Here is a 115,343-nt window from a genome sequence, read left to right as displayed (position 1 = left end):
CCACGCTCAGCGCCGCCGCCAGGTTCTTGGGGGTGTGGTACTGCCCCCAGGCCCGCGCCTCGGCGAACCGGGCGAGTCGTCGCTGGAGTTCCGCGACCGTGCGGGGGGCCTCCCGGTGGCCGCCGGCCCCGTCCTGGGCGCCGTTACGTGCCTCGTCTGCGTCGTCGTGCTCTGCGTTCACCCTCCAAGGTCTACCAGCAGCGGCTCGCCGGTCGGCGCCGCCTCCCGGGCCAGTGCGCCGCCGGCGGTACTCGTGGCCAGCAGCCGTACATGGCCGCGCTCTGCCATCCGCCGGGCGAGTGACAGGAGTTCGGCCGCCTGCCGCCCGTCCAGCCCCCGGTCCGCGCCGTCCGCCAGCACCGTGAGCGCCTGCCGTGCGGCAGGGAGCTCGTGCACCGTGTCCACCGACAGCACCCCGGGTCCGGTCAGCAGGACGAGCGCCAGCGCGGTGAACCGCAACTCGCCCTCGCCCAGCCACTCCAGGGGTGTGCCCGGCCCGCCGTCGTCCCGTACCAGGACGCCCCGCACCAGCTCCGACACCTGCCCGCGGCCGCCCCCGGCCGGTTCCGCGCGCAGCTCGGCGACCGGCCCTGCGCAGCCTTCCCGCACCGCGGCCAGCAGGGCCGTGTGCCGGGTTCCGCATTCCGACCTGGTGCGGCGCAGCACGTCCGCGAGGTTGCCGCAGTCGCCGCGCAGCCTCCCGTCCCGGACCGCGACCGGCTCCCGCATCCGCGCGGGCACCGGTGCACAGGCGAAGACCGAGCGCAGCGCGACCACGACCTGCTCGACTGCCTCCAGCAGCGCCTGCTCCCCGGGTGTCGTTCCGGCGACCCGCAGCGGCAGCAGCGGCAGGGTCAGCCGGTCGTCGGGCATCCGCAGCGTCCGGGACGAGCCCGCCGCCGGGCAGGTGGCCGCCACCGCGCGCCGGGCCGGGTCCCGCAGCGCCGTGGAGAGCAGCGTCCCGCCGGACTGCACGGACAGCCGTTCGCCCACGACGCGCAGTTCGGGTTCCGCCTGGACGGCGACGTCGAAGCGCAGCGGTCCGGCCGGGCCCGTCACGGTGCAGCCGAGCCGGAAGCCGCGTCGCCCCTGGCGGTCGGCCCGGGCGGTCCGCGGTACGTAGGGCGAGTGCCCAGCGGGCGGGGCGGGCGGCGCGCCGAACACCTCGTCCAGCGTGCTGCCCTGGCCGAGTCGGGCCAGCGCCTCGTACGCCTCCAGGACGGTGGACTTGCCGATGCCGCTGGGTCCCGTCAATACGGTGACGGGGCCCAGCGGAACGGTGCGGGTGCGCAGCGCGCGGAAGGCGGACAGGTGCAGGGCGCTGACGGCAGGCGCCCGTGCGGCCCCTCCCGGCCCGCCGGCGGAGCCGTCGGCGGAGGGGCGTGGGAACTCCGCGGTGCCGCCGGGCTCGCCGGGGCCGTCGATGCCGTCCGCACGGCCGTCCAGAGTGGCGGCGGCTCCGCCGCCGTGCTGTGCCGCTCGCATGTCGGGGACCGTATGCACGCGCCCGCGAGGTGAACCGTTCCCGCACCTCCGCGCTCCCCCGATCGGATGACAGGTGACGGCGGAGTGTGCTGCGGCGGCCATGGGATCCGCCCCGTACTGTCTATCGCGCACTCATGACGGCAGTCAGAATCCAGTGATACGTTCGACGCGGTCGCCGGCCCGACCGACCCGGGCGGGAGGCCGACGGTTTGCCGACGGAGCGACGGAGGCCGCGGGATGAGCCCGTTCACCGGATCTGCGCAGCGCACCGAGGAATGGCGGCATCTGCGGGTCGCCGAGGACAAGGGCGTCACCACCGTGACGCTCGACCGGCCGGAGAAACTGAACGCGCTCACCTTCGAGGCGTACGCCGACCTCCGCGACCTGCTCGCCGAACTGTCGCACCGCGACCGCACCCGGGCCCTGGTGCTCGCGGGCGAGGGGCGCGGCTTCTGCTCGGGCGGCGACGTGGACGAGATCATCGGCGCCACACTGCGGATGGACACCGCCCGGCTGCTGGAGTTCAACCGGATGACCGGACAGGTCGTCCGCGCCCTGCGGGAGGCGCCGTTCCCCGTGGTGGCGGCCGTGCACGGGGTGGCGGCGGGCGCGGGCGCGGTGCTCGCGCTCGCGGCGGACTTCCGGGTGGCCGACCCCACCGCGCGGTTCGCCTTCCTCTTCACCCGCGTCGGCCTCTCCGGCGGCGACATGGGCGCCGCCTACCTGCTGCCCCGGGTGGTCGGGCTCGGCCACGCCACCCGCATCCTGATGCTGGGGGAGCCCGTGCGGGCACCGGAGGCGGAACGGATCGGCCTGCTCAGCCAGTTGGCCGAGGAAGGCGAGGCCGGTCCCGCCGCGGACGCACTGGCCCGGCGGCTGGCGGACGGTCCCGCGCTCGCCCACGCACAGACCAAGGCGCTGCTCACCGCCGAGCTCGACCTCCCGCTGTCCGGCGCCGTCGAACTCGACGCCGCCACCCAGGCGCTGCTGATGCACGGCGAGGACTACCAGGAGTTCCACGCGGCCTTCACCCAGAAGCGGCCGCCGACCTGGCGGGGCAGGTGAGCGCGCCGTGATAGCGGCGCACCCGGCGGCCCGGGGGAATCGGGCGCTGCGCGTGGCCGTCATCGGCGGCGGCCCCGGCGGACTGTACGCCGCGCTGCTGCTCAAGCGGCTCGACCCGGCGCGCGAGGTGACGGTCTACGAACGCGACGCACCGGGCGAGACGTTCGGCTTCGGCGTCGTCCTCTCCGACGAGACCGTCGGCGGGATCGAGAACGCCGACCCGGACGCCTTCGCCGCCCTGGGCGAACATCTGGTGCGGTGGGACGCGATCGAGGTCGTGCACCGCGGCCGGACCCTCACCTCCGGCGGACACGGCTTCGCGGCGCTCGGCCGCCGCACGCTCCTGTCGGTGCTGCACGAGCGGTGCCGCGGGCTCGGCGTGGCGCTGCGCTTCCGCACCCAGGCGCCCCCGGCCGCCGAACTGGCCCGCGACCACGACCTGGTCGTCGCCGCCGACGGGGTGCACAGCGCCACCCGGGCCGCGCACGCCGGCCTCTTCCGGCCCGCGCTGACCACCCACCGCTGCCGGTACATCTGGCTGGCCGCGGACTTCGCGCCGGACGCCTTCCGCTTCGAGATCGCCGAGACCCCGCACGGCATCCTCCAACTGCACGCCTACCCCTACGCGCCGGACCGCTCGACCGCCGTGGTCGAGGCCCGCGAGGAGGTGTGGCGGGCGGCGGGACTGGACCGGCTGGACGAGCGCGCCGCGGCCGAGCGGTGCGCCGCGCTGTTCCCCGCGACACTGCGCGGGCGGACGCTGCACGGCAACCGCTCGCGCTGGACCGCCTTCCGCACCGTCGTCAACGAGCGCTGGACACACGGGAACATCGTGCTGCTCGGCGACGCCGCGCACACGGCGCACTTCTCCATCGGCTCGGGCACCAAACTCGCCGTCGAGGACGCCCTGGCGCTCGCGGCCTGCCTGCGCGAGGAGCCCGACCTCCCCGCCGCGCTGGCCGCCTACGAGGCCGAGCGCAAGCCGGTCGTGCGGTCCACCCAGCGCGCCGCGCACGCCAGCCTGGCCTGGTTCGAGGAGCTGGCCGACCATGTCGCGCAGCCCCCGCACCGGTTCGCCTTCAACCTGCTGACCCGCAGCCGCCGCGTCACCCACGCCAATCTGAGGCTGCGCGACCCCGCGTTCGTCGCCGGGACGGAACGGGAGGCGGGGATCCCGCCGGGCACCCCTCCCATGTTCACCCCCTTCGAGCTGCGCGGACTGGAGCTGCGCAACCGCGTCGTCGTCTCCCCGATGGACATGTACCGGTCCGAGCACGGCGTACCCGGCGACTTCCACCTCGTCCACCTGGGCGCGCGGGCCCTGGGCGGCGCCGGGCTGACCATGACCGAGATGGTGTGTGTCTCCGAGCCGGGCCGCATCACGCCCGGCTGCGCGGGGCTGTGGAACGACGAACAGGAGGCGGCCTGGCGGCGGATCGCCGCCTTCGTGCACAGCCAGTCCTCGACTGCCGCGCTCGGTCTGCAACTCGGCCACTCCGGGCGCAAGGGCTCCACCAGACGCATGTGGGAGGGCATCGACGAGCCGCTGCCCGAGGGCAACTGGCCGCTGGTCGCCGCCTCCCCGCTGCCCTACCGCCCCGGTGTCAGCCAGACCCCGCAGGAGCTCACCCCGGCCGGGATGGCCGCCGTCCGCGAGGAGTTCACCGCGGCGGCGAGGCGCGGTGCCCGGGCGGGCTTCGATCTGCTCGAGCTGCACTGCGCACACGGCTATCTGCTCTCCGGCTTCCTCTCCCCGCTGACCAACCGGCGCACCGACGGCTATGGCGGCCCGCTGTCGGCGCGGCTGCGCTACCCGCTGGAGGTCTTCGACGCGGTGCGCGAGGTGTGGCCCGCCGAACGCCCCATGACGGTGCGGATATCGGCCACCGACTGGGCGCCGGGCGGGACCACGGGGGAGGACGCGGTCCGGATCGCGGCCGCCTTCGCCGAGCACGGCGCGGACGCCATCGACGTCTCCAGCGGCCAGGTCGTCGCCGACGAGCGCCCCGCGCTGGGCCGCTCCTACCAGACCCCGTTCGCGGACCGCATCCGCAACCGGCTGGGCATCCCGGTCATCGCCGTCGGAGCCGTCTCCTCCTGGGACGACGTCAACTCCCTGCTCCTCGCGGGGCGCGCCGATCTGTGCGCGCTGGCCCGGCCGCACCTGTACGACCCGCACTGGACGCTGCACGCGGCGGCCGAGCAGGAGTACGAAGGGCCCGGGGCGCCGTGGCCCGAGCCGTACCGGGCCGGCAGCCGCAGACCTCCCACCGGCCGCACCGATGCGCCGAAGCCCCGCCTGTCCCTGTAGCCCCTGCCGCTTCATACTGCGCGGTATGTAGTAATCCCCGGGCCTCGCTGCCCCGCACGGGTCTAGGCTGAGCGTCCGTTCGCGATCCCCCGCCTCCGGGGAAGGCGCCTCCGGGGCGCGGACGGGCACGAGCCGGCGCGCACGCCCGCCGAAGCCGGAAAGGGGAGCACTGTGCCCGCTCTGAACCAGGCCGAACTGGTGCTGGTGCACGACCCGCTGGCCGGAGACCTCTTCTGGCAACCGGTCGCCGGTGCGCTGCGGGTACGGGGCCGCACGGTGAGTGTTCCCTCCCTGACCGGGGTCTTCGACGCCCCGGGCCCCTACTACCCCGAACTGCTCGACGCCGTGGCCCGCCAGCTTGCCGCCGTCCCCATCGTCCGCGCCGCGCCCGTCGTCCTGGCCGGGCACAGCGCCGCCGGGGCCCTGCTGCCCGCGCTCCGCGAACTGCTCACCCGCGGGCACCGCCCGCCGCGCACCGTGGCCGGTACGGTCTACGTCGACGCGCCGTGGCCGCACCCGGGGCGGAGCGGGCTGGCGGCCCTCCTGCCGGAGCAGGCAGCGCGGCTGCGCGAACTCGCCGAGGACGGCGTGCTGCCGCCCTGGGACATCTGCTTCGCCGAGCAGGACCTGATCGACGAGGTCCCCGATCCGGTGCTGCGCGAGCAGTTCCGGGCCGGTCTCCCGCGGCTGCCGCTCGCCTACTTCCAGGAGCCCGCCCCGTCCGCCCTCCCGGACCCGGACCCCGCCCGGACGGCCTACCTGCGGCTCAGCCCCCGCTACGAGGAGACCGCGATGCGGGTGGAGGCCCTCGGGCACCGGGTGCTGCGGCGCACCGCGCACCATATGAGCCCGCTCACCGACCCGGAGGCCACCGCCGACGCGCTGGAGAAGCTCGCCCTGCGCTTCGCTCTCCGCTCCGCCTGACGGGACCCCCGCACCGCCGTACGGTGGAAGTATGTACGCACGGAGGCGGCGGCGGTACTTCACGCTGATGGCCATCTGCCTGGTGCTGTTCGTCAGCGCCTGGGCCTTCGTGCGGCTGTGGTCGGTGCCCGCCGCCATCGCCCTGTGTGCCGTCGCCATGATCCTCCCGCCGCTCGCCGTGATCGTCGGCAACCGGCGGGAGCCCGACGACCGCTGGTGGGACGAGCCGCTCGAGGACGACCTGCCGCCCGACGACCGGTGGACCGGTGACGACCGGCCGCCGCGGGACGGCGGAGGCCGTTGAGCCCGCAGCCCGCAGCCCGCAGCCCGCAGCCCGCAGCCCGCAGCCCGCAGCCCGCAGCCCGGCGGCTCCCGGCGCGGGCGCGGGCGGCTGCTCCGCGGCTCGCGGCGGCATCCCGGCACGGCCGTAACGTCAGCGGCCCGGCGTCTCCGCGTACACCTCGCGCACATACCCGTACCCCGCGTCACGCAGCTTCGCGTGCAGCCCGGCGAACACCTTCGCCGACCGCTCGCCGGGCCAGCGCGCGGGCAGCAGCCCGGGCGGCAGGCCGGGGTCGGCGTACGGGAGCCGCCGCCAGGCGTCGAGCGCGAGCAGGTAGTCCCGGTAGGCGGCCTCCGCGGGCAGCCGCCTGCGGCGCTCCCAGCGGCGCAGGACCGGCTCGTGCACGGCGAGGAACGCGCGGTGGCCCTCCGCCATGGCCTCCAGGTCCCACCACCGGGCCACTGCTTCGGCCGTCGGCGCGAAACCGGTGTGGCTGCCCCGGAACAGGTCCACGTACGGCGCCAGCTCCAGCCGCTCCAGGGAGTGCCGGGTCTCGGCCTCCAGGTGCCCGGGCGCGATCCACACACCGGGTGCGGCGGTGCCGAAGCCGAGGCGGGCCAGCCGGGAGCGCAGCACGTGCCGCCGGTCGCGTTCGCTCTCCGGGACGGAGAAGACGGCCAGCAGCCAACTGCCGTCCGGTTCGGGGCGGTGGTAGATGCGGTGGTCGCCGTCGGCAAGGAGCTGCGCGGCGGCGGGCGAGGGGCGGTATCCGGCCGCCCTGCTGCCGGGTCTGTCGGCGGCCAGCAGCCCGCGCCGCTTCAGCCGGGAGACCGCCGAGCGGACCGACGGCGCGTCGACGCCGAGGGTGCCCAGCAGCCGGATCAGCGCGGCGACCGGTACGGCGCCCCCGCCTTCCGGCTCGCGGCCGTAGGCGCCGTAGAAGGAGAGCACGAGGGAGCCGGGTGAGGGTTTGCGGAGCGAGCCGCGCGGGGCGTGGGCTGCCTCGTCGAGCTGCGGAAACACGTTCTGGACCACGCCGTCACTCTAGGCCCGGCGGGTGCCGGGCCCCTCCGGCGGACCGGTGTCCCGCAGCCGGAAGCGCTGCAGCTTGCCGGTGGGAGTGCGGGGCAGGTCGGAGGTGAAGACGAACCGGCGCGGGCACTTGTAAGCGGCCAGCTCCGCACGGACGTGCGCCGCCAGCCGCTCCGCCGTCCCGTCATCCGGTGTGCCGCCCGCGGCGAGCACGACGTGTGCGACGGCCAGTTGCCCGCGGTGCTCGTCCGGGCAGCCGACCACGGCGGCCTCGCTCACCTCCGGGTGGCGCAGCAGCACCTCCTCGACCTCGGGGCCCGATATGTTGTTGCCCGCGGAAATGATCATGTCGTCGGCGCGCGCCACGAACCGGAAGTAGCCCTCCGCGTCCCGTACATAGGTGTCCCCGGTGATGTTCCACCCCTCGCGCACGTAGCCGCGCTGCCGCTCGTCGGCCAGGTAGCGGCAACCGACCGGTCCGCGGACCGCCAGCAGCCCCGGGGTGCCGTCCGGCACCGGCACCAACGCCCCCTGCGCGTCGGCCGCCACGATGCGGGCCTGGAATCCCGGGACCGGAACTCCCGTGCGGCCGGGACGGACCGCGTCGTCGGCGGCGGAGAGGAAGATGTGCAGCAGTTCCGTCGCCCCGATCCCGTCGATGATCCGCAGCCCCGTCCGCTCCCGCCACGCCTCCCAGGTCGCGGCGGGCAGATGCTCGCCCGCGGAGACGCAGCGGCGCAGCGACGACAGGTCGCAGGCATCCGCCTCGCCGGGCTGCTCGGCCGCCAGCCGCGCCAGCATCGCCCGGTAGGCGGTCGGCGCCGTGAACAGCACCGAGACCCGGTGCGCCGCGATCGCCTCCGGCGTCCGGGCCGCGCCGCCCCACTGGTCCAGCAGCGACGAGGCACCCACCCGCAGCGGGAAGACCACCAGCCCGCCCAGCCCGAAGGTGAAGCCCAGCGGCGGCGTTCCGGCGAACACGTCGTCGGCGTGCGGGCGCAGCACCTGCGCGGCGAAGGTGTCCGCTATGGCCAGGACGTCCCGGTGGAAGTGTGCACAGCCCTTCGGGCGACCGGTGGTCCCGGAGGTGAAGGCGATCAGCGCCACGTCGTCGGCCGCGGTGGGCACCGCCTCGAACCGGTCCGGCCGGGAGGCGGCCACCCGCAGCACGTCGTCGGGGCCACCGCCGCCGAACAGGCCGGTGCGCAGCCCGGGTACCTCGGCCTTGACCAGTTCGTCCGCCGACCGCACGTCGCACAGTGCGTGCGAGATCCGCGCCAGCCGGCAGACGGTCGCCAACTCGCCCGCCCGGTGGGCGGCCAGGACGGTCACCGCCACGGCCCCCGCCTTCATCACGGCCAGCCAGCAGGCGGCCAGCTCCGGGCTGGTCGGGCCGCGCAGCAGCACCCGGTTGCCGGGCACCACGCCCAGGTCCCGGGTGAGGACGTGCGCGAGCCGGTCGACGGTGGCCCGCAGTTCGCCGTACGACCACGTGCGCCGGGGTGCCGGTGCCAGGCCGGGGTCCGCGCCGGGAGCGGGGGGCAGGCCGCCGGTGTGGAAGGCGGGCCGGTCCGCCCCCAGCCGCTCGATGGTCCCGTCCAGCAGCTCGGCACCGCAGTTGAGCCGCGCGGGATAGGCCGGGGCCGGGTCGTCCAGCAGCAGCACGGGCCACTGGTCGGGCGGCGGCAGATGGTCCCGGGCGAAGGTGTCGACGTGCGCGGACGGAGTCGGATCCATCACCGGGCTACCCCCTCGCGGGCGGTCCTCCGAACTCGGACGGCAGCCCGCGGACCGCCGGCGGCGCCGGTCCGGCGCGTGGCGTCGAGAGTAACGCGTTGGTGACGGCAGTCAATGGTCCGCGATAGACAGGGAGTCGGCGACAGTACAGGAACCGGTCCGCGCGGAACCCCCCGCACCGGGCCACGGCCGAGGGGAGCCGCCATGACCACCGCCTTCGCACTCACCCCGCAGCAGCGCGCCTGGTGTGCGCGGCTGCGCACACTCGGAGAACAGCTCGCCCCACTCGCCGCCCGGTGCGAAGACGGCCGCGTCGACCGCCCCCTGCTCCGCGAACTGGGCACACTCGGACTGCTCGCCCGCGCCGTTCCCGCGGCGCCTCCGTGGCGCCGCGTCAGCGCGCTCGACCTGTGCCTGCTGCGCGAGTCGCTGGCCTACTCCTGCCCGCAGGCCGAGACGGCCCTCGCCCTCCAGGGGCTGGGCGCCGGGCCGGTCGCCGACGCCGGGACAGCCGAGCAGCGGGCCCGCTGGCTGCCGGCCGTCGCCGCGGGCCGGGCCGTGGCGGCCTTCGCGCTGAGCGAGCCCGGCGCGGGCAGCGACGCGGCAGCGCTGGCACTGCACGCGGAACCGGACGGCGGCACCGGCGCCGACGACCCGGCCGGCAGCCCGGAGGGCTGGCGGCTGACCGGCACCAAGACCTGGATCTCCAACGCGCCCTGGGCCGACTTCTACACGGTCTTCGCCCGCACCGGCGAGGCCCCCGGAGCCCGCGGCGTGACCGCGTTCCTCGTCCCCGCCGACCGGCCCGGACTGCACGGCGAACCCCTGGACATGCTCGCCCCGCACGCCCTGGGCACCCTCACCTTCGACGCCGTCCCCGTCACCCGGGCCGACCTCCTCGGCGCGGCGGGCGCCGGATTCCGCGTCGCCATGCGCACCCTCAACCTGTTCCGGCCCAGCGTCGGCGCCTTCGCCGTCGGCATGGCCCAGGCAGCGCTGGACGCCTCGCTCGAACACGCCGACGGCCGCGCCGCGTTCGGCGGTACGCTGCGCGATCTCCAGTCCGTCTCGCACCGGCTGGCGGAGATGGCGACCCGGACCGAGGCCGCACGGCTGCTGGTGTACGCCGCCGCCTGCGCCTACGACGCCGGCGACGGCGAGGGCGCGGACCTGGCGCGCCGCTCCGCCATGGCCAAGCTGCTGGCGACCGAGACCGCGCAGGACGTGGTGGACGCGGCCGTCCAGATCCACGGAGCCGCCGCACTCCAGCGGGGCCACCTGCTCGAACACCTCTACCGCGAGGTGCGGGCACCGCGCATCTACGAGGGTGCCAGCGAGGTCCAGCGCTCCCTGATCGCCAAGGAGTTGTACCGGGAGCGCGCCGCGGAGCGGGACGTGACCACGGGCGTGGCCGGTGCGGGGGAGGGGTCTGCTTCCGGTGAGGGGAAGGCCACCCGGGACGATCCGCCGGGGGCCGCCGCCGGCCGGGCCGCGGACGAGGCGGGGGAGGGGCGGCTGTGAACCCCGAATCCGCCAACGGCAGCGCTCTGCACCGGGTCAACCCCGCGGAACTCGCTCCGCCGAGCGGCTTCTCACACGCCGTGACGGCCACCGGTTCGCGGCTGGTCTTCCTGGCGGGCCAGACCGCGCTGGACAGCGCGGGCCACGTCGCCGCGCACACCCTCCCCGACCAGTTCCGCACCGCGCTGGGCAACCTGCTGGCCGCCCTGGCCGGGTGCGGCGGCACCCCGGCGGACCTGGCCCGCGTCACCGTCTACACCACGGACGTTCCCGAATACCGCGCGCACGCCGCCGAACTGGGGCGGATCTGGCGGGAGCTGGCCGGACGCGACTATCCCGCGATGGCGGTCATCGGCGCGGTACGGCTGTGGGACGAGGAGGCCCGGATCGAACTGGACGGCTTCGCGGTGCTGCCCTGACCCTGGAGACGCGAGGTCGCGGGACGGCCGGGTCGCGGGGCGGTGTCAGCCGCCCGGCCCGGTCCGCTCCCGGCCGCCCGGCCCGGCCGGCTGTCCGCCGCGCTGTCGGTGCCGGTGCGCCGCGACCCGGGTGCGGGTGGCGCACGGACGGGAACAGTAGCGGCGCGGCGCACCGGGCCCGCCGCCCAGGTAGAGCCGCCGGCAGCCCGGTGCCGCGCACTCGCCCCAGGCGGTGCCGCCCTGCTCGCTCAGCAGCCGGGCCAGCGCCAGCGCCGCCGCCGCCGTGAACCAGTCCGCCCAGCTCGCGTCGTCGCCCCGGTCGACGTGCAGATGCCAGGCGTGGCCGTCGTGCCTGCTCAGCCGGGGGCGGGCCGCGCAGCGCTCCAGCAGCGCGTTGAGCGCCTCGGCCGCGCGGTCGGTACCGGTCTCGGCCAGCACCCGCTCCGTCAGCTCCACCACCGCGCGGCGCAGTGCGGCTGCCTCGTCGTCCGTCAGGCTGCGCAGCTCCTCCTCCGACTCGCCGTGCCGCCGCAGGAGGGCCGCCATCGCGTCGCGGGGGAGCGCGGGATCCTCCCGTACCGCGTTCGCGAGGTCGATCAGCCGCTCACCGGGCCGGAATCCGTCCCGCGGCTCGCCATGCTCTTTCATGTAACGCATTATACGATGAAGCCGTTACTAGGCGATCGGTTCGGCATACGGCGCCGACAGACCTCCGGGACCACCGGACGCGCCGCGCGAGGCCCTGCGCCACGGGCCGTCCGTACCGGGGGAGGAGAACAGCAGCGTTGCTGAGGACATACCTGGCCACGGCCTACCTGGCGCGATTCGCCGACGAAGGAGTGGGCGTCGCACTGGCCCTGCTGGCCGTCGAGCGGACGGGTCGCCCGGCGCTGGGCGGATTCGTCCTCGCGGCCTGGCTGGCCCCACACGCGCTGGCCGCCCCGGTCGTCGGCGCGCTGGCCGAACGGACCCGCGCTCCGCGCCTGCTGCACGGGTGCGCACTCGCCCTCCTCGGCACGGCGCTCGCCCTGCTGGCACTGACGACAGGGCGGACACCGCTGCCGCTCACCCTCGCCGTCGCCTTCACCGGGGGCGGCGTCGGCCCGCTCGTCACCGGGGGCCTCTCCAGTCTCCTCGCCGAGGCGTGCGGGCCCAGCGGAGGCAGCGAGGGCGGTGACGGCAGCCAGGACCGTACGGCCCCCGGCAGGTGCGCCGACGGAGACCGTCCCGGCGGCGCCGCCGGGACGGCCCAAGGCCGCGGCAGACGCCTCCGCGACCGCGGTTTCGCCTACGACGCGGCCACCTACAACGCCGCAGCCGTCACCGCACCGGCTGCCGTCGCCGCCACGGCCGCCGTGTCGTCCGCAGCCTTGGCCACGGTGCTGCTCGCGGTCTCGGCGGGCTGCGCCGCGCTGCTGTGCACGACGCTGCGGCTTCCCGCGGCCGGCCACCGGCCCCTGCCGACCCACCGATTCGGTATCCGTGAACTCGGCACCGGCTTCCGCGTCCTGCGGCGCACCCCGCAACTCGCCACCCTCACCCTCGCGACCTGCGTGGCCTTCCTCGGTGCCGGTGCGCTCCCCGTCACCGCCGTGCTGCTCGCCCAGGCCCGGGGTGCGTCCGACGGCGGCGGACTGCTGATGACGGCGTTCGCCGTCGGCGGGCTCGCCGGGTCCCTCGCGGCGGCACGATGGCCCGGCGCGCCCGGACCGGCCCGCTCGGCGCGCCTCGGCCTGCTGGTGACGGCCGCCGGGCTGGCAGGCGCCGCCCTCACCCCGTCCCTCCTGTGGACGGCCGCGCTGTTCCTGTGCGCAGGGCTGGGCGAGGGCCCGCTGCTGTCCGCCACGTTGCGCCTCCGCGCCGTCCACGCCCCTGAAGGAACCCGCGCCCAGGTCTTCACACTCGGCGCGGGGCTCAAGCTGACCGCGGGTGCTGCCGGGACCGCGCTGGTCGGTGGCCTGACCGTGCTGTCGCCCCAGTCCCTGCTCCTGCTGATCGCGGCGCTCCAGTTGGCCGCCGCCGCACTCCTGCGTGGTCTGTGCCACAGTCGGCCGACGCCACTGGCACGAGGAACCGTTGACGCGGGATCACCCGAGTGGTGACGTGGCGCCCGACAGCGCGACGAGCAAGGACGGATCGCGGGAGGAAGAGTGCGGGTCGTCGTCATCGGGGCCGGAATCGTCGGAGCGGCCGCCGCCTGGGAACTGGTGCGCGCGGGAACCGAGACCGTGTTGGTCGACGCCGGGCACGAGGGCCGGGCCACCGCGGCCGGGGCGGGGATCATCTGCCCCTGGACCGGCCGGACGGCGGACCCCCTGGCCGTGGCCGGTGCCGCGCACTACCCTGGCCTGCTCGCGGCACTCGCCGAGGACGGCGTGCGCGAGGTCGGCCACCGCCGGGTCGGCGCCCTCGTCCTGCTCCCACCGGACCGCGAGACGGCCGCGGGGATCGAGGCGCGGGTGGCCGCACGCGCGGCGGCCGATCCGAACGCGGGAGAGGTCACCACCGTCGACGCGGACGAGGCGCGGCGGCTCTTCCCGGCGCTCGCTCACCGGGGCGACGGCTTCTGCGGCACGGCACTGCACCTGACCGGAGCCGCCCGGCTCGACGGGCGCAGCATGCGCGCCGCACTGGTCTCGGCGGCCGAGCGGCGCGGGCTGCGCAGCATGAGCGGCGCCGCCCGCCTCGCACTCCGCGGCGCACGTGTTCGGGGCGTGCGGGTGGCCGGTGAACTGGTCGAGGCCGACGCGGTGATCGCCGCGGCGGGCGCCTGGTCGGCGGAACTGCTCGAACCCGCCGGGATACGCCTCGACGTCGTCCCGCAGCGCGGGCAACTCGTGCACCTGCGCCTGCCGGGAGCCGAGACCGGGCCCTGGCCCGTCGTCCTCCCCGCGGGCACCGGCCACTACCTGCTCACCTTCGACGACTCCCGGGTCGTCGCCGGGGCCACCCGCGAGGACGGCACCGGCTTCGCGCACCGCACCACGGCCGCAGGCCTCGCCGAAGTCCTGCGACACGCCCTGGCGGTGGCGCCGGGCCTCGCCGACGCCGAACACCTGGAGACCCGTGTGGGCTTCCGCCCGGTGAGCCCGGACGGCGATCCGCTGCTGGGCACCGTCCCCGGGGCACCCGGACTGGTCGTCGCCACCGGGCTGGGCTCGGGCGGCCTGACGACCGGCCCCTACGCCGGCGCCCTCGCCGCCCGTCTCGCCCTGGGCCGGGACCCTGCCCCGGCGCCCGGACTGGAGCTGTCCCGGTACACCCCGCAGCGCGGCCGGTCCTCCTGAACCGGGGCCGGTCCTCCTGAACCGGCCCGCCGTACGGCACTCGTCATGGCGATGCCACGGCGAGGAAATCGCATGGCCGCCGCGGTCCTGCCGCCGTAGTCTCCCCGGACCAGTTTCCCCAACGAGCTCTCCGCGTTCGGAGCGATGCACATGACCGGTCAGCGAGCAACGACGACGCTGTGGCGCCCCACCGGCCCCGAGGAGCTGGACCTGGTCCGGGAGCTGAACTGGCGTGCATGGCCACCCCGGTTGCCCGAGCAGCCGATCTTCTACCCGGTCCTCGACGAGGACTACGCCATCAAGATCGCGCGAGACTGGAACGTGCGGCACAGCGGCGTCGGCTTCGTCACCCGCTTCGAGGTCGAGTCGGAGTTCCTGAGCCGGTACCCCGTACAGCAGGCAGGAGGTCGGACCATCCTCGAACTGTGGGTTCCGGCAGCGGACCTGGAGGACTTCAACGCGCACATCGTCGGTGAGATCCAGGTGACCCACGAATTCCGCTGACAGCCCGAAAGGCGGCTACCGCTCGCGGACGATCGCCAGGCTGAGTTGCTCGTTCTCATTGGTGATGAAGCCGCCCACGCCAGGGCCCATCACATACGGTATCTGGGTACCTTGCGGGAGCGCCATGGGACTGCCGGAAGCGAGGGACACCGCCACGGGGGTGGACTGTTCCCCATCGGCATCCTCAGGTGCTGTGCCGCCGTAAGCTGTGCCGCTGTCCCCGACGCTGAAGAGAATGATGCGCTTGCGGTCACCGTCCCCCATCAGGCAGAGGCCCCGTTTCTCCTTGAGATCGAAAGCAACCGACCCGGCCACCAGATAGCGCCCGTTGGGGGAAAAGGAGGCCGGCGGCGTCCGACTCTTGCTCTCACCCCACATGTCCTTGCCGTCCGAGTAGGCCTCTTCGGAACATGTCACGCGAGCTTCGATGGCTCCGGTCTCGGGGTCGTGCACCGCGAAGACCGACTTCGAGGAGTCTCCCAAACCCTTCGCCTCCCACGAGGCGAACAGGGATTCTTCGGTCGCGGCAAGCAGCTTGCCGTTCGTCCTGCCCTTCGGGTCATGCTCTTCGCTGAACCAGTGGCCCGGGATGCCGAACCCCTCAACACCGCTCGTGCTCACCACAGGGCCGAGGCTTGTCAGAATCGGGATCTCGCTCTCGGAGCATGCGCTGTCCGCGCACTGCTTCAGCAACTCATTGGCATCCTCATATTGCTTCACCTTGCCGCTCCGCACGTTCACTGAGGCTGCGTGGGAACCTGTGGTGACTGTGTGCGGCCGACTTCGAAGGGCAGGTTGACGGTACGTTCGGGGGTGACGCCGTACCCCGAGGCGTTGGAGCGGAAGATCGAGAGCTTGACGATTTCCCGACCGTTGTGGAGTTCGTCCTTGCCCTCCATGCCGTGGCCCCACGCCACGACGTATTCGCGTCCGCCTTGCGCCGCAACGACCAGGTGAGGGGTGTTCTGGCCCGAATCCGAATCCTCTTCAGCGGCCTCCTCCACCGGTACCGGCGGATTCCAGGCTTTGCTGGACCAGCGCAGACGGCCGGAGCCCAGGGCTCGGCTCTGGATGACGTGGCCGGTGGGCCCAGTCAGCAGGTAGGCGAGGGACTTCGACTTCACGCCCACTGTGGCCGGGATCGAACTCGGGTTCTCGGGCAGGCTCTTGAAGGTGTGCTGCCAGCCTTTTGCGCTGTCGTAAGCGGGCGGGACCGACAGCTTCTTCAGGCGCTCCGGCGGATCGTCCTGCACGGCCGGCCGCTTGTCACCCACCCCAGCGGCTGAGCTGTCACTGTCGGACGACTCCGAGCATCCCACTGCCACCGCTGCCAGTGCTACGGCACATGACAAAGCCCTCAGCCCACGCGCTGACGCCCCCCTTTTCGACCGCTGTGACGATAACAGCACTGAGTGACTGAGGAGACACAGAACCGGGGCGACGTGGCAGGGGCGTTTCCCTGTATTCGGGCATCTCGTACGCGTACCGGATCCTTGGCCGAGGTGGAGCCGGGATGCGGGGCCGGCCGGGGTGCGGGGCCGGCCCGGGGCTGCCGCCGCGCCCTGGCCCGGTGCCGCACTCTGCTGCGGTGCAGTGCGGGCGGGGCGCTGCGGCTGCCGGCCCGTCAGATGTCCCGGAACGTCTCGATCTGGGCGCCGACCTCGTTGAGGCGTTCGGCCAGGTCCTCGTAGCCGCGGTTGATGACGTAGACGTTGCGCAGGACGGAGGTGCCCTCGGCGGCCATCATCGCCAGCAGGACCACGACCGCGGGGCGCAGCGCCGGGGGGCACATCATCTCGGAGGCCCGCCAGCGGGTCGGGCCCTCGACCAGGACCCGGTGCGGGTCCAGGAGTTGGAGCCTGCCGCCGAGCCGGTTGAGGTCGGTGAGGTAGATGGCGCGGTTGTCGTAGACCCAGTCGTGGATGAGGGTCTTGCCCTGTGCGGAGGCGGTGATGGCCGCGAAGAAGGGGACGTTGTCGATGTTGAGGCCGGGGAACGGCATCGGGTGGATCTTGTCGATGGGCGCCTCGAGTTTGGAGGGCCGCACGGTCAGGTCGATCAGCCGGGTGCGCCCGTTGTCGGCCGGGTACTCCGCACTGCGGTCGAAGTCGAGGCCCATCTCCTCCAGGACCGCGAGTTCGATCTCCATGAACTCGGCCGGCACCCGGCGCACCGTCAGTTCCGACTCGGTGACGACGGCGGCGGCGACCAGGCTCATCGCCTCGACCGGGTCCTCGGAGGGCGAGTAGTCCACGTCCGTGTCGATGACGGGCACGCCGTGCACCGTCAGTGTCGTCGAGCCGACGCCCTCGACGCGGACGCCCAACTGCTCCAGGAAGAAGCACAGGTCCTGGACCATGTAGTTGGACGAAGCGTTGCGGATGACCGTGACGCCGTCGTGGCGGGCGGCGGCCAGCAGGGCGTTCTCGGTGACGGTGTCCCCGCGTTCGGTCAGCACGATCGGCCGGGCGGGGGCGACGTCGGCTTCCACCTCGGCGTGGTAGATGCCCTCCGTCGCGGTCACCGCCAGACCGAAGTGGCGCAGTGCGCTCATGTGCGGCTCGACGGTGCGGGTGCCCAGGTCGCAGCCGCCCGCGTAGGGGAGGCGGAAGCGGTCCATGCGGTGCAGCAGCGGGCCGAGGAACATGATGATGCTCCGCGTGCGGCGCGCGGCTTCGTGGTCGATGGAGTCCAGGTCCAGTTCGGCGGGCGGCACGATTTCCAGGTCGGCGCCGCCGTTGATCCACCGGGTGCGGACGCCGATCGAGGAGAGCACCTCCAGGATCCGGTAGACCTCCTCGATGCGCGCGACCCGACGCAGCACCGTGCGCCCCGAGTTGAGCAGCGAGGCGCACAGCAGCGCCACGCACGCGTTCTTGCTCGTCTTGACGTCGATGCTGCCGGACAGCCGCCGCCCGCCGACCACGCGCAGGTGCATCGGGCCGGAGTAGCCCAGGGACACGATCTCGCTGTCCAGAGCCTCGGAGATGCGGGCGATCATCTCAAGGCTGATGTTCTGGTTGCCGCGCTCGATCCGGTTGACGGCGCTCTGGCTGGTGCCGAGCGCTTCCGCCAGTTGCGACTGGGTCCAGCCTCGATGCTGGCGGGCGTCGCGGATCAACTGCCCGATACGGGCGAGATAGTCGTCGGTCATGGAGAAGAATCTATCTCAGATCTGAGATAGCGGCGCACCCGGGGGTGGTGTGGCGGCAGCGATTCGCCGGCGACCGCCTGAATGCCGCATCCGGGTTGCGGGCGGGCTCCGCCGGGTGCAGCGATGTCCGGGCCGGCCACTGGGCGGCTCCTCGTACGCACGGTAGGGGCCGCACGGGCACGGGGCGCGGGCGGTTCCCCCACTCGGGTGCCGGGTGCCGGGTGTGGCCGTCGGTGCCGATGCCGGGTGCCGCGGCGGTCGCTCAGCTCTCGCCGCCCGCCTTGCGGACCAGCGCGTTCACCGCCCACAGCGCGATACCGAGCAGTACCAGGATGCCCGCCCTGACGTAGACGCCGGTGGCCCGGTCCGCGAGCGGGCTGGCCAGGATCAGCGCGGTCACGGCGCCCAGCACGGGCAGCGGGGTCGGTACCCGGAAATGCCGGTGCCCGACCCGGTCGCGGCGCAGCACGAGCACCGCCACGTTCACCACGGCGAAGACGCACAGCAGCAGGAAGGAAGTGGTGTCGCCCAGCCCGGCGATCTCACCGGTCGACACCAGCCCGAGGGCGAGCAGGGTCACGAAGACGATGCCGACGACGGGTGTGCGGCGCCCGGGGAGGACTTTGCCCATCGCGCGCGGCAGGATGCGTTCGTTGGCCATGCCGTAGCACAGCCGCGAGGCCATCATCATGTTGATGAGGGCCGAGTTGGAGACGGCGAAGAGGGCGATCACGGCGAAGAGCTGCTGCGGGAAGTGCACGCCGCCCGCCTTGACCACCTCCAGCAGCGGTCCGCTGGATTCCTCCAGCGTCGCCGTCGGGACGAGCAGCGAGGAGACCAGCGCGACGAGCACGTAGACGGTTCCGGTCACCGCCACGCCGAGGAAGATGCCGCGGGGAAAGGTGCGCTGCGGATCCACCGTCTCCTCGGCCATGTTGACGGAGTCCTCGAATCCGACGAAGGCGAAGAAGCCGAGCGCGGTGGCGCCCAGCACCCCGGAGAACAGCGCGTATCCGGTGCCCCCGGTCTCCAGGTCGCCGAGCCGGGAGGGTTCGCCGGTGCCGGACAGGACGGCGGCGACGCCGATGCCGAGGATGATCACGAGCCCGGTGAGCTCCACCAGGGTGAAGACGACGTTGGCCTTGACGGACTCGGAGACGCCACGCAGGTTCAGCGCGGCCAGGGCCAGCACGAACAGGACGGCCACCAGCGTGGGCGGCACGGCCCCGCCCGTGAGCTCGTCCAGATAGTCGCCGCTGAAGGCCAGCGCCGCCGCGCTCGCGGAGGAGAGCCCCGAGCACATCACCATGAAGGCGACGATGAACGTCAGGAACGGCACCTTGAACGCGCGCTGCGTGTAGAGCGCCGCCCCGGCCGCCTTCGGGTACTTGCCGACCAGTTCCACGTACGAAGCTGCTGTCAGCAGCGCCACCACGAATCCGATCGCGAACGGCAGCCACAGGGCTCCGCCGACCTTTCCGGCGACCTTGCCGGTGGTGGCGTAGATGCCGGTGCCCAGGATGTCCCCGATCACGAACAGGATGAGCAGTCTGGGGCCGATGGCGCGTTTCAGCGCGGGTTCGGACGGTTCCCCGGCCCGTGGTGCGGGCTCGTGCGGGTTCGCGGTGGACACGGGGACACTGTGCGACAGCCGTGGCCGCGGGTCCAGGGAATGCGGCGCGCGTTCGGGTGCACAGCCCCGAACGGCCTGTTTCCCGCAGGAACCGGAACGGCCGTCTGAGCCGGGGGCGCCGCGGAACCGCCTGCTGTCCGCGGGCTCCGCGAACCTGCGTCCGTCCCGCGGTGCCGTCGCGGCCACCATGATGCGGGCGACGGCGAGGTCCTGGTCTCGGCGGCTCGCGCAAGCCTGAAGGGCGAGGACTCGCCTGCCGGGCCACGAACACCCCGCCGGTCATGTCGGCACCTTGGTCCACCTCCCGCTCGGCGGCCACGGGCCCGCGGCCGGTTCAGCCGCCGAGCAGTTGGAGCCATTCGCACAGCAGAGCCGTCTCCGTGGCGCGCAGAGGCACCGCGACGCCTGCGGCACCGGGTCCGTCGGCAGGCGCGGTCTCCAGTGCGGCGTCGAGGGCGAGTGCGTGCGAGGCCAGGTCCGATCCGGACGAGACGGGCGGGTCCGTGGTGACGGAGGCGATGACGGTGTCGCGCAGCCGTGCCGAAGTGGTCAGGTCCCGCTGCGAGGGCTCCTCTCCGATCAGCGTGAGCGTGACACCCGTCGTCGCCGCATGAATGATCCGGGTCGCCCCTGCCACCGGCACCCGAAGACGCCCTACCTCGGCCGTGCGGCGCAGCAGAGCCACCAGCAGGGCGTGCGACTCGTCCGCGGCGGGAGGCCGGCGTCCGGGCTGCACGGTGCCGTACATGAGCATGTAGAACGCCGGTTGCTGTACTCCGAAGTCGACGTGTCTGCGTCCGATGTGGTCATCCGGATAAGGCAGGGCCACCCACGTTCCGCCGCCGAAGCGGCGACGGAACTGCCTGCAGGGGCTGCGTTCAGTCGCAGTTCGCGGCCCGCCTTCTGGACCATGCGGCGGCGTCGGTCCCGTATCGGGCCAAGAGGCGTGCGAACTGGATCCGTTCCTCCGGCGTCCAGGCGGCGGTGATCTCCTGGAACGCGGTGCGCTGTTCGGCGGCGAAGCGGTCGCGTTCGGCCTCGCCGTGCTCGGTGAGCTCCAGCACGGTGCGGCGCCCGTCGGACTGGGAGGCCGCCCGGCGCAGCAGCCCGTCCTCGATGCACGCGGCGACGGTCCGGCTGGCCACCGGCTGGGCGACGCCCATCTCGGCGGCGAGGCCACCGACCGTCGTCTCGCCCGGTGCGTCGGCGATCACGTTGAGCACGAGATTGCGGGACAGGTCCTTGCTCGACGCCGGTGCGCGTCGTCGCAGACGCGACAGGGCCGGGCCGATCTGGTCCAGCGCCCGGTCGTCGGCATGCTGCTCGGAGGAGGACGCGCTGCTCATGCGGCCGATTCTAGGCCCGGCCGGCACATTTGCATACCGGCGAGCAACTGCATAGCATCTGCTATGTAAATTTGGACGGGCGAGGAAACGAGACGGACTGTCATGACGCTCACCGCGATCACCAACGCGCACATCTTCGACGGGGAGAAGTCGGCGGGTGTGCAGACCGTGGTCCTCGACGGCGGGAGGATCGCCCGTGTCGGCGGGGGCGTCCCCCGGGACTGCGAGATCGTCGACGGCGGCGGCGCCACACTGCTGCCGGGACTCATCGACGCCCATGTCCACTCCGCCCCCGGTTCCCTGGCGCTCGCCCTGCGGTTCGGGGTGACGACCGAACTGGAGATGCAGGGCATGAACACACGGGAGAACCGGGGGGTCATCACCGACGACGACACCGTGGCCGACGTGCGCTCGTCCGGCTTCGCCATCACGCCCCCCGGTGGCCACCCGAGCGAGCTGATGCCGGAGGGCTTCCGGCCGAAGTGGGACCTGCCGCCGGTGATGCCGCTGATGCCGTTCTCCACCACGGCCGAGGAAGCGGCTGCCTTCGTGCCCCAACTCCTGGCCCGAGGGTCCGACTTCATCAAGTTCATGATCGACGACGGCAGCGTGGAAGGACACCCCGGGCTGCCCGTGCTCGACCAGGCCACCGTGACCGCCGGGGTGGCCGAAGCCCAGAAGTACGGCGCCCTCACCGTGGCCCACGCGCTGACCGTGGAGGCGACCAGGGTGGCCGCCGAAGCCGGCGTCGACGGCGTCACCCACGTGTTCATGGATCAGCCGCACACCGCCGAGATCATCGCCCTCATCAAGGATGCGGGCATGTTCGTCATCCCCTGCATCACCCTCAACGCCTCGATGATGGGGTGCACCGGCAGCGCACTCGCCGACGATCCCCGGGTCGCGGCACGCCTCGACGCCCAGTGGGACCGGACCCTGCGCTCCAGCTACAACCGCTACCCGCAAGGCAGGCTCGAGGACGTGTACGACACCGTGCGCGCGCTGGACGCCGCCGGCGTCGACGTGCTGGCCGGCACCGATGTATCCATGCCCGAGACGTTCTTCGGGGGCCTGGCGCACGGAGCGAGCCTGCACCACGAACTGCAGTACCTCGTGGCAGCCGGTCTCACACCCGCACGAGCCCTACGCGCGGCCACAGCGACCACGGCCCGCCGCTTCCGCCTCAGCGACCGGGGCCGCATCGCCGAAGGGCTCCGCGCCGACCTGTTGCTGGTCGACGGCGACCCGATCAGCGACATCGGCGACACCCTCAACACGCGCGCTGTCTGGCGCCGCGGCGCCCGTCTGGCGGCATGACCGCAGCGTCCACCACTCGCCGTCCTGGGGGAAGAGAGGGGGGCGCCGGCCTCGCGCCGAGCGCTCGGCCGACCGTCCTCCGGCCGGGTCGATGCGCCGCGGACCCGGATGTCCGCCTGCGCCGACCCCCTCGCCACCCCAGCCGGTACGGCCGCCTGTGCCCCGGATGTCCCGGCTGCCCCGGCGTGTTTAGCCCGTGCGGCCAGGGTCACTGAGACAGGGGGCGAAAGGCTGGGTTCGTCGAGCAGCCGCCTCGATCGGATGGGAGCGGTCACCGGGGGCAGGCATGACCGGCGGCCGGTCGGTGTACTAGAGTTATCTCGACATCGAGATAACTGGCGACGGCATACGTCGCGGTCGCTGTCGCAGGGCGAGAACCGGTTCGGTAAGGATGGTAAGGCTTACCTAACTTTGTCTCCCGCTCACCATAGCGCACCGGCGGCCGATGCACTCAAGGCACTGAAGGAGACTGTCGTGTCGGCGAACAGCTTCGACGCCCGCAGCACGCTGCAGGTGGGCGACGAGTCCTACGAAATCTTCAAGCTGGACAAAGTAGAGGGCTCCGCCCGGCTGCCGTACAGCCTGAAGGTCCTGCTGGAGAACCTGCTCCGTACCGAAGACGGCGCGAACATCACCGCCGACCACATCCGCGCGCTCGGTGGCTGGGACCCCAAGGCGCAGCCCAGCCAGGAGATCCAGTTCACCCCGGCCCGGGTGATCATGCAGGACTTCACCGGCGTGCCCTGCGTCGTCGACCTGGCGACCATGCGCGAGGCCGTCAAGGAGCTGGGCGGCGACGCCGACCGGATCAACCCGCTCGCCCCGGCCGAGCTGGTCATCGACCACTCCGTCATCGCCGACACCTTCGGCACCTCCGACGCGTTCAAGAAGAACGTCGAGCTGGAGTACGGCCGCAACCGCGAGCGCTACCAGTTCCTGCGCTGGGGCCAGGGCGCCTTCGACGAGTTCAAGGTCGTCCCGCCCGGCACCGGCATCGTGCACCAGGTCAACATCGAGCACCTGGCCCGCACCGTCATGGTCCGGGACGGCAAGGCGTACCCCGACACGCTGGTCGGCACCGACTCGCACACCACCATGGTCAACGGCCTCGGCGTGCTGGGCTGGGGCGTCGGCGGCATCGAGGCGGAGGCCGCGATGCTGGGCCAGCCCGTCTCGATGCTCATCCCGCGGGTGGTCGGCTTCAAGCTCACCGGTGAACTGCCCACCGGCACCACCGCCACCGACCTCGTGCTCACCATCACCGAGATGCTGCGCGAGCACGGTGTCGTCGGCAAGTTCGTGGAGTTCTACGGCCAGGGCGTGGCCTCCGTGCCGCTCGCCAACCGCGCCACGATCGGCAACATGTCGCCGGAGTTCGGCTCCACCGCGGCGATCTTCCCGATCGACGAGGAGACCATCAACTACCTCAGGCTGACCGGCCGCAGCGCCGACCAGCTCGCCCTCGTCGAGGCGTACGCCAAGGCGCAGGGCCTGTGGCACGACCCGGCCCAGGAGCCGGAGTACAGCGAGTACCTGGAGCTGGACCTGGCCACGGTGGTCCCCTCCATCGCCGGCCCGAAGCGCCCGCAGGACCGCATCGCGCTCGCCGACGCCGCCCACAAGTTCGGCCAGGACGTGATCAACTACGTCTCCGAGGCCGACACCGACGAGGCCGGCAAGGAGTCCTTCCCCGCCTCCGACGCGCCGGCCGTCTCCAACGGCGTGCCGAGCAAGCCGGTCCAGGTCACCGGCCCCGACGGAGTGACCTACGAGATCGACCACGGCGCCGTCGCCGTCGCGGCCATCACCTCCTGCACCAACACCTCCAACCCGTACGTCATGGTCGGCGCCGCGCTGCTGGCCAAGAAGGCGGTGGAGAAGGGCCTCACCCGCAAGCCCTGGGTCAAGACCACCCTGGCCCCCGGCTCGCAGGTCGTCATGGACTACTACGACCGGGCAGGGCTCACCCCGTACCTGGACAAGCTCGGCTTCAACCTCGTCGGCTACGGGTGCACCACCTGCATCGGCAACTCCGGCCCGCTGCCGGAGGAGGTCTCCCAGGCCGTCAACGAAAACGACCTGGCCGTCGTCTCGGTGCTCTCCGGCAACCGCAACTTCGAGGGCCGGATCAACCCCGACGTCAAGATGAACTACCTGGCGTCCCCGCCGCTGGTGGTCGCCTACGCGCTCGCCGGGTCCATGAAGGTGGACATCACCCAGGACGCGCTGGGCACCGACCAGGACGGCAACCCCGTCTACCTGGCCGACCTGTGGCCCTCCGAGCAGGAGGTCGAGGAGGTCGTCGCCTCCGCCATCGGCCAGGAGATGTTCACCAAGGACTACGCCGACGTCTTCGCCGGCGACGCCCAGTGGCAGGCCCTCCCGGTGCCCACCGGCAACACCTTCGAGTGGGACGCCGAGTCCACCTACGTCCGCAAGCCCCCCTACTTCAAGGGCATGGGGATGGAGCCCGCGCCGGTCACGGACATCTCCGGCGCCCGGGTGCTGGCCAAACTGGGCGACTCGGTCACCACCGACCACATCTCCCCGGCCGGCGCCATCAAGGCCGACACCCCGGCGGGCCAGTACCTGACGGAGCACGGCGTCCAGCGCCGCGACTTCAACAGCTACGGCTCCCGCCGCGGCAACCACGAAGTCATGATCCGCGGTACGTTCGCCAACATCCGGCTCCGCAACCAGATCGCGCCCGGCACCGAGGGCGGCTTCACCCGGGACTTCACCCAGGACGGCTCCCCGGTCTCCTTCATCTACGACGCCTCGCAGAACTACCAGGCGCAGGGCACCCCGCTGGTCATCCTCGCGGGCAAGGAGTACGGCTCCGGCTCCTCCCGCGACTGGGCGGCCAAGGGCACCGCGCTGCTCGGCGTGCGCGCCGTCATCGCCGAGTCCTACGAGCGCATCCACCGCTCGAACCTGATCGGCATGGGCGTCCTCCCGCTGCAGTTCCCCACCGGCGGCTCGGCGCTCGACCTGGGACTGACCGGCGAGGAGACCTTCTCCATCACTGGTATCACCGCCCTCAACGACGGTGACGTCCCCGCCACGGTGAAGGTGACCACGGACACCGGCGTCGAGTTCGACGCCACTGTCCGCATCGACACCCCCGGCGAGGCCGACTACTACCGCAACGGCGGCATCCTGCAGTACGTCCTGCGGTCGCTCATCCGCGACTGACCGGGCCGACAGCGCAACGGCGGGCCGCACTCTTCGAGGGTGTGGCCCGCTTGCTGCGTTTGCTCATCCCCGCTTCTGCTCACCCGCGCTCCTGACAAGGAAGCTGCTTCTTCAGTTCCTTGGCGAAGGGAACGATGAAGCGCTCCATCGCCTTCTTGCTCTCTTCCCGGTCCTCGGGCTGGCTCCTTGCATCGACTTCGATCACGTAGGTGTCGGCCGGTACCGTCTTGTGCTTCTCTCCCGGAGGAGTAGGCGTGCCGAGGCGTGCTTTCGGATTGAAGCAAGAGAAATGAGTTGCCGCCGCTCTTTCACCTACGATGTATTTTCCGCCTCGTATACGGGTGGGGTAGTTAATGCCGTAGCCTCGCGCCTCCAGGTCCTTGCGCAGCGCCCACACGCCCTCAATCTTGAACTCCCATTCGCCATCCACGCTCAGTGTGCACGAACTGGTGCCGATTTTCTCCGTTCTTGTCCAATCGTTCTCGCTTATCTCTTTCCCGCCCGGCAGAAAAGGCTCCACCGATGCCGGCGCAACTTGGGTCCCGCACAGGCTGCGGGGTACCCGATATTCTCGCTCAGGTCCACCGCACCCCGACACGAGCGCAAGCAGGAAGGAAATTCCCAGGGCGGCCATTATAGATACAGTAGCACTATTCCGAGGGGCGTCGTGCTTTATTGTCGAAGCCGTTCTCTCTGAGCTGTTCACCGTGGTCGTATCCTCCGGCTACTTCTTGTGCAATGTTCCTGGCGACAACTTCGGGATCCACTCCAGACGAGTAGCCGGAACTACGAACGGCCTGTTGTGCCCATTCTCCAGCTTCCTTGCGCGTGTCAAAGGAAACGGTCGCCGCGTTGTCTGCGTCTTCCTGTGAAGTATTCTTCTGGTGACTTTCGACGATCGAATCGACAATTTGCTCGGACACTCCGGAGACTAGTTCCCCTCCGACGGGAACCCTTTCGGCCACAGCGTCCAAGGGGACACCAATGATCTTCTTGACCATCTCTCCGCGCTGTTCCACTTCTTCATTGAACTCCTTCTCTCTTTCCTGGCCTCCAGAGATCTCGGCATCGTGGCGTGCCGAGCCAAGAATTCCTTCGACTGTGCCTCCATTTCTTGCGATGTCGCGCAAGTTCTCTTCCGTTGAACCAGGAAATTCGCCAGGATTCTGCACCACAGTATGCATTCGTTGAGCCTGGTACTGTTGCGCACCCAATGTGGCCTCGGCGTGACCTTCAGGATGCCTACCAAGTGCATCGAGGAATCTGACGGATGCCTTGGAGTTGAAACTGATGGAATGCTCTGTCGAGAAGAGTGTCCCGTCGGACTTCCCGTCCGCCTCCGCCAGTGCCTTGTTAAACTCCGGCATGTATTCCCCGGCGATCTTCCCCATGCTGTCGCTGATATCGCGAGAGACGAAGTCTGGATTATTGTCCACAGATTCGATAAGTCTGTTCACGATGCTGGCGCGTGGAGTTGTGTGTTCAGAAGCCCCGTTCGCTGGAGGGTGGTCGTACGGCGTGCCGATTGAAGCAGACTCCAGTGCGTGCCCCATGGCATCCTTACCGCTCATCAATCTTTCGCCTTTGACCGGCGAAGAACCATCGTTGTTCCAGTGAAAGTCCTTGCTGGTCAACTCTTCGAGGTAGCGGTATCCGATTGTCTTGTTCGGATCGACTTTTCCATTTTCGTCGTAAGCAGTTACTGGCGTCTCTGTGGGGTCCTTCGAGAAGAACGCCTCCGAAGCCTCCGGGCTATGCCCCAGAGCCTCGAGCACACTGGTCAGCGGGTCGTAGCCGGAATTTTTCTTTCCGTTCGGATCGAATCCGAACTGCATGTCAGGCCCTGAAGGAGTGTTCCAGTACCCCTTGGGATGGTCGTGCTGCAGCTGGACGACGTGCTCGGCGATGGGAGTGAGGAATCTCTTGTCATAGTGCCCGTGCCGAAGAATTCCACCGAGTAGTTGGTACCCTTGAGGCTTGAAGCCGATGCCTTCGATGTCGATTTCCTTCGTGCCCAGCCGCCTGAACTGAGGGCCCCAGTTCAGATAACCCTTGTGATCGGGATCTGTTGCGGTGGCGAGCGTCGGCCCGAGGTAGCGCTGAAGGTCCTGCACGGCGTCGAGGCGGGATTTGCCGGGAGCTCCGGTGCCGTCGATCGACATTCTGGCGTAGTATTCGAGAGTTTCCTTCGGTCCGCCGAGACCTTTGAAAAAGGTGTGACTGAAGGCCGGGTTGTCCTTGTTGTACTTGAGGATCTCCGCAAGCTCGCGGATCTCCTTGGTGCTCGCGTCCGTTCCTTTCTTCGTGATGCGCAGGGCCTGCTTTGCCTCGTACTTGTCGATCGGTACGTTCTTCCCGAAGTTGTGGGGATCGTTTCCGTGAATCTTGGCGAGGATGCCGGCCGTGTATGAATCTTGTTCGTTCGCTCTTTTCACCAGGCCGGTGAGATCTTCCGCAAGGGATTTGAGTGCCTTGCGCCGCTTCTCCGAGATCACTTCATTCTGATGGCCGGGCTGGGGCGGGTACTTGCAAAGAATCTGCCCGTCCTTGCCGTCCGAAATTTCGATCCCTTTTCTTCGCGCATCATCGACCTTCATCTGCAGGTCATCCTGAATGGACTTAAGCGCTTTGTAAGCAGCGCTCAATTTATCATGCAGATCCCGGGATTCGACATGCGCATCCGTGGTTTCGTCTGCGACCGCCTTGATGAAGGGTCGTGTCACGTCCGCGTTGACGCCGGACCACCGTGCTCTGTTCGCCTTTCTGAGCATGCCACTGTGCGCCTCGGAAGCTGCTTCGCCGAGCCTGCTCTCCATGGTTCCCCACTCGGAGACAGTCGACTTCAGGGGGCCGAGGTCGACCTGGTACACGTTCCTCCAGGTAAGCCGAGCCATAATTGCCCCCTATTTGATCCATTTATAGATGGCGGAAGTAGAGACAGGATCGCCTGAACCTGACTTCAGGGATGCGCCGATCTCGAGATCTTCCTTTGCGTGGGCGGCCTTCGAATAGTCCAGATGGTTGGAGATACGCGCGCATGCCTGCTGCAGCGTCTTGCGCTGGCTGTCCCAGGTCTTCGCGGTCTTCCGGACGGCGGCGCCCATCTGGAAGTTGTGCTGGTCCAGTTCCCGCGCTGCCCTGTCCGTGGTGCTGCGACCCGATTCATCGACTCCCTTGCCGTCGATGTCAGCTGCTTTCTGGATTTTCCGATGCAGTTCGAAGGCGTCGTGGCCCACCGCGCCCAAGTCATTCTGATAGACCGTGAGATCAGGCGCGTAGGCGCCGTTCGGGGATCCCCGGTTCTCTGTGTTGTAGCCGTTCAGCTGCATATGCGGGGAGTCCTGAGATCGGTCCCGTGCAGCCGATTTGAGGTGTGTCCACTCCTCGTCGAACGTCATCTGCCCCCTGCGGCCCGTCAGGTGTACGTCAGCCGGTGGCGATCCGTGCCGCGCATCGGTGCTGCGCTACCAACGGCTGGCGGCAACTGATTGTAGAGGAGCTGTCACGTCAGGTCAGAGGTCAGATGAAAGAGGTGAGGGATACACGCAAGTGGGGAGGTCCGTTCCGTTCTTGTCGTGTGGTTCCGCCCGCCACCAGGCCAGATCTGCGGCCGTCCGCGCTGTCGGCGGCTTTCCCCGCGGGTCGGCGCGTCCCGCACGGTCCCGAAGGCGCCCCGCGCAGGCGCGTCGGTCAGCGGCTGCCGAGGAGTTCGAGTTCCCCGAGGCGGCTGCTCTCGGTGGCAGGGAGCAGGCGGTAGCGGGTGTAGTGCGCGCTGCGGGGGAGGGTGAAGACGCGGGTCTGCTTGTCCCAGCGGAACGTCTCGTCCGCGCGCCGGTCCAGGGTGTGCCAGCGTTCGCCGTCCCGGGATCCCTGCAGCCGCCAGCCGCCGGGTGCCTCGGTACGGTCGTCGGAGGTGAGGGTGTACGCCGTGACGCGGGCGCCGTCGGCCACCGCGACAGGGCCGGACGCGGCGTCCGTGGCCGTGTTGGAGGTGTCGTCCAGCAGCGGGGAGTCACCCGGCTCGCTGACGTCGGCGACCGGCGTCGGCGCCCGGTCGCCGCGGGTGAGCGAGGTCGGTCCCGCATCGCGGCCCGAGCCCCACTTCGACGGCTTCGGGCCCATGGCGAACTCCAGGGTGCCGCCGTCGGCCAGCAGTCTGTGCGGCAGCGCGGTGGAGTTCCAGCGCTTGCCGTCGACCTTCAGGCCCTGGACGTAGACGTTCTCGGCGCTGTTCTTCGGCGCCTCGACCACCAGGTCCCGGCCGTTCTCCAGGTGGACGGTGGCCTTGGTGAACAGCGGTGAGCCGACCGCGTACTCGGGGGAGCCCATGACCAGCGGGTAGAAGCCCAGTGCGCTGAAGACGTACCAGGCCGACATCTCGCCGTTGTCCTCGTCGCCCGGATAGCCCTGGCCGATCTCGCTGCCGACGTAGAGCCGGGAGAGCACCTCGCGGACCTTGGCCTGGGTCTTCCAGGGCTGTCCGGCCGCGTCGTACAGGTAGGGGATGTGGTGCGAGGGCTGGTTGCTGTGCCCGTACATGCCCATCCGCACGTCGCGGGCCTCGGTCATCTCGTGGATCACGCCGCCGTAGCTGCCCGCGTACTTCTGCTCGGCCGTCTCCGGGGTGGCGAAGTAGCGGTCCAGCTTCTCGGCGAGGCCCGAGCGGCCGCCGTGCAGGGCGGCCAGGCCGCGGGTGTCCTGGGGTGCGGTGAAGGCGAAGTTCCAGCCGTTCGTCTCGGTGTAGTCGTAGCCCCAGACGCGCGGGTCGTACTCCTGCGGGGACAGCCGCCAGGAGCCGTCGGGTCTCCGGCCCTGGAAGAATCCGGTCTTCTTGTCGAAGAGGTGGACGTAGTCGCGGGCGCGCTGGGAGAAGTACGCCGACTCCTCCCGGTAGCGCTTCTTGCCGGTCTTCTTGTAGAGGGCCTTGCCCATCCGGGCGATCCCGAAGTCGTTGAGGTAGCCCTCCAGCGCCCAGGACAGGCCCTCCTTGGTGTCGGTGCTCGTCCAGCCGAGGAAGGGGGAGGTGGCCATGCCCTTGCGGCCGACGCCGGGGTCGGGCGGGGCGACGGTGGCGTTCTTGACGGCGGCGTCGTAGGCGGCTTCCGCGTCGAAGTCGACGCCCTTGAGGTAGGCGTCGGCGAAGGCGACGTCGGAGGAGGTGCCGGTCATCAGGTCGGCGTAGCCGGGGGAGGACCAGCGGGAGATCCAGCCGCCGTCCTTGTACTGCTGCACGAACCCGTCGGCCATCTTCCCGGCCTGTTTCGGGGTGAGGAGGGAATAGGCGGGCCAGGTGGTGCGGTAGGTGTCCCAGAAGCCGTTGTTGACGTACACCTCGCCGTCGACGATCTTCGAGCCGGTTCTGGTGGGGGTGTCCGGACCGGTGGCGGGGGAGAAGGGGCTGGCGTAGCGGGTCCGGCCGCCGACCCGCTCGTGGCCCGCGTTGGGGTAGAGGTAGAGCCGGTAGAGGTTGGAGTAGAGCGTGGTGAGCTGGTCGGGGGTGGCGCCCTCCACCTCGATGACGTCCAGCAGGTCGTCCCACCGCGCCTGGGCCCGCTTGCGCACCTGTGCGAAGGAGTGGTCGGAGGGGACCTCGGCGCGCAGATTGGCCTTCGCCTGCGCGACGCTGATCAGCGAGGTGGCTATCCGCATGGTGACCGTGCGGTCCGCTCCCGGCTCGAACCGCAGATAACCCGCGGCGTCCTTGCTCCCGCCGTCCGTCAGTTTGCTGCCGCCGGTGGCGGGCGCGTCGAATTGGGCGTGCACGAACATCCGGGTCGCGCCGGTGGACAGCCCGCTGCGCACGTCGGACCAGCCGCTGACGGTGCCCCGGCGGGTGTCGAGGGTGAGGCCCGCGTTGTCGTCGACATTGTCGAAGAGGAGCGCGGCGGTGTCCCGCTTCGGGAAGGTGAAGCGCATCATCGCCGCGTGGTCGGTCGGGGTGACCTCGGCGCGCAGCCCGTTCTCGAAGGTGACGCCGTAGTAGTGCGGCCTGGCCGTCTCCTCCGAGTGCCGGAAGGGCAGTGCGCGGGCCGTACGGGAGGCGCTGGGGGTGCCCTTCGCGGTCGAGGGCATCACCTGGAACGTCTGCCGGTCGCCCATCCAGGGGCTGGGCTCGTGGCTGGCGCTGAAGGCCTGCAGCGCGGGCAGGTTGTCGGCGTTGTTCTTCCGCGCGTACTCGTACAGCCAGCTCTTGGCGCCCGCGTCGGTCACCGGTGTCCAGAAGTTGAAGCCGTGGGGCAGCGCGGTGGCGGGGAAGGTGTTGCCACGCGAGAAGGAGCCGCTGGAGAGGGTGCCCCGGGTGGTGCGGACGTGGTCGGACAGATGGGCCTTGGGTGCGGCCGGCCGCTGCGGGGTGAGCCGCAGGTCGTCGAGCCAGCCGCTGAAGGCGCGGGAGCCGTTCGCCGGTCCGGACGGCGCGTCGTAGCCGAGCAGGACGCGGTCGACGGTCCGGCCTTCGGCGACCTGTCCGATCCGGGCCTCGACGTTGTTCCACTGGTTGACGTGCAGCGTCTTGGCGGCGCCCTGCGCGGCGGGGGTCAGCCGGGTGCCGTGCTGGTCGGCGGCGCGCAGGTCGCCGAGGCGGCTGCCGTCGGTGAAGACGAGGTCGACGGCGACGTGCGTGGCGGCGTAGGAGCGGTCCTGGCCGGTCATCTCGGGGAAGAGCCGGTAGGAGAGCACGGTGTCGCGGGTGACGGTGACATCCACGTCGAAGATCTTGTTGTAGGCGTATCCGCGGCCCGGCGCCGCGTGGTCGCCCGCGAAGCGCAGGGCGCGGGTGCCCGTGAAGCCGGCGCCGGTCCTGGCGGTGGGCGAGGACTCGGGTCCGCCGCCGGTGCGGGTTGCCAGTCCGGGGCGGCCGTCGGTGGTGACTCCGTCGGCCCGGGGTCTGCCGTCCGGGCCGGTCTCGACGGTGTCGATCCAGTCCGGCGGCGGGGTGTCCGCTTCGAACGAGGAGGCGAACCTGGTGGTCCGCGGGCCGGTGCCCGGGTCCGGTGCCGCGACGGCCGTGGTGGCCTGTGCCGTGGCGGTGACGAGCAGCGCGAGGAGCACGGCGAGTGTCCGGCGGCGCGCGGCCGTCCGGCGGGATAAGGCCCGCGGCCGGGGCTTCGGTCCGCGGGGGAGCCGGGCTGCGGATCCGGATCCGGCCGTGGGCCGGGGACGGGGTTGCGGGCTGCGGCGCACACGGACCTCTCAACAGGCCGACAACGTTGTCGGATTGTGGATATCAGCGACAAGTAACGTACGTCTTCCCCCGGGTGTCAAGGGGAGCCGGGGATTTCGGAGGAACTCGGGGTAATCCGACGGAAGCAGCGAATCGAAACAGGTCTCAACTCGGGAAAGATGGCGGACGGGAATGTTCTCGATCTTGCCCGGGTGGTGAAGAGTGGACTATACCTGTCCGCACCTTGAGCGGTACCCGCGCGCGGACGCCGCCTCGGCGCCGCACCATCCGCACGATCCGCACCACCCAGCTCCAACTGACCCGCGGTGTCGGGCCCTTCGCCGGTGGCGAGTTGACGGGAGACCGGTACACCGCCTGAGTCCTGAAGAAGGCGAGGACTTGAGCATGGGAACCAACAGCGTCAACCGTCGCGACATCGTCAAGGCCACCGCGGCCGGACTTCTCGCCGTGCCGGCCCTCGGTTCGCTGACGTCCTGCGCCACCGGCGGTGGTGAGGACACCAAGGCGGAAAAGGGCGAGAAGACGGACAAGAATCCGCTCGGCGTCAAGAAGGACGCCGGACTGCAGGTCTACGTCTTCAACGGCGGATACGACGACAAGTACGCGCGCTTCGTCAGCGACATGTACGAAAAGCAGTACTCGAAGGCCGAGGTCGACCAGAAGCGGACCGAACGCATCGCCACCCAGGTCCAGCCGCGGATCATCAAGGGCGACCCGCCGGACGTGGTCAACAATTCCGGGGCCGAGATGATGTCGATCTCGAAGCTGGTCAAGAACAAGCAGGTCAGCGACGTCACCGAACTGCTCGACGCGCCGAGCTGGGACGACCCGGACGTCAAGGTGCGCGACACCCTGGTGCCCGGCGTCGTGGAGATGGGGCAGTTCGGCAGCGACGCCTGCTACCAGCTCAACATCGCCCAGACCGTGTACGGCATCTGGTATTCGGACAGGATGCTCCGCGACACGCTGGAGGCCGAATACCCCAAGACCTGGGACGACATGCTGGCCCTCTGCAAGAAGGCCAAGAAGAAGGGGCTGCACGGCTGGACGTACCCGGCGGGCCACCCGCGCTACATGTTCTTCAGCATGTACGCCATGTTCGGCCAGGCGGGCGGGCGCAAGCAGCTGGACGCCTTCGACTATCTGGAGCCGAACGCCTGGAAGACCGACGCGGTCAAGCAGGTCTTCGAAGCGTATGAGGAACTGCTCGCCAAGAAGTACGTGCTGACCGGCTTCGACGGAAAGAACGCCCACATCGAGGCGCAGACCGCCTGGACGAAGGGCAAGGCCGTCTTCATCCCGGACGGCTCCTGGGTGGAGAACGAGGCGAAGGACACCACTCCCAAGGACTTCGAGATGCGGGTCGGCGCCACGCCCTCGCTCGACAAGGGCGACGCGATGCCCTTCGGCACTCTCTACGCGCCCCCCGGCGAGCCCTACATCGTCCCGGCCAAGGCCTCGAACCGGCGGGGCGGGCTGGAGTGGATGCGGATGATGTACAGCAAGAAGGCCGCGGTGAACCTCTTCCACGAGGTCTCCTCGATGCCCGTGGTCAAGGGCGCCATCGACGGGATGAAGCTGCCGCCGGGGGTGGAGAGCGCACAGCAGGCCGTCAAGGCCGCGGGCGACGACATCGTGATCGCCTTCTTCAAGGAGTGGTACGCCGACCTGTGGCGGGTGGACTTCGACGCCGTCGTGGGCAAGTTCATGAATGGCGAGACATCGGTGAAGGAGGCCATGAGCGCGATGCAGAAGGCCGCCGACCGCACCGCCAAGGACCCCGACGTCACGAAGATCAAGAAGTCCTGAGCGGCCGGGCGGCGGGCACGGCCCCGGGGAGAATCGGAGCGGCGTGAAGACTGAGACACGGCCGGCCACGGGCGGGCAGACGAGCGGCAAGCGGCCTGTCGGGCGGACCCGGGCGGGTGGGGGAGCGGCCTTCGCGCTGGCCGTCGTCCTGCCGCCCCGGTTCACCCCCGAGCGGGTGCGCAACGACCGCAGATATCGCACGCTGGACAAGTACCGCTTCATCGTGGGCTTTCTGGCCCTGCCGCTGGCCTTCTACGCGGTCTTCGTCATCTCCCCGTTCCTCCAGGCGATCTACTACTCGTTCACGGACTGGGCGGGCGGTGCCACGGCGAACTTCGTCGGCTTCGACAACTACGTGAAGATGTGGCACGACGAGCGGTTCTGGGCCTCCCTCCAGTCCAGTCTGCTGCTGCTGGTCGTCGTTCCGCTGGTCACTCTGGCGCTGGGCATCTTCTTCGCCTACATGATCACCGCGGGTGGACGGCACCGCAGGGGGCAGGCGGTCTCGGGCGTGGCGGGCTCCTCGCTCTACAAGATCGTCTATTTCTTCCCGCAGGTGCTGTCCATCGCGCTGATCGCCGTGGTGTGGCAGCAGGTCTACAGCTCCCGCAGCGGACTGCTCAACGGCCTGCTCGGCTCCGTGGGGCTGGAGGGGCTCGAGCAGCGCTGGCTCGGCGGCGACTACGAGCTCGCCCTCTTCTCGACCATGGCGGTGATCGCCTGGAGCTTCGTCGGCTTCTACGTGGTGCTCTTCTCGGCCGCCATGGGCGCCATCCCCAAGGACATCTACGAGGCCGCGCTGCTGGACGGCGCCGGGCGCGCCGCCACCTTCTTCCGGGTCACCCTGCCGCTGATCTGGGACACCGTGCGCACCGGCTGGATCTACATGGGCATCCAGGCCCTGGACGCCTTCGCGGTCGTGCTGATCATGGTGCCGCCGCATGCGCTGAAGGTGACCCCGGTCTACCTCTACGAGCGTTTCCGGGAGGGGCAGTTCGGCTACGCCACGGCCATCGGCGTGGTGCTCCTCGTCCTCAGCATGGTCTTCACACTGATCGTGATGCGGGTCGGGCGCCGTGACCAGATCGAGTACTGAGAAGCGGGGCTGCGAAGCGATGAGTGCCGAACCGATGTCCACCGACGCCGTCACCGACCGGGCGGAGGAGCCCACCGCGTCCCCCTCCCCGCAGGCCGCCGGGGACGCGGCGCGCTCCGGCCCGGGGCGCGGCGGGAGCGGCGTGCTGAACGTCTTCTCGCACGCCTTCCTGATCGCCTGGGTGGTGATGGCGGCCGGGCCGCTGATCTGGGTGGCGCTGACCGCCTTCCGCCCCACCGCGGACTTCCTCAACGACCCGATGGGCCTGCCGACCTCGCTCCACTGGCAGAACTTCGCGCACGCCTGGACCGAGGCCAAGATCGGCCGGTACGCGTTCAACTCGGTGATCATCCTGGCGGGCTCGCTGACCGGCACCATGCTGCTGGGCTCGATGGCGGCCTACGTCATCGCCCGGTTCACCTTCCCCGGCAACCGGTTCGTCTTCCTGCTGTTCGCCGGCGGCATGATGTTCCCGGTGATCCTGGCGCTGATCCCGCTCTTCACGATCATGGACAACATGTCCCTGCTCGACACCCGCCCGGGCCTGATCATCGCCTACATCGCCTACTCGCTGCCCTTCACCACTTTCTTCCTCACCTCGTTCTTCCGGACCCTGCCCAGCGGGGTCCAGGAGGCCGCGATGATCGACGGGGCCTCGCACACCCGGACGTTCTTCCAGGTGATGATGCCCATGGCCAAGCCGGGCCTGGTGAGCATCGGGATCTTCAACTTCCTCGGTCAGTGGAACCAGTACCTGCTGCCGTTGCTGCTCAACAACGAGGACGAGAACAACTACGTGCTGCCGCAGGGGCTCGCGGCGTTGACGGTGTCGCAGGGGTACGCGGGAGACTGGGGAGCCCTGTTCGCCGGGCTGACCATCGCCATGGTGCCGGTGCTGGTGGTCTATGCCGTCTTCCAGCGGCAGGTGCAGGCGGGCCTGACGGCCGGTGCCCTGAAGTAGGCAGGTCTAATCCTCCGTGGGGCGCAGTGATTTCAGGTTGGCCACGAAAGTGGCCTAGACCTGTGCGGCAGAATATGCCGTGAGTAGTCTCTGCGCCGTAGCGGCACGGGGGAACACCTCACCGAGCGGTCGGGGCCCTCCTCGACCGACGCTGCCCGGGAGGTCCGGGTCGCGCCCGGAGTGTGACGCATCACCTGCGAGCAAGTCGACACCGATGTCGAAGGGTTGAGCAACATGAACAAGAGAGCAGCGGCGGCCGGCGCCGCAGTGCTCGCCATGGCACTGAGCGTGACCGCCTGCGGCGGTGACAGCGGGGGCTCCGGGGACAAGAACACCATCAAACTGGTGGCCGCCGACTACGGCGACAAGAAGTCCAACGCCTCCAAGATCTACTGGGACAAGGTGGCCGAGGACTTCGAGAAGCAGAACAAGGACATCAAGGTCGACGTCCAGGTCATCAACTGGAACGACATCGACAAGCAGGTCAAGACGATGATCCAGAGCGGCAACGTGCCGGATCTGCTGCAGACCGGCGGCTACGCCGACAAGGTCGCCGACGACCTGCTCTACAAGGCGGACGACGTCCTCTCGCCCGCGACGCAGAAGAACCTCATCCCCTCCTTCGCCAAGGCCGGCGAGGTGGACGGCACCCAGTACGGCATCCCGTGGGTCTCCTCCTCGCGCGTGCTCTTCTACAACAAGGAGGTCTTCAAGAAGGCGGGCATCAAGAACCCGCCGAAGACCTGGGACGAGCTGGCCGACGCCGCGGAGAAGATAAAGAAGTCCAAGGCCGCCGACACCCCCTACGCGCTGCCCCTCGGCCCCGAGGAGGCCCAGGGCGAGATGATGATGTGGGAGCTGGGCAACGGCGGTGGCTACACCGACGGCAGCGGCAAGTACACCATCGACAGCGCCAAGAACGTCGAGACCTTCAACTGGCTGCAGGACAACCTGGTCAAGCCGGGGCTGACCTACTCCAACCCGGGCACCACCGACCGCAAGACCGCTTTCGCGGACTTCGCGGCCGGCAAGGCGGGCATGCTCAACGGCCACCCGAGCCTGGTCCAGATGGCCAAGCAGGGCAAGGTCGACTACGGCGTCACCACCATCCCCGGCAAGGACGGGCCGCTGAAGTCCACCCTCGGCGTCGCCGACTGGATGATGGCCTTCAAGGACGGCGGCAAGCAGAAGCAGATCAAGAAGTTCCTCGACTTCGTCTACTCGAAGAAGATGCTGAAGTTCGACGAGATGTACAACTTCCCGCCCGTCACCCAGGACGCGCTGGAGACGATGCAGTCCAACGGCAAGCACGAGGACCTGAAGCCCTTCTTCGACGAGCTGCAGAACGCCAAGTTCTACCCGCTGGGCGACCCGTCCTGGGACGTCGTCTCCGCCGAGATCAAGAAGAGCGGCGGCAAGGCGGCCAAGGAGGACCCGAAGAAGGTCCTCGGCGACCTGCAGAAGAAGGCGGAGGAGGCGGCGGCCGACAAGTAGGCCGCTGCCCGCACCACCCAGCACCTCCGTACCGCAAGGAGACCCCGTGTCAATGAAGGCCCCGCCGTCCCCGGCCCGCAGGAGCCGGGGACGGGGAGGGCAGTCCGGCCGGCCGGTCCGCCGCACGAGCGGCGGGCTGGCCCGGCTGGGCCCGCTCCCCTGGATCGCCCCTGTCGTCCTGCTCATTCTCGCTGTCGTCGTCTGGCCCGTCATCGAGCTGATCAGGACCTCGTTCCTGAACATCAGCATCGCGGGGATCGTGCGGGGCTCGGCCGGCACCGACAAGTACAAGAAGCTCTTCGACGAGACCGACTTCGGGCACGTCCTGCTGTGGACCGTGCTGTGGACCGTCGTGGTCGTCGGGGTGACGATGCTGCTCTCGCTGTGCCTGGCGCAGCTGTTCAACCAGAACTTCCCGGGCCGCCGCGTCACCCGCTGGGCCCTCATCGCACCCTGGGCCGCCTCGGTGCTGATGACGGCGATCGGCTTCAAATGGATGCTCAACCGGACGGCCGGTGTCCTGAACACCGTCATGATCGATCTGGGCATCATCGACGACTCCAAGGACTGGCTGGGATCGGCCGGTACCGCCTGGCCCTGGATGATGTTCGTGGCGGTCTTCGTCTCGCTGCCCTTCACCACCTACACCCTGCTGGCCGGGCTCCAGACGATCCCGGCCGACGTCTACGAGGCCGCGCGGATCGACGGCGCCGGCTCCTGGCAGACCTACAAGGGCATCACGCTGCCGCTGCTGCGCCCGGCCTTCCTCGTCGGCGTGGTCATCAACCTGATCAACGTCTTCAACTCGTTCCCGATCATCTGGGCGATGACGCAGGGCGGACCGGGCAGCGACACCGCGACGACCACGGTGTTCATGTACAAGCTGAAGGAGACGGACATCGCCGAGTCCGCGGCGATGTCGGTGGTCAACTTCGCGATGGTCGTCGTGCTCGTGCTGATCTTCCTGAAGGTCAGCCGGTGGAACGAGGAGGACTGATGGCGACCGCAACCCAGACCGCCGGAGCCGGCCCCGGCCGCGACCCCGAGTCCGCCGAGCCGGGTCCCGCCGCGCCGGCCAGGCCGGCTGCGCGGCCCCCGAAGCGCGTCTTCCGGCCCCGCACCCTGGTGATCACCGCCGTGGCCTGGCTGCTCGCGGCCCTGTTCCTCGCGCCGTATCTGGAGATGATCGTCACGGCCCTGCGGCCGGCGGACGAGCTGCGGGACCGCACCTATCTGCCGGACACGCTGAACTGGTCGAACTTCATCGACGTCTGGAAGGAGTCCTCGCTCGGGGACAACCTCCAGGTGACGCTGCTGATCTCCGGCGGCGCCACGATCCTGGTGCTGCTCGTCTCGCTGCCGGCCGCGTACTACACGGCGCGGATGCGGTTTCGGGGACGGAAGTGGTTCCTGCTGCTGGTGCTGGTCACCCAGATGTTCCAGCCGACGGCGCTGCTGGTGGGGCTCTACCGGGAGTTCCACCAGCTGGAGATGCTCAACTCGATCTGGACGCTGATCCTCACCAATGCCGCGTTCAACCTGGCCTTCGCCGTGTGGATCCTGACCGCCTACATCGGGTCGATCCCGCCGGAGCTGGAGGAGGCGGCGATGGTGGACGGCACCAGCCGCTTCGGGGCGATGATCAAGGTGACGCTGCCGCTGGCACTGCCGGGCGTGGTGACCGCGGTGATCTTCACCTTCATCACCTCCTGGAACGAGTTCGTGATGGGGCTGACGCTCTCCACCGAGCCGGACAAGCAGCCGCTGACCGTCGGGATCAACAACTTCATCGGCGCCTACACGGTGCAGTGGAACTACCTGTTCGCCGCGTCGGTCGTCGCGATCATCCCGGTGATCGTCCTGTTCGCCTTCATCGAGCGGCACGTGGTCTCCGGCCTGACCGCGGGCTCCGTGAAGTGACCGCTCGCCGCACCTCGGCCGGCCATCGGCCGGCCGGGGCACGGTCGCGCGCGGATTCGCACCGCGGACTCCGCCGAGCGCCGTACACGGGCAGAAAGCGGGCATAGACTTCTGCACGCCCGTGGCTGTTCCCGGGCCCCGGCCGCCGCTGGGGACCCGGCGCCTTCTCCCCGCTCAGCTCCGTATGATGAGCCACAAATGAGCACCAGCTGTTCCCCGCCCGGTTCGCAGGGCTTGACGGGAAGAACCGCCGGGGCTCTGCTAAGGGTTCAGATGTTGGAGACAAGCGGGGAGTGAACAGTGGTGGAGACTCCGGGGTCGCAGTCCTCGCTGCACCGGGCCAATCTCGAGCGTGTCGTACGGGCGGTCCGGATGGCCGGTTCGCTCACCCAGGCGGAGATCGCCCGCGGCACGGGGCTGTCGGCGGCGACCGTCTCCAACATCGTCCGTGAGCTCAAGGACGCCGGGACCGTGGAGGTCACCCCCACCTCGTCGGGCGGACGCCGGGCCCGTGCCGTCTCGCTGAGCGCCGACGCCGGGATCGTCGTCGGGGTCGACTTCGGCCACTCCCACCTGCGGGTCGCTGTCGGCAACCTGGCGCACACCGTGCTGGCCGAGGACGCCGAGCCCATCGACGTGGACGCCTCGGCCCAGCAGGGCTTCGACCGTGCCGAGCGCCTGGTGCGGCGGCTGGTGGGGGAGAGCGGCATCAGCCCGGGCAAGGTCATCGGCATCGGGCTGGGCGTCCCGGGCCCCATCGACATCGAGACCGGTGTGCTCGGCTCCACCGCCATCCTGCCCGGCTGGGCGGGGACCAACCCGCGCGACGAGCTCGCCGCGCGGACCGGGGTGCCCGTCTACGTCGACAACGACGCCAACCTCGGCGCGCTCGGCGAACAGGTCTGGGGCGCCGGCCACGGCGCCCGCGACCTGGCCTACATCAAGGTCGCCAGCGGCGTCGGCGCCGGCCTGGTGATCAACGGCCAGATCTACCGCGGCCCGGGCGGCACAGCGGGCGAGATCGGGCACATCACGCTGGACGAGTCCGGCCCGGTCTGCCGCTGCGGCAACCGCGGCTGCCTGGAGACCTTCACCGCGGCCCGCTACGTGCTGCCGCTGCTGCACTCCAGCCACGGCACGGATCTGACCATGGCGCGGGTGGTGCGGCTGGCGGCGGAGGGCGATCCGGGCTGCCGCCGGGTCGTCGCGGACATCGGCCGCTACATCGGCAGCGGTGTCGCCAGCCTCTGCAACCTCCTCAACCCCTCGCGGGTCGTGCTCGGCGGCGACCTCGCGGAGGCGGGGGACCTGGTGCTGGGTCCGGTGCGGGACTCGGTCGCGCGTTACGCCATCCCCAGCGCGGCGCGCCGGCTGAAGGTCCTTCCCGGCGAACTCGACAGCCGCGCCGAGGTGTTGGGCGCCCTCGCGCTGGTCCTCGACGAGATGGGCGACGCCACCCTGGTGGACGCCGCGTCGGCGGCTGCCTGAGGGGCGTCCCGTTCACCGGACGGCAACATCCTGGGTTTCTGTCTTCAACGGATGGCATCGTTGTCGTCTCGTTAAGTATTAGCTTATTGACCGCTGAGTTTCCTGCGAGTTGACTTCCGGACACCCCGGCCGCACCGCCGCGGCCCCGTCAGGGAGGTCTCTGAAATGCACGCAGCGCTGCGCGGCATCGCCCTCGGCACCATCACGCTCTCGCTCGCCCTCAGCACGGCCGCCTGCGGCAGTGCGGACCAGGCGGACGGCAAGGACAGCGACAAGTCCAAGAAGGGTCCGCTGACCATCGGGCTGCTGCTGCCCGAGAACCAGACGGCCCGCTACGAGCGGTTCGACAAGCCGCTGATGGTCAAGAAGATCAAGGAACTGGCGGGCAAGGACACCAAGGTCCTCTACGCCAACGCCAAGCAGGACGCCAATCTGCAGCAGCAGCAGGTCGAGACGATGATCACCAAGAAGGTCGACGCGCTGATCGTCGACGCGGTGGACGCCAAGTCGATCTCCAGCTCGGTCAAGAAGGCCGACGACAGCGACATCCCCGTCGTGGCCTACGACCGGCTGGCCGAGGGCCCGATCAAGGCCTACACCTCGGTCGACAACCCCCGGGTCGGCAGAATCCAGGCCCAGTCCCTGCTCGACGAGCTGGGCGACAAGGCCGACAAGGGCAAGATCGTCATGATGAACGGCTCCGTCACCGACCCGAACGCCAAGATGTACAAGGACGGCGCCCACTCCGTCCTCGACGGCAAGGTGAAGGTCGGCAAGGAGTACGACACCAAGGAGTGGAAGCCGGAGAACGCCAACGAGAACATGAAGGGCGCCATCTCCTCGCTCGGCAAGAAGAACATCGTCGGCGTCTACTCCGCCAACGACGGCATGGCGGGCGGCATCATCACCGCGCTGAAGCGCGCGGGCTTCGACAAGGACAAGCTGCCCCCGGTCACCGGCCAGGACGCCGAGCTCAACGCGGTGCAGCGGATCCTCGCGGGCTCGCAGTTCATGAGCGTCTACAAGCCCTACGTGCCCGAGACCTCGGCGGCCGCGGAGTTCGCCGTCGCGCTGGCCCGCGGCGAGTCCTTGGACAAGATCGCTTCCTCGAAGACCGACAGCCAGTCCGAGAAGGGCGTCCCGACGAAGATCGTCACGCCGCTGCCGCTCACCAAGGACGACATCAAGAAGTACGTCGGCAAGTCCGGATTCTTCACGGCCAAGGAGATCTGCACCGCCGACTTCAAGAAGGCGTGCACCGAGGCGGGCATCAAGTAACCCCTCAGGCGGCCGGCCCGCCCACCGCCGCGGCGGTGGGCCCGGGCACGGCCCCGGGGCAGAAGGAGTGATTCACGTGTCCGCTACGCCCGTGCTGGCGTTGCGCGGAGTCTCCAAGCGGTTCGGCGCCGTCCAGGCGCTCACGGACGTCGAGCTGGAGGTCCACCCCGGCGAGGTCGTCGCACTCGTCGGGGACAACGGTGCAGGAAAGTCCACCCTGGTCAAGGCCATCGCGGGCGTCGGCCCGGCCGACGAGGGCACGGTGGAATGGAACGGCGAACCCGTCCGGATCGACCGGCCGCACGACGCCCAGGAACTGGGCATCGCGACCGTCTACCAGGACCTTGCGCTGTGCGACAACCTCGATGTCGTCGGGAACCTCTTCCTCGGCAACGAGATCAAGCCGCGCGGGATCCTGGACGAGGTGGAGATGGAGCGCCGCGCCCGCGAGCTGCTCTCCACGCTCTCCATCCGCATCCCCAGCGTCCGCGTCCCCGTCGCCTCGCTCTCCGGCGGGCAGCGGCAGACCGTCGCCATCGCCCGCTCGCTGCTGGGCGAGCCCCGCGTCGTCATCCTCGACGAGCCCACGGCGGCGCTCGGTGTCGAGCAGACCGCGCAGGTCCTCGACCTGGTCGAACGGCTCCGGGAGCGGGACCTGGGAGTGCTGCTGATCAGCCACAACATGGCGGACGTCCGGGCCGTCAGCGACCGGGTCGCGGTGCTGCGCCTCGGCCGCAACAACGGGACGTACACGGTGAGCGAGACCACCCAGGAGGAGATCGTCTCCGCGATCACCGGGGCGACCGACAACGTCGTCACCCGCCGCGACGCCCGTACCGCCCAGAACGCGCGCCCGAAGGAGGTGCAGCAGTGACCACCGACACCCCCACGAACGGCACGCCGGCCGACGACGCGCCCGTGGACACGGCGAAGGCCCCGGAGGACGGGGCGAGCGGAGCGCCGGCCCCGGCAGCCGAGGTCTCCACCGTCGACCCCCGGCTGCTGGTGCGCCAGCAGGGCTTCAGCGGCTACCTGGACGTCCTGCTGCGCCGGCTGCGGACCGGCGAGCTGGGCTCGGTCCCGGTCGTCATCGGCCTGCTGGTCATCGGCGTGGTCTTCCAGCTCCAGGACTCGGCGTTCCTGAGTGCGAACAACCTCAGCAACCTGTTCGTGCAGAGCGCGGGCACCGGGCTGATCGCCGTGGGGATCGTCTTCGTGCTGATCCTCGGCGAGATCGACCTGTCGGTCGGTTCGGTCAGCGGCATGTCCGCGGCGGTGCTGGCCGTCCTGAACATCAACCACGGGATGAACGAGGTCCTGGCGGTCCTGCTGGCCATCCTCACCGGGATGGCGGCCGGCGCCGTCCACGGCTTCTTCTTCGCCAGGATCGGCGTCCCGGCCTTCGTGGTCACCCTGGCGGGTCTGCTGGGCTGGAACGGCTTGATGCTCCAGATCCTGGGGCCGAGCGGAACGATCAACCTCGACGGCGACGGCGTGGTGGCACATCTCACCAACTACTACTTCGCCGACAAGGCGGCGGCCATGGGCCTGGCCACCGTCTGCGTGCTGGCCTTCCTGGCCTTCTCGCTGCTGGACGCGCGGCGGCGCAAGGCGGCCGAGGTACCCAGCCGCCCGCTGAGCGAGATCCTGCTGCGCACCGTGATCCTGGCGGTCCCGGCCTACGCGGCGGCGGCCGTCTTCAACTCCTACCGGGGGCTGCCGCTGGCCGTGGTGATCTTCCTGGGCATGGTCGTCCTCGGCGACTTCGTGCTGCGCCGTACGGGCTACGGCCGCAAGGTCTTCGCCGTCGGCGGGAGCAGCGAGGCGGCCGGCCGGGCCGGGATCAACGTGCCGCTGATCCGGATCACGGTCTACGCGATCGCGGGAACGATGGCGGCCGTCGGTGGACTGTTCTTCGCGTCACAGATCAATGCGGCCAACCAGTCCTCCGGCGCGGGCAGCCTGCTGATGAACTGCATCGCCGCAGCCGTCATCGGCGGCACCAGCCTCTTCGGCGGCCGCGGGAAGACCTGGTCGGCGCTGTTGGGCGCGCTGGTCATCCAGTCGATCAACTCGGGCATGGCGCTGCTGGGCACCGGCTCCGCGCTGCGCGACATGATCACCGGCGCGGTGCTGCTGGCCGCGGTGGTGATCGACTCGGTCTCCCGGCGGACGCAGAAGACCGCCGGGCGGGCCTGACCCGTCCGGGGCCGGAAGCCGCGGGAGGGACCCTCGCATGGGCGTCCGGCCTGCGGGTCCAACCGGCCCGACGGCGGATTCCGAGTCCGCCGCACACCCGCCCGGCCTGCGGCCGGGCCACCAGGGGTACCCCGGGAGATCTCCCGGGGTACCCCTCGCGCGTGACCGGCCCGGGACCGGTCCGGGGCGGTGCCGGGACCGGTGCTGGGCGAGTCCGGGACCGGTGCGGGCCGGTGGGGAGACCGGCGGAGGCTCGGCATTCGTGTGACTGAGTTGCCACCGTCCGGTGAACCTGTGCGGCGGCGGAACATTAGACTTTGGGAGCACCTCTTCCGGACCCGGTCCGGTGGTACCTCCGGGCCGCGGCCCGGAGGAGGAATCGGTACGGTCCGACAACGACGGCTCTCGACAGCGTTCGATCACGCTTGACGCAAGGAGGTACGGGTGGCGTTGCTGACCCGCATCAGGGGACCACGCGATCTGGACCGGCTCGCTCCGGAGCAGCTCGAGGAGCTGGCCGAGGAGATCCGCACCTTCCTGGTCGAAGCGGTCTCCAAGACCGGTGGCCATCTGGGTCCGAACCTGGGCGTGGTGGAGCTGACCATCGCCTTGCACCGGGTGTTCGACTCGCCGAGAGACCGGGTGCTGTTCGACACCGGGCACCAGTCGTACGTGCACAAGCTGCTGACCGGGCGGCAGGACTTCTCGAAGCTGCGGCTCAAGGGCGGCCTGTCGGGTTACCCCTCGCGCGCCGAGTCGGCGCACGACGTGATCGAGAACTCGCACGCCTCGACGGTGCTGGGCTGGGCGGACGGCCTGGCCAAGGCGAACGAGGTGCGGGGCGCCGACGACCATGTGGTCGCGGTCATCGGCGACGGCGCGCTGACCGGCGGAATGGCCTGGGAGGCGCTCAACAACATCGCCGCGGCCCAGGACCGGCCGCTGGTGATCGTGGTCAACGACAACGAGCGCTCCTACTCGCCCACCATCGGCGGACTCGCCGACCATCTGGCCACGCTGCGCACCACCGACGGCTACGAGCGCTTCCTCGCCCGCGGCAAGGACGTGCTCAACCGCACTCCGGTGGTGGGCAAGCCGCTGTACGAGACGCTGCACGGCGCGAAGAAGGGGCTGAAGGACTTCATCGCGCCGCAGGGGATGTTCGAGGACCTGGGGCTGAAGTATGTCGGCCCGATCGACGGGCACGACATCACGGCGGTGGAGTCGGCGCTGCAGCGTGCCAAGCGGTTCGGCGGCCCGGTGCTGGTGCACTGCCTCACCGAGAAGGGCCGTGGCTACCAGCCCGCCCGGCAGGACGAGGCCGACCAGTTCCACGCCGTCGGGGTCATCCACCCTGACACCGGGCTGCCGGTGAAGTCCTCGGGTGCTGACTGGACTTCCGTCTTCAGCGAGGAGATGGTCGCGCTCGGCCGGGAGCGCAAGGACGTTGTCGCCATCACGGCGGCCATGATGCGGCCGGTCGGACTGCACGCCTTCGCACAGGAGTTCCCCGAACGCGTGTACGACGTGGGGATCGCCGAGCAGCACGGCGCGGTCTCCGCCGCCGGGCTCGCGACCGGCGGACTCCACCCCGTCTTCGCCGTCTACGCCACCTTCCTCAACCGCGCCTTCGACCAGCTCCTGATGGACGTGGCACTGCACCGGTGCGGCGTGACCTTCGTGCTGGACCGCGCCGGGGTCACCGGTTCGGACGGCGCCTCGCACAACGGCATGTGGGACATGTCCATCCTCCAGTGCGTGCCCGGCCTGCGGCTGGCCGCGCCCCGCGACGCCGACCAGGTGCGCGCCCAGCTGCGCGAAGCCGTCGAGGTGGACGACGCGCCGACCGTGGTGCGCTACTCCAAAGGCGCCGTCGGCCCCGCCGTCCCCGCACTGCGCCGGATCGGCGGCATGGACGTGCTGCGGGAGCCCGCCGAGGACGCGGCCGGCGACGCGCTGATCGTGTCCGTCGGAGCGCTCGCGCCGATGTGCCTGGAGATCGCCGACCTGCTGGACAAGCAGGGGATCACCGCCACCGTGGTGGACCCGCGCTGGGTCAAGCCGGTCGACGAGGCGCTCCCCGCACTGGCGGACCGGCACCGGGTCGTCGTCACCGTCGAGGACAACAGCCGTGCGGGCGGCGTCGGCTCCGCCGTGGCGCAGGCGCTGCGGGACGCCGGAGTGGACGTGCCGCTGCGGGACTTCGGCATCCCCGAGCGCTTCCTGGACCACGGCTCCCGCAAGGAGATCATGGCGGAGATCGGACTCACCGCGCCGGACATCGCCCGGCAGGTGACGGGGCTGGTCGCCAAGCTGGAAGGACGCTTCGACGCGGCACGTGCCGAGGTGGCCAGCGACTGACCCGCGCCACGCGGCTCGCGCCCCGCGGCTCGTCGGCCGCGGGCCCGGGCCCTGTCCGGCGGCGGGTCCGCCGGTCGGAGGCCCGATTCCGGGGCCGAGGAGGCCGCGGAGCCGGGGGCTCGCTAGATTGAGCGGTATGCCGCTGTCCCTCGCCACGGAGCGCCCTACCACCGCCGCGCGCGCCAAGGACGCGGTGGCGAACCGGACGCGGCTCCTCGCCGTCCTCGCCGTGCTCACGATCCTCACCCGCCTCCCGTCCTTCGCCCGCACACCGTGGAACCCGGACGAGGGATATCTGGCCACGCAGGCGCGCCAACTGGCCGACGGCGGCGTCCTCTACGACACGGTCGTGGACCGCAAGCCCCCGTTCGTGCCGCTGCTCTACCGGGGTGCCTTCGCGGTCTTCGGCGACGGCTCGCTGTGGCCGGTGCGGGTCGCGGCCGTCGTCGCGGTCGTGGTGGGAGCGGCGCTCGCCGCTTCCCTGGCGTCCCGCCGCTGGGGTGAGCGGGCCGGGTGGACGGCGGGGATCTGCTACGTCTTCCTGTCGGTGGGGCTCAAGCCGGAGGACACCCAGGCGGCGACGTTCGAGGTCTTCATGCTGCCGTGGACCGTCGCCGCGATCTGGTACGCCGAGCGAGCCCGGTGGCTCGGGGCCGGGCTGGCGGTCGCCGGAGCGGTGCTCTCGAAGCAGACCGGTGGTGCGGTGCTGCTGCCGGTCCTGGTGCTGCTGTGGCAGTACCGAGCCGGCTGGCCGGCGGTCGTCCGGGTGGCCGCCGGAGCGGCGCTCCCGGTGGTGAGCGCCGCTCTCGCCTTCGATCCGGGGCGGTTCCTGTACTGGATAGCGACGGGTTCCGGCTCCTATCTCTCCGCCGACGGCGCCGGACTCAAACCGCTGCTGCGCGCCCTCGCCGGGGTCGGGCTGCTCACGCTCGCCGCGCTGCCGCTCGTCGTCGCCCTCGTCCGCGCCGTCCGCTCCCGCCGTGCGGGCTCCCGCACCGCCGCAGAGCCCCCCGCGCGCGATCCGCTGCGCGGCACCGCCGATCTGTGGATCTGGCTGGCCGCCTCGTTCGGAGCCGTCACCGTGGGCTTCCAGTTCTTCGGGCACTACTTCCTCCAGCTCGTCCCGCCCCTCGCGGTCCTCGGCGCGGCGGCGCTGCACGGGCTGACCGCCCGGGCCGCCACCGCTGCGCTGGCCGCGACGGCCTTCCTGGCCTGCGCGTTCGTCGGCTGGGGCTTCACCGCCAGCCGGGCCGAGGTCGACCATGCGCGCCGGCTGGCCGACACCGTGCGCTCCTACACCGACCGCAAGGACCGGGTGCTGCTGTGGGGCATGCACCCGGAGGGGTACTGGCTGTCCGAGCGCTCACCCGCCTCCCGCTATCTGACCGCCGGGTTCCTCACCAACTTCAGTGGCGGACGCGGCGAGGCCCGGGTGGGGGAGCGCTATGCGATGGACGGTGCCTGGCCGCAATTCGAGCGCGAACTGCGCAGGAGGCCGCCGGAGTTGATCGTGGACGACTCGCGCGGCAAACGGTACGGGGTCCAGCAGATCCCCACCCTGCGCCGCCACCTCGCCCGGCATTACGAGAAGGTGGCCACCATCGACGGCTCGTCCTTCTACCTGCGCAACCGGCCGGACCTCCACTCCACCTCCCGGGCGGGCCACGCCCCGCGGGCCCGCTGACCACGGACGCCGCCCGGCTCGAATTGCGCCCCACCCGCCTCACACGCCCCATCGACCCCATGCGGCCCCCGGTTGTCCAGCTTCCGCTCCCCGGCTGATCGCCTGCTGTTCGCCTGCGGCGGCTACGTTCGCGGCCGCGTGCGCCGGTGCGTCGCACGCGGTTCAGCCACGGCACGGGGGAAACGGGTGGTCAGCATGTCATTCGAGCAGGAGTGGGCCGGACTCAAGGCCGCGTACGCGCCGGAGTCCGCGGTGCACACGCGGCTCGCCGGGACCGGCGGAACCGGAGGATGCGGCAGCGGGACCGGTGGCGGGCAGCAGACCGGGCCGCGGCTCCATGTCACCGCCCACGTGCTGCGGGGCCGCGCGGGACGCGCCGGGACGGTGCGGGGCCAGTTCCTGAAGGCGGACGACGAGGTCATGCGGGAGACCGGCGAGATCACCGGCAGCCTCGGCGGCTTCCGGACCGAGACCGCGCTCGCCACCTTCCAGGAGCGCTGGCGCGACCAGATGTCCTACGTCGACGAACAGTTCTCCGGTACGGCGTCCGCGCTGCGCACCGCCGCCGGCGCGTTCACCACCGAGGACCACCGCCGCAAGACGGACATCGACCGCATCGCGGCCGCCACGGACCGCCGCGGCCGGGGCGACGAGAGCGGCCCGGACGCCGGGAACGGCAGCGGCGCGCACAACGGCAGGCACCTCCCGGCCACGAGCGGCTCCCGATGAGCGACGGGCTCGGCTACACCGAGGTACGGCACGCCGACCTCACCCCGCTGAGCGAGGCCGTGACCAAGTGGAGGACCGCACCGGGCAAGTTCGAGCAGGTCGCCACCAACTTCGCCACCGAGGTCGTCAAGGGCCTGGCCGACTCGGACTGGGAGGGCGAGAGCGCCGAGGCGGCCTGGCGCAGGTTCCGTACCGTGCGGGCCCAACTGCTGGCCGCTCAGGAGGAGGCGCGCCGGACGCACAGCGTGCTGTCCGAGGCGCTGGGCAGGTTCCGCTCCGCCCAGAAGGTGCTCCAGGACATCGCCGACGAGCTCGAGGGCCATGAGCACCTGCGGCTCGACCCGCGCGACGGCACCGTCTCCCTGCAGCTCACGGACGAGGAGGAGCAGCACCGCACCCTGTGGGCCAAGGCCTACCGCGAGATCATCACCGGCTACCGGGACCGCACCCTCGCGGCGCTCGGCAGCGCGGACCAGGCCGACCGGGACCTCGCGCACGCGCTGACGGCCGACGTCAACGGCACCGCGCGCGGCTTCAACGACCGGGCGTACGACAGCCTGGCGGCCGCCCGTGCCCGGGCGGCCCGGGATCTGAAGGAGGCCCTGCGCCTGGCGCGGGCCGAGAACGGCACGACCAGCTCCGCCCGGCTGGAGCGGATCACCGCGCTGATCACCCGGCACAGCCAGGACCCGGAATTCGCCGCGCGGTTCGCCACCGAACTCGGGGCCGAGCGGACGCTGCGGCTCTGGTACAACGCCACCCATCCGCACCATCCGGACCATCCGGACACCGAGATCGACGACGCGGCGTGGTGGAAGTCGGCCTCGGTGCTCCAGGAGTCGCTGAGCACCACGCTGGCCAACGCCACGCAGCTGGACACCCCCGCGATGCGGCAGTGGCAGCAGGACATGATCGCGCTGGGCGACCAGCGGCTGGAGAGCAGCGGCGGCCGGACGCACCCCTACGGCTTCCAGCTCATGAGCAACCTGATGCACTCGGGCACCTACGACGCCGGGTTCCTGAACCGCTACGGAGACCGGCTCGTGACCTGGGACGAGAAGCTCAACACCCGCGACGGCTACGCCTACTGGGCCAACTCCGCGGACACCGACGACCTCGACCCCGGCGGTGCCCCGGGCAGCACCGGACACGACGCGCTGGTCGGCTTCCTGGAGGCCCTGGGGCACAACCCCGGTGCCGCCACCACCTTCTTCGCACAGCCCGCGGACGTCGGCGGGGTGGTGGACCGCGACGGCGAACTCGACGACCGCCTGGCCTACCTGACCCAGGACCGCAACTGGATCTTCGACGGCAACACCGGTGCGGGCCCCCGCGAGCTGCCCGGGCACGAAGCGCTCGGCCACGCCCTCACCGCCGCCGCCACCGGCTACGCCTGGGACGATCCGCAACTGGCCGGAAAGGATGCGGAGCTCTTCCGGCGCGGCGGCGACCGGCGCACCGCCGCGACCGCGGACGTCATGGAACAGGTCGTCCACGTCTACGGCGGCCCGGAGGGCCCCCGACTGCTGCACGAGCAGCCCGCGCTCGCGCCGAGCCTCGGCGCGATGGGCGGCGCCTACGTGGACGACCTCAACCGAGCCGTCTCCGGGGTCGGCGACTCGCTCCAGAGCACCGGCGCCTTCCCGCCCGCCTACCCGGGCGCCGCCGCGCTCAGCCGGGGGCAGGCCGTCGACTTCCTCAGCGTACTGGGCCAGGACGAGACCTCGCACGGCCTGATGAGCCAGGCCGAACACCTCTACACGCTGGACAGGTTGGCCCACAATCCGCCGTCCGCGAACGAGGAGAGCTGGGCGGCTGGGCGGCGGGTGCTGCTCACCGAGGCCGAGGCCCGGGGCACGCTCGACCACTCCCGCGTGCAGCACATCGAGGCGCAGTACGCCGCCGACAGCGCCGAGGCCCAGCGGGCCTTCCGCGAGTCGGCGAACTGGACCCGGGTCGGCATCAGTTCCTCGGCACCGGCCCTCGCCAACGGCATCCTCTCGGTGGTCGGGAAGAGCGGACCCTGGGGCGTGGTGATTCCCATCGCACAGGCGGGCGGGGTGGAGTTCGCGAAACTCTTCCACGACGACGCGGTTTTCGGCGGACCCGATCTCCCCGATCCCCCGGAGAACATGGATCAGTTCTTCGCCCGTGGGGAGCGGGATCTCGGATCGACCGCGGAGAAATATCTGGAGAACTACGGGAAGGGCCCGGATGTGACCGGGGATCTCGCCGACGACATCAAGTCCAAGTACCTGGCCGTCGGTCCGCAGGGCGACGCATTCGAGGGCCGCGAGCCCTATACGGGGTAAGACGAGGCTGCACGGGCGGCCGGAAGTCTTTCCGGGGACGCCGACGGCCCGCTCCCGGCACTCCGCGAGGAGCGCCGCGAGCGGGCCGACCGGATCCCGCCGGGCGCGGTGCCCCGTGCCCGGCGGAGAGGAGTGCTAGCGGCTCACTCCGGGATGCTGGCGAGGCCCGGGGCCAGGAAACGGCGGCCGGCGGCACGCTCGCTGACGCCCTCGCGGTCCAGGTAGGGCGTGACCCCGCCGAGATGGAAGGGCCAGCCGGCACCGGTGATCAGGCACAGGTCGATGTCCTGGGCCTCGGCCACCACGTCCTCGTCCAGCATCAGCCGGATCTCCTCGGCGATGGCGTCCAGCGCCCGCTCCCGCACCTGCTCCTCCGTCAGGACGGTGTCCCCGACCTGGAAGAGGCCGGCGACCTCCGGGTCCATCTCCTGGGTGCCCGGCACATAGAGGTTCCGCTTGCCGGCCTCGACGACCCGGCCCAGGTTCTCGGAGACGGCGAACCGGTCCGGGAAGGCGGCGTGCAGGGTGCCCGCGACGTGGTGCGCGACGGCCGGGCCGACCAGCTCCAGCAGCTGGATCGGCGACATCGGCAGCCCGAGCGGCGCCAGCGCGCGGTCGGCGGTCTCGACCGGGGTGCCCTCGTCGATGGAGCGCAGCACCTCGCCGAGGAACCGGGTCAGCACCCGGTTGACGACGAACGCGGGGGCGTCCTTGACCAGCACCGCGGTCTTCTTCAGCTTCTTGGCGACACCGAACGCGGTGGCCAGCGCCGCGTCGTCGGTCTGCTCGCCCCGCACGATCTCCAGCAGCGGGAGGATGGCGACCGGATTGAAGAAGTGGAAGCCCACGACCCGCTCGGGGTGCTTGAGCTGCGAGGCCATCTCGCTGACGGACAGCGAGGAGGTGTTCGTCGCGAGGATGGCGTGCTCCGGCACGGCCGCCTCGACCTCGGCGAACACCTTCTGCTTGACGCCCATCTCCTCGAAGACGGCCTCGATCACGAAGTCGGCGTCGGCGAACGCGGTCGCCTTGTCGAGCGAACCGGTCACCAGGGCCTTGAGCCGGTTGGCCTTGTCCTGGTTGACGCGGCCCTTGAGCAGCAGCTTGTCGATCTCCTCGTGGCAGTAGGCCACACCCTTGTCGACCCGCTCCTGGTCGATGTCGGTCAGCACGACCGGCACCTCCAGACGGCGCGCGAACAGCAGGCCGAGCTGCGAGGCCATCAGCCCGGCGCCGACCACGCCGACCTTGGTGACGGGACGCGCGAGGTCCCTGGAGGGGGCGCCCGCCGGACGCTTGGCGCGCCGCTGCACCAGGTTGAAGGCGTAGATGCCGCTGCGCAGCTCCCCGCCCATGATCAGGTCGGCGAGCGCCTGGGTCTCGGCCTCGAAACCCTTGCGCAGATCGCCGTTCTTGGCCGCGGCGATGATGTCCAGGGCGCGGTAGGCGGCCGGAGCCGCACCGTGCACCTTGCTGTCGGCGATCTGCCGGCCGCGCTCGACAGCCGCGTCCCACGCCTCGCCGCGGTCGATCTCGGGGCGTGCCACCTCGATCTCGCCCTTGAGCACGGCGGCGGTCCAGCGCAGCGACTCCTCCAGGAAGTCGGCGCCCTCGAACAGTGCGTCGGCGATGCCCAGCTCGTAGACCTGGGCGCCCTTGAGCTGCCGGTTCTGGTTGAGCGAGTTCTCGACGATGACGCTGACCGCGCGGTCGGCGCCGATCAGGTTCGGCAGCAGGGCGCAGCCGCCCCAGCCGGGTACCAGGCCGAGGAAGACCTCGGGCAGCGAGAAGGCGGGCAGCGCGGCCGAGACGGTGCGGTAGGTGCAGTGCAGTCCCGCCTCGACGCCGCCGCCCATCGCCGCGCCGTTGTAGTAGGCGAAGGTCGGCACGGCCAGGTCGGACAGCCGGACGAAGACGTCGTGGCCGCCCTTGCCGATGGCGACCGCGTCCTCGTGCCGCTTCAGCAGCTCGACGCCCTTGAGGTCGGCGCCGACCGCGAAGATGAAGGGCTTGCCGGTGAGGCCGACGCCCTTGATCTCGCCGTCCGCGGCCTCCTTCTCCACCTGGTCGAGGGCGGCGTTCAGGTTGGCCAGCGACTGCGGCCCGAAGGTGGTGGGCTTGGTGTGGTCCAGCCCGTTGTCCAGCGTGATCAGGGCGAACCGGCCCGCGCCGGACGGCAGGTCGAGGTGGCGTACATGCGCCTGAGTGACGACCTCGTCCGGGAACAGCTCGGCCGCACCCTTCAGCAGCTCAGCGGTGCTCATTCTTACTTGCCCTCCCAGTGGGGGTTCTCCCAGATGACGGTCCCGCCCATGCCGAAGCCGACGCACATGGTGGTCAGGCCGTAGCGGACGTGCGGCTGCTCCTCGAACTGGCGGGCGAGCTGGGCCATCAGCCGCACGCCGGAGGAGGCCAGCGGGTGGCCGAAGGCGATGGCGCCGCCGTACTGGTTGACGCGCGGGTCGTCGTCGGCGATGCCGTAGTGGTCCAGCAGCGCGAGCACCTGGACGGCGAACGCCTCGTTGACCTCGAACAGGCCGATGTCGTCGATCGACAGCCCGGCCTGGGCCAGCGCCTTCTCGGTGGCCGGCACCGGGCCGACGCCCATCACCTCCGGCTCCACACCGGCGAACGAGTAGGCGACCAGCCGCATCTTGACCGGCAGCCCCAGCTCCCGGGCGACGTCCTCGGCGGCGATCAGGGAGGCGGTGGCGCCGTCGTTCAGACCGGCGGAGTTGCCCGGGGTGACGCGGCCGTGCGCGCGGAAGGGCGTCTTGAGCCCGGCCAGGTTCTCCAGGGTGGTGCCGGGCCGCATCGGCTCGTCGGCGGTGGCCAGACCCCAGCCGGTCTCACCACCCTCGGGCGAGGTGCGGCGGATCGAGATCGGCACCAGGTCCGGCTGGACCCTGTCGTTCGCGTACGCCTTGGCGGCCTTCTCCTGGCTGCGGACCGCGAAGGCGTCGGCGCGCTCCTTGGTCAGGTGCGGGAAGCGGTCGTGCAGGTTCTCGGCGGTCATGCCCATGAACATGGCCGACTCGTCGACCAGCTTCTCCGAGACGAAGCGCGGATTGGGGTCCACGCCCTCGCCCATCGGGTGCCGGCCCATGTGCTCGACACCGCCGGCGACGACGAGGTCGTAGGCGCCGAAGGCGATCGAGCCGGCGGTTGTCGTCACGGCCGTCATCGCGCCCGCGCACATCCGGTCGATGGAGTAGCCGGGGACGGTCTTCGGCAGCCCCGCGAGGATCCCGGCGGTGCGACCCAGGGTCAGCCCCTGGTCACCGATCTGGGTGGTCGCCGCGACGGCGACCTCGTCGATGCGCTCCGGAGGCAGGTCGGGGTTGCGGCGCAGCAGCTCGCGGATGCACTTGACGACCAGGTCGTCGGCGCGGGTCTCGTGGTAGATGCCCTTGGGGCCCGCCTTGCCGAACGGTGTGCGGACGCCGTCGACGAAGACGACGTCCCTTGCGGTACGAGGCACGTTGGCTCTCCTCCAGGTGCGGCCAGGGGTCGGTCGACCCCCATGCTACTTACCGGTAACCAGGTGGCAAGGGGCCGCCCGGCCGAGGGGCACACGTCACATCGCCAGGTGCGCGCCGCGCCCCGCCGCACACTCACCCGGAGAGCGTAGGAGCGCCTCCGGGCGCCGCTCAGGCCGAGGCCGTCAGCGCGACGCGCAGCAGCTCGGCGGTCTGCCCGATCTGCCACTCACGCGCCCCCAGCGCCCGCAGCGCACCGGAGACCGCCTCCGCGGTCGCCTCCGCCGGCGGCTCCCAGCACAGCCGGCGCACCGTGTCCGGGGTCAGCAGATTCTCCTGCGGCAGGTTCAGCTCCTCGGCGTGCCGGGTGACGGCCGCCCGGGCGGCCGCCAGCCGTGCCGCCGCAGCCGGATCCTTGTCCGCCCAGGAGCGCGGCGGCGGCGGACCGTTGGTGGCCTGCGACTGCTGCGGCAGCTCCTCGTCGGACAGCGCGCGGGCCCGCTCCACGGCGGCCTGCCACTGGTCGAGCTGCTTGCGCCCGGCCCGCTGGCCGAACCCGGGCAGCGCCCCCAGGGCCCGCGCGTCCGCCGGCAGGGCCAGCGCCGCCTCCACGATCGCCGCGTCCGAGAGCACCTTGCCCGGCGAGACGTCCCGCTTGCGTGCCACCGCGTCCCGGGCCTGCCACAGCTCCCGCACGACGGCCATCTGCCGGCGCCGCCGCACCTTGTGCATGCCCGACGTGCGCCGCCAGGGATCCTTGCGCGGCGGCGGGGCCGGGGCGGCCGCGATGGCCGCGAACTCCTCCCGGGCCCACTCCAGCTTCCCCTGCCGGGCCAGCTCCTCCTCCAGTGCGTCCCGCAGGTCCACCAGCAGCTCCACGTCGAGCGCGGCGTACCGCAGCCAGGGCTCGGGCAGCGGGCGGGTGGACCAGTCGACGGCCGAGTGGCCCTTCTCCAGGGCGTAGCCGAGGACGTTCTCCACCATCGCGCCCAGGCCCACCCGCGCGAAACCGGCCAGCCGGCCGGCGAGTTCGGTGTCGAAGAGCCGCGTGGGCCGCATGCCTATTTCCCGCAGGCAGGGCAGATCCTGGCTGGCGGCGTGCAGTACCCACTCGGTGCCCGCCAGCGCGGCGTCCAGCGCCGAGAGGTCCGGGCAGGCCACCGGGTCGACCAGCGCGGTGCCCGCGCCCGCGCGGCGCAACTGCACCAGATAGGCCCGCTGCCCGTAGCGGTACCCGGACGCGCGTTCGGCGTCGACGGCCACCGGGCCGCTGCCCGCGGCGTAGGCGTCGGTCACCCGCGCCAGCTCCTCGGCCGTCACGGTGACGGGCGGAATCCCCTCACGTGGCTCCAGAAGTGGGACCGGCGCCGGCGCTGAGTCCTGGGCATGGGCCTGAGCTGCGGATGCTGATGCGGTCTCTTGGGCGTCGGTCACCAGCCAAGGGTATCTGCGCGCACGCAATGGCGAGCGCCCGCCGACGGAACGTTACGCCGACGGGCGCCGGGGAGGCCGGCCGGCCGTGGGAGGTGGGGAGAGGAGGGGCAGGGGAGCGGCAGAGCTCCGCACGGGGGTGTCCGGTCAGTGGATGATGCCCGTCCGCAGGGCGACGGCGACCATGCCCGCGCGGTCGCCGGTGCCCAGCTTGCGGGCGATCCGGGCGAGGTGGCTCTTGACGGTGAGCGCCGAGAGCCCCATCGACACGCCGATGGCCTTGTTGGACTGGCCCTCGGCCACCAGGCGCAGCACCTCGACCTCGCGGCCGGACAGTTCCCGGTAGCCGCCCGGGTGACCCGGGCCGCCGGGGCCGCCGCCCGGCCTGCGGTGCATGCGCGCGGCAGCGGCCGCGCCGATCGGGGCGGCGCCGTGCCGGGTGGGCAGCGGGCCGCCCAGGTTGGTGCGGGTGCCGGTGACGACGTAACCCTTGACGCCGCCTGCGAGTGCGTTGCGTACCGCGCCGATGTCGTCCGCCGCCGACAGTGCCAGCCCGTTCGGCCAGCCCGCGGCTCTGGTCTCGGACAGCAGACTGAGCCCGGAGCCGTCGGGCAGGTGGACGTCGGCCACGCAGATGTCGCGTGGGTTGCCGATTCGGGGACGGGCCTCCGCGATGGACGACGCCTCGATCACGTCCCGCACGCCGAGAGCCCACAGATGGCGGGTCACGGTGGAACGGACGCGGGGGTCGGCCACGACGACCATGGCCGTCGGCTTGTTCGGGCGGTAGGCGACCAGGCTTGTGGGGTGCTCAAGAAGAACAGACACCGGGCCTCCTGAGGGAGTGGCTGTGGGGGACGGAACCCAACGAGTCGGGTATTCCGTGTGAAGGGTCACAGACTCCTTCGGCACCTTCTCCATGCCTCTTTAGAGAAAGATCACGAATTAGTGACCCGAAATTCCACAATCCAGTTTCCTGGGGCATTTTCAGGGCGCGAAAGATTCCTTTGTCTACACAGAGACGAGGGGTCGACGACCGGAATTGCACAGCGGCTTTGTAGACAAAACGCCGTATCCGGCGGGAGCGGCACCCGCCGGACACGGCGATCGGGAGGCCGGACGGCGGGCACGCGGTGCCCCCGGGCACGACAGCGGCCCCGCCCGCCGGGAGGCGGACGGGGCCGGAGTGAGTCGGGGTGAGCCGGGTGGACCGTCGCTAGCGCGGCCCGCGGCGCTGGGGGAGCTGCACCACGGAACTGCCCTCGCCCGTCTCGGGGGGCAACCCGGCGCACTGGCAGAGGAGTTCGCACCACGCGGTCAGATGTGCCGCCGCGTCCGGGGTGCCGCCCTCCGGGGTCCAGCTCGCCCGGATCTCCAGCAGCTCCTCGGCGGCGCGCTCCGCCAGTCCGCCGAAGAAGGCCGAACTCGACCGCGTCACCGTGCCGCTCGGCTCCGAGTACCCGGCGCCCCGGGCCTCCAGGGCGCCGGTCAGCCAGGTCCACGTCACCTCGGGCAGCAGCGGGTCACCGGCGATCTCCGGCTCCAGCTCGGCCCGCCCCAGCGTGACCACCCGGAAGGTGCCCTGCCAGGAGTCCTGGCCCTGCGGGTCGTGCAGCAGCACGAACCGCCCGTCCGCCAGCTCGGAATCCGTGCCCTCCGGGTCGGTGACCGCCGCCTCCAGCGCGAAGGAGTACGGCGCCAGTCGCCGGGGTGCGGGGAGGACGGAGAGCTGGATCTCCGGGCGCGGGCGGGTCTCGCTCAGTGCCGCGACCGCCGCCCGGAATGGCGGTGGTGCCGAGTCCCCGCCCCCGCCGCCGGATCCTCCCGTCCCGCTGGTGTCTTCCACTCCGCCGGAGCCTCCCGCCTTCGCCGCCCGAGCCGCAGTCATGGGCCGAAGGGTAGGCGGACGGCGCGCCCGAGGTCGGTAGGGACACCCCATCAGGCCATGGGAGACTCGGTGCGTGAGTGGAAACGACCGCCCTGAGGGCCAGCCGACGCCGCCCCGGGACACCCGAGCGCCCGCTACCCCGCACACCGCGTTCGACTCCGCGTTCCTGCGCGCGTGCCGCCGAGAGCCGGTGCCGCACACCCCGGTGTGGTTCATGCGGCAGGCCGGACGCTCGCTGCCCGAGTACCGCAAGCTCCGCGAGGGCATCGCGATGCTGGACTCCTGCATGCGGCCCGACCTGGTCGCCGAGATCACCCTGCAGCCCGTGCGCCGGCACAAGGTGGACGCCGCGATCTACTTCAGTGACATCGTCGTCCCCCTCAAGGCCATCGGTGTCGACCTCGACATCAAGCCGGGGGTCGGGCCCGTCGTCGAGAAGCCGATCCGCAGCCGCGCGGACCTGGAGCGGCTGCGGGCCCTGGAGCCCGAGGACGTCGGGTACGTGACCGAGGCGGTCGGCATCCTCACCCGCGAACTCGGTGCCACGCCGCTCATCGGATTCGCCGGCGCGCCCTTCACCCTGGCCAGCTATCTCGTCGAGGGCGGCCCCTCGAAGAACCACGAGCACACCAAGGCGCTGATGTACGGCGACCCGGAGCTGTGGGCCGACCTGCTGGATCGGCTCGCGGACATCACCGCCGCGTTCCTGAAGGTGCAGATCGAGGCCGGCGCCGCCGCGGTGCAGCTCTTCGACTCGTGGGTGGGAGCGCTGGCACCCGAGGACTACCGGAACCGGGTGCTGCCCGCCTCCGCGAAGGTGTTCGAGGCCGTCGCGGGCTACGGCGTGCCGCGCATCCACTTCGGCGTCGGCACCGGCGAGCTGCTGGGACTGATGGGCCAGGCGGGCGCCGATGTCGTCGGCGCCGACTGGCGGGTGCCGGTGGACGAGGCGGCCCGCCGGGTGGGGCCGGGCAAGGCCGTCCAGGGCAATCTCGACCCGGCCCTGCTCTTCGCGCCGCGGGAGGCCGTCCGCCGGGGCGCAGCGGACATCCTCCAGGCCGCCCAAGGGCTGGAGGGCCACATCTTCAACCTGGGGCACGGGGTACTGCCGCAGACCGACCCCGCGGCGCTGACCGACCTGGTGGCATACGTGCACGAGCAGAGCTCCCGCTGAGCCACCCGGTCCCGCTCCGCAGATGCCCCCGAAGCGCCGGTGGCGCCCCGCCCGGCACCGTCTCGGCCCGGCGGTCCGGTGACGCGGCGGTCCGGTGACGCGGTGGGCGGGTGCGCCCGTCGGCGGCGGCCCCGGGCCCTCAGCCCTTCCGTACCGCTGCCGCCGCCTTCCGGGCCGCCACCAGCACCGGATCCCAGACCGGGCTGAAGGGCGGCGCGTAGCCCAGGTCCAGCGCCGTCATCTGCTCCACCGTCATGCCGGCGTGCAGGGCCACCGCGGCGATGTCCACGCGCTTGCCCGCGTTCTCGTGGCCGACGATCTGGAGGCCGAGCAGCCGCCCCGACCGGCGCTCGGCGATCATCTTGACGTGGATCGGCCGGGCTCCGGGGTAGTAGCCGGCGCGGGTCGTCGACTCGATCACGACGCTCTCGAACTGCAGCCCGGCAGCGGCCGCCTGTGCCTCCAGCAGCCCCGTCCTGGCGATCTCCAGATCGCACACCTTGCTGACGGCCGTGCCCACCACGCCGGGGAAGGTGGCGTAGCCGCCGCCGATGTTGGCGCCGATGACCTGCCCGTGCTTGTTGGCGTGCGTCCCCAGCGGAACATGCTGCTCCCGGCCGGAGACGAGGTTGAGCACCTCCACGCAGTCCCCGCCGGCCCAGATGTCCTCCCGGCCGCGCACCCGCATCGCCAGGTCCGTCAGCAGCCCGCCGGACTCGCCCAGCGGCAGGCCCGCCTGCCGGGCCAGCTCCGTCTCCGGCCGCACTCCCAGCCCCAGCACCACGACGTCCGCCGGGTACTCGGTCTCCTCCGTCACCACTCCGCAGGCCCGCCCCCGCCTGTCGGTGCGGACCTCGGTGACGGCCGCACCCAGCACCGTCTCGATGCCCAGTGCGCACATCGCCTCGTGCACCAGCCGGCCCATGTCCGGGTCGAGGGTGGACATCGGCTGCTCGGCCTTCTCCAGCACCGTCACCGCGTAGCCGCGCCGCACGAACGCCTCGGCCATCTCGACGCCGATGTACCCCGCGCCCACGACGACGGCCCTCGGCTCCGGCCCGGAGCCGCGCGCGAGGTCGACACGCTGCTCCAGCGCGTCCAGCAGTTCCTGGCCGTCCTCCAGCGTCTGCACCCCGTACACCCCCTCGGCGTCGATCCCGGGCAGCGGCGGGCGCACCGGCACGGCACCGGTGGCCAGCACCAGCCGGTCGTAGCCCAGCCAGTGCTCGGCGCGCTGCGGGTCGCGCAGCCGCACCCGCTGCCCGGCCGGGTCCAGCTCGACCGCCTCGGTGCGCATCCGCAGATCGATGCCGTGTGCCCGGTGCTCCTCGGGCGAGCGGGCGATCAGCGCGTCGCGCTCGGCGACGTCGCCGCCCACCCAGTACGGGATGCCGCAGGCGGAGTAGGACGAGAAGCGGCCGCGCTCCACCGCCACGATCTCCAGCTCCTCCGGCCCGCGGAGTCTGCGGGCCTGCGCCGCGGCCGACATCCCCGCCGCGTCGCCGCCGACGACCACCATCCGCTCCGCTGCCGCCATCGCCGACACTCCTCTCACGGGGCGGGCCGTACCGCCCACCGGACCTGCTGCCGTTGCCAGGGCCCACGCTATGCGCCGGAACCCGTTCTGCGAGACTTGCCCGTATGCACGTACTCGTCATCGGGGGCGGAATCTCCGGGCTGGCCGCCGCGCACCAACTGCTGGCCCTCGGTGCGCGGGTGACCGTGCTGGAGGCCGGCGGCCGCCTCGGGGGCAAGCTGCTCACCGGCAGCATCGCGGGCACCGCCGCTGTCGACCTGGGCGCCGAGTCGCTGCTGGCGCGCCGCCCCGAGGCCGTGCAGCTGGCCCGCGCCGTCGGGCTCGGCGGGCAGCTCCAGCCGCCGTCCGTCGCCGGAGGAGCGATCTGGACCCGCGGCGCGGTGCGCGCCATGCCCCGCGGGCATCTGATGGGCGTGCCCGGCGACCCGGCCGCACTCGGCGGGGTGCTCTCCCCCGAGGGGCTGGCCCGGATCGCCGAGGACGGGCGGCTGCCGCGCACCGAGGTCGGCGACGACGTGTCGGTGGGCGGCCATGTGGCGCGGCGGCTGGGCCGCGAGGTCGTCGACCGGCTCGTGGAGCCCCTGCTCGGCGGGGTGTACGCGGGCGACGCGTACCGGATCTCGATGCGCGCCGCCGTACCGCAGCTGTTCGAGGCCGTGCGCGAGGAGCGCTCCCTGCTGGCCGCCGTACGCGCTGTGCAGGACCGCGCCGCCGCCCGGCCCGCACCCGCCGGACCGGTCTTCATGGGGATCGAGGGCGGCGTCGGCAGGCTCCCGCTCGCGGTGGCCGAGGCGTGCGCGGCACAGGGCGCCGACATCCGGCTGAACACCCCGGTGCGCGAGCTGCGCCGGATGGCCCCCGACGGCGGCGGGCCGGGGTGGCTCGCGGTGACCGACCCCGAGGCGCTGTCCGCCGACGGCGTCGTGCTGACCGTGCCCGCACCGGCCGCGGCCCGGCTGCTGGCCCCGCACGCTCCCGCCGCCGCCACGGCGCTCGACGAGGTCGAGTACGCCTCGATGGCCCTGGTCACGCTGGCCTTCCGGCGGTCGGAGGCGGACCGGATCCCGGACGGGAGCGGCTTCCTGGTGCCGCCCGTCGACGGCCGCGCCATCAAGGCAGCCACCTTCTCCGCGCACAAGTGGAGCTGGGTCGCGGCGCAGGACCCCTCGCTGTTCGTGCTCCGCACCTCGCTGGGCCGGTACGGCGAGGAGCGGATGCTGGAGCGGGACGACGCCGAACTGGTCGAGCTGTCGCTGCGCGACCTGCGTGCCGCCACCGGGCTGGACGCGCGCCCCGTGGACTCGGTGGTCTCCCGCTGGGACCGCGGCCTGCCGCAGTACCCGGTGGGTCACCTCGACCGCGTCGCCGCCGTCCGCGCCGCCGTCGGCGCGGTGCCGGGCCTGGCCGTGGCCGGTGCGCCGTACGAGGGCGTGGGCGTGCCCGCCTGCGTGGCGGGCGGCCGGCGCGCGGCGCACGAGGTACTGGAATCGGCCGGGCCGACCGAGCCGGCCGACGAGGACGCCCGACCACGCTGAACGACGCCGCGCCGAGCGACGCCGAACGAGCCGAACGACGCCGAACAACGCTGCATGACGGTGAATGAGGAAGAGCCATGACTGAGGCACCGCACAAGGAGCCCAACGCGGGCAAGAAGGCCAAGGACCTGAACGAGGTCATCCGCTACACCCTCTGGTCGGTCTTCCGGCTGCGCGACCTGCTGCCCGAGGACCGGGCCGGATACGCGGACGAGGTCGAGGAACTGTTCGCCGGGCTCGCCGAGAGGGACGTGGTGGTCCGCGGTACCTACGACGTCTCCGGACTGCGGGCCGACGCCGATCTGATGATCTGGTGGCACGCCGAGGACTCCGACGCGCTCCAGGACGCCTACAACCGGTTCCGCCGCACGGCCCTGGGCCGGGCGCTGGAACCCGTCTGGTCGAACATGGCGCTGCACCGCCCCGCAGAGTTCAACAAGTCGCACATCCCGGCCTTCCTGGCCGACGAGGAGCCGCGCGCCTACGTGAGCGTCTACCCGTTCGTGCGCAGCTACGAGTGGTACCTGCTGCCGGACGAGGACCGCCGCCGGATGCTCGCCGACCACGGCAAGATGGCCCGCGGCTTCCCCGACGTCCGCGCCAACACCGTGCCCGCCTTCTCGCTGGGCGACTACGAGTGGATCCTCGCCTTCGAGGCGGACGAGCTGTACCGCATCGTCGACCTGATGCGGCACCTGCGCGGCTCCGAGGCGCGGCGGCACGTGCGGGAGGAGATTCCCTTCTACACCGGCCGCCGCAAGCCGGTCGCCGAACTGGTCGCCGGGCTGGCGTAGGCCGGGCTCAGCGGGCCGCCCGGGTGTTGGAGGCGGGTTTGGCGGTGCGCCGGGAGCCGGGTTCGGGCGCGGGCCGCGCCGCGCACTCCGCGTCGGCGCCCGGCGTCCTGCCCTCGAACAGGTACCGCTCGATGTGCCGGTCCACGCACGGGTTGCCGCCGCTCACCCCGTGGTTGCCCGCACCGCGCTCGGTCACCAGCGAGGAGCCGGCCAGCCGGCGCCGGGTCTCCAGCGCGCCCTCGTAGGGGGTGGCCGCGTCCCGGGTCGCGGCCACCAGCAGCACCCCGGGCAGCTCGCCCGGGTCGGTGTGCACCCGCAGCGGCTGCGCGGGCCTGGTGTGCCAGTAGGCGCACGGCAGGTTCATCCAGGCGTTGTCCCAGGTGTTGAACGGGGCCACCGCCGCCGTCGCGGTGTTGTCCCGGTCCCAGCGGAGCCAGTTGCGCGGCCAGGGCGCGTCCTGGCACTCGACCGCGTTGTAGACGGCGTTGCCGTTCTCCTCGCTCTTCGCCGCTGCCATGTCGGGTGCGGCCACCTTCACCAGCGGCTCCGGGTCGCCCTCGCGGAAGGCGGAGAGCGCCCGCGCGTACGGTGCCCAGGTCGCGTCCGCGTACCCGGTGACCAGGTAGGCGGCCAGCAGTTCCTTGGAGCCGACCGTCCCGCCCGCGGGTTCCCGGTCCACCGCGGCCCGTACGGCGTCGAAGGACTCCTGCACCTGCCGGGCCGTGGAACCCAGCCGGTAGGTGTCCTCGTGCCGGGCGACCCAGGTCTTCCAGTCCTCCCAGCGCCGTTGGAAGGCGCGGTTCTGGTCGAGGTTGGCCTGGTACCACACGCTGTCGGGGGACGGGTCGACGACGCTGTCCAGCACGAGACGGCGCACATGGGAGGGGAAGAGGGTGGCGTAGGCGGAGCCGATGTAGGTGCCGTAGGAGACCCCGAGGTAGCTGAGCCTGCGCCGGCCCAGCGCGGCCCGCAGGACGTCCAGGTCGCGGGCGTTGTTCGGCGTGGTGTAGTGCCGCAGCCGGTCGGGCTGCGCCTCGGCGCAGCCGGCGGCGTAGGCGGCGGCCCGCTGGTTCATGGTCTGCTTGAAGGCCCAGGACGGGTGCGCGGGGGAGCGGTTGGGCCCGCGGAGGAACTCCTCGGGGTCCTGGCAGGAGAGCGGGCCGGAGCGGCCGACCCCGCGGGGTGCGTAGCCGATGAAGTCGTAGCGGGCGTTGAGGCGCTTCCACAGCCCGCCCAGGTGCGGGTAGAGGGGGAAGCTCATCCCGCTGCCGCCCGGCCCGCCCGGGTTGTAGACCAGGGGGCCCATCCGCCGGCCGGGTTCCCCGGTGGCCCGGGCCCTGCTGACGGTCAGGGAGAGATGTGCGCCGTCCGGTCGCGTGTAGTCCACCGGTACCCGGACGGTGCCGCACTCGACGGACCGGGGCAGGTGCTCGGCGGCCGGGCAGCGCCCCCACCGGACACCGGCGGCCGCGGCGTCCTCGGCGGCTTCCGCGACCCCCGCCGCCTCCGGTGCCCCGGACCTTCCGGGGCCTCCGGTGCCTGTCGCGGTCCCGGCGGCCTTCGCGGCGCGGCCGGGGCCGTGGTGGTCGCCGCCGGGCGGGGCCGCCGCGGCGGCGGGCGCCAGTGCGAGGGCCAGGGCACCGAGGGTGGAGGGGATCGCTGCTGCGCGCACTGGGGCTCCCGCTGGGTGTCGCTGTCGCTCCGTCAGCCGTGCCCCACGGCACCGCTGTTCATATCGGATGCTCAGCGGCTCATACGTAGATGTAAAGCATCGTCTCGCGGTGTCGCGGAACGCCCCTCGTACGGGTCCTCGGAGCCCGTTCCGGCCCGGCGGCGATACGCGTCAGGGCCACGTCAGAAGTGCGGCGGCGGCGAGGAATCGGTCCCCAGCGGTCCCGCGGCGGCCGGGAGCCGGGCCCGCGCGGTCCGCGGCGTCTGCGGGCCGGCTCAGCCCCGGGTGCGCAGCGCCGGATGCTCGGCGACGACGGTGCAGGACCCGGGGACGACCTCGGTGAACCCGGCATCGCGCACCACGGGCAGGCCACCGCCGGTCAGCTCGCTCCAGTGCGCCCGGTCCCGGGCCGGGCGCACCGCAAGTGGGAAGCCGTCCCGCTGCCACGCCGTGCGCTCCGCGGCGTCCAACCGCCACCAGGCGAGCTGCGCGCCGTGGCCGGCCTGCGCCATGGCCTTGCCGGCCGACATCTCCACCTCCGGATTCAGCCACAGCACGGGGGTGCCGGTCGCGGGGGCCTCGGGCGGCCGCGGATCCGCCAGCTCCGTCCCCGAGACCTGGAGCCGCGAGAGCTCCTTGGGCCAGCCGTCCAGCGGAACCGGTGGAAAGACCCGCACCTGTGCCGCGTCCCCGGACACGGTGATCCCCGCGAGCTCCTCCGCACGCCGCCACTCGGCACCCCGGGCCCGCCGGACGACCTTGCGGATCTGCAGCTCCTCCCAGCCCGTCACCCGCTCGTGCCATTCGCCCGTCGGCTCGGTCGTGCGCGGGTCGGCCAGCAGGGTGAGCACCGCACGGGCCGCGGTCTGCAGAGCGTCCGTCCGGGCGGGCGGCTCGGCACGTTCGATCCGCGCGACGAGGGGCAGCACGAAACGCTCGGGCTCCGCGGGGCCGGTACCGGGAATGTCTGGGACGGTCACCCGATCAGTCTGCCAGTGGCCGGACACCCGCCCGCGGACGGTCCGCGGGCGGTGCCGGAACGGCCGCCGGCCCCGCGACTCCGGGAAGAGGGCGCACCCCGACCGGGAGCGCCCCCTCCGCCGCGGATGCGGACCGGGTCAGCGGGCCGGGTCAGCAGCCCGGGCTCAGTGCTTCCAGGGTCCGGTTACCGCGAACGTGGTACCCGGCGTGTAGCAGTTGACGTACATCGTGCGGCCGTCCGGCGCGAACGTCACGCCCGCGAACTCGCCCCACGCCGGGTCCTCCGGGGTGCCGATGTTCTGGGCGCCCCGTGCCATCGGGTAGACCGTGCCCCGCCGGGTGACGCCGAAGACGTGCTGGGCCCCCGCGCCGTCCTCGCACACCATCAGCCCGCCGCTGGGGGCCAGGCAGATGTTGTCCGGCTCCTCGCCCGGGAGCTGCACGTCCGTGTCGGGGCCGAAGACCACGACGAGGGTGAGGCGGCGCCTGCGCGGGTCGTAGCGCCAGATCTGGCCGAAGTGGTCGCCCTGCGAACCCTCCGCCGTGCGCGCGTAGCTGGAGACGAAGTAGACGCAGGAGCCGCCCCAGTAGCAGCCCTCCAGCTTCTGCGCGTGGGTGATGCCGCCCTTGCCGAAATCCTGGAGGCGGACGGGGGTTTCCGCCGCGAGCGGGTCGGGGACCTCCACCCACTCGATCCGGTCGAAGGAGGTGCCCGTCTCGGTGACGGCGGACAGGTCGGGCACGCCGGGCACCCGCATGGCCTCCAGTCTGCCCCCGGCGTGCAGTGAACCGTAGCCGCCCTTGGGTTTCCTGGGCAGGAAGCGGTAGAAGAGGCCGAAGGGTTCGTCGAAGGCGTCCTCGGTCTCGTAGACGACGCCGGTGTGCGGGTCGAAGGCGACGGCCTCGTGCTGGAAGCGGCCCATCGCGGTGAGCGGTTCGACGGAGGTGGGGCGGCGGCGGTCGAAGCCGACCTCGAAGACGAAGCCGTGGTCCTTGGTGTACCCCTCCTCGCCGGCCCGGTACTCGGTCTCCTCGCAGGTCAGCCAGGTGTCCCAGAGGCTGGGACCCCCGGCGCAGTTGGTGGAGGTCCCCGCGATGCCGACGCGTTCGGCCAGCACGTCGTTGTCGCCGTCCAGTTCCAGGACCGTGCAGCCGCCCTCGCCCGCGGGGTCGTAGGTGAGCCCGTCGACGGTGGGGACCGGGACCCGCGACTCCATCCGGTTCTCGTGGTTGCGCACCAGCCAGGTGCGCTCCCTGCCGTGGCCGTGGCCGTGGCCGTGGCCGTGGTGGCCGTGCCGTCCGCCCGCGAAGGCGGCCATGCCGTCGCAGTTGCTGGGGACCCGGCCCTCGCCGGAGCGGAGCGGGTCGCCCTCGCGGGAGAGCACCTTGTAGCGGAACCCCTTGGGCAGGTCGAGCAGTCCGTCGGGGTCGGGTACGAGCGGGCCGTAGCCCGCGCTGCCGCCGGTGGCCTGGGCCACGGCGGTCCCTGTGAACAGTTCCGAGAGCGCGCCGCTGAAGGCGACTGCCGCCCCGGCGGCTCCGGTTCTTGCCAGCGCTTGACGTCGGGTCGTGGGCATCGGGCACTCTCCCCTGTTGGCGGACAGGTGACCCGAGTGTGTGTACCACGCGCACCAGTGTGCGCACAGCGCTCAGGACACGACCGGCGCGAACTGGGCGCCGGACGGTATGCGCGGCGGAGGCGCTCCGCGGCGGGGCGCCGCGGCGGGATCAGCCGTCCGCACCGACCAGCGCGCCGCCGTCCCGGGCGAGCGCCGTCAGCCGGGAGATCGCCCGGAAGTACTTCTTGCGGTACCCGCCCTTGAGCATGTCCTCGCCGAACAGTTCGTCGAAGGGCACCCCCGAGGCCAGCACGGGTATCTCCCGGTCGTAGAGCCGGTCGGCGAGCACCACCAGGCGCAGGGCCGTCGACTGGTCGGGAACCGGTGCCAGGCCGGTCAGGCAGACGGCCCGCACGCCCTCGACCAGCGCGCCGTAGCGGCTGGGGTGGACCCGGGAGAGGTGGCCCAGCAGCGCGGGGAAGCCGTCGAGCGAGGCCCCGGGTATCCGCCGCGCGGCCGCGGTGACCTGCTCCTCGGTGTACGGCTCGGGAGCCTGCGGCAGCCCGCGGTGGCGGTAGTCCTCGCCGTCGATGCGCAGGGTGCGGAAGTGCGCCGAGAGGCCCTGGATCTCGCGCAGGAAGTCGGCGGCGGCGAACCGTCCCTCGCCCAGCTTGCCCGGCAGCGTGTTCGAGGTCGCCGCCAGTGCCACACCGTTCTCCACCAGCTTGGCCAGCAGGCTGGAGACGAGCACGGTGTCGCCGGGGTCGTCGAGCTCGAACTCGTCGATGCACAGCAGTTGGTGGTCGCCCAGGGTGCGCACGGTCTGCTGGAAGCCCAGCGCGCCCACCAGGTTGGTCAGCTCGACAAAGGTGCCGAACGCCTTGCGCTCGGGTGCGGCCGGCGCGGCGTGCCACAGCGAGGCGAGCAGGTGTGTCTTGCCGACGCCGTAGCCGCCGTCCAGGTACACGCCCCGGGGACCGGCCGGGGTGGCCTGCTTCGGCACCCGGCGGAACCAGCGCCTGGGGCCGCCGCCGGTCGGTGCGGCGCCGCCGAGGCCGTCGGCGAATCCGGAGAGCACCGTGACCGCCTCGCTCTGGCTGGGCTGGGCCGGGTCCGGGATGTAGGTGGCGAAGCGCACACTGTCGAAGCGCGGCGGCGGCACCATCTCGGCCACCAACTGGTCGGCCGGGACGTGCGGCTCGCGTGCGGTGAGCGCGACGGGGGCGCCGTCGGAGCCGCTGGGGGAGTCGGAGCCGGTCTCGGATATGTGCGCTGCGGTCGTTGACACGATTGTCATGCTAGTCGGCTCACCCCTGCGGGCGTGCCGCTCACCGGGCGTGCGCCGTGCCACACTGCGCGCATGCAACGCCTGTTCCCATCCTGTACAGCCCCGGTGTCCCCCTCGCCCGCCCCCGAGGCAGCGGCGTCCGCGCCGGAGTGGAGCCTCGAGGAGATCGCAGCGGAGTACGCCTATCCGCCGGTGGGCGGCGGAGCCGAGGGAGCCGCGCGGTGGCTGCGCGGCAACATGGTCGCGTCCCTGGACGGTGCCATCCACCACGGCGGGCGCTCCCAGCCGCTCTCCTCCCCGGCCGACATGCGGATCTTCGGCGTGCTGCGGGCGCTCGCCGACGTGGTGGTCGTCGGCGCCCGGACCGTGCGGCAGGAGGGCTACCGGCCCGCCAAGCGGCGCCGGGCCTTCGCCGGTCGGCGCGCCGCCGCCGGGCAGCCGCCCGCGCCGGTCATCGCCGTGGTCTCGGCCGGGCTGGAGCTGGACTTCTCGGCTCCGCTGTTCACCGAGCCCGCCGTACCCACCCTGGTGATCACCGGGGGCGGCGCGCCGCCGGACCGGGTGGAGTGTGCCAGGCAGGCCGGTGCCGAGGTGGTCTTCGCGGGTGAGGGGGGCAATGCTGATCCGGCCCGGGTGCCGGGGCTGCTCGCGGACCGGGGGCTGCGCAGGCAGTTGACCGAGGGCGGCCCCACCTTGCTCGGGGAATTCGCCGATGCGGGGGTACTCGACGAACTGTGCCTGTCCATCGCCCCCAGGATCGTCGCCGGGTCGGCTCCGCGGATCATGAACGGACCCGTGCTGCCCGACCCCGACGCGTACGCACTGGAGGGGGTGCTGGAGGAAGAGGGATTCCTCTTCACCCGCTACCGTCGGTCGCGAAGCATTGCGGAATGAGACGTTCCGCTTTCGTGTCGCTGGGCAGACTGACAACCGCAGGACCCCTGGGAGCACGGGGCCGCAGGGTTTCTTTCCGACCGGAGGAGGAGCGCCAGTCGTGATCACGACAGTGCTGATGATCGAGAAGCCGCTGGTGGCGGCCGACACCGAGATGGTGACGACGCTGCACGGCGAGGAGGCCGTCTCCTTCGTCGTGCTCCTGCAGCCGCGCGGCGACCAGGACCGGCTGCTGCGGGCGCTGGACGACGTCGCGCTCGGCGAACTGGAGCAGGTGGTGCGCGAGGCCGACGAACCGGAGGGCGGAGAAGCCGTCGGCCCCGCCGAGCAGGCCCTGGAACTGTCCCTCAAGCACCTCAGAGACGCCGGCTGCGAGGCGGTCGGCCAGATCATCGAGGACCATCCCCTGGACGTCCTCAAGTCGGTCGCGGAGCAGACCCGCGCCGACGAGGTCATCGTGCTGACCGCCCCGCACCTGGTGGAGGAGTTCTTCCACCGGGACTGGGCCTCCCGGGCCCGGCACAAGGTGGGCGTCCCGGTGCTGAAGCTGTTCGCGCACAACGAGGAGTGAGCCCGGCCGGCCCCCGTGCCTCCGCCGCCCGCCGGCACCGGAGGCACGGGCGCGCACCCGGCGCGGAGCGGCCGGGGGTCACGTGAGGTGGCGGCCCGCACCGCATAGGCTTGCGCCGTCCCCCGCCGCCTGCCGCGCCCGCGCGCGTGCGGCGCCCGACCGAGCCAGCCAGGAGAAGTCCGTATGACCGCTGCCGCCACCCCCTCCCTCCCCTCCGCCATGGAGCGGCCGCACTTCATCGGGATCGGCGGCGCGGGGATGTCCGGTATCGCGAAGATCCTTGCGGTGCGCGGCGCGCGGGTCGCGGGCAGCGACGCACGCGAGTCCGCGACGGCCGACGCGCTGCGCGGCTTCGGGGTGACCGTCCATGTGGGGCACGCCACCGCGCATCTGGCGCCGGACGCCACGACGGTGGTCGTCTCCAGCGCGATCCGCGAGGACAACCCCGAACTGGTCGAGGCGAACCGGCGCGGCCTCCCGGTGCTGCACCGCGCCGACGCGCTGGCCGCGCTGATGGCGGGGCTGCGGCCGCTGGCCGTGGCCGGCACACACGGCAAGACGACGACCACCTCCATGCTCGCCGTCAGCCTCGCCGACCTGGGTCTGGACCCCTCGTACGCGATCGGCGGCGATCTGGAGGGCCCCGGCTCCAACGCGCACCAGGGCACCGGGGAGATCTTCGTCGCGGAGGCGGACGAGAGCGACCGCAGCTTCCACAAGTACGCGCCCGAGGTCGCCATCGTCCTCAACGTGGAGCTGGACCACCACGCCAACTACGCCTCCATGGAGGAGATCTACACCTCCTTCGAGACGTTCGTGGAGCGCGTGGTGGACGGCGGCACCCTGGTGGTCTCCGCCGACCACGACGGGGCGCGGGAGCTGGTCCGCCGGCTGCGCGCCACCCCGCGCGACCGCGCGCTCACCATCCGCACCTACGGCATCGCCGAGGACGCCGACGTACGGGTCCTCAAGATCACGCCGAGGGGGCTGGCCAGCGAGGTCACCGTCGTGCTCGACGGCGAGGAGCTCACCTTCGACGTCTCGGTGCCCGGCGCCCACTACGCGCTCAACGCGGTGGCAGCGCTCACGGCGGGCGCGGCGCTGGGCGTGCCCGCCGCGGAGCTGGGGCGCGCGCTGGGCTCCTACACCGGCGTCAAGCGCCGCCTCCAGCTCAAGGGACTCACCGAAGGCGTACAGGTGATCGACTCCTATGCCCACCACCCCACCGAGATGACCGCCGACCTGGAGGCCATCCGCGGTGGCGCGGAGGGCGGCCGGGTACTGGTGGTCTTCCAGCCGCACCTCTTCAGCCGCACCCAGGAACTCGGCAAGGAGATGGGAGAGGCGCTGTCGCTGGCCGACGGCTCGGTCGTGCTGCCGATCTACCCGGCGCGCGAGGACCCCATCCCGGGCGTGACCAGCGCACTGATCACCGACGCCGCGCAGGCGGCGGGCGCCGCCGTGCGGGCCATGGAAACCCCGGACGAGGCGGTCGAGGCGGTCGTGGGAATGGCGGAGCCCGGCGATCTCGTTCTCACCATGGGCGCGGGTGACGTCACGGAGCTCGGCCCGCGGATTCTCGCCCGGCTGGCCGAGTGACGCTCACGACCGCACGGCCCGCCCCGGGCCCGTATCCCGAACAGCGCTGAGGAGCCGAGATGGCCTACGAGATCGACAAGACCGAGGAGCAGTGGCGCGCGGAGCTGACGCCCGAGGAGTACCAGGTGCTGCGCCAGGCCGGTACGGAGCGTCCCTTCACCGGGGAGTACACCGACACCGAGACCACCGGTGTCTACTCCTGCCGGGCCTGCGGCGCCGAGCTGTTCCGCTCCGGAACCAAGTTCGCCTCCCACTGCGGCTGGCCCAGCTTCTACGACCCGGCGGACTCGGACGCCGTCGAGCTGCTGACCGACCGCTCCATGGGCATGGTCCGCACGGAGGTGCGCTGCGCCCGCTGCGGCTCCCACCTGGGCCATGTCTTCGAGGGCGAGGGCTACCCCACCCCCACCGACCAGCGGTACTGCATCAACTCCCTCTCCCTGCGGCTGGAGCCTGCCGAGGGCTGACGTCCGAGCCCGGTTGCGGACTGCCGGGGGCGCGCCCTGAAGCCCGCAGCGCTCGGGAGGCCCCTGCCGTGAAGGGGCCTCCCGTACGGCGGGGCGCCGACCTGGGGCCGCGATCCCCCGATGCAGTACGCTCCCGGCACTCGTCGGACGCCGTGCAGGGGGATTCATGCGATTCGAGAAGTCGACGCGTGCGGAGCACGCGTATCTGCAGCTGGACGGCGAAGCGGCGAGAGCCCCCGCACAGTGGCGGGCTCCTCTCGGCAAACATCCCGCGCTGATCCGGCTGCTCGTCGCGGCGGGCTTTCTCGTTGCCGCTGGGCTGTCCCTGGCGACCGGCATCGAGGCCCGGGACACCGCCGCCGTGGACGGGGAAGCCGCGAGGCGCCCGCCGGTGCGGTGCGGCTCGGTGCTGAGCCCGGCCCGTTGGAGCACGGACACGTGGGACGATAACGCGGTGCGGTGGCACACGCGGGTGTGTGACACGGCGCGGATCACCCGGCTCGGTTGGACCGGCATCTTCGGGACGGGCGGCATGACCATGCTGATCGTCGCCGTGGGTGTGGGCACCCGGCGACGCACCGGATCGGCGCCCGGCCCGGGCTCTCCCTGACCTGTCGAACGCCTTTCCGGTCCCCGGCTCCCAGTGGAATACGAGGCAGTCCCCGGCAGTTCATTTGTACGCTGCATGTTGCTGGTCGAATGCGACTACCGGCACCGACCAGCGGCAGCGATGGACACTTCGGCAGGGACTCGACAGCTCAACAGGGAGAGGACGGGACGCGTGGGGGAGAGCAGCACAGTGGGGGCGGGCGGGCCGATACGGGCGGCGGAGGGCGAGCGCTGGCTCGTTCCCGTACTGGCGTTCGGCGGAATCTCCGTCGCCGTCATGCAGACACTGATCGTCCCGATCGTCGCCCGGCTGCCCGCCCTGTTGGACACCTCCACCTCCAACGCCTCCTGGGTGATCACCTCGACGCTGCTCGCGGGCGCGGTCGCCACGCCCATCATGGGCAGACTCGGGGACCTGTACGGAAAGCGCCGGATCGTGCTGCTGAGTCTGGGCCTGATGGTCCTGGGCTCGCTGGTGTGCGGCTTCACCTCGGCGCTGGTGCCGATGGTCGTCGGACGGGCCGTGCAGGGGTTCGCGATGGGGGCCATCCCGCTGGGCATCGGCATCATGCGGGACGCGCTGCCGCCCGAACGGCTGGGCTCGGCGATGGCGTTCATGAGCTCCTCGCTCGGCGTGGGCGGCGCGCTGGGCATGCCGCTGGCCGCCTACGTGGCGCAGTACACCGACTGGCACATGCTCTTCTTCGGCTCCGCCGGGATCGGCGCGCTGGCCATGCTGCTCGTCGCGCTGCTGGTGCCCGAGTCCCCGCTGCGCGCCCCGGGCCGCTTCGACGTGCTGGGAGCCCTGGGCCTCGCGGCCGGGCTGGTGACACTGCTGCTGCCCATCTCCAAGGGCGGTGACTGGGGCTGGTCCAGTCCGACGGTGCTGGGGCTGTTCGCCTCCTCCGCCGTGCTCTTCGCCGGCTGGGGGGTGCTGGAGCTGCGGACCGCGGAACCGCTGGTGGACCTGCGGACCACCGCCCGCCGCCAGGTGCTGCTGACCAACCTCGCCTCCATCATGGTCGGCCTCGCCTTCTACGCGCTCACCCTCGTCCTGCCCCAGCTCCTGCAGCTCCCGGCGGCCACCGGCTACGGGCTGGGGCAGTCGATGGTCGTCTCCGGGCTGTGCGTGGCGCCCATGGGCCTCGCGATGATGGCGGTCTCCTCGCTGTCCGCGCGGCTCTCCCGGGCGCGCGGGCCCAAGGTGTCGCTGATGACCGGGCTGGTCGTGCTGGCCGCCTCCTATCTGCTGGGGACGCAGCTGATGGCCGCCGTGTGGCAGACGGTGGTGCTGTCCGTGCTGATCGGCGTGGGCATCGGCATCGCCTACTCGGCGATGCCGGCCCTCATCCTCGGCGCCGTCGACCCGTCCGAGTCCGGCGCCGCCAACGGGCTCAACACCCTGATGCGGTCGATCGGTACCTCGACCTCCAGCGCGGTCGTCGGCGTCGTCCTGGCCCGGATGTCGATCCCCCTGGGTCCCACCCGGGTGCCCGACCTGGACGGCTTCCGCACGGCGTTCCTCATCGCGGCGGGCGCCGCGCTGCTGGGGCTGCTGATCGCGGCGTTCCTCCCGTCGTCGACCGCCGCCGAGCGGCGCGCGGAGGCGGCGCCCGCGCCGGGCCGGAGCCTGGGTCCGGAGGCGGTTCCCGCCCCGGACACCGACGGCGTCGCGGGTCTGCGACGGCCGTGACCGGGCGCAGTGGTCGCGCCGCCGACTCCGTCCCGGCTCACCGGTGCTGGTGCAGCCCGCGCCCCGCCAGCGTCAGAAACGTCTCGCCCACCGCCTCGCTCAACGTCGGGTGCGGGTGGATGTGCTGGGCGATGTCCACGGGGGAGGCGTCCCAGGCCACCGCCAGTTGGGAGGCGCTGATCATCTCCGAGACGTGCGGGCCCACCAGATGCACCCCCAGCACCCGGCCCTCGGGGCCCGGTTCGGCGACGACCTTCACCATGCCGTCCTGGCCGTGCACCATGCCCTTGGCCGTGGCGGTCAGCGGCAGCACGTTGACCGCCGTCTCGTATCCGGCGGCCGCCGCGGCCTCCTCGCCGAGCCCGACCGACGCCGTCTGCGGTGCCGAGTAGGTCACCCGCGGCACGGCGGCGTAGTCCACCGGTCGGGGCGAGAGCCCGGCCAGCACCTCAGCGACCACCAGCCCCTCGGCGAACGAGGCGTGCGCCAGCCCCGGGGAGGGCGGCGGCAGCAGGTCGCCGACGACGTGCACTCCGGGGACGGCGGTCTCCAGCGTGGCCCAGTCGGCGGGCGGCAGATGGCCCCGCTCGTCCGTGGTCAGACCGGCCGCCGCCAGGTCGAGCCCGTCGGTGACCGGGACCCGGCCGACGGCGACCAGCAGCCGCTCCGCCGCGACGGCGGTCTCCCCGCCGCGCGCCGACCGCACCCGCGCCCGGACCCCGTCGTCCGCCCGGTCGGCGGCCAGCAGCCGGGCGCCGGTCAGTACCGTGATGCCTCGCCTGCGCAGTGCGCGGGCCAGCCGGCGGCCGACGTCGGCGTCCTCCAGCGGCAGCAGCCGCTCCGCCGCCTCCACCAGCGTGACCTCGGCTCCCATGGAGCGGTGGAACGAGGCGTACTCGACCCCGATTGCGCCGCCGCCCAGCACCAGCACGCTCTTCGGGAGTCCGGCCGCGAACAGCGCGTCGTCACTGGTGACGACGCGCTCCCCGACGGCCTCCAGGCCCGGCAGGGTCCGCGGCCGGGAGCCCGTCGCCAGGACGAGGCCGCGCCGTGCCGTCCACCGGGTGCTGGCCGTGCCGGGGGTGTCGATCCGGACGGTGCGCGGGCCGGTGAGGGCGGCGGTGCCCCGCACCACGGTCACTCCGGCTGCCGAGAGCTGCCCCTCCACGCCCTGGTGGTTGCGCGCGACGATGGCGTCGCGGGTGGCGGTCAGCGCGGTCCAGTCGACGCCTTCCAGCTGTGACTCGACTCCCCATCGTTCGCGTGCTTCGGTGATGCCGTCGACCAGTTCGGCGGCGTGCAGCATGGCTTTGCTGGGCACGCAGCCGCGATGCAGGCAGGTGCCGCCGATCAGGTCGCGTTCGACGAGGGTGACGCCGAGCCCGAGGTGCGCGGCGCGGAGTGCGGTGCTGTATCCGCCCGTTCCGCCGCCGATGACGATCACATCCGTGGTGTTCCCGCTCATGGCCTCAGGCTTCCGCCGCCGGTGCGATGAGTCCAACGCAATGATTCGATGCTCGCGATGAAGAATGTTCATGGCTCTCCGTCGCGGGACCGCAGGGCACGCCCGGGTGCGGCGGAGCCGGCGAGAGAGCCGCGAGGAGCGGGAGGGCACTGTGAGTCTGCGGCAGATGGAATACCTCGTGACGGTCGTCGAGGAGGGCTCCTTCACCCGTGCCGCCGAGGCGCTGCACGTCACCCAGTCCGCGCTCTCGCACCAGATCAAGGCCCTGGAACGGGAGGTGGGCGGGCCGCTGCTGGAGCGGCTGCCGCGCAGCGTGCGGCCCACCGCCATGGGCCGCGCCTTCCTCCCGGACGCCGAACTGGCCGTCCGCAGCTGGCGGCAGGCCCGCCGGGCGGCGCGGGCCGCGGCCGGAGCCGAGGGCGGCGAGCTGGAGATCGCCACCGTGCACGGTGTCGCGGTCGGCGTGCTGACCGGGGCCGTGGCACGGATGCGGCGGCTCCACCCGCGGGTGGCGCTGCGGCTGCGCGAGTACACGACGGAGGACGAAGTGCACGAGCACGTGGCCCGCGGGGTCGCCGACCTCGCCGTCGGCTACCGGAACGACGCCTGGACAGGCCCCTGCTGGGAGATCGGCGAGGAGCGGATCGTCCTCGCCGTGCCGCCGGACGACCCGCTGTGCGATCGCGCCGGGGGCGGACCGGTCGGCCTGGCGGAGCTGGCCGACCGCGGCTGGGTGCGGTGCGGGATGGAGCCCCGGATCGAGGGGCGCCCCTTCGTCGATCTGGTCTGCGGCCGGGCCGGGTTCGTGCCGCGGACGGCGCTGCGGGTCGAGCACGCGACGACCGCCGCGCGGATGGCCGCGGCCGGCGCGGGCGTCTGCCTGGTCGCGGAGCATCTGGCCCCCGCCCTCGTGCCGGCCCGGCAACTCGTCGCAGTCGGGCCTCCGTGGCGCCGCCCGCTGATCGCCTTCAGCCGGGCGGAGCCGACCGGGGCGGCGGAGGCCTTCCTCCGTGTGCTGCGGGAGGAGCACCCGTGACGGCGCGGCGCGTGGCGGGTGTGAATTCCCGGTACCGGTCCTGTCCGGGCGCTGGCGCGGAGCGGTCGCGAGGCGGTAGGACGGGGCGTGGACCGGTTCCGGGTGGGAGAGCGTGCAGCCAGGCGGAGGCCGTCGCGCCGCCCGGGCGGCAGGCTCCGGGCGCACGACGCGGGGCCCCGCGTCGTGCGCGCTGCGGCGTCCGCCCCCGCCCCCGCCGCTGCCGCCGAGCCGCCCCCCGGGAGCCGGGCGGAGCCCGTCCACCCTTACGAGCACGGGAAGTTGACAGGGGTTCCGGGTGCACCCCCGGGGGCGGCCGAAGTAGTCTTCCTTGATCGAACAGCGGGGGCCGAGAGCGGGTGTGGAAGGCGGTGCGCAGTTGGGCGCGGGAGGGCTTGAACTCCCCCCAGGCGACGGCGGTGAGGAGCCGGAGGGCGGCGGCCCCGCCGGTGAGGCCGGAGCGGTGGACGATCCGAGCGGCGGGCTCGGTCTGGGGGGACCTCCCGGCCGGAGTCTGGGAGGTGCCGGGCAACCGGGCGCGGTCCCGCTGGCCCGGCCCATGGAGATCGGCGCGGACGTGGGCTGGGGCGAGGAGGACTGGACCGAGGTACGCACCAGGGCGCAGCGCGCCGGGCGCGCGTACGTCTGGCTGAATCTGGTCGAGCAGCGGATGCGGGCCGTCGTCGCCGCCGTGCTGCGGCCGATCTACGAACCGGTGCACGGCCACGAGTGGGTGATCGCGGCGGCCGGGCCCGCCGGGCAGGAGTGGGTGCAGCGGGCCGTGGCGGTACGGGAGGTCAGCCGCCGGAAGGGCTATCTGCTCGACCCGGCCGACGACACCCTCATCTCCTTTCTGACCCTGCCGCAGCTGCGCGAGCTGATGGTGCAGCACTGGCCCTGCTTCGAGCCCTACTTCGAGGGCCGCCGCGAGGTGGAGCTGGCGCTGGACGAGCTGGAGGTGGCCCGCAGCGCGGTCGCCCGCAACAGGGCGCTGTCCGAGACGGTGCTCGCGCAGGCCGAGCGGATGTGCCGGCGGCTGCTGGAGCTGCTGGGGGCCGCACCCGAGGGGGCGGCCGCGGTGGGCCGCATGCCGGTCGACGCCGTCGAGGAGCTGGTCGGGGACCGCTTCTGCGACGTGGTCGGCGTGCACAGCGACCGGGTGCGGCTGCAGCGCCAGCTCCCCGCCGAGGACCTGTTCGGCGGAGCCCGGCGGCTGGACGCCATCGGCATCGGCCTCAACCTGCTGGTGCAGAACTACAGCGGGCGGCGGCTGGTCCGGCTGGCGGAGGCGGGCTGCCGGGTGCGGTTGCTGTTCCTGAACCCGGCCAGCAGCGCGGTCAAGCGGCGGGAGCGGGAACTCGGGCTGAAGAAGGGCGAGCTGGCCCGCTCGGTGGAGACCAACATCCTGCACATGCGCAGGGTGCGCTCCCGGCTGCGGGACCAGGCGGCCTTCGAGATCCACGTCTTCGACGAGACGCCGCGGTTCACCGCGTACCTGGTGGACGGGGACGGTGCGGACGGGCTGGCGGTCGTCCAGTCGTATCTGCGCGGTGCCCGGGGGATGGAGACACCGGTCCTGGTGCTGCGCGGGCCGGGCCGCACCGTGTCCGCGCGCGGCGTGGGCGAGGGCGTGCTCTTCCCCACCTACAGGGAGGAATTCGACGCCTTCTGGGCCGACTCCCGCCCGGTGTCGTAGCCGTCGGAGCCGGGGTGCTGCGGGTGGTCGGTGGGGGAGTGCGGCACATGGTGCGTGCGGTGGCGTGTGTCACAGTCCGCCAAGCCACTTGAGCCGCACCGGGCAATCCGACAGGGTTTCGAAACGATCCACCGCGGATCGCCGGACCCCACACTCGGAGGACTCCCTCGGCATGGCACACCACGGGGCACGCCACACGAAACGCCGGATATCCGTCGCACTCGGCGCCGCTGTCGCCGTCGCGGGCGGAGCGACGCTGCTGACGCTCCCCGCCGACGCCGCGCCCCCCGAGGGCACCGTCCTCGGCGCGGGGGCCCGGGGCGCGGTCGAGGGCGACTACATCGTGCTGCTGAAGCGGGACGCCGCCGCCCGCACCCGCACGGCGGCCGCCACCGAGGCCCGCGACCTGGCCGGCAAGTACGGCGGAAAGGTCGAGCACACCTACCACGCCGCGCTGGACGGCTGGTCCGCCAAGGGGCTCAGCCCCCGGGACGCCCGCCGCCTGGCGGCCGACGACAGGGTGGCGAAGGTCGTCCAGAGCCGTGTGATCACCGGCCAGGAGACCCAGACCGAACCACCGTCCTGGGGACAGGACCGGGTCGACCAGCCCGGACCGGAACTCGACGAGAAGTACACCTACCCCGACAGCGGGGGCGAGGGCGTCACGGCGTACGTCGTCGACAGCGGCGTGCGGGTCAGCCACGAGGACTTCGGCGGCCGCGCCGTCGACGGCTACGACGCCGTGGACGACGACGCGACCGCGCAGGACGGTGCCAACCACGGCACGCACGTCTCCGGCACCCTCGCGGGCACCGAGTACGGCATCGCCAAAAAGGCGAAGATCGTCGCCGTGCGCATCCTGGGTGACGACAACAAGGGCACCACCGCCGACGCCGTCGCCGGCATCGACTGGATGATCGAGGACCACGAGGACGACGGCGGCCCCGCCGTGGCCAACATGAGCATCGGCGGCTTCGAGGACTACGCGCTGGACGAGGCCGTCGAGCGGGCCGTCGACGCGAACATCACCTGCGTGGTCGCCGCCGGCAACGACGGTGGCGACGCCTCCGCCGCCTCCCCGGCCCGGGTGCCGGACGCCATCACCGTCGCCGCGAGTGACCAGCAGGACCGGCGCACGGAGTTCTCCAACTACGGCAAGAGCGTCGACCTGTTCGCCCCCGGCATCGATGTCGTCTCGGCCAGCAACAAGAACGACACCGCCAAGATGGCCGGATGGGGCACCTCCATGGCCACCCCGCACGTCGCGGGAGCCGCAGCGCTCTATCTGAGCCGGCACCCGGACGCCACCCCCGCGCAGGTCACCGAGGCGCTGCTCGACGGCACCACCGACGGCGCCCTCTCCGGCATCGGGGACGGAACGCCCAACAAACTACTGCGCGTGGTCAGGTGACACACATTCACGGTCATTTCTGAGCCCTGTCCGTGCGTAACCCCGGAATTCCGGGTAAGCGCACCTCCAGGCCCGCCGCGCCCTTCCCCCACGGGGCACGGCGGGCCTGTTGCGTGCCCGCGAGGCGGAGCCGCCCGCCGACGGGCGGCTCCGGATATGCCCTGGACGGCCCGGATCACGCCGCGGCGTCGACCGCCGCGCCCCCGCCTGAGGCGACGGCCGTGTAGCGCTCCAGAACCACCCGCGCCACCTCCGGCGCCGCACCCAGCACCGGCGCGAGCACCTCGGCACCGGCCTCCCGGGCACCGGCCGCGATGCGGTCGGGCAGCCGGCCCGGGGCCAGCACGTAGGGCGCGACGGCCACCCGGCCGGCACCGGCGGCGCGCAGCTCCCGCACCGCGTCGGCCGTGGTGGGCTGAGCAGCGGAGGCGAACGCAGGTCGCACGGCACACCAACCGGTGGTTCGCCGCCACTCCCGCGCCATGTCGGCGATCACTGCGCTCGCCTCCGGGTCAGAGGAACCGGCGGACGCCAGGACGACGCCGGTCGAGGGCGCATCGCCGGGCTTCAGCCCGGTCGCGCGCAGCCGCCGCTCCAGGGCGGCGGTCAACAGGGGGTGCGGGCCGAGCACCGCCGACTGCCGGACCGTCAGTTCCGGCAGCAAGGCGGCCACCTCGGCCAGCACCGCGGGGAGGTCCGTCTTCGCGTGGAAGGCCCGGGTCAGCAGCAGGGGGACGGCGACGGCCTCGTGCACCCCCGCCGCGTGCAGTTCCTCCAGCGCGGCGGGCACCGAGGGGGAGTCGAAGTCCAGATAGCAGGCCGCCACCCGGACGCCGGGCAGCAGCAGCCGGACCCGCGCGGCGAGCGCACCGACCGTAGCGGAGTGCCGCTCGTCCCGGCTTCCGTGTGCGACGAGCAGCAGCGCGGGCGCGGAGGGGTACGGTGCGGTGGGCATCAGCGCAGCAACCCCCGGTGGCGCAGCACCCGCCGTTCGAGGGGTGCGAAGACGAGCAGTTCGATGCCGATACCCACCAGCAGGATCAGCAGGATCGCACCGAGCACCAGTGGCATGTCCTGGTAGGCGCGCCCCGTCTCCAGCAGCCGGCCCAGCCCCACGCCCAGCTCGGGCGAGGTGGCGATCAGCTCGGCCGCCATCAGGGAGCGCCAGGAGAACGCCCACCCCTGCTTGAGCCCCGAGATATAGCCCGGCAGCGCCGCGGGCAGCAGCACATGCCGCACACCGCGCAGCCCGGTGGCGCCCAGCACGGTGCCCGCGCGCAGATGCAGCGGGTCGATCCGGTCGACGCCGGCGACCAGGCCGTTGGCGATGGAGGGCACGGCACCCAGCAGCACCACGGCGTAGATCGTCGCGTCCGTCAGTCCGAACCAGATGATCGCCGCCGGTACCCACGCCACCGACGGCAGCGACTGCAGTCCGGAGAGGATCGGCCCGATGGCGGCCCGCACCGGGCCGACCCGCGCCACCAGCAGCCCCAGCGGGGTGCCCGCCAGCAGCGCGACCGCGAAGCCCAGCGCGCCGCGGGAGACGCTCTGCCAGACGATGCCCAGGATGGTGCCCTTGTACCATTCCTCGGCCAGCGCGTCCCACACCATCAGCGGGCTCGGCAACTGGTAGTCGGGCTTCAGCTCCAGCACGAACGCCGCCTGCCACAGCCCCAGCACGAGGACGACCGCCACCAGCGGCGGCAGCGCTTTGCGGCGCAGCAGCACCGGCAGCGGAGTGCGGGAAGCGGTGCGGGTGTCGAGCGCGTCGAGCCCCGCTTCCAGCCCGGCCAGGTCCCCGCCGGGCCCGTCGTTCTGCTCCCGGCGGCCGGCGGCCGGATCCGGCGCCGCGGCAGCCGGCGCCACCGGCCCTTCCCCGGCCTTCGGTCGCGTCTCAGTGTCGGCCATGGCGGCGGATCTCCCCCCGGAGCTGTTCGGTGATCTCGACGGACAGCGCGGCCACGTCCGCGTCCTCGATGCGGCGCGGGTGCGGAATGTCCACCTGCCACTCCCGGGCGACCTTCCCGGGCCGGGAGGAGAGCAGGACGACGCGTTCCGCCAGGCGGACCGCCTCGCGGACGTTGTGGGTGACGAACAGGACGGCGACGTTCGTCTCCGCCCGCACGCGGGTCAGCTCCTCGTGCAGCACGTCCCTGGTGATGGCGTCCAGCGCGGCGAACGGCTCGTCCATCAGCAGCAGTTCGCTGTCCTGCGCCAGGGCGCGGGCCAGTGCGACCCGCTGCCGCATCCCGCCGGACAACTCGTGCACCCGCTTGCGGTGCGCACCCTTGAGCCGGACGAGCTCCAGCAGCCGCTCGGCCTCCGCCGGGCGCTCGGCCTTCGGCATCCCGCGCAGCTTGAGCGCCAGCTCGATGTTCCCGCCCGCCGTCAGCCAGGGGAAGAGCGCATGCTCCTGGAACATCAGCGCCGGGCGCCCGCCGGGCACCTCGACGGTGCCCGAGCTGGGCGTGTCCAGCCCGGCCACCAGGTTGAGCAGGGTGCTCTTGCCGCAGCCGGAAGCGCCCAGCAGGGTGACGAACTCGCCGTCGGCGACGTCGACGCTGATGTCGTCGAGCACCTGCTGGGGGCCGAACGACTTGGAGACGTGCGTGATCCGCGCTGCGGGGCGCGTCGTGGTGGTCGCGGTCACTGTTTCACCTCCTGCGGTGGTCATGGGCGCTCACCGTGCTCCGAGCCCGGCGTCCGAGACGGCGGGGCGGCCCTCGTGCCGCAGCACCCGGTTCAGCGGGGCCAGGTCGTAGATCCCCTTCAGCCGCGGCTTCTTCAGCAGCCCGGCCGAGACCGCGTGGTCGGCCTGCGCGCGCAGCGTGGCGGCCAGCGGATCGTCGGTCACCTCGATCCGGGCGAACGCGGAGTCGAGGACCTCGCCGGGCAGCGGCTTGCCCGCATCCCGCCGCAGCGCCCGGTTGATGCGCTCCTTGGCCGCCTCCGGGTGCGCGCGGATCCACGCGTTGGTCTTCACCGAGCCGCGCAGCACCGCCTCGACCACTTTCGGGTGCTGCCGGAGGAAGTCCTGGCGCACCACCAGGTTGGTGGTGACGAAGGACCCTCCCGGCCACAGCTTCTTCTCGTCCAGCAGGACCTTGCCGCCCCGGTCGGCCAGGACGGAGGCCGTCGGTTCGGGCACCCAGGCTCCGTCGATGCCGCCCTGCCGGAAGGTGGTGGGGATCTCCTTGTTGTCCTGCCGCAGTACCGAGGTGTCGCCCGCGCCCGTCTGCGGGTCGACGGTGAGGCCCTTGGTCTTGAGGTAGTGCAGCAGCGCGGCGTCCTGGGTGTTGCCCAGCTGCGGGGAGGCGATGCGCTTGCCCTTCAGTTCGCCGAGTGAGGCGATCTTCCGCGGGTCGACGACCAGCGAGGCGCCGCCGGAGGTGGCGCCGGACACGATGCGCAGATTTCTCCCGCCGGACTGGGTGTACCCGTTGACCGAGGGCGAGGGCCCCACCCAGGCCATGTCCACGGCCTTGGCGTTGAGTGCCTCGATCGCCGCCGGACCCGCGTTGAAGACCTGGGTGCGCACGCGGGTGCCGCCCAGCTCCTCCGGGATCTGCCCGCCCGAGCGCAGTCCGACCAGCGCCGTGGCGTGGGTGACGTTGGGGAAGTAGCCGATCTTCACCGAGTCCAGCCCGTCGACCTTGCGGCCTCCGGCGGCCGCCGGGTCGGCGTGCTCCACGGCCTTGGACCCGTAGCCGCAGCCCGCGGCGCACAGCAGCGCGGACACGACCAGCAGGGCGGCGCGGGTGCGGCCGGAGGAGCGGCTGCGCGGAGCGCGGATACGGGGCACGGGGAAGTCCTCTCAAGCGGGGAAGTCGGACGTCGGCAGGGACGGTGCGCGCGGGTCGGCGCTCGTCACCTGCCGCAGCGCCCCACTCCGCCCTGGCCGCTGCCGCGTGCGCCGCTGCCGATGCGGCCACCGGTCTGGTCGAAGGTGGAGAAGACCTCTCCTGGAATGCCCATCGGTCTAGAAGTCCCAGCCGCTGTCGGGTGCCTCGGCGGCCGGGATGTCCGCGTCGGCGAACGCTCCGCCGGCCATGCCCGCGGTCAGCGTGCTGCCGTCGGCCGGATCGATCAGCAGGAACGATCCGGTGCGCCGCGAGTCGGTGTACGGGTCGACGGGCAGCGGCTCGGCGGTGCGCAGGACGACCCGGCCGATGTCGTTGGCGGTCAGTTCGCCGGGCTCCGGGTGCTGCGAGAGGTCGGCCAGGGTCAGCCGCGAGGGGATCTCCTTGACCAGCGCCTTGACGGTGCGGGTGGTGTGCTTGAGCAGCACCCGGTCGCCGGGCCGCAGCGGCCGGTCGTGCAGATGGCAGACGGTCGCGGTCAGGTCCTGGCTCGGCCGCACCGCGGCGTCCGCGGGAGCGAGCAGGTCGCCGCGCGAGATGTCCAGGTCGTCGGCGAGCCGGACGGTGATCGACTGCGGGGCCCAGGCCACGTCGACCGGCCGGCCCAGCACGTCCAGTGCCTCGATGGTGCTGGAGCGGCCCGAGGGGTGGACGGTGACCCGGTCCCCGACGCGCAGCACGCCCGAGGCCAACTGGCCCGCATAGCCCCGGTAGTCGGGGTGTTCGGCGGTCTGCGGCCGGATGACGTACTGCACGGGGAAGCGTGCCGGGTCGTCGGTCGGGTCGTGGGTGACCGGCACCGTCTCCAGGTGCTCGAGCACGGTCGGCCCGCTGTACCAGTCCATGTGTGCGGAGGGCGCGACCACGTTGTCGCCCTCCAGCGCGGAGATCGGCACGGCGGTCACCTCCGGCACCCCGAGGGAGGTCGCGTAGCGGGAGAACTCGTCCGCGATCGCTGCGAAGACGTCCTCGGCGTAGCCCACCAGGTCCATCTTGTTGACGGCCAGCACCACGTGCGGGACGCGCAGCAGGGCTGCCACGGCGGCGTGCCGCCGGGTCTGCTCGACGACCCCGTTGCGCGCGTCCACCAGGACGACGGCCAGCTCCGCGGTGGAGGCGCCGGTGACCATGTTCCGGGTGTACTGCACGTGGCCCGGCGTGTCCGCGAGGATGAACCGCCGCCTGGGTGTGGCGAAGTAGCGGTAGGCGACGTCGATGGTGATGCCCTGCTCCCGCTCGGCGCGCAGCCCGTCGGTGAGCAGCGCCAGGTCGGGTGCCTCCTGGCCGCGGGCCTGGGAGGCCCGCGAGACGGCTTCCAACTGGTCGGAGAGCACCGACTTGGAGTCGTGCAGCAGACGGCCCACCAGGGTGGACTTGCCGTCGTCGACGCTTCCGGCGGTGGCGAACCGCAGCAGTGAGGTGGCCGCCAGTGCCTCTGCGGCGTGGCCGGCTCCGGCTGTCGTACTCATCTCTAGAAGTAGCCTTCCCGCTTGCGGTCTTCCATCGCGGCCTCGGAGAGCTTGTCGTCCGCCCGGGTGGCGCCGCGTTCGGTCAGCCGGGAGGCGGCGATCTCCGTGATCACCTTCTCCACCGTGTCCGCGTCCGAGTCCACGGCGCCGGTGCAGGACATGTCGCCGACGGTGCGGTAGCGCACCAGGCGCTGCTCCACCCGCTCCCCGTCCGCGGGGCCGCCCCACTCGCCCGGGGCCAGCCACATGCCGGACCGGGAGAAGACCTCCCGGTGGTGCGCGTAGTAGATCGAGGGGAGCGCGATGTCCTCCCGCGCGATGTACTGCCAGACGTCCAGCTCGGTCCAGTTCGACAGCGGGAAGACCCGCACGTGCTCGCCCGGGGCGTGCCGTCCGTTGTAGAGCTGCCACAGCTCGGGGCGCTGGCGGCGCGGGTCCCAGCCGCCGAACTCGTCCCGCAGCGAGAAGACCCGCTCCTTGGCCCGCGCCTTCTCCTCGTCCCGCCGCCCGCCGCCGAAGACCGCGTCGAACCGGTGCTCGCCCAGCGCCTCCAGCAGCGGCAGCGTCTGGAGCGGGTTGCGGGTGCCGTCCGGGCGCTCACGCAGCGTGCCGGCGTCGATGTACTCCTGCACCGAGGCCACGAACAGCCGCAGCCCGTGCTCGGCCACCGTCTCGTCCCGGAACCGCAGCACCTCGGGGAAGTTGTGCCCGGTGTCCACGTGCAGCAGCCCGAAGGGCGGCGGCGCCGGGGCGAACGCCTTCAGCGCCAGGTGCAGCATCACGATCGAGTCCTTGCCGCCGGAGAAGAGGATCACCGGCCGCTCGAACTCGCCCGCGACCTCGCGGAAGATGTGCACCGCCTCCGACTCCAGCGCGTCCAGATGCGTCAGCGCGAAGGGGTTGTCGGTCTCCTCCGGTGCGCTCACCGCCGTGGTCATAGCACTCCCCTCTCCTTCAGCAGCGTGTGCAGGGCCGCGGCCGACTCCGCCACCTCGCGCCCGTGGGTGAGCAGGCGCAGGTCCGGGTCGGCCGGCTCCTCGTACGGGTCGTCGACCCCGGTCAGTCCCGTCAGTTCGCCGGCTGCCTGCTTGGCGTACAGGCCCTTCACGTCCCGCTCCGAGCACACCTCGACGGGCGTCGCCACATGCACCTCCAGATAGGGGGTGCCCTGGGTCATGTGCCGCTTGCGTACCGCCTCGCGGCTGTCCGCGTACGGCGCGATCACCGGGACCAGGACGATCACGCCGTGCGAGGCCAGCAGTTCGGAGACGAAGCCGATGCGCTGCACGTTGGTGTCCCGGTCGGTCCGCGAGAAGCCGAGCCCCGCGGAGAGGAAGGTGCGGATCTCGTCCCCGTCCAGCACCTCGGTGCGGTGCCCCTCGCCGCGCAGCCGCTCGGCGAGCGCCGTCGCCACGGTCGTCTTGCCCGCGCTCGGCAGGCCGGTCAGCCACACGGTCGCTCCGCGCGCCCCGCTCATCGGACCCCCTCGGTCGTCCGTCTCTCCGTGTCCGTCTCGTGTGCGTGCGCCGCGGCCGTCACAGGTGCAGCCCGCACTCGGTCTTGCCGCTGCCGGCCCAGCGTCCGGCGCGGGCGTCCTCGCCCTCCAGCACCCGGCGGGTGCAGGGGGCGCAGCCGATGGAGGCGTAGCCGTCGCTCAGCAGCGGGTTGGTGAGCACGCCGTGTTCGGCGATGTAGTCGTCCACGTCCTGCCCGCTCCAGCGGGCGATGGGGGAGACCTTGACCTTCTGCCGCTTCTCGTCCCAGCCGACGACGGGGGTGCCCGCGCGGCTCGGCGACTCGTCGCGGCGCAGCCCGGTCGCCCAGGCGTCGTAGTCGCGCAGCCCCTCCTCCAGCGGCTGCACCTTCCGCAGCGCGCAGCACAGGTCGGGGTCGCGGTCGTGCAGCGCGGGACCGTGCTCGGCGTCCTGTTCGGCGACCGTCCGGCGGGGCGTGAGGGTGACGACCTCGACGTTCATGACGGCCTGGACGGCGTCGCGGGTGCCGAGGGTCTCGGGGAAGTGGTAGCCGGTGTCGAGGAAGACGACCCGCACCCCGGGGAAGACCCGGGAGGCGAGGTGGGCCACGACGGCGTCCTCCATGGAGGAGGTGACGCAGAACCGGTGCCCGAAGGTGTCGGCGGCCCAGCGCAGCACCTCGAGCGCGTCGGCCTCTTCCAGCTCCCGGCCCGCCTGTTCGGCCAGCGGGCGCAGCTCGTCGGAGGAACGCCGGGCTATGTGCGCGGTGCTCATGATTCGGAGTCCTCTCCGTGGAGACCGTCGGTGTGTGCACCGTCGTGGTGTGCCGCCTGCAGCCCGGAGGCCAGCAGCCCGAGGAACTTCAGCCGGAACGCCCGGTTGCACGCGGCGCACTCCCAGGCGGCGCCTTGGCCCCGGGGCGTCTCCAGCTCGCTGGGGCGCAGATCCTCGTCCCCGCAGTAGGGGCAGTGGAAGGGTGCGGCGCGCTCGCTCACTTGAGGTCCTCCTCCGCGGCACGCGCCGCCCACTGGGCGAACCGCTCGCCCTCCTCGCGCTGGTCCTGGAAGGCGCGCAGCACGCGTTCGACGTAGTCGGGGAGTTCCGCGGCCGTGACCTTCAGTCCGCGCACCTTGCGGCCGAAGCCCGGGTCCATGCCCAGCGACCCGCCCAGGTGCACCTGGAAGCCCTCCACCTGGTTGCCGTCGGCGTCGGTGACCAGTTGGCCCTTGAGGCCGATGTCGGCGACCTGGATGCGGGCGCAGGAGTTGGGGCAGCCGTTGACGTTGATGGTGACGGGCTGGTCGAAGCCGGGGAGCCTGCGCTCCAGTTCGTCGATCAGCCAGGAGCCGCGGCCCTTGGTCTCCACGATGGCGAGCTTGCAGAACTCGATGCCGGTGCACGCCATCGTCCCGCGCCGGAAGACGGAGGGCCGGGTCGTCAGGTCGAGCGCCTCCAGGCCCTCGGCCAGCGACTCGACCTGGTCCTCCGGGACGTCGAGCACGATCATCTTCTGCTCGACGGTGGTGCGGACCCGGCCCGAGCCGTGGCTCTCGGCCAGATCGGCGATCTTGCTGAGCGTGGCGCCGTCGACCCGGCCCACCCGCGGTGCGAAGCCCACGTAGTAGCGGCCGTCCCGCTGCTGGTGCACGCCGACGTGGTCGCGCCACTCGCGGGGCGGCTGCGCGGGGGCCGGGCCGTCGGTCAGTTTCCGCCCGAGGTACTCGTCCTCCAGGACCCGCCGGAACTTCTCCGGTCCCCAGTCGGCGACCAGGAACTTCAGCCGGGCGCGGGTGCGCAGCCGCCGGTAGCCGTAGTCGCGGAAGATGCCGGTGACGCCCTCGTGGACCTCGGCGACCTCCTCCAGCGGCACCCATGCTCCCAGCCGCTGCCCCAGCTTGGGGTTGGTGGACAGCGCGCCGCCGACCCACACGTCGAAGCCGGGGCCGTGCTCGGGGTGGTCCACGCCGACGAACGCCACGTCGTTGATCTCGTGTGCGACGTCCAGCAGCGGCGAACCGGAGACGGCCGTCTTGAACTTGCGGGGCAGATTGGAATAGGCGGGGTTGCCCACGACGCGCCGGTTGATCTCCTCGACGGCGGGCGTGCCGTCGATGATCTCGTCGGCGGCGATCCCGGCGACGGGGGAGCCGAGGATGACGCGCGGGGTGTCGCCGCAGGCCTCGGTGGTGGACAGGCCCACGCCCTCCAGCCGCCGCCAGATCTCCGGCATGTCCTCGATGCGGATCCAGTGGAACTGCACGTTCTGCCGGTCGGTGATGTCCGCGGTGCCGCGGGCGAACTCCTGCGAGACGTCGCCGATGACGCGGAGCTGCTCGGTGGTCAGCCGTCCGCCGTCGATCCGGACGCGGAGCATGAAGTACTCGTCGTCCAGCTCCTCGGGCTCCAGCACCGCGGTCTTGCCGCCGCTGATGCCGGGCTTGCGCTGGGTGTAGAGGCCCCACCAGCGCATCCGGCCGCGCAGGTCGGAGCTGTCGATGGAGTCGAAGCCGCGCTGGGCGTAGATCGTCTCAATGCGTGTCCGCACGTTGAGACCGTCGTCGTCCTTCTTGGTCTGCTCGTTGCCGTTCAGCGGCGTGAAGTGACCAGCGGCCCACTGGCCCTCGCCGCGGTGGCGGCCTGCCTTGCGGCGGGCGGGGGCTGCGGGGCGCTCGGAGGTGTCGGCCATGGCGGGGGATCCTTCGGGCAGGGGGCGCGGGCGACGCACGTCGGGCGGGTGCGCGGGCACGCCGGGCGGTCCGCACTCGGGTGGAGCGGTTCAGGCGCCCGTACGCAGGGGTTTCGGCGCCGGTTCCGGGCGGGTCGCCCGCGACGATGAGGGCGGCGGCTGCGGATCGGCGGTGCCGGACCGGCGTCGGAGGACGCCGGGAGGGGGCTGTCGGAACGGCGGTGCTGTGACTGTCAGCCCGCCGGACAGATGGCGCTGGACACGCGAACGAGGTCGACGTGACGTCGACTCACCAAGGCGATTCCAGCGCGAGACATGGCGGAAGCCTTGCACGGGCGTCAGATGTCAGTCCACTGCTATCCGTATCCTGGACAAAAGAATCCCGGTAGATGAGATCCGAGGTGGTCCGGGTGCCGGTACGGTCCGGCACCGCGCGCGGCCGGGGCGAACCCCCACAGTGCCACGACGGCGCAGGTCGGCGAGGTCGAACCGGTCAGTACGGCGCGTCCGCGGCCGGACCTGCGCGCCCGCGGCCGGCACGGTGTGCCCGTGGCAGGCACGGTGTGCCCGCGGCCGTCCGCGGCACGGTCGCGCGGGCCGTGCCGGTGCCGGCCGGGGGCGGGCCCGGATCAGGCCCCGGGCCAGGGCCCGGGTGTCGGGACGTCCGGCTCCTGCTCCGTCTCCGTGCGGTACACCCGGAAGCCGCGGCGCTCGTAGTTGGCGCGCGCGTAGGCCCCGTCCCGGGAGCAGGTGTGCACCCAGACCCGGGTGGTGGGGCGGTGGCCCTCCCAGCGGTCGGCCAGGTCCCAGGCGCGTGCCGTCCCGAGACCGAGCAGGTGCCCGCCGAGCCCGCGGCCGCGGAAGGCGGGCAGCAGCCCGAAGTAGCTGATCTCCACCGTCCCCTCGGCGGCCCCGCTCGCGCCGTCCAGCTCGATGAACCCGGCGGGCGTGCCCCGGTGGTGGGCGACCCAGGTCTCGACCCCGGGGCGGTCGAGGAAGTCCCGCCACCGCGCGTGCGTCCACGGCAGCCGGTCCACCCAGGTGGTGTCCCCGCCGACCGCGGTGTACAGGAACCGGCTGAACTCCGGGCTCGGCACCTCGGCGCGCTCCACCCGGACGGCTGCGGCCTCCTCGGGCTCCCGCGCCGGTACCCGGTCCGCGGCCGAGGTCTGCTCCAGATACCAGGTGGTGACGTCGACGGTCGCACTCATGGGCCCAGCCAACCACGCCGGTCCGGACGGCCGTACCCGGCCCCCTCAGCGGAGCATGCGCAGCCCTCTGACCCGGTTGACCGCCGCGGCCGTCTCGAAGCGGCGCGGTGCGGCGAAATCCTCGTCCCGAATGCCGAGCAGCGGCCCCGTCGGCCCGTCCGCCAGCACCTCGTCCAGCAGATCGAGGGCCTCGGCCAGCGGTCGGCGGCCGTCCAGCAGCCCGCGCCGCACCATCAGCTCCAGCGCCAGCCCGATCCCGGTGACCTGGCGCGGATCGGCGATCTGCTCGACGGCCCGCAGGTCCACCTCGTGGTCGCCGAAGGTCAGCACGTCCTCGCCGCGGGCGCGGATCCGGGACCGTCCGCGGACCTCCGCGTCCAGGGACGCGGGATCGGGCACCCGCGCGACGACGCCGGGGAAGGACTCCGCCTCGGCGTGCCGCCCGGTGGGCACGGCCGCGATCGAGCGCGCCCGCTCGGTGACGTCCGAGGGCCGGTAGGCGTCCATCATCACGACCCGGTCGGCGACCTCCAGGTAGTCCCCGGACCCGCCCATCACCAGCACGGTCGAGACGCCGTGGTCCCGGTGGAGCGAGCGGATGGTGTCCACCAACGGGGTCAGCGGTTCACGGTCCTTGGCCACCAGCGCCTGCATCCGGGCGTCCCGGATCATCAGATTCGTGGCCGCGGTGTCCTCGTCGATCAGCAGGACCCGGGCCCCCGCCTCCACGGCCTCGCACAGCGAGGCGGCCTGCGAGGTGGACCCGGAGGCGTTCTCCGTGGAGAAGTCAGAGGTGTCCGAACCGTCCGGCAGATGGTCGACGAAGGCGTGCACATCCACCCGCTCGACGCGTCGGCCGTCCTCGGCACGCAGCTTCACCGTCTCGTTCCGCGAGACGACCAACTCGCGCCCGTCACCCGGCACATGGTCCCAGATGCCGGTCTCCAGGGCGCGCAGCAGCGTCGACTTGCCGTGGAACCCGCCGCCGACGACCAGGTTCACGCCCTCCGGCACCCCCATCCCGGTCACCGGACCCGCGTGCGGCAGTTCGATCGTCACCCGCAGCTCGGCGGGCGAGGCGAACGGCACCACACCGCCGCCCGCGGCCGGCCGGTCGTCCACCCCGCTGCGGCGCGGCAGCACCGCGCCGTCGGCGACGAAGCCGACCAGCCCGCGCCCCGCCAACGCGTTCCGCAGCGCCACGGAGTCCTCGACCGTCTCGACGAAGCGCTCGACCGCGGCCGCGTCCAACGCCGGGTGGCGCAGCGCCTGCTCGACCATCCCGGGCAGCACCCGGCACAGCAGCCGCTCGGCCTCCCGCGCGTCGATCCGCCGCCCGTGCCCCGGAAGGGCCGTGCCCAGCCGCAGCGTCACCGAGCCGTCCTCGCCGCTGACGGTGCACGAACTGCGCTCCAGCACCTCCTGGCCGCCCGCGTCCACCCGCAGCGCCTGCTCCCCGCGCACCGCACGCGCGGCCTGCCGCACCAGATACGAGGCGAGCGCGCGGCGCCGGGTCGCGGTCGTCAGCAGTTCGGGCGGGAGCGCGGTCAGCGGGCCCGGCACGTGCACCGCGACACGGGCCGGCGGGGCATAAGGGTCGGACTGGGCGCGCACCAGCTCCAGGGTCTCCCCGCCGGGCATCTCCCAGCGTCCCACCAGGCCCTTGTAGCGGCCGTACTGCGCGCCCTCCAGCGTCCGCAGCTCGGCCGCCAGTCCGGTGCGCGGGCCGCGCGGCCGGTGCTCGCCGTGGTCGGCGCGTCCCGGACGGCCGCGCGGGGGACCGCCGTGTCCGTGGGCGCGTTGCCCGCCGCGCGGCCCTCCGTGACCGCCGCGTCCGTAGGGCCGCCCGCCGCCGCGCCGCTGCCCGCCGGCCCCCGAGGACTGCTCCCGCACGCCGCTCGCCTGCCTTCCTGTGTCTCCGGCTGCTCTCCGTCGGCTGTGGTGGCGGCCGCCGGGTGTGCTGCGGCGGCCGACCGTGGTGTGGCCCCGGTGGCCGCCTTGCCGGGGCACCGGGGCCGCGCGGAACCCGACGATACGGTGCCGAACCGACCGGGCCGAAACCTGCCCGGGGTTCGGGGCGTCCGCCGCCCCGCAGCCGTGGAGCGATCGGGAAGCAGCCGGGGAGCGGGAATGCCGACCGGTGCGTTCAAGTATCCCCAGAAGGGGTCAAATTCCGCCACCCGTCCTCTTCTTGGGGAAAACGCCCATATTCTCTCGTTCTGGGGGGTCGTTGCAAGGACGGCTTCCCACGCCCCCCGGCCGACCACCGGGACCAGCGCGAGAGAGGGGGCACCATGTCCGCGCTGCGCTGGGCAGCCGCCCTCGGCAACGCCGACTGGCACTTGGCCGCGCCCCTGCTCGCCGCCCTCGCGACGGCCTGGCACACCGACATCGCCACCGTCACCACGGGCCTCGCCGCCTACTCGCTCGGGCAGGGGCTCGCGCTGCCGCTGTGGGGCTGGCTGGCCGACCGCTACGGGCCGGGCCGCAGCCTGCGCACCGGACTGCTGGTGGCGGCGGCCGCCTCCGTGGGCTCGGCGCTGTGCCCCGGCCCCGGCTGGTGGATCGCGCTGCGCGCCACCGCCGGTGCGGGCTTCGCCACCGTCATCCCCTCGGTCTCGCTCTACTACGGCTCCCTGCGGCCCGCGCAGGCCAGACAGCGCGCGTTCGCCACCCTCACCTCCGTCACCGCCGCCAGCGGCATCGCCTCGCCGGTCCTCGCGGACACCGTGCTGCGCTGCGGCTCGTGGCGGCCGGCGTTCGCCGTGATCGCCCTGCTCACCGCGGTCACCGTCTGCCGGATCCGGGCCGCCACCCGCTCGGCCCCCGTCCGCGTGGACATCGGCGGCGCGTACGAGGACCCGCCGGACGCCGTACCGGGACGGACCTCCGCCGCGTACTGCACGGTGCTCGGCCTCGGCGCCGCCGAGGGAGCGGTGATGCTCGGACTGCCCGCCCTCCTCGCCCCCGCCCTGGCCACCGCCGGAAGCCAGGCCTCCACCTCCGCCGTCCTGGTCATCTACGCGCTCGGCGTGCTCACCAGCACGCTGGTGCTGCGCCGCCACGCGCGCGTGTGGGGGCCCATGCGGCTGCTGGCCACCGGGGGGTCGATGGGGGTCACCGGCGCTCTCCTGGCCGCGCTGGTACCGGGCACCGCCGTCCTGATGCTGTGCGCCGCCCTGCTGGGGACCGCTTGGAGCTACCTTCACACCACGCTGCAGACCTGGCTGCCCTGGCTGCTCCCGGCCCCGGTCCGGGGCCGCGCGGTGTCGCTCTTCTCGGCCTCGGCCATACTCTCCAGCTCCGCGACGGTCGGCCTCACCTCGTCCCTCCTCCAGGACGGACGGCACGCCACCGTCTTCGCCGCGGGCGGCATTCTGTGCGCCGCGCTCACCTGCTGGACGCTGTACGTCGCCCGCCGCTGGCGGTGAAGCGGCGCGAATCTCCGACGGTGAAGCGGTGCGCGGCGGCTCAGCCGGGGTCGCCGCCCGGCACCGGAGCACCGGACGGCATGCCCGCGGCCACATACGCGTCGTAGCGTTCCCGCCAGTCGGTTGCCGTGCCGTCGTGCGGCCCGGAGGGGGTGCCGCCGGAGAGCAGCTTCACCAACTCGTCCAGGCACACGTCCCAGCCGGCCGCGTTGCGGGCGGCCGCCGACCGCGCCTCCAGCACGTCCGTGAGGGTGAGCACGCACCCTTCGCCGCGCCGGGTGAGCCGGAAGAGGAGCTCGTCGTCGCCCCAGGTGTAGGACAGCCGGTGGGGCGCGTCGAACTCCAGGACCGTGCCGGACCGGTCCTCGGCGTACGGGTCGCCCGCGAAGTCGACCCGGCCGCCCACCGTGGGCTCCATATGCACGGTCGGCGACGGGAACCAGGCAGCCATCCGGCCCGGCTCCGTCAACGCCTGCCACACCTCCTGCACGCCCGCGGGGATCGCGCGCTCCAGCTGTACGGCCGGCTCCCCGTCCCGCTCCACCAAGATCCCCAGTTCCACGCTCATCCCACGCTCACGCCCTTCGCCTCGCCCGCTGCCGCGGCGGCCGTCCCGCCGAGTCTCCCGCCGGGTCCGCACGTCCGCCGCCGGGGCGCGGCCGTCCGGGGGACCGGGCTGCTGAGCGCCCCGCCCTCTGGTTGCGGGCGGGTCCGTGCCGTGGAGGTCGGCACCCACTCGCGGTCGATACATCCGGGGTCCGTGCTGCCACGGGCCCCGGACGGCTCCGCGGGGCCCGCGGCCGCGCTCCGTCGGACTTCGACTCCGCGGAGGCAGGCTGGGCGCTATTCTCGGGCCATGTCCGTCACTTGGGATCCCGGTGCGCCGGGTGTGCTGTGCCTGCCGTCCGGTCGGCTGGTCCGCGGTCGCGGGCTGCGCCATGCCCTGCCGTCCGGCGCGGAGCCGGAGTTCGGCCTCTATCTGCTGGGGCGGTCTCCGGATCCGGTGGGCTGGGAGGCCCGGTGGCTGCGGTGGCCCGACTTCCGGCTGCCGAGCGACCGCGCCGGGGCCCGGTCCGCGCTGCGCCAGGTGTGGGAGCGGGCGGCGGCCGAGCGGGTGGAGGTCGCCTGCGGCGGCGGGGTGGGCCGTACCGGCACGGCTCTCGCCTGTCTGGCCGTGCTCGACGGGGTGCCGGCCGAGCGGGTCGTCGGCTACGTCAGGGAGCACTACGCGCGCCGCGCGGTCGAGACCCCGTGGCAGCGCCGGTATGTGCGGCGGTGCCGGCGGGCATAGCGGGGCTCACGCCGCATCGTCCGCAGAGGAGTCGCCGGGCCCGTCGCGCGGCGCCGGCCCGCCGCCGGTCGCGCGCCGGGCGGCGGCGACCCGGGCCGCGAGCCGGGGGTGGTGGGCGCCGGGCCAGTAGAGGTGCCCGCAGGTGGTGCAGCGGGTGAACGTGTCGTAGGTGCGCCGGGTGCCGGGCGGTAGCTGCTCGGCGATCTCCTTCTTGGGGACGGACGCGAGCGTCCCGTTGCATGCCGGGCAGCGCGTCCAGGGGGTCAGCGGTGGGGCGAAGCGGTCCAGTACGTCGGTGAGCTGCTCGTCGGGTCGGCTTCCGCGCACGTAGGCGCCCAGCCACAACGCCCGCCGGAGCAGCAGACCGCGGTCCTGGGTCAGCAGGATGCGGTGCTCGGCCGCGGCCTGCGCCACCAGTTCCGGGTCGGCCGCGTCGTTGCGGTAGGCGGTGTCCACGCCCAGCAGCCGCAGGCGCCGGGCCAGCGCCCCCAGGTGCACGTCGAGCACGAAGCGGGGCGGCCAGGGCGCCGAGGGCGGCAGCGGCTGCGGGCGGGGCACAGGGGACAGCTCGATCCGGGCGCCGTCCGGCGGGCGGTGCGCTGCGGAGACCGGCTCGCCGTCGGCCCGCAGCCCGGACACCTCCGTCAGCGGTACGCCGAGCGACTGCACGACGTGGCCCAGCGAGGCGGCACCGTCGTAGGGGCAGGGCACTCCGTGCGGGGTGCCGGCCTCTCCGCGCAGCCGTGCGGGGAGGAAGTGGCCCAGTTCCTCGGGGACCACCACGTGGAGCCGGGCCGCGGGGGCCGGTGCCCGCGGCGGGGTGGTCACCGGCCGCCGTTCCGGGGCGGGGCGGTCACGGGGCCTGGCCCGGTGTCAGGGTGCCACCGGTTCTCGTCCGGTGTCGGAACATTCACCGGTCCTCCTCCGGTGCGGGGGCGGTGGTGCGCACCTGGAAGGTGGTGTGCCCCTGTGGTTCCTGCTCGGTGATCCACACGTCGTCGACGGACGCCGCAGGCGGTCCCTCTCCGGCCCACTCCACCAGGGTGTCGACGTCCTCCGGCGAGCCCTCGAACACGGCTTCGACGCTGCCGTCGGACAGGTTGCGCACCCAGCCCCGCACCCCCTGCGTGGCGGCCGTCCGGCGGCAGGTGTCCCGGAAGAAGACGCCCTGCACCTGTCCCGTCACGACGACCCGCCGCGATCGCACAGCCATCGGTTCACTCCAGCCCTCGGTCGGTACTCCCGTTCTCGGTGGTGCTCCGGCCATGGTCGCGCGAACCCCGCCCCCGGGGCATTCCGGTCTCCGAGCCTCGCGCGGGCGTAGCGCGCCGGGCCGAGTCCGGGCTGTGCGCGCGGCGGGGTCTGCAAGCGCTCGGCCGCCCGTTGCCGTCTTCCGGAGGGGCTCGGCGAGGGAAACAATGAGGCTCAGACTGCTCCGTGGCCGGAGGGAAGCGCGCCGGAGACCGACAAGAAATCCTGGAAGCGGACGCAGCGGCAGAGCGAGCAGATCCGGCGGGGACTTCGGCGGCGACTGAACGCGCTCGACGCTGACCGCCAGGTCCGGGGTCGTGGAGCGTGCCGTGCCGGAGTGCTTGCCCCCGTGGGGGAGGGCGGAACGGCCCGCACGAGGGGGTCAGCCGCTGTGCTGCCGGGCCCGGCGGGCGGGTGCGGGGGAGGGGGTGCTCAGGTGGCCGGTGGCCAGGTGGTCCAGGAGTCGTAGGAACGTCTCCCGGTCGCTGTCCGGCAGTGCGTCGAGCGCCTGTCCGTGCACCGAGTCCACGATCCGCTGGCTGTGTTCGGCCGTCCGGGCGCCCTTCTCGGTGACGGCGATGATGCATGCCCGGCGGTCGGTGCTGGAGGGGCGGCGCTCGGCGAGTCCGGCCTTCTCCAGCGCGTCGACGGTGACCACCATCGTGGTCTTGTCCATGTCGCCGATTCCGGCGAGCTCGCTCTGGGTGCGCTCGCCCTCCAGCGCGTGCACCAGCACGCAGTGCATGCGTGCCGTCAGCCCGATCTCCGCGAGCGCCGCCGCCATCCGGGTGCGCAGTACATGGCTGGTGTGGTCCAGCAGGTAGGAGAGGTCCGGCTGAGTGCGGGCCGGTGGCGTCATGGCGGTCATGAGGCCAGCCTACCGGGAGGGTCGTCCCTAACAATATCGTCTGCAACAAAACTATCTGCTACGGTCTTGTCTTGTCCGCTTCCCCCCGCCGTGTGAACCGAGAGGCCGCCATGTCCGCATCCCCAGCCGCAGCCAGAGGCCCCCGCGGCCTCGCACTCGGCGTCATCGCCACCGGGACCCTGATGATCATCCTGGACGGCTCCATCGTCACCGTGGCGCTCCCGGCCATCCAACGAGACCTCGACTTCGCCGCCTCGGAGCTGAGCTGGGTCGTCAACGCCTACCTCGTCGCCTTCGGCAGCCTGCTGCTGCTCGCCGGCCGGCTCGGCGACCTGCTCGGCCGCAAGCGGATGTTCCTCGCCGGGACCGGCGTCTTCACCGCCGCCTCGCTGCTGGCCGGGCTCGCCACCACCCCCGGCGTCCTGCTCGCCGCCCGCTTCCTGCAAGGCGTCGGCAGCGCCATGGCGACCGCCGTGGGGCTCGGCATCCTCGTCACCCTCTACCCCGGAAGCAAGGAACGAGCGGGTGCCATAGCCGTCTTCAGCTTCACCGGCGCCGCCGGAGCCTCCATCGGCCAGGTACTCGGCGGTGTCCTCACCGATCTGCTCACCTGGCACTGGATCTTCTTCATCAACCTGCCCATCGGAGCCCTGGTGTTCGCGCTCGCCCTTCCCTCGCTTCCGGCGGACGCCGGGATCGGACTGCGGGCCGGAGCCGACGGCTGGGGCGCGCTCCTGATCACCTCGGGCCTGATGGCGGGCATCTACGGAGTCGTCAACGCCACCGGCCACGGCTGGGGTTCCCCGCACACCCTGGTGCCCGCACTCGCGGGTGCCGCCCTGCTCGCAGGCTTCGCGCTGCGCCAGGTCCGGGCCCGCACCCCGCTGATGCCGCCGCGTGTCCTTCGCTCGCGCAGCGTGGCCGTGGCGAACCTCGTGCAGATGCTGATGGTCGCGGCCCTCTTCTCCTTCCAGATCCTCCTCGCCCTCTACCTGCAGAACGTCCTCGACTACAGCGCCGCGCGCACCGGCATCGCCATGCTGCCCGCCGCTGTGATCATCGGAGCGGTCTCGCTCGGCGCCTCAGCCCGGCTGACCGCGCGGTACGGGGAACGCGCCGTACTGCTGACCGGGATCGCGCTCCTGGTCGGCGTGCTCGGGCTGCTCGTCCGGCTGCCGGTGCACGCGCACTACGCCACCGACCTGCTGCCCGTGATGCTGCTCGCGGCAGGCTTCGGCCTGGCCCTGCCCGCCCTCACCTCGCTGGGCATGAGCGGCGCCGACGAGAGCGACGCCGGACTGGCCTCCGGGCTGTTCAACACCACCCAGCAGATCGGCATGGCGCTCGGCGTCGCCACCCTCTCCACCCTGGCGGCCGCCCGCACCGACACCCTGGCCGCCGCCGGCAGCTCCCACGCCGCCGCACTGACCGGCGGATACCACGCGGCCTTCGCCACCGGCACCGGGTTGCTCGTCCTGGCGTTCGTCCTCGCGTTCGCGGCGCTCCGCAAGCCCGTGTCCGAAGACGGCACCCCCGCGACATCCGGAGACAGCACCCCCGCGGCACCGGTCCCGGTGGCCGGCGCCGAGCAGCCCGCGAACTGACCTCAGCCCTCACGTCCCTCCTCCAGGCAAGGAACCCTCATGTCCGGCCCCGCCCCTCGCCCGCTCACCGGAACCGAGCTCGACCAGCTCCTCTCCGAGCAGCAGTTCGGCACGCTGGCCAGCGTCCGCAGCAGCGGCCATCCGCACCTGACCACGGTGCTGTACCGCTGGGACGCGGCGGCCCGCACCCTGCGGATCTCCACCACCCGCGATCGCCTCAAGCCCCGGCACTTCCGCGCCGACCCGCACGCGGCCCTGCACGTGAGCCGCGACGTGTGGACCTTCGCGGTCGCCGAGGGCGAGGCCGAGGTCTCCGGGCCGACAGTCGTGCCGGGCGACGCCGTCGGCCGCGAACTCGCCGCCATGGCGGCAGGATTCGACACCCCGGAGGGCGAGGAGGGGTTCCTGGCCGAAGCCGTCGTCCTCGGCCGCCGGCTCTTCGACGTGGTCGACGGACCCGGCGGCTGGGACGACCGGACCGGCTACGGCGCCGGCGAGGTCGGCAAGCCCGCGTTCCTCGTCGTCACGAGCACCCCGCCGGAGTCGGTGCGGCTCGGCGACCTCGACTGGACGTTCGTCACCACCGGCCTGCCGGACGCCGTCACCGCAGCGCGAGAACGCGCCGAGGCGGCGTCCTCCGACAGCGGCAGGGACCTGGACGCCGTCCTGATGGGCGGCGGCGCACTGATCGGCTCGGCGCTCGAAGCGGGGCTGGTCGACATGCTGCAACTGCACCTCGCACCCGTCGTGCTGGGCTCCGGGACGCCGCTGTTCACCGGCGGGACGCCGCGCACGCTGGTGCAGCGCGCCGTGACCGTGACCTCGACCGCGACGCATCTGACCTACGACGTCCGCTGAGGACCGGGACCCCCAGGTCCCAGGACCCGAACCGGTTCCGAGGCGGCCCCGGGCAGGCGCGTCGTCAGCTCGTCGTCAGCGGTGCCTCCCGGGGCAGGTCCTCCGGGAGCAGCAGGCGCAGGTCGTCCATCGTGGGCGCGGGGATGGAGCCGATCCGGCGGGCCTGCCGGGTCATCATCGCCTCCAGGGTCTTGCGGGAGGTGCGGGCGTTGCCGAACGAGCGGTCCCGCGGCAGCGCGTCCAGGTAGGAGCGGAGCGCCTCCAGGGTCTCGGGGGCGCAGTCGTAGCCGGACGTGGCCGCGTAACTGTTCGTGATCTCGAGCAGTTCGTCGGTGGAGTAGTCCTCGAACTCCACCGTCCGCGCGAAGCGGGAGGCCAGGCCCGGGTTGGAGGCCAGGAAGCGGCCCATCTCCTCGGTGTATCCCGCGACGATGACGACCGTCTCGTCCCGGTGGTCCTCCATCAGCTTCAGCAGGGTGTCCACCGCTTCCCGGCCGAAGTCCGAACCGGCGTTCTCCGGGGTGAGCGCATACGCCTCGTCGATGAACAGCACACCGCCCAGCGCCCGGTCGAACGCCTCTTTGGTGAGCTGGGCGGTATGGCCGACGTACCGGCCGACCAAGTCGGCACGGGCCACCTCCACCAGCTGCCCGGTGTTCAACACTCCGAGGGAGTGCAGGAGCTCCGCGTAGAGCCGGGCGATGGTGGTCTTGCCGGTTCCCGGGGGGCCGGAGAAGACGAGGTGGTGGCTGATCTTCGGGGTGGGCAGCCCGACGGCCTGCCGCTGCCGGGTGGCCGACAGCAGGTTGACCAGATCGGTGACCTCGCGTTTGACGGCATGCAGGCCCGTCATGGCGTCGAGTTCGGCAAGCATCTCCTCGGAGCCGCGGCCGTCGCCCGCTTCGGCGGCGCCGGAGCTGTCCGAGACGTCCTCGGGCAGCAGCAGCGACAGATCGGCCTCGGCCGGATTGTCCAGCGAGCCGAGCCGGTAGGCCTGCCGGTCCACCATCTCCTCGAAGACCTGCCGCGCGGCCCGGCCGTTGCCGAAGCCCGCGTCGCGGGGCATCCGCTCGTAGTGCTGGGCGAGGGCGTCCAGAGTGCTGGGGTCCAGCCTGTAGTGGTGGGCCTCGCACATGCTCTCGGTGATCGTCACCAGCTCCGGGACCGAGTAGTTGGCGAACTCGATGGTGCGGGTGAAGCGGGAGGCCAGGCCCGGGTTGGAGGCCAGGAACGCGGAGATGTCGTCGGTGTATCCCGCGACGATGACCGCGACGTCCTCGCGGTGGTCCTCCATCAGCTTCAGCAGCGTGTCGATGGCCTCCCTGCCGAAGTCCGCACCGGAGCCCTTGCTGTCGGAGAGCAGGGTGTAGGCCTCGTCGACGAACAGCACGCCGCCGATCGCCTCGTTGAACGCCTCGGTGGTCTTGATGGCCGTTCCGCCGATGACCGAGGCGACCAGGTCGGCGCGGGAGACCTCCACCAGATGGCCGGAGGGCAGCACGCCCAACTCGGCGAGAATGCCGCCGTAGAGCCGGGCCACCGTGGTCTTGCCCGTGCCGGGCGGGCCGGAGAAGGCCAGGTGGCGGCTCATCGGCGGGGCCGGCATGCCCAGGCTGGCGCGGCGCTGGGCGAGCTGGTTGAGATTCACCAGCGTGCGCACCTGGCGCTTGACGTCGGCCAGACCGATGAGCGATTCCAGCTCTTCCAGGGGGCCCTGCGGACCCTTCTGCTGGGACTGCACTTCCGTGCCCGTGGCGGCCAGGTCTCCCGCGGTCTCGCCCCACGCGTCCGGCTCGGCGTTGCCGTTGCTGTTGAGCCCTTCCACGGTGAGTCGCTCGGTGGCTCGGGACTGGCGCAGTCCGGCGCCGCGGTTGTCGCGGACCGAGCAGCTGGTCAGGGTGGTCTCCTCGGAGCTGTCCACCCGGATGCCGTCGCCGGTGCTGCCGGTCAGCAGACAGCCGTCCAGCTGGGCCCGGCCGCCGTCGGCGACCAGCATGCCGTGCGCGGCCGATCCGTTCACCTGGGTGCGCAGGGCGGACAGCTCGCCGCCCCGCTCGATGTGCAGGCCCGTGGCGCGCCCGTCGTGCAGTTCGCAGTCGCGGAGCGTGGCCCGCCCTTCGGAACCGACCAGGACGCCCGCGCGGGCGGTCTCCCGCAGGACGGTGTCGGCCAGTTCGGGGGCGCCGCCCCCGGCGATGTGGGCGCCCGCGCCCTCGGCGCGCTCGACCGTGCAGCCGTGCAGCCGGCCGCGGCCGTCCTCCACCACCTCCACGCCGTGTCCGCCGGCGTCGGTGACATGGGCCTTGCGCAGCAGCGGATTGGCGCCGGTGCGTATGCACACGCCCGTTCCCGCGGCGTCCGGCACCTCCAGGCCGTCGAACTCGGCCGAGGAGTCCTCGGCGAGCAGCACGGCGGCCGTCTTGTCGGCGCAGGCGCGCACGGTGGTGCGGGTGAGCAGCGGAGCGCTGGCCCCGACCACCCGGATCGCGGATCCCTCCGCGTTGTCGAACTCGCAGTCGTCGAAGGTGCCCCGCGAACGCTCGGTGACCGCGAGGCCGTTGCTCTTCGTCCGTGCGGTGCGGCAACGGAGCAGTTCCGGGTCGGCGCCCTGGGAGAGGACGATGCCGGGGCCGCTGGTGTCGGTCACCCTGACCTCCTCCAGCGTCGGCCGGGAGGCGCTGGTGACGAAGACGCCGACCGAGGTGTCGTGCACGGTGGTGCGCAGCACGCGGGTGCCGCAGCGGCCCTCCAGGGCGATGCCGGGCTTCTCGGTCGTGGAGATGTCGCAGTCCTCGATCTGGCCCTGCGCCTCGCCGTTGGCCAGTACGCCGTTGCCCCGTGCGTCCCGCATCCGGCAGCCGCGTACGACGGTGCGGGCCTGCTCGCCGAGGACGACGGCGGAGGTGCCCAGGTGTTCCAGGACGGTGTCGAGGACGACGCTCTCGGTGGCCGCGGTGTCCACCACTCCCGCGCCCTCCGGATTGGAGACGCGGCAGTCGCGCATCGCCAGCGAGCCTTCCTCCCTGGCCAGTACGGCGGTCCAGCCGGCGCCGACGACGGTGCAGCCGTCCATCGCCACCTGGCCGCGGGGTGCGTCGACCACGGGCAGGTCCTCGCTGCCGCCGCGCAGCGTGAGGTCGGTGAGCATCACGGCGTCCGCGACCAGCACCACGGCGGTTCCGCGCGGCGGGCAGATCTCCACACTGCCGCGGTCCCCGTCGGCGACGATGGTCAGCCGGGTCCTGACGGTGAGGTTCTCCCGGTAGCGGCCGGGGGCGACGCGGACGACGGCTCCGGTGCGGGCCTGCGCCAGTGCCTCGCCGATCGTCGGAAAACCGTCTCTCCCGTCCGGGGCTACCCGGAGAGACTGCCGTGACACGCTGGGACCTCCTGATTGTGGTGCCTGCCGCCCCGGCGATCCGAGTGCCGGACCGCGAGCGACCCGGTGCCGAGCTCTGGTTGGTCGCGGCCGACGGGACGCGCACTGTGTGCAGGCTACGGGAACCCGGTAGCCGTCAGCCAGGCGTGTTTGGGCAGTTCACCTCCGGATGGGACGACGCCGGGCCGCGGCGCCGGGGACCGGCCTGCTGCGGCACCCGCTCGCGCACCGGCCACCGCGTACGCTCCCGCACCCGCCACCTGCCTTGCCGAACGCCGGTGCGCGCCACGTAGCATGCGGTCATGCGACGCGCACCCTCTCACCGTCGTCCGGTGGCACGGGCGGTGGCCGCCGCACTGGCCGCGACGATCCTGCTGACGGTTCCGGCGGGCCCGGCCGCCGCCGACGACGTCGTCGAACTGCCCTCCGTGGCCTCCGTGCTGCCCTCCGACGAACCGTGCGCCAAGGCGTCCGACGACAAGGCGGAGAAGCAACCGTGGACCCGGCAGCCGCTCGGGCTGTCCCGGTCCTGGAAGTTCAGCCAGGGCCGAGGGGTGACCGTCGCCGTGGTGGACACGGGCGTCGGCACCGACATCCCCGCGCTGTCCGGCCGGGTCGAGGCGGTCGGTGACGCGGGCGAGGACTGCGTGGGCCACGGCAGCTTCGCGGCCGGTCTGATCGCGGCCTCACCCGGCGAGGGCGTGGGCGTGGCCGGACTCGCGCCGCGCGCCCGGATCCTGGCGGTGCGCGGCACCGGCACCCGGGGGGAGACGACGCCGGAGAAACTCGCCGCCGGGATCCGTACCGCGGCCGACCGGGGGGCCGAGGTCATCTACGTCGGGCGGGCGGTCGCCACCGGCAAGGACGAGCTGACCGCCGCCGTCGAGCACGCCGCGGAGAAGGACGCCCTCGTCGTCGCTCCGTCCGTGCCCGACACCCTCCCCAAGGACAGCAGCACCGGCAAGACGGTGGAGCCGGCGCCCTGGTACTGGCCGGCGTCCGTGCCCGAAGCGCTCTCCGTCATGGACTACGGCCCCGACGGGCAGCGCCCGGAGAAAGCCCCGTCGGCCCGCAACGCGGACCTGGGCGCGCCCGGCGACGAGGTGGTCAGCGTCGGCCCCGAGGGCGAGGGGCACTACTTCGGCTCCGGCTCCTCGCTGGCCGCCGCGCACGCCGCGGGCGCCGCCGCGCTGGTGCGCGCCCGGCACCCGGAGATGACGGCGCGGGAGGTCACCCGCCAGCTCACGGAGGCCGGATACCCGGACGACCCACCCCGCCTCGATCCGTACGGGGCGCTCACGACGCTGCTGACCGGCAAAAGGGGTCGGCCCCCCGAGGAGGCCGCCGCGCACGTTCCGGCGGCGGCCCCGAGCGGTCCGCTGAACCGGTCCCTGATCGTCGCCGCGGCCGGTGGTGCACTGGTGCTGCTGGTGGCCGGCGGCGCCGTGGTCATCCCGCGCGGTCGGGCCCGTGGCTGGCGCCCGGCGGGAGCGCCCGACCCTGCCGCGGCGCCGACCGCCGAAGGAGCGCCGGACGCGCCGGACGCGCCGGACGTGGGTGCGTCGGCCGCCGTAGGTGAAGGCGTACCGCCGGCCGGTGGGCGCTGACGCGGTGACCGCGGGGGTTCACCGGGCCGGTTCCGGACGCGGTGGGCGAAGCGCTGTCGACCCGCCGGAGGGGATGGCGCGGGAACTCCGTGGCGCCGTCGGGCCGCGGGTGCCACGCGGCACGGCGGCCAGGAAGTCGCGTCCACGCTCGTAGACCGTCACCGTGCGCTCGGCGGGCGTCGCCGGGTCGCCGAAGACGGTGCAGGTGCCGTTCTCGTGGACGAGTGTGAGATGCACGCGCCAGGTGCGGGCGAGGAGCCCGGCCGCCAGCAGCGCGGTGCCGGTGTCCCAGCGGACGGCCTGGAAGAGGTGCAGGCGGATGAGGCGGTCCTCGGCGGCGCCGGGAGCCAGGTCGGCGGGGAGCCGGCCGCCGTGCCGCTCGAAGTCCCGTTCCTGTTGCGGGGTGAGGGTGATCCCGGCGAGCTCCAGCCACTCCCGGGTGAAGGCGGCCCGGGGATCCAGTCGCGCGGTGCTCGGCAGCGGATGGGGAGCCGTGAGCGAGCTGTGCCGCAGCCGCAGGGCGAGCCGGCCGACATCGCCCGCCGCGCCGCCGGCCGCCACCAGCGCGCGGGCCACCGCCTCGTGGAAGCCGTTGCCGGGACCGCGGGGTTCGTGCAGATCGAGCACCCGGCCGTCGGAGTCGGTGAGCGTCGCGGGGTCGCTCGCCGCGTCGAACCCGGGCGGATCGGCCGGGTCCGTTCCGGCCGCGTCCTCCCGGGTCCAGGGACGTCTCCGGTGGGACGGCAGCACGCCGGCCGGTTTCGTCGGGGGCGCGGTTGCGGGTGGTGCGGAGGGGGGTGGGCGGTCGACCGCGTCCTGCGGCAGCACGGCCCGGTAGTGCCAGCCGGCAAGGTGCAGTACCACGGTCGGCGGGTCGGCGGAGGCGGGCTCGGGCCGGCGCGGCCAGTGGTCCAGGAAGCTGCCGTCCGCCAGGACGATACGCACCCGCAGCCCGAACAGCTCGGCCGCCAGGGCGGGCAGGACGTCCGCAGCACCGTGGTCCCAGCCGGTCCCGCCCTCCGCGTCGGGCGGGCGGCGCAGCTGTGCCGCGGCCAGACCGCGGCGCTGTGCGGGGCTCAGCGGCCGGTGGGCGTGTTCCGGGCCCGGCCGGTCGCCCGCGGAGTGCGGGATCACTCCCAGGGCCTCGAACTCCCGCTGCTGCGGTGTGCCGTTGCCCAGGTCGAGCGCAGCGGCGTCCAGTTCGGGCGAGGTGAAGGTGTCGCGCTCGTCCGGGGCGAGGTAGCCCAGGAGCGGCGAGTCGTCCGGCAATGAGGCCAGCGCGTCGGCGAACCGGATGCGCAGCGCGGCCGGATCGCCGACTGCCGGGCCGGCGGGGACGGCGGTCCGGGGCGGGCCGCCGCGGGGAGCCGCCGGGGAGTCGGCCTGTCCGGCGAGAACCTCCAGGGCAGTGTCGAACGCGCGGCAGAAGGAGTTGTCCCCGGGCACGTCGCGCAGCCAGTGCGCCGTCCCGTCCGGAGCACGCAGACCGGGTGCGCCCGTACTGTCGTCCGCGGGGGAGGTCAGTGCGGTGTACCGGTCCGGCGGTCCGGTCTCGGCCTGTGGCGCTTCGGGGACAGTGGGCAGCCCGCGCGGTGCCCCGGCGGCCCGCTCCCGGTCCGGCCGCCGAACGGGTGGAAGGACTGGTTCCGGCATCCCGCCGCGGGTCGGGGCGGCCCCGTCGGCGACGGGATCGGCGGGGAGCTGATGCCAGCGCGTCAGCCGGTCGGCGGCGCCGCGGATCTCGAACAGCGCGTCGGCCGCGGATTCGGCCGCGGCGTGCTGCTCCTCGATCCGGCGCAGCCGGACCGCCAGGACTCTCTCGGCCCGCCGCAGCGTGTCCGCGGCGGCCGACACCGCCCGCTCGGCGGTGCCCAGCTCGGCCACGGCCTCGGTCAGCCGCCGGTCGCGGGCCCACGCCGCCTCCTGGACGAGGTGGTCGCGTTCGGCCCGCCGCAGCCGGGCGGCCTCGGCGTCGGCCTTCCCCTGGAGTTCACGTGCCGCCGCGAGCCGCTCCTCGGCGGCCCGGTGCCGCTCCGCACCGGCCTCCGGGGGAACGAGGAGCCGGCCGAGTACGGCCTCCCGGACGTCCTCGGACGCCTGAGCGGCCGCGGCCAGGGCGGGCGCGAGGCGGGACCGCGAACCGGGTGACAGCTCCGCGACAGGCAGCTCCAGCACCCCGTCCGCCGCGGCGACGGCGGCTTCGAACCGCTTGCGGGCCCCGAGCCCGGCAGCTTTGAGGACGTGCCCGGCCGCATCCCGGCGCCGTCGGGCGACGGAACGGCCGGCCAGCGCCGCTTGGACGGCGTCCCGCAGGTCCGGCAGCTCGCGGCGCAGCGCCCAGTAGGCCCCGTCCGCTGCCTCCCACGCCTTGGCCTGGGTGTGCACCCGGTCCCATGCCCGGGTCACCGAGCGGGGGAAGGTGCCGTCGGTGACCAGCCCGAGTTCCCGCGCGACCCGCTCCTCGACCCAGGCGACGGTCCACGCCTGCGTCTCGACGGCCTGCGGCCCCGGTGCGACTCCACCGAACGGGCCCATCAGGTTGTCGCGGACCCAGGTGGCGAGCGAGCCGTCCTTGAACTGCCGTTCGACCTCGGCGACGCTGAGCCAGGCGGTCGGGACGGCGAAGGTGAACATCCGCCCCGTCTTGGGTTTGACGTTCACCTGATGAGCCTGGTCGTGGCCGGCCGCCTGGACGTCGGTCTCCACCGCATCGGCGCCCGTGCTGATCCCGCCGGGGTTGTTCTTGCCGACCGGATCGGACGTCAGAGTGGGGAAGCCGCCGGCTTCCAGGCTGTGGCCGCCGTTCTCACCCGCCGCCGCGTTGCCGCTCCGGGTGTAGCGGGTGTGGGACTCCATCCGGGCGCCGTCGGTCACCGCGAGCAGCCGGGCGCCTGCCAGATCCAGCCGGGTGTGCTGGGTGAGCGCCGCCTGCGAGGCGTCCAGCAGCGTGTTCTCGGCCAGCCCGGCGGTCGGGAGGCCCGCGGGTGCCGCGGCCCGCTCGGCGAACGCGCTCAGCGCTCCGGGTCGGTGGGAGTCCTCCAGCACCTGCGCGGGGCCGGTGCCCTCGGCGGTCAGCGGGGTGAGGCGGGCCGTGCGCAGCGCCGCTGCCAACGGCTCGCCCGCCAGCCGCCCGGTGAGGTGGGCCAGCCGGTTGTCGTACGCCTTGGCCAGCGCGAGCGTACTGGCGGCCTGGATGTTCCCGGTCCCGAGCACGGCGCGCACCTGGAACCCTTCGGCCGGCATCTCGAACGGCCGCCGCGCCCCGTCCGGTTGCCGCAGCGTGCGCCACTCCTCGATCCCCCCGGCCCGGGCCGCCGGGTTGGCGTCGCCGGAGTACACGTGCACCGCCGGCGGCTCGTCCGGTACCTCCGGCGGGCGGAGCGGATCACGCGGGTCGTCGGCACGTCCGCGCCCGCCGGGGTCCGGGCGGAGCAGGCTGAGCGGGACGAGATCCTTCACCGCGCCGGCCTCCTCCTCGTGCACCCGCCGCCGGGAATCCGGGTCACGCGGTTCGTCGCCCCTGGCGCGGCCCAGCTCCAGCGTGAGGCGGATCCGGAAGCGGGTGGTGAACTCGGCGTGCGGCTCCAGCGTGTTGGTCTTCCAGCGCCGGGCCACCGTCGTGGTCGAGGCGCTGGTGCGGTTGCGCCGGCCGCCGGCCGATCCGGCGGCCGAGGGCCCGGCCGCCTTGGCCGCGCTGTCGCCGGTGTGCACGGCCTCGTTGGTCATGAGCCCCACCTCGAAGCCCGACTCGGAGGTGCTGAGGTCCGTTAGTGTCTCCACGGCCCAGAGGTGATGCTCCATCTCGGTCGCGGGCCAGAGGCGGTCGAAAGTCTGACCGCCCTCCACCGGGACGAGCTGAGCGCGGATCCGCACGTTCCGGCCGCCGATCCGCGCCCGCTTCCACCCGGGCCCGCCGGTCCTGGCAGTGGTGGCGGACCCGGTCCCGGCCATCTCCCGGCGCAGCGCGCGGGTGACCCGCGCAGAGGCGATCCGGCGCACGGCCTCCCGGCTCTCCTCGTCGACCGCCAGATCCCGGAGCCGGTCGACGAACGCCTCGACGGCCGCAGCGGTGTCGAGGGGGTCGACCGGGTAGGCGGCGAACGGATGGCGCCGGAACCAGTCGGGCTGGGCCCATCCCCGGCGCCCGCCGACCGGTCCCGCGCCGAGGCCGTCGCCGCGCACCAGGCCCAGCTGTGCGGCGACGCGTTCGGGCAGATGGCCGAGCCAGCCGCCCTCGCTCCGCTGCCACCGGCCGGCCCAGTCACGCAGCGCGGGCACGACCTTGCCCAGCGGCGAGAGCGGGCCCAGCCCGCGTACCTCCGCCGCGAACTCGTGCCGCACGTCGCCCGCGGCCAGTACCTGGTGGCCGCGGTCGATCCGGTTGGTGTCGGCGGTGGCGGTTCTGGTGACGACGGCGCTGCGCCCCCGTGACCGGTGGAAGGGCCACAGGCGCCACGCGTAGTTGCTGGTCACCCCGGTCGACGCAGGCCGGGTTTCCCCGTAGACGAGGGTGACTCCGGCCTGCTGGGTGCGGGAGGCGCCCTGGGTGCCGGACGCCCTGGTGCTGCCACCGGCGGTCAGTTCGGTGTCCATCCGGACCGGTCCGCCCAGCGCGCGCAGCCCGGTCACCCGCGCCCGGTGGACGGTTCTCGCCAGCCGGTTCAGATAGGGACCCTCGCCGAACAGGCCGGTGGTGCGCAGGCCGGCCCGGGAGATGCTCTGGTCGAAGTTCGCCGTCAGATAGGACGGCTGGAGCGTCCGGACGGCCGCGTCGTGGGCGGGCGCCGCGTCCTGCGTCAGCTGCCACGCACCGTGCGCCGCCTCCTCCAGGACCTGCTGGGCGAGGTCCGCCTCGCCCGCGCCGGTCAGGACGGACAGGGTGTGGTGCGGGACGCCGTCGAGCGCGTCCGGCTCCCGCCCCGCGTCGGCACCGGAGAGGGCGGCCCGGGTGAGCGCCCTGGCGCGGCTTCGCGGGAGCCGCCCCCCGGTGACGCGGTCGGGCCGGCGGTAGGGGTTGTCCGCGCCGGGTGCGTGCGGGTCCCGGTCCGGGCTGTGCTCGGCGGGAACGCTGAGCAGCACCCGGCCGGTCACCGCGGGGACCCCGGAGTCCCCGCCGATCAGGTCGGTCGGCCGGCCGCGGAGGACGAACAGCCGGGTGCCCAGCAGGCCGAGGCTGGGCAGCCCGCGCCAGAAGCGACGGAACCGCCGGTACCCGCTGGTGCGCACGGTCAACGCCACGCCGTAGCTGAACAGATGGCCCGGTGTGACGGAGGCCGCCATCGGGTCGGCCGTGGCGACGGCGCCGTATCCCGACTCGATCCGTCTCTGCGACACCGCGCGGTACCCGGTGTGCACGGTGCCCGCGTGCATGGGGGCTCCCATGGCGTCGGTGAGGTCCGCGTCGCGGAGGGAGAGGGCCCCCTCCACGGTCGCCTCGGTGCCCCGGGTCAGCTGTCGCCCGGCGTCCAGGGCGACGCTGCCGGGGGCGCTGTGCCGCAGGATCTCGTGCGCCGCGCCCTCGTAGCGCCGCCCGGTCAGCTCCGCGTGCAGCCGGATGTGGTGGTGGCCGCGCAGGAACCGGCCCGGCTCGGTGAGCACGAGGGGCACCCCCTGCCCGGCCATGGCCTCCAGGCTGCCCGTCGAGGAGTGCCGGGAGAGCGCGTTGAGGACGCCGAAGGTGTTGTGCAGCACCGCCGCATAGTGCCGGTGGTCGCGCCAGGTGCCGGCCGCCGGGTCGAGCTGGTCGAGCGGGGCCACCGTCCCCGGGTACGCGGCGGCGACCTCGCGGAGGACCTGCTGTGTGAAGGCGGTCAGCAGGGTGTGCCCGGGCTGCCCTGGCCGGTCGCCGGTGCGGCCGGTGCCCTCCCCGCCGTCGGCGTCCGCGCGCCGGCCGGTGTGGCGTCCGTCGGGGAACCGGAACTGCACGACGCGGCTCATGCCCAGCGTCGGCGGACGGTCCTCGGTCAGATACGCCGGTGCGTACGGTTCCCCGCCGTGCCGCCCGGCCGGTCCGTCCCCCTCGTCCAGACCGGCCAGGCGGCGCGCTTCGCTCCGGGTCATCCGGTCCAGGCTCCAGGTGCGGAACGCCCGGGTCCGGGCGTCGCCCGTCCTGCGGACGTGGACGGTCTTCTCGACCCGGTACAGCGCGGTGTCGTCGGACTTGACGCGACCGGTCGACTTGAGCCCGCCGGTGGCGCCGAGCACCGCGACACGTCCCTCGCTGTGGACGAGGCGCAGACCGGGCCCGAACCGGACCCGGGGCCGCACCCGGTTCATCCAGCCGGCGATCACATCCTGGAGCCCGAACGTGGGCGCATTGACCGTCAAGCCGACGGTGGCACCCAGGTCCTTCTTGTACTCCTTGGTCTCCTTGCGGGTGTTGTGCAGGGTGAGCTGAGCCGTGTCCCGCAACTCGGCCTGATCGGTCTCCGAGGCCAGCACCGCCCTCCCGGGCACGACCCGTTCGATCACGAACGCGCCCAGCGGAGTGCGCTCCTTGTCGTCCCCGAACAGAGGCGGGCCGGGCACCATCGAGTGCGCCGTCCGGGCGGAGAGGCGGTGCAGGTTGGCGGAGGAGAAGAAGTCCACCAGTTCGTCGTAGGCGCTGGACCCGGGCTCCGCACCGATCTCGCCCACCGCCCAGTCCCGTATCCCGGCCGTCGGCCCGAAGTCCTCGGTGACGAACATCCGGTAGTCCGACTCGGGCCCCAGCTCCATCCGGCGCGGGGTGCGGCCCACCGCGGCACGGCCGTTCGTCACACTGTCCGGCAGCCGTGCCGCCAGACCGCTGCGCACCCCGAGTCCGAAGGCGACCTCGCCCGCCGCGGCACGCGCGGGGCGGCTGCGCCACCGGGTACCGAGGACCCCGCGCCTGGCCAGGCGCGGCGGCAGCGCGTCGGTGATCCGCAGATCGTAGGAGACGTCGTCGAGGTGCAGATGCGAGCCGTCCAGCGTCCGGGTCTCGCTCTGGCTCAGCGTCTGGTCGTGCAGGGCGTAGGCGATCTCCCGGGACCAGCCCAGCCGTACCGTCAGCCGGCCGAACGCGGAGACGACTTTCTTCAGCGGACCGAGCGGGATGCTCGGGGACAGCTGCCGGTTCTGCTGGAAGGTCTTGCCGTCCCCGACCGTGGTCTGGGCGCGGTAGGCGGTGTCGACCTTGGTCGGCCCCGCGCCGTCGCCGAACCTCTCCCACGCGCCGTGGTTCCTGACCCCGACGTGCAGCTTGCGCAGCCGCCCGGACTCCGCGCGGTAGAGGAACTCGCGCCCGTCCCCGGCGAAGCTGCGCGGCTGCTCGGCCAGTGCCCGCGCGAGGCGGCGGAGCACATCCGTCTCGATGCCCTCCGCGGCCTCCTCGCCGGACGACAGCGCCGGGCGGCTCTCCGCATCCATCGCGGCCAGCCGGGAGCGTATGCCGGAGACGACCTGCTCGGTGCCGCGCAGCCGCACCTCGCTCTGGCCGAAGGCGAACAGCTCCGCTTCCGTACGGTCCGCGTCCGTCCCGCCGGCCGTGACCGGGCCGTCCGTCGGGAACGGCAGCGAGCCGTCCAGATAGCCCGGCATCCGGCTCCCGTCGGTGAATACGCCGGGCCCGGTGATCCTGGGCGGCGGCGGCAGTTCCGGATCCAGCCGGGGCGGTCGGCGTTCCTCCAGCTCACGGTCGATCCGCGCCCCCGCGGGCCGGACTCTCGCACTCCTGGCCGGGGCGTGTTGTTCCGGTGGCCTGGGAGTGTCCGACAGCGGGCGGCCGCCAGCGGGGGGAGACCCGTTCGAATCCGGGGCCGGGGCCGGGGCCGGGGCCGGGGGCTGCGGGATGCCCGGGCCGGACGCCCCGGCCGCCTGTGCCGGCCGCGGTTCCGCCGAACCCGCGGTCGGCGGCCCGGCGCTCGGCGGCCGGGACCCGGGCGGTGCGGGAGACCCGCCGACGGTGGACAGCGCCGCGACGGTGTCCACGGAGAAGTCCGCCGCGGACTCCCGCACGGGCGGCAGTGCCTCCGCGAGAGCCGGGGAGCCGGCCGGTCCGGCAGCAGCGCCGCCGCGCACCCGGACCGGCAGGCCGAGACGGTGCCGAAGGCGGTCGGCCAGGGCCCTGGCCGCCGCCCGCCCGCCGCCCGCGGCCAGCAGATCGGCGACCTGCCGCACCGCCGCCCGGTAACGGTCTCCCGCATACCGGGCGTCGGCCTCCACGGCGTGCAGCTCCAACGGCAGCACCAGGGCCTGCGCGGTTCGCCACGCCTCGTCGAGCGCTTCGTCGTCCCGCTCCGGCGCGGCAAGCGCCCAGTCGGCGTACGCCTGCCGCCACGTGCGGCGGGCCATGTTCGCTGCGACCGTGTCGAGCACCCCCGGCCACGGGCCGGGCCGGGCCATCAGCGTCCGCACCCGTTCGACCGGCGGCAGCGCGCGCGACGGTTCCCCCGCCGTCCCGCCGCCGGAGGCGGCCAGGTCCGCGGCGTCCGCCGGCAGGTCCGCGGCCGTCACCTGTGCGGCGATCCACCGCCGTTCGGCAGTGCTGTGGGAGAGCGCGGGCACCGCTGCCCCCTCCGGCTCCCGCCACCGCTCCAGCGCCGCCGTCCAGGCCTGTTGCGCCCGCTCGGTCCGGGCCCGGGCGGCCTCGAGCCCGGCGCGGCTGTCCGTGCTGCCGCCGACGCCGGAGGCCAGCCGTTCCTCCAGCGCCGCAGACCGCGCGGTGGCGGCGGCCAGTTCCTCGCGCGCCGCCATGACGTCGGCACTCGCCCCCGCGTCGTCCTGCCCGAGCCGGTCCGGTGCGGTCGGATCCGCCGCGGGGCCGGCATCCGGTTCCATGAGCCGCCCCTTGCCCTTGTCCGGGCGGCCGTCCCCGGTGCGGCCGTCCCCGGTCTCGGGCGCGGCACCGCCTTCGGCCGCCGCGACTGTCGGTACGGGCACAGGCGGTTCGGGTACAGAAGGTTCGGGCACGGGCGGTGTGGCCGTGGGCGGCACGGCGGCGGGCTCCTGCCCCGAAGCGGCGGCCGGGCCCGTAGGCGAGCGCGGTGCCGGCTCCGGAACCGCGTGGACCCGGTCGGCGAGTGGGGCAGAGTCCGCGGGCGCTTCCGTTCCCGTACCGGTGCCGAGCAGACGGTCGGCCACTTGCCGCACCGACTCCCGGAGCGGCTCCTCGGCGTACCGTGCATCGGCCCGCCCAGCATGCGCTTCCGCGGGCAGTACCAGCGTGCGTGCCGAGTCCCAGGCGCGTGCGATGTCCTCGGAAGTGGCGTCGGCCGCGGTCGGCCCGGTGGCGAAGTCCTGGAACGCCGATTCCCCGATCCGTTCGGAAGCCCGCGCCGCGACGGCCTCCAGCTGCTCGGTCCAGGGGCCGGGCCGCACCATGAGCAGGGCCGTCTGCTCCAGCGGCGTCAGTCCGCTGTCGCGCACGGGCAGCGTGCCGTCCCCGAGGACGGCGGCGATCCGCTCTCCCGGCCCGGGGGCGAAGCCCGCGGCTTCCAGTTCGGTGACGCTCACCGTTTCGTCCGGAGCCAGTGGCGGCGGGCCGCCGGCCAGGTCCGCGACGGTCAGCCGCTCTGCGATCCACCGGCGCTGGGCGTCGTCGCGCCAGGTCTCCGGCGCGGCGGTGAGGGGGGCGTGCGGCGGGCGCGGCGGCTCGGCGACGGTGCGGACGTCCGGATGGGCGCCCGTCCCGGAGCCCGGAGGGGCGCCCGTCCGGGAGCGGGTCGGAGACAGGGCGCCCGAATCCCGGGAGTTGTCCACCGGCCGATCGGGGCCGTCGCCCGGATCACCCTTGGTGTAGCTGTTGTTGATGTAGTTGGTGAAGAGGTTTCCGTTCGGGAAGAGTTTGTTGTGGAGTGTGTGGCCGGGGGTGGTGAGTCCGGTGTGG

General features: G+C 72.6%; 88 protein-coding genes and 1 pseudogene (1 of these 89 running past the window's edge). 44 read left to right on the top strand and 45 right to left on the bottom strand.

The genetic code is table 11. The features are described from left to right. Positions 1-181 carry the 5' portion of a nucleotide pyrophosphohydrolase gene (locus ACFYMO_RS25830; protein WP_388549261.1) on the bottom strand. 233 nt of this gene lie to the left of the window's left edge, so 181 of the gene's 414 nt are visible here — the first part of the coding sequence; it begins with the start codon at positions 179-181; its stop codon lies beyond the left edge, outside the window. After that, entirely contained in the window at positions 178-1,485 is a 1,308-nt protein-coding gene (locus tag ACFYMO_RS25825) for an ATP-binding protein (protein WP_366771002.1), read from the bottom strand. The genes ACFYMO_RS25830 and ACFYMO_RS25825 overlap by 4 nt, the downstream gene beginning before the upstream one ends. Positions 1,486-1,722: 237 nt before the next feature. Here ACFYMO_RS25825 and ACFYMO_RS25820 point away from each other — a divergent pair, with 237 nt between their 5' ends. The 4 genes from ACFYMO_RS25820 to ACFYMO_RS25805 all read left to right on the top strand — a co-directional run bounded on the left by ACFYMO_RS25820 (position 1,723) and on the right by ACFYMO_RS25805 (position 6,089). Then, complete coding sequence (locus tag ACFYMO_RS25820; protein WP_366771003.1) at positions 1,723-2,550, top strand: enoyl-CoA hydratase family protein; 828 nt, start codon at positions 1,723-1,725, stop codon at positions 2,548-2,550. A gap of 7 nt (positions 2,551-2,557) precedes the next feature. Beyond that, entirely contained in the window at positions 2,558-4,861 is a 2,304-nt protein-coding gene (locus tag ACFYMO_RS25815; protein ID WP_388549257.1) for a bifunctional salicylyl-CoA 5-hydroxylase/oxidoreductase, read from the top strand. 171 nt (positions 4,862-5,032) lie between these two features. Next, a complete protein-coding gene (locus ACFYMO_RS25810; protein ID WP_388549255.1) occupies positions 5,033-5,785 on the top strand; it encodes a hypothetical protein in 753 nt (250 codons plus the stop codon). 31 nt (positions 5,786-5,816) lie between these two features. Next, positions 5,817-6,089: a DUF3099 domain-containing protein gene (locus tag ACFYMO_RS25805; protein WP_366771006.1), complete on the top strand. Its 273-nt coding sequence runs from the start codon at positions 5,817-5,819 to the stop codon at positions 6,087-6,089. A 129-nt stretch (positions 6,090-6,218) separates the two neighbouring features. Here ACFYMO_RS25805 and ACFYMO_RS25800 read toward each other — a convergent pair whose 3' ends face one another. Further along, positions 6,219-7,091: a PaaX family transcriptional regulator C-terminal domain-containing protein gene (locus ACFYMO_RS25800; protein ID WP_388549397.1), complete on the bottom strand. Its 873-nt coding sequence runs from the start codon at positions 7,089-7,091 to the stop codon at positions 6,219-6,221. 21 nt (positions 7,092-7,112) lie between these two features. Then, a complete protein-coding gene (locus tag ACFYMO_RS25795) occupies positions 7,113-8,837 on the bottom strand; it encodes an AMP-binding protein (protein ID WP_388549253.1) in 1,725 nt (574 codons plus the stop codon). A gap of 204 nt (positions 8,838-9,041) precedes the next feature. On the opposite strand from ACFYMO_RS25795, the gene ACFYMO_RS25790 reads away from it, so the two are divergent. Both ACFYMO_RS25790 and ACFYMO_RS25785 read left to right on the top strand, forming a co-directional pair. Then, positions 9,042-10,358: an acyl-CoA dehydrogenase family protein gene (locus ACFYMO_RS25790; protein ID WP_388549251.1), complete on the top strand. Its 1,317-nt coding sequence runs from the start codon at positions 9,042-9,044 to the stop codon at positions 10,356-10,358. Then, positions 10,355-10,777, top strand: coding sequence for a Rid family hydrolase (locus ACFYMO_RS25785; RefSeq protein ID WP_366771010.1), 423 nt, complete (start codon positions 10,355-10,357; stop codon positions 10,775-10,777). Before ACFYMO_RS25790 ends, ACFYMO_RS25785 begins: the two co-directional genes overlap by 4 nt. A 45-nt stretch (positions 10,778-10,822) precedes the next feature. Here ACFYMO_RS25785 and ACFYMO_RS25780 read toward each other — a convergent pair whose 3' ends face one another. After that, positions 10,823-11,425: a CGNR zinc finger domain-containing protein gene (locus tag ACFYMO_RS25780; protein ID WP_366771011.1), complete on the bottom strand. Its 603-nt coding sequence runs from the start codon at positions 11,423-11,425 to the stop codon at positions 10,823-10,825. Positions 11,426-11,562: 137 nt separating this feature from the next. On the opposite strand from ACFYMO_RS25780, the gene ACFYMO_RS25775 reads away from it, so the two are divergent. The 3 genes from ACFYMO_RS25775 to ACFYMO_RS25765 all read left to right on the top strand — a co-directional run bounded on the left by ACFYMO_RS25775 (position 11,563) and on the right by ACFYMO_RS25765 (position 14,568). Continuing rightward, entirely contained in the window at positions 11,563-12,879 is a 1,317-nt protein-coding gene (locus ACFYMO_RS25775; RefSeq protein ID WP_366771012.1) for an MFS transporter, read from the top strand. A 48-nt stretch (positions 12,880-12,927) separates the two neighbouring features. Further along, positions 12,928-14,064 carry an NAD(P)/FAD-dependent oxidoreductase gene (locus tag ACFYMO_RS25770; RefSeq protein ID WP_388549247.1) on the top strand — a complete coding sequence of 379 codons (1,137 nt, stop codon included), beginning with the start codon at positions 12,928-12,930 and terminating at the stop codon, positions 14,062-14,064. A gap of 150 nt (positions 14,065-14,214) precedes the next feature. Then, positions 14,215-14,568, top strand: a complete 354-nt coding sequence (locus tag ACFYMO_RS25765; RefSeq protein ID WP_360291975.1) for a hypothetical protein — start codon at positions 14,215-14,217, stop codon at positions 14,566-14,568. Positions 14,569-14,583: 15 nt separating this feature from the next. Here the strand turns inward: ACFYMO_RS25765 and ACFYMO_RS25760 are convergent, their stop codons facing one another. From ACFYMO_RS25760 to ACFYMO_RS25735, 6 genes are all read right to left on the bottom strand, one after another. Next, complete coding sequence (locus ACFYMO_RS25760) at positions 14,584-15,288, bottom strand: hypothetical protein (protein ID WP_388549245.1); 705 nt, start codon at positions 15,286-15,288, stop codon at positions 14,584-14,586. Positions 15,289-15,305: 17 nt separating this feature from the next. Beyond that, positions 15,306-15,821 carry a hypothetical protein gene (locus ACFYMO_RS25755; protein WP_388549242.1) on the bottom strand — a complete coding sequence of 172 codons (516 nt, stop codon included), beginning with the start codon at positions 15,819-15,821 and terminating at the stop codon, positions 15,306-15,308. A 371-nt stretch (positions 15,822-16,192) separates the two neighbouring features. Further along, on the bottom strand, positions 16,193-17,722 hold the full coding sequence (locus ACFYMO_RS25750) for a UDP-N-acetylglucosamine 1-carboxyvinyltransferase (protein WP_366771017.1): 1,530 nt from the start codon (positions 17,720-17,722) through the stop codon (positions 16,193-16,195). 262 nt (positions 17,723-17,984) lie between these two features. After that, complete coding sequence (locus ACFYMO_RS25745; RefSeq protein ID WP_366771018.1) at positions 17,985-19,355, bottom strand: APC family permease; 1,371 nt, start codon at positions 19,353-19,355, stop codon at positions 17,985-17,987. Positions 19,356-19,689: 334 nt separating this feature from the next. Then, positions 19,690-20,184, bottom strand: coding sequence for a hypothetical protein (locus ACFYMO_RS25740; protein ID WP_388549237.1), 495 nt, complete (start codon positions 20,182-20,184; stop codon positions 19,690-19,692). A gap of 49 nt (positions 20,185-20,233) precedes the next feature. Further along, on the bottom strand, positions 20,234-20,701 hold the full coding sequence (locus ACFYMO_RS25735; protein ID WP_366771020.1) for a MarR family winged helix-turn-helix transcriptional regulator: 468 nt from the start codon (positions 20,699-20,701) through the stop codon (positions 20,234-20,236). 102 nt (positions 20,702-20,803) lie between these two features. Between ACFYMO_RS25735 and ACFYMO_RS25730 the strand changes: the two genes are divergently transcribed. Together ACFYMO_RS25730 and acnA are read left to right on the top strand one after the other, a co-directional pair. Beyond that, positions 20,804-22,018, top strand: coding sequence for an amidohydrolase family protein (locus ACFYMO_RS25730; RefSeq protein WP_366771021.1), 1,215 nt, complete (start codon positions 20,804-20,806; stop codon positions 22,016-22,018). 474 nt (positions 22,019-22,492) lie between these two features. After that, complete coding sequence (gene acnA / locus ACFYMO_RS25725) at positions 22,493-25,213, top strand: aconitate hydratase AcnA (RefSeq protein ID WP_388549234.1); 2,721 nt, start codon at positions 22,493-22,495, stop codon at positions 25,211-25,213. 79 nt (positions 25,214-25,292) lie between these two features. Here the strand turns inward: acnA and ACFYMO_RS25720 are convergent, their stop codons facing one another. From ACFYMO_RS25720 to ACFYMO_RS25705, 4 genes are all read right to left on the bottom strand, one after another. Then, entirely contained in the window at positions 25,293-25,847 is a 555-nt protein-coding gene (locus tag ACFYMO_RS25720) for a hypothetical protein (protein WP_366771023.1), read from the bottom strand. A gap of 16 nt (positions 25,848-25,863) precedes the next feature. Beyond that, positions 25,864-28,083 (bottom strand): hypothetical protein, encoded by a 2,220-nt coding sequence (locus ACFYMO_RS25715; RefSeq protein WP_388549229.1) that lies wholly within the window; start codon positions 28,081-28,083, stop codon positions 25,864-25,866. Between the two features lie 33 nt (positions 28,084-28,116). After that, positions 28,117-28,611, bottom strand: coding sequence for a hypothetical protein (locus ACFYMO_RS25710; protein WP_366771025.1), 495 nt, complete (start codon positions 28,609-28,611; stop codon positions 28,117-28,119). A 292-nt stretch (positions 28,612-28,903) separates the two neighbouring features. Further along, positions 28,904-32,263, bottom strand: a complete 3,360-nt coding sequence (locus ACFYMO_RS25705) for a GH92 family glycosyl hydrolase (RefSeq protein WP_388549226.1) — start codon at positions 32,261-32,263, stop codon at positions 28,904-28,906. 356 nt (positions 32,264-32,619) lie between these two features. On the opposite strand from ACFYMO_RS25705, the gene ACFYMO_RS25700 reads away from it, so the two are divergent. The 15 genes from ACFYMO_RS25700 to ACFYMO_RS25630 all read left to right on the top strand — a co-directional run bounded on the left by ACFYMO_RS25700 (position 32,620) and on the right by ACFYMO_RS25630 (position 51,727). Continuing rightward, the gene (locus tag ACFYMO_RS25700) at positions 32,620-32,754 is read left to right on the top strand and encodes a hypothetical protein (RefSeq protein WP_388549223.1); all 135 of its coding nucleotides are present in this window, start codon (positions 32,620-32,622) and stop codon (positions 32,752-32,754) included. A 26-nt stretch (positions 32,755-32,780) separates the two neighbouring features. After that, on the top strand, positions 32,781-34,205 hold the full coding sequence (gene ngcE / locus ACFYMO_RS25695) for an N-acetylglucosamine/diacetylchitobiose ABC transporter substrate-binding protein (protein WP_366771027.1): 1,425 nt from the start codon (positions 32,781-32,783) through the stop codon (positions 34,203-34,205). A 148-nt stretch (positions 34,206-34,353) separates the two neighbouring features. Continuing rightward, on the top strand, positions 34,354-35,301 hold the full coding sequence (locus tag ACFYMO_RS25690) for a carbohydrate ABC transporter permease (protein ID WP_388549394.1): 948 nt from the start codon (positions 34,354-34,356) through the stop codon (positions 35,299-35,301). Between the two features lie 19 nt (positions 35,302-35,320). Next, positions 35,321-36,262 (top strand): carbohydrate ABC transporter permease, encoded by a 942-nt coding sequence (locus ACFYMO_RS25685; RefSeq protein ID WP_388549220.1) that lies wholly within the window; start codon positions 35,321-35,323, stop codon positions 36,260-36,262. A gap of 234 nt (positions 36,263-36,496) precedes the next feature. Continuing rightward, entirely contained in the window at positions 36,497-37,756 is a 1,260-nt protein-coding gene (locus ACFYMO_RS25680; RefSeq protein ID WP_019357334.1) for an extracellular solute-binding protein, read from the top strand. 52 nt (positions 37,757-37,808) lie between these two features. After that, on the top strand, positions 37,809-38,753 hold the full coding sequence (locus ACFYMO_RS25675) for a sugar ABC transporter permease (RefSeq protein WP_366771078.1): 945 nt from the start codon (positions 37,809-37,811) through the stop codon (positions 38,751-38,753). Then, a complete protein-coding gene (locus ACFYMO_RS25670) occupies positions 38,753-39,676 on the top strand; it encodes a carbohydrate ABC transporter permease (protein ID WP_366771029.1) in 924 nt (307 codons plus the stop codon). Before ACFYMO_RS25675 ends, ACFYMO_RS25670 begins: the two co-directional genes overlap by 1 nt. A 303-nt stretch (positions 39,677-39,979) precedes the next feature. Beyond that, the gene (locus ACFYMO_RS25665; RefSeq protein ID WP_366771079.1) at positions 39,980-41,164 is read left to right on the top strand and encodes an ROK family transcriptional regulator; all 1,185 of its coding nucleotides are present in this window, start codon (positions 39,980-39,982) and stop codon (positions 41,162-41,164) included. Positions 41,165-41,329: 165 nt separating this feature from the next. Continuing rightward, positions 41,330-42,442 (top strand): substrate-binding domain-containing protein, encoded by a 1,113-nt coding sequence (locus ACFYMO_RS25660; RefSeq protein WP_388549215.1) that lies wholly within the window; start codon positions 41,330-41,332, stop codon positions 42,440-42,442. Between the two features lie 67 nt (positions 42,443-42,509). Next, on the top strand, positions 42,510-43,316 hold the full coding sequence (locus ACFYMO_RS25655; protein ID WP_074999911.1) for an ATP-binding cassette domain-containing protein: 807 nt from the start codon (positions 42,510-42,512) through the stop codon (positions 43,314-43,316). Further along, positions 43,313-44,641 carry a sugar ABC transporter permease gene (locus ACFYMO_RS25650; protein ID WP_388549212.1) on the top strand — a complete coding sequence of 443 codons (1,329 nt, stop codon included), beginning with the start codon at positions 43,313-43,315 and terminating at the stop codon, positions 44,639-44,641. Before ACFYMO_RS25655 ends, ACFYMO_RS25650 begins: the two co-directional genes overlap by 4 nt. Positions 44,642-45,085: 444 nt before the next feature. Next, positions 45,086-47,002 (top strand): 1-deoxy-D-xylulose-5-phosphate synthase, encoded by a 1,917-nt coding sequence (gene dxs / locus ACFYMO_RS25645; RefSeq protein ID WP_019357327.1) that lies wholly within the window; start codon positions 45,086-45,088, stop codon positions 47,000-47,002. Between the two features lie 136 nt (positions 47,003-47,138). Further along, positions 47,139-48,686 (top strand): glycosyltransferase family 39 protein, encoded by a 1,548-nt coding sequence (locus ACFYMO_RS25640; RefSeq protein WP_366771032.1) that lies wholly within the window; start codon positions 47,139-47,141, stop codon positions 48,684-48,686. 195 nt (positions 48,687-48,881) lie between these two features. After that, a complete protein-coding gene (locus ACFYMO_RS25635) occupies positions 48,882-49,415 on the top strand; it encodes a hypothetical protein (protein ID WP_388549208.1) in 534 nt (177 codons plus the stop codon). Further along, positions 49,412-51,727: a hypothetical protein gene (locus tag ACFYMO_RS25630; protein WP_388549205.1), complete on the top strand. Its 2,316-nt coding sequence runs from the start codon at positions 49,412-49,414 to the stop codon at positions 51,725-51,727. The genes ACFYMO_RS25635 and ACFYMO_RS25630 overlap by 4 nt, the downstream gene beginning before the upstream one ends. 143 nt (positions 51,728-51,870) lie before the next feature. On the opposite strand, the gene ACFYMO_RS25625 is transcribed toward ACFYMO_RS25630, so the two are convergent. From ACFYMO_RS25625 to ACFYMO_RS25605, 5 genes are all read right to left on the bottom strand, one after another. Continuing rightward, a complete protein-coding gene (locus tag ACFYMO_RS25625; RefSeq protein WP_388549202.1) occupies positions 51,871-53,991 on the bottom strand; it encodes a 3-hydroxyacyl-CoA dehydrogenase NAD-binding domain-containing protein in 2,121 nt (706 codons plus the stop codon). Between the two features lie 2 nt (positions 53,992-53,993). Then, positions 53,994-55,208 carry an acetyl-CoA C-acyltransferase gene (locus tag ACFYMO_RS25620; protein ID WP_366771036.1) on the bottom strand — a complete coding sequence of 405 codons (1,215 nt, stop codon included), beginning with the start codon at positions 55,206-55,208 and terminating at the stop codon, positions 53,994-53,996. A gap of 169 nt (positions 55,209-55,377) precedes the next feature. After that, the gene (locus ACFYMO_RS25615; RefSeq protein ID WP_366771037.1) at positions 55,378-56,640 is read right to left on the bottom strand and encodes a ribonuclease D; all 1,263 of its coding nucleotides are present in this window, start codon (positions 56,638-56,640) and stop codon (positions 55,378-55,380) included. A gap of 144 nt (positions 56,641-56,784) precedes the next feature. Next, positions 56,785-57,465: a response regulator transcription factor gene (locus ACFYMO_RS25610; RefSeq protein ID WP_099884917.1), complete on the bottom strand. Its 681-nt coding sequence runs from the start codon at positions 57,463-57,465 to the stop codon at positions 56,785-56,787. A 388-nt stretch (positions 57,466-57,853) separates the two neighbouring features. Next, positions 57,854-58,525 (bottom strand): DUF3000 domain-containing protein, encoded by a 672-nt coding sequence (locus tag ACFYMO_RS25605; protein WP_366771038.1) that lies wholly within the window; start codon positions 58,523-58,525, stop codon positions 57,854-57,856. Positions 58,526-58,598: 73 nt separating this feature from the next. On the opposite strand from ACFYMO_RS25605, the gene hemE reads away from it, so the two are divergent. Then, entirely contained in the window at positions 58,599-59,699 is a 1,101-nt protein-coding gene (hemE, locus tag ACFYMO_RS25600) for a uroporphyrinogen decarboxylase (protein WP_388549197.1), read from the top strand. Positions 59,700-59,838: 139 nt separating this feature from the next. On the opposite strand, the gene ACFYMO_RS25595 is transcribed toward hemE, so the two are convergent. Then, on the bottom strand, positions 59,839-61,236 hold the full coding sequence (locus ACFYMO_RS25595; RefSeq protein WP_366771039.1) for an FAD-dependent oxidoreductase: 1,398 nt from the start codon (positions 61,234-61,236) through the stop codon (positions 59,839-59,841). A 104-nt stretch (positions 61,237-61,340) separates the two neighbouring features. Here ACFYMO_RS25595 and hemG point away from each other — a divergent pair, with 104 nt between their 5' ends. Together hemG and hemQ are read left to right on the top strand one after the other, a co-directional pair. Continuing rightward, a complete protein-coding gene (gene hemG, locus ACFYMO_RS25590; RefSeq protein WP_366771040.1) occupies positions 61,341-62,771 on the top strand; it encodes a protoporphyrinogen oxidase in 1,431 nt (476 codons plus the stop codon). A 77-nt stretch (positions 62,772-62,848) separates the two neighbouring features. Further along, positions 62,849-63,565: a hydrogen peroxide-dependent heme synthase gene (gene hemQ / locus ACFYMO_RS25585; protein WP_366771041.1), complete on the top strand. Its 717-nt coding sequence runs from the start codon at positions 62,849-62,851 to the stop codon at positions 63,563-63,565. 7 nt (positions 63,566-63,572) lie between these two features. Here the strand turns inward: hemQ and ACFYMO_RS25580 are convergent, their stop codons facing one another. The 4 genes from ACFYMO_RS25580 to zapE all read right to left on the bottom strand — a co-directional run bounded on the left by ACFYMO_RS25580 (position 63,573) and on the right by zapE (position 69,074). Further along, positions 63,573-65,237 (bottom strand): alpha/beta hydrolase, encoded by a 1,665-nt coding sequence (locus tag ACFYMO_RS25580; RefSeq protein WP_366771042.1) that lies wholly within the window; start codon positions 65,235-65,237, stop codon positions 63,573-63,575. Positions 65,238-65,512: 275 nt separating this feature from the next. Further along, entirely contained in the window at positions 65,513-66,217 is a 705-nt protein-coding gene (locus tag ACFYMO_RS25575) for a peptidyl-tRNA hydrolase (protein ID WP_366771043.1), read from the bottom strand. A 165-nt stretch (positions 66,218-66,382) separates the two neighbouring features. Beyond that, complete coding sequence (locus ACFYMO_RS25570; protein ID WP_388549191.1) at positions 66,383-67,795, bottom strand: alkaline phosphatase PhoX; 1,413 nt, start codon at positions 67,793-67,795, stop codon at positions 66,383-66,385. A 151-nt stretch (positions 67,796-67,946) separates the two neighbouring features. After that, positions 67,947-69,074, bottom strand: a complete 1,128-nt coding sequence (zapE, locus tag ACFYMO_RS25565; protein ID WP_366771045.1) for a cell division protein ZapE — start codon at positions 69,072-69,074, stop codon at positions 67,947-67,949. Positions 69,075-69,137: 63 nt separating this feature from the next. On the opposite strand from zapE, the gene ACFYMO_RS25560 reads away from it, so the two are divergent. The 6 genes from ACFYMO_RS25560 (at position 69,138) to ACFYMO_RS25535 (ending at position 74,898) form a co-directional block, all read left to right on the top strand. Then, positions 69,138-69,959 (top strand): pyrimidine reductase family protein, encoded by an 822-nt coding sequence (locus ACFYMO_RS25560; RefSeq protein ID WP_366771046.1) that lies wholly within the window; start codon positions 69,138-69,140, stop codon positions 69,957-69,959. A gap of 100 nt (positions 69,960-70,059) precedes the next feature. Then, positions 70,060-70,530 carry an indole-3-glycerol phosphate synthase gene (locus ACFYMO_RS25555; RefSeq protein WP_069992557.1) on the top strand — a complete coding sequence of 157 codons (471 nt, stop codon included), beginning with the start codon at positions 70,060-70,062 and terminating at the stop codon, positions 70,528-70,530. Between the two features lie 183 nt (positions 70,531-70,713). Next, the gene (gene murC, locus ACFYMO_RS25550) at positions 70,714-72,129 is read left to right on the top strand and encodes a UDP-N-acetylmuramate--L-alanine ligase (protein ID WP_366771047.1); all 1,416 of its coding nucleotides are present in this window, start codon (positions 70,714-70,716) and stop codon (positions 72,127-72,129) included. A gap of 59 nt (positions 72,130-72,188) precedes the next feature. Further along, a complete protein-coding gene (gene msrB / locus ACFYMO_RS25545; RefSeq protein WP_366771048.1) occupies positions 72,189-72,596 on the top strand; it encodes a peptide-methionine (R)-S-oxide reductase MsrB in 408 nt (135 codons plus the stop codon). 166 nt (positions 72,597-72,762) lie between these two features. Further along, positions 72,763-73,206: a hypothetical protein gene (locus tag ACFYMO_RS25540; protein WP_388549185.1), complete on the top strand. Its 444-nt coding sequence runs from the start codon at positions 72,763-72,765 to the stop codon at positions 73,204-73,206. Positions 73,207-73,377: 171 nt separating this feature from the next. Beyond that, positions 73,378-74,898 (top strand): MFS transporter, encoded by a 1,521-nt coding sequence (locus ACFYMO_RS25535; protein WP_366771050.1) that lies wholly within the window; start codon positions 73,378-73,380, stop codon positions 74,896-74,898. Between the two features lie 37 nt (positions 74,899-74,935). On the opposite strand, the gene lpdA is transcribed toward ACFYMO_RS25535, so the two are convergent. Continuing rightward, positions 74,936-76,363, bottom strand: a complete 1,428-nt coding sequence (gene lpdA, locus ACFYMO_RS25530; protein ID WP_366771051.1) for a dihydrolipoyl dehydrogenase — start codon at positions 76,361-76,363, stop codon at positions 74,936-74,938. 166 nt (positions 76,364-76,529) lie between these two features. Here lpdA and ACFYMO_RS25525 point away from each other — a divergent pair, with 166 nt between their 5' ends. The 3 genes from ACFYMO_RS25525 (at position 76,530) to ACFYMO_RS25515 (ending at position 80,503) form a co-directional block, all read left to right on the top strand. Then, positions 76,530-77,399 carry a LysR substrate-binding domain-containing protein gene (locus ACFYMO_RS25525; protein WP_388549181.1) on the top strand — a complete coding sequence of 290 codons (870 nt, stop codon included), beginning with the start codon at positions 76,530-76,532 and terminating at the stop codon, positions 77,397-77,399. A gap of 358 nt (positions 77,400-77,757) precedes the next feature. Next, positions 77,758-79,092 carry an SAV2148 family HEPN domain-containing protein gene (locus ACFYMO_RS25520; RefSeq protein WP_366771082.1) on the top strand — a complete coding sequence of 445 codons (1,335 nt, stop codon included), beginning with the start codon at positions 77,758-77,760 and terminating at the stop codon, positions 79,090-79,092. Positions 79,093-79,264: 172 nt separating this feature from the next. After that, positions 79,265-80,503, top strand: a complete 1,239-nt coding sequence (locus ACFYMO_RS25515; RefSeq protein ID WP_366771053.1) for a S8 family peptidase — start codon at positions 79,265-79,267, stop codon at positions 80,501-80,503. Between the two features lie 175 nt (positions 80,504-80,678). Here ACFYMO_RS25515 and ACFYMO_RS25510 read toward each other — a convergent pair whose 3' ends face one another. From ACFYMO_RS25510 to ACFYMO_RS25450, 13 genes are all read right to left on the bottom strand, one after another. Then, positions 80,679-81,458 carry a sirohydrochlorin chelatase gene (locus ACFYMO_RS25510; protein WP_366771054.1) on the bottom strand — a complete coding sequence of 260 codons (780 nt, stop codon included), beginning with the start codon at positions 81,456-81,458 and terminating at the stop codon, positions 80,679-80,681. Continuing rightward, positions 81,458-82,414: an ABC transporter permease gene (locus tag ACFYMO_RS25505; RefSeq protein ID WP_366771055.1), complete on the bottom strand. Its 957-nt coding sequence runs from the start codon at positions 82,412-82,414 to the stop codon at positions 81,458-81,460. The genes ACFYMO_RS25510 and ACFYMO_RS25505 overlap by 1 nt, the downstream gene beginning before the upstream one ends. Beyond that, complete coding sequence (locus ACFYMO_RS25500; protein ID WP_388549177.1) at positions 82,401-83,180, bottom strand: ABC transporter ATP-binding protein; 780 nt, start codon at positions 83,178-83,180, stop codon at positions 82,401-82,403. Before ACFYMO_RS25500 ends, ACFYMO_RS25505 begins: the two co-directional genes overlap by 14 nt. A 6-nt stretch (positions 83,181-83,186) precedes the next feature. Next, on the bottom strand, positions 83,187-84,308 hold the full coding sequence (locus tag ACFYMO_RS25495) for an aliphatic sulfonate ABC transporter substrate-binding protein (RefSeq protein WP_388549174.1): 1,122 nt from the start codon (positions 84,306-84,308) through the stop codon (positions 83,187-83,189). Positions 84,309-84,485: 177 nt separating this feature from the next. Continuing rightward, the gene (locus ACFYMO_RS25490) at positions 84,486-85,835 is read right to left on the bottom strand and encodes a sulfate adenylyltransferase subunit 1 (RefSeq protein ID WP_388549171.1); all 1,350 of its coding nucleotides are present in this window, start codon (positions 85,833-85,835) and stop codon (positions 84,486-84,488) included. 2 nt (positions 85,836-85,837) lie between these two features. Further along, positions 85,838-86,773, bottom strand: a complete 936-nt coding sequence (cysD, locus tag ACFYMO_RS25485) for a sulfate adenylyltransferase subunit CysD (protein WP_360694946.1) — start codon at positions 86,771-86,773, stop codon at positions 85,838-85,840. Then, positions 86,770-87,312 carry an adenylyl-sulfate kinase gene (gene cysC / locus ACFYMO_RS25480; RefSeq protein WP_366771058.1) on the bottom strand — a complete coding sequence of 181 codons (543 nt, stop codon included), beginning with the start codon at positions 87,310-87,312 and terminating at the stop codon, positions 86,770-86,772. The genes cysD and cysC overlap by 4 nt, the downstream gene beginning before the upstream one ends. A gap of 58 nt (positions 87,313-87,370) precedes the next feature. After that, positions 87,371-88,084: a phosphoadenylyl-sulfate reductase gene (locus ACFYMO_RS25475; RefSeq protein ID WP_360694952.1), complete on the bottom strand. Its 714-nt coding sequence runs from the start codon at positions 88,082-88,084 to the stop codon at positions 87,371-87,373. Continuing rightward, entirely contained in the window at positions 88,081-88,305 is a 225-nt protein-coding gene (locus ACFYMO_RS25470; RefSeq protein ID WP_276477310.1) for a hypothetical protein, read from the bottom strand. Before ACFYMO_RS25470 ends, ACFYMO_RS25475 begins: the two co-directional genes overlap by 4 nt. After that, positions 88,302-89,996, bottom strand: coding sequence for a nitrite/sulfite reductase (locus ACFYMO_RS25465; protein WP_276477309.1), 1,695 nt, complete (start codon positions 89,994-89,996; stop codon positions 88,302-88,304). Before ACFYMO_RS25465 ends, ACFYMO_RS25470 begins: the two co-directional genes overlap by 4 nt. Positions 89,997-90,229: 233 nt before the next feature. Further along, complete coding sequence (locus ACFYMO_RS25460; protein WP_312000843.1) at positions 90,230-90,313, bottom strand: putative leader peptide; 84 nt, start codon at positions 90,311-90,313, stop codon at positions 90,230-90,232. 312 nt (positions 90,314-90,625) lie between these two features. Beyond that, entirely contained in the window at positions 90,626-91,207 is a 582-nt protein-coding gene (locus ACFYMO_RS25455) for a GNAT family N-acetyltransferase (protein WP_366771062.1), read from the bottom strand. Positions 91,208-91,252: 45 nt separating this feature from the next. Further along, on the bottom strand, positions 91,253-93,100 hold the full coding sequence (locus ACFYMO_RS25450) for an ABC-ATPase domain-containing protein (RefSeq protein WP_366771063.1): 1,848 nt from the start codon (positions 93,098-93,100) through the stop codon (positions 91,253-91,255). Between the two features lie 401 nt (positions 93,101-93,501). Here ACFYMO_RS25450 and ACFYMO_RS25445 point away from each other — a divergent pair, with 401 nt between their 5' ends. Then, positions 93,502-94,638 carry an MFS transporter gene (locus ACFYMO_RS25445; protein WP_360694961.1) on the top strand — a complete coding sequence of 379 codons (1,137 nt, stop codon included), beginning with the start codon at positions 93,502-93,504 and terminating at the stop codon, positions 94,636-94,638. Positions 94,639-94,678: 40 nt separating this feature from the next. Here the strand turns inward: ACFYMO_RS25445 and ACFYMO_RS25440 are convergent, their stop codons facing one another. Then, on the bottom strand, positions 94,679-95,206 hold the full coding sequence (locus ACFYMO_RS25440) for an SRPBCC family protein (RefSeq protein ID WP_366771064.1): 528 nt from the start codon (positions 95,204-95,206) through the stop codon (positions 94,679-94,681). Between the two features lie 288 nt (positions 95,207-95,494). On the opposite strand from ACFYMO_RS25440, the gene ACFYMO_RS25435 reads away from it, so the two are divergent. After that, on the top strand, positions 95,495-95,929 hold the full coding sequence (locus tag ACFYMO_RS25435) for a protein-tyrosine phosphatase family protein (RefSeq protein WP_388549164.1): 435 nt from the start codon (positions 95,495-95,497) through the stop codon (positions 95,927-95,929). A 6-nt stretch (positions 95,930-95,935) separates the two neighbouring features. Here the strand turns inward: ACFYMO_RS25435 and ACFYMO_RS25430 are convergent, their stop codons facing one another. From ACFYMO_RS25430 to ACFYMO_RS25420, 3 genes are all read right to left on the bottom strand, one after another. Beyond that, positions 95,936-96,757 (bottom strand): Mut7-C RNAse domain-containing protein, encoded by an 822-nt coding sequence (locus ACFYMO_RS25430; protein WP_388549161.1) that lies wholly within the window; start codon positions 96,755-96,757, stop codon positions 95,936-95,938. 82 nt (positions 96,758-96,839) lie between these two features. Next, the gene (locus ACFYMO_RS25425; protein ID WP_366771066.1) at positions 96,840-97,142 is read right to left on the bottom strand and encodes an acylphosphatase; all 303 of its coding nucleotides are present in this window, start codon (positions 97,140-97,142) and stop codon (positions 96,840-96,842) included. A gap of 420 nt (positions 97,143-97,562) precedes the next feature. Continuing rightward, entirely contained in the window at positions 97,563-98,048 is a 486-nt protein-coding gene (locus ACFYMO_RS25420) for a MarR family winged helix-turn-helix transcriptional regulator (RefSeq protein ID WP_388549158.1), read from the bottom strand. 110 nt (positions 98,049-98,158) lie between these two features. Here ACFYMO_RS25420 and ACFYMO_RS25415 point away from each other — a divergent pair, with 110 nt between their 5' ends. The 3 genes and pseudogenes from ACFYMO_RS25415 to ACFYMO_RS25405 all read left to right on the top strand — a co-directional run bounded on the left by ACFYMO_RS25415 (position 98,159) and on the right by ACFYMO_RS25405 (position 100,510). Further along, positions 98,159-99,652 carry an MFS transporter gene (locus ACFYMO_RS25415; protein WP_366771068.1) on the top strand — a complete coding sequence of 498 codons (1,494 nt, stop codon included), beginning with the start codon at positions 98,159-98,161 and terminating at the stop codon, positions 99,650-99,652. Between the two features lie 39 nt (positions 99,653-99,691). After that, positions 99,692-99,907, top strand: a pseudogene (locus ACFYMO_RS25410) (pyridoxamine 5'-phosphate oxidase family protein); the annotation flags it as partial. Between the two features lie 18 nt (positions 99,908-99,925). Beyond that, positions 99,926-100,510, top strand: a complete 585-nt coding sequence (locus tag ACFYMO_RS25405; RefSeq protein ID WP_388549388.1) for a dihydrofolate reductase family protein — start codon at positions 99,926-99,928, stop codon at positions 100,508-100,510. A gap of 64 nt (positions 100,511-100,574) precedes the next feature. Here the strand turns inward: ACFYMO_RS25405 and ACFYMO_RS25400 are convergent, their stop codons facing one another. Continuing rightward, a complete protein-coding gene (locus tag ACFYMO_RS25400) occupies positions 100,575-103,889 on the bottom strand; it encodes a right-handed parallel beta-helix repeat-containing protein (protein ID WP_388549155.1) in 3,315 nt (1,104 codons plus the stop codon). Between the two features lie 302 nt (positions 103,890-104,191). Here ACFYMO_RS25400 and ACFYMO_RS25395 point away from each other — a divergent pair, with 302 nt between their 5' ends. Beyond that, complete coding sequence (locus ACFYMO_RS25395) at positions 104,192-105,496, top strand: S8 family serine peptidase (RefSeq protein ID WP_388549152.1); 1,305 nt, start codon at positions 104,192-104,194, stop codon at positions 105,494-105,496. An 18-nt stretch (positions 105,497-105,514) separates the two neighbouring features. Here ACFYMO_RS25395 and ACFYMO_RS25390 read toward each other — a convergent pair whose 3' ends face one another. Then, a complete protein-coding gene (locus ACFYMO_RS25390; RefSeq protein ID WP_388549150.1) occupies positions 105,515-115,216 on the bottom strand; it encodes a hypothetical protein in 9,702 nt (3,233 codons plus the stop codon). Positions 115,217-115,343 lie beyond the last annotated feature (127 nt).

The sequence above is a fragment of the Streptomyces sp. NPDC007025 genome, from assembly GCF_042869455.1.
GTDB lineage: Bacteria > Actinomycetota > Actinomycetes > Streptomycetales > Streptomycetaceae > Streptomyces.
The sequence above is the reverse complement of the archived record's forward strand: the minus strand, read 5'-3'. Positions and strand labels throughout refer to the sequence as shown.

What these genes read in the sequence shown, in the direction of transcription:
- ACFYMO_RS25825 (WP_366771002.1), bottom strand. Translation starts at nt 1,485, where the DNA reads ATGCGAGCGGCACAGCACGGCGGCGGAGCCGCCGCCACTCTGGACGGC.
- ACFYMO_RS25820 (WP_366771003.1), top strand. Translation starts at nt 1,723, where the DNA reads ATGAGCCCGTTCACCGGATCTGCGCAGCGCACCGAGGAATGGCGGCAT.
- ACFYMO_RS25805 (WP_366771006.1), top strand. Translation starts at nt 5,817, where the DNA reads ATGTACGCACGGAGGCGGCGGCGGTACTTCACGCTGATGGCCATCTGC.
- ACFYMO_RS25795 (WP_388549253.1), bottom strand. Translation starts at nt 8,837, where the DNA reads ATGGATCCGACTCCGTCCGCGCACGTCGACACCTTCGCCCGGGACCAT.
- ACFYMO_RS25790 (WP_388549251.1), top strand. Translation starts at nt 9,042, where the DNA reads ATGACCACCGCCTTCGCACTCACCCCGCAGCAGCGCGCCTGGTGTGCG.
- ACFYMO_RS25780 (WP_366771011.1), bottom strand. Translation starts at nt 11,425, where the DNA reads ATGAAAGAGCATGGCGAGCCGCGGGACGGATTCCGGCCCGGTGAGCGG.
- ACFYMO_RS25765 (WP_360291975.1), top strand. Translation starts at nt 14,215, where the DNA reads ATGACCGGTCAGCGAGCAACGACGACGCTGTGGCGCCCCACCGGCCCC.
- ACFYMO_RS25750 (WP_366771017.1), bottom strand. Translation starts at nt 17,722, where the DNA reads ATGACCGACGACTATCTCGCCCGTATCGGGCAGTTGATCCGCGACGCC.
- ACFYMO_RS25735 (WP_366771020.1), bottom strand. Translation starts at nt 20,701, where the DNA reads ATGAGCAGCGCGTCCTCCTCCGAGCAGCATGCCGACGACCGGGCGCTG.
- ACFYMO_RS25730 (WP_366771021.1), top strand. Translation starts at nt 20,804, where the DNA reads ATGACGCTCACCGCGATCACCAACGCGCACATCTTCGACGGGGAGAAG.
- ACFYMO_RS25720 (WP_366771023.1), bottom strand. Translation starts at nt 25,847, where the DNA reads ATGGCCGCCCTGGGAATTTCCTTCCTGCTTGCGCTCGTGTCGGGGTGC.
- ACFYMO_RS25710 (WP_366771025.1), bottom strand. Translation starts at nt 28,611, where the DNA reads ATGACGTTCGACGAGGAGTGGACACACCTCAAATCGGCTGCACGGGAC.
- ngcE (WP_366771027.1), top strand. Translation starts at nt 32,781, where the DNA reads ATGGGAACCAACAGCGTCAACCGTCGCGACATCGTCAAGGCCACCGCG.
- ACFYMO_RS25685 (WP_388549220.1), top strand. Translation starts at nt 35,321, where the DNA reads ATGAGTGCCGAACCGATGTCCACCGACGCCGTCACCGACCGGGCGGAG.
- ACFYMO_RS25680 (WP_019357334.1), top strand. Translation starts at nt 36,497, where the DNA reads ATGAACAAGAGAGCAGCGGCGGCCGGCGCCGCAGTGCTCGCCATGGCA.
- ACFYMO_RS25675 (WP_366771078.1), top strand. Translation starts at nt 37,809, where the DNA reads ATGAAGGCCCCGCCGTCCCCGGCCCGCAGGAGCCGGGGACGGGGAGGG.
- ACFYMO_RS25670 (WP_366771029.1), top strand. Translation starts at nt 38,753, where the DNA reads ATGGCGACCGCAACCCAGACCGCCGGAGCCGGCCCCGGCCGCGACCCC.
- ACFYMO_RS25660 (WP_388549215.1), top strand. Translation starts at nt 41,330, where the DNA reads ATGCACGCAGCGCTGCGCGGCATCGCCCTCGGCACCATCACGCTCTCG.
- ACFYMO_RS25640 (WP_366771032.1), top strand. Translation starts at nt 47,139, where the DNA reads ATGCCGCTGTCCCTCGCCACGGAGCGCCCTACCACCGCCGCGCGCGCC.
- ACFYMO_RS25635 (WP_388549208.1), top strand. Translation starts at nt 48,882, where the DNA reads ATGTCATTCGAGCAGGAGTGGGCCGGACTCAAGGCCGCGTACGCGCCG.
- ACFYMO_RS25630 (WP_388549205.1), top strand. Translation starts at nt 49,412, where the DNA reads ATGAGCGACGGGCTCGGCTACACCGAGGTACGGCACGCCGACCTCACC.
- ACFYMO_RS25625 (WP_388549202.1), bottom strand. Translation starts at nt 53,991, where the DNA reads ATGAGCACCGCTGAGCTGCTGAAGGGTGCGGCCGAGCTGTTCCCGGAC.
- ACFYMO_RS25605 (WP_366771038.1), bottom strand. Translation starts at nt 58,525, where the DNA reads ATGACTGCGGCTCGGGCGGCGAAGGCGGGAGGCTCCGGCGGAGTGGAA.
- ACFYMO_RS25595 (WP_366771039.1), bottom strand. Translation starts at nt 61,236, where the DNA reads ATGGCGGCAGCGGAGCGGATGGTGGTCGTCGGCGGCGACGCGGCGGGG.
- hemG (WP_366771040.1), top strand. Translation starts at nt 61,341, where the DNA reads ATGCACGTACTCGTCATCGGGGGCGGAATCTCCGGGCTGGCCGCCGCG.
- hemQ (WP_366771041.1), top strand. Translation starts at nt 62,849, where the DNA reads ATGACTGAGGCACCGCACAAGGAGCCCAACGCGGGCAAGAAGGCCAAG.
- ACFYMO_RS25570 (WP_388549191.1), bottom strand. Translation starts at nt 67,795, where the DNA reads ATGCCCACGACCCGACGTCAAGCGCTGGCAAGAACCGGAGCCGCCGGG.
- zapE (WP_366771045.1), bottom strand. Translation starts at nt 69,074, where the DNA reads ATGACAATCGTGTCAACGACCGCAGCGCACATATCCGAGACCGGCTCC.
- ACFYMO_RS25560 (WP_366771046.1), top strand. Translation starts at nt 69,138, where the DNA reads ATGCAACGCCTGTTCCCATCCTGTACAGCCCCGGTGTCCCCCTCGCCC.
- murC (WP_366771047.1), top strand. Translation starts at nt 70,714, where the DNA reads ATGACCGCTGCCGCCACCCCCTCCCTCCCCTCCGCCATGGAGCGGCCG.
- msrB (WP_366771048.1), top strand. Translation starts at nt 72,189, where the DNA reads ATGGCCTACGAGATCGACAAGACCGAGGAGCAGTGGCGCGCGGAGCTG.
- ACFYMO_RS25540 (WP_388549185.1), top strand. Translation starts at nt 72,763, where the DNA reads ATGCGATTCGAGAAGTCGACGCGTGCGGAGCACGCGTATCTGCAGCTG.
- lpdA (WP_366771051.1), bottom strand. Translation starts at nt 76,363, where the DNA reads ATGAGCGGGAACACCACGGATGTGATCGTCATCGGCGGCGGAACGGGC.
- ACFYMO_RS25525 (WP_388549181.1), top strand. Translation starts at nt 76,530, where the DNA reads ATGGAATACCTCGTGACGGTCGTCGAGGAGGGCTCCTTCACCCGTGCC.
- ACFYMO_RS25515 (WP_366771053.1), top strand. Translation starts at nt 79,265, where the DNA reads ATGGCACACCACGGGGCACGCCACACGAAACGCCGGATATCCGTCGCA.
- ACFYMO_RS25510 (WP_366771054.1), bottom strand. Translation starts at nt 81,458, where the DNA reads ATGCCCACCGCACCGTACCCCTCCGCGCCCGCGCTGCTGCTCGTCGCA.
- ACFYMO_RS25505 (WP_366771055.1), bottom strand. Translation starts at nt 82,414, where the DNA reads ATGGCCGACACTGAGACGCGACCGAAGGCCGGGGAAGGGCCGGTGGCG.
- ACFYMO_RS25500 (WP_388549177.1), bottom strand. Translation starts at nt 83,180, where the DNA reads ATGACCACCGCAGGAGGTGAAACAGTGACCGCGACCACCACGACGCGC.
- ACFYMO_RS25490 (WP_388549171.1), bottom strand. Translation starts at nt 85,835, where the DNA reads ATGAGTACGACAGCCGGAGCCGGCCACGCCGCAGAGGCACTGGCGGCC.
- cysD (WP_360694946.1), bottom strand. Translation starts at nt 86,773, where the DNA reads ATGACCACGGCGGTGAGCGCACCGGAGGAGACCGACAACCCCTTCGCG.
- cysC (WP_366771058.1), bottom strand. Translation starts at nt 87,312, where the DNA reads ATGAGCGGGGCGCGCGGAGCGACCGTGTGGCTGACCGGCCTGCCGAGC.
- ACFYMO_RS25475 (WP_360694952.1), bottom strand. Translation starts at nt 88,084, where the DNA reads ATGAGCACCGCGCACATAGCCCGGCGTTCCTCCGACGAGCTGCGCCCG.
- ACFYMO_RS25465 (WP_276477309.1), bottom strand. Translation starts at nt 89,996, where the DNA reads ATGGCCGACACCTCCGAGCGCCCCGCAGCCCCCGCCCGCCGCAAGGCA.
- ACFYMO_RS25460 (WP_312000843.1), bottom strand. Translation starts at nt 90,313, where the DNA reads ATGTCTCGCGCTGGAATCGCCTTGGTGAGTCGACGTCACGTCGACCTC.
- ACFYMO_RS25455 (WP_366771062.1), bottom strand. Translation starts at nt 91,207, where the DNA reads ATGAGTGCGACCGTCGACGTCACCACCTGGTATCTGGAGCAGACCTCG.
- ACFYMO_RS25445 (WP_360694961.1), top strand. Translation starts at nt 93,502, where the DNA reads ATGTCCGCGCTGCGCTGGGCAGCCGCCCTCGGCAACGCCGACTGGCAC.
- ACFYMO_RS25440 (WP_366771064.1), bottom strand. Translation starts at nt 95,206, where the DNA reads ATGAGCGTGGAACTGGGGATCTTGGTGGAGCGGGACGGGGAGCCGGCC.
- ACFYMO_RS25435 (WP_388549164.1), top strand. Translation starts at nt 95,495, where the DNA reads ATGTCCGTCACTTGGGATCCCGGTGCGCCGGGTGTGCTGTGCCTGCCG.
- ACFYMO_RS25425 (WP_366771066.1), bottom strand. Translation starts at nt 97,142, where the DNA reads ATGGCTGTGCGATCGCGGCGGGTCGTCGTGACGGGACAGGTGCAGGGC.
- ACFYMO_RS25420 (WP_388549158.1), bottom strand. Translation starts at nt 98,048, where the DNA reads ATGACCGCCATGACGCCACCGGCCCGCACTCAGCCGGACCTCTCCTAC.
- ACFYMO_RS25415 (WP_366771068.1), top strand. Translation starts at nt 98,159, where the DNA reads ATGTCCGCATCCCCAGCCGCAGCCAGAGGCCCCCGCGGCCTCGCACTC.
- ACFYMO_RS25395 (WP_388549152.1), top strand. Translation starts at nt 104,192, where the DNA reads ATGCGACGCGCACCCTCTCACCGTCGTCCGGTGGCACGGGCGGTGGCC.